We start from the raw sequence: 115,343 nt of genomic DNA on the forward strand, positions 1-115,343 counted from the left end.
AAGGGGGTCCCTCTTCGACGCCGATCGGGGGTCCCTTTTGAACGCCGTTTGACAGGTAGATGCGTACGGGAATGGAAATATCGCCGCGCCTGACGCTGGCGTCCTTGACCGAGGCCATCTCGGGTGCGGGCGCGGTGCCGCTCCGCCATGCGGCCGCCACCTCGTCGCGGATCGCCTTCAGTCCCGCCGCCGTTCCGGGATCGTTGCCCGGTTTGCCCTTCGCCGCCTCTTCCTGCGCGAGGTCGTTCGCGAGCATGGCCTGGATGCCGGGATCGAGCGTCTGCCCGTCGAGGCGGATCGGCGCGGCGGACTGGGGCGCCGATTGTCCGTAGACCGGCAACGCCGCGACGGTAACCAGCGCCGCACCGAGCAAGATCGTCTTCAACCGCCGCATGCTATCCTCCCTCCAAGCCAAAGTCCCGGCGCGACCTTTCGCCGCCGCCGGCAAAGCCATCCCCGCTATGTCGCCGCGGGCAAGACGTCCCGCACGTCCTTGCCAAGGATGTCCCCGATCACAGCATGATTTTCCGGGTAGAACGCCGACGAAGCGGGTAAATCCGGGCACGCCCCCTAGCGGACGGCGCCGAATCCCGGAAAAAGGAAAGCGAGGCGTTTCAAGGGGACAAGGCATGACAATGAAGAGCTTGATGCTGGCATGCGCGCTGCTCGCTCCTGTGGTGACACATGGACAGACCAAGAAGACACAGCCGGGCACGGCCGAACCGGCCGTCCAGTCCGATCCCGCTTTCGAGCTGTTCCGCCTCGTCCCCGGCCAGACCGAGGCCTTCATCCGGAGCGTCGCGATCTGGGACCAGGTCAATGCGGCCGGCGGCCAGCCCAAGACGCAGCTTTACCTGCACGAGGATGGCGAAGGCTGGGACGTGATGCTCTACAAGCCGCCGCGTCCCGCACCGACGCCTGCGCAGAATGAAGCGATGGCGGCCAAGATGAAGGAGCTGGGGCTCGTCGGCGGCCCGCTCTACTTCATCCAGCTCCGCGAGAAGGTCGCGGACCATGCGCATCTCGTCATGAAAGGTCCGATGCTCTCGGAAAAATGGGTCGCCGACCTCGACGCCCAGCGCGCCGAGATCGCGGCACGAAAATAGGCCGCGGCGATGACGATTGTCCCGGAAGACCCCGATACGTCCGTCACTCCGGCCTCGCGCTCCGTGCCGCGCCGGCACATCCTTGGTGGCCTCGCCGCTGCTGGAGCCCTCGCGGGAACCATGCCGGCGCCTGCGGCGAGCAAGCGCGGCTGGGATGTCATCGTCGTCGGTGCCGGGGTGTTCGGCGCCTGGACAGCCTGGAACCTGCAGCGGCGGGGACAGAAGGTTTTGCTCGTCGACGCCTGGGGCGCCGCGCACGCACGCTCGTCCTCGGGCGGCGAAACGCGGCTCATCCGCACCGAATATGCCGCCAACGCGCTCTATACGCGCTGGGCTTGGCAGTCGCTCGCCGAATGGCACGCTCTCGCGCAGCGCCACGACAGCCCGATATTCCAGGAGGTCGGCGCGCTCTATTTCTACCCGCGCGAGACCACGAAGATCGAGGAGAGCATCGCGCTGCAGCGAAGCCTCGGCATTCCGATCGAAAAGCTGACGAAAGCGCAGATGGCCAGGCGCTGGCCGCAGATCGACTTCGACGGGCTGGAAGTGGGCGTGATGCAGCCGACCATGGGTGCGCTCATGGCCCGGCGGAGCGTGCAGACGCTCGTCGAGGAATTCGTCGCGGCCGGGGGCAGCTTCCGCGCCTTCGCCATCGATGCGCCGCGATCGGAGAGCGCCTCGCTCACGGCCGTGACGGGCACCGGCGGCGAGACGCTGCACGCGCGGCAGTTCATATTCGCCTGCGGCCCCTGGCTGCCGAAGCTTTTTCCCGACGTGGTCGGCGGACGGATCGTGCCGACGCGGCAGGAAGTCTTTTATTTCGCTCCGGAAGCCGGCGACGGGCGTTTTGCCGCCCCGCATATGCCGGCCTGGGTCGACGCCGGCGACCCTGACCTTCATTATGGTTTCCCCGATATCGAGTTTCGCGGTTTCAAGATCGCGCTCGACGGCCATGGGCCGAAATATGATCCCGACGGCGCCGACCGGCGGATTACCGACCAGGGTCTCGCCGACGTCCGTGCCTATCTCGCGCGGCGCTTTCCCGCGCTTGCGAAACGACCGCTCGCAGCGTCCGAGGTCTGCCAATATGAGAATAGCGACAATGGCCATCTGCTCGTCGACCGCCACCCGCGCTGGTCCAATTGCTGGATCGCCGGAGGCGGAAGCGGCCATGGGTTCAAACATGGCCCCGCGCTCGGACGCCATCTGTGCGACCTCGTCCTCGGCACGGGGAAGCCCGAACCCGATTTCTCGCTCGCAGCGCACAAGGTTCATGGCTAGACGGGCAAAGCGGGGAGGATGACATGAGATACTATCGGCTGGCCTCGGCCCTGATCGCGGCGGCAATGCTCGTCCCTTCGGCAGGATCGGCACAATCCGCTCCTGCGGCCCCGCCCTATACCATGCCATCGACCCAGATGTTCGACGTCAAGTCCGAAGGCGGCGAGACCTATCGCATCTTGATTTCCTATCCCAAGGGCGAGGCTCCCGAAGGCGGCTTTCCCGTTCTCTATGTGATCGACGGCAACGCCTATTTCGCTTCCTTCGCCGAGACGCGGCGGCTGCTTGAATATTCCGACCGCGGCAAGACACTCGTGGTGGGCGTCGGCTACCCGACCGACGAGGCCTATGATGCCCGCCGCACGGCGGACTTCCTGTTCCCGGTTCCGACCGTGAGCCCGCCGGCCCAAGCGAAATCGCAGCCGAATGCGACCAATACGGGACGCGACAAATTCCTCGATTTCCTCACCGGAAGGCTGCGGTCGGAAATCGGCAAGCGCTTCAAGATCGATCCCGATCGCCAATCGCTATTCGGACACAGCTTCGGCGGTCTCTTCGCCATCCATGCACTCTATGCGCGGCCTGAGGCTTTCCAAGCGATCATCGCGGCCAGCCCGTCGCTCGAATGGAACGTTCAGGACATGCTCCGCGAAGAGCGGGCGTTCGCGGCAAGGCTGGCGGGCGGCAAGATCGCACGAACGAGCCGCCTGATGCTCGTCGCCGGCGACCAGGACCAGGACGACGATCCTGAGCCCGCGAGGGCACTGGCCGCGCGCCTCGATCCGCTGTCGGCCTATGGCCTCAGCACGCGCTATCGCCTCTATGAAGACGAGATTCATATGACAGTGCCCGCTCGCGCGGTGACCGACACGCTTCGCTTCGTATTGCGCTAGGCAGGACGGCTCGCGGGTCAATTGGCTAAACGCGGCCCGGCCCCGGTCGCGCCGCGCAAGGCGGTCTCCCGGCATGCGACGGCGGGTTTCTCCGACGGATCGAAGAAATGCCGGGCGGAGCGGTCCTTCAATAGCCAGCTGCTGCGCAGCAGCAGCAATACGAACCGCGTCCCCGCCAACGGGACGACGCTCACCCTGGCCTATAAGCGAAACTGGTAAGGGCGGGTCGTCGAGACAAGCCGGAGGCCGGGGTGATCGATCATTTTACATGCCCGCTACCGGCCTTCTGTCAATCTTTCGCCGCGAGCAGGAGGAGTGTCGCGGCCGGCCGCGACGCTCCCCGGAGTGCTTGGGCGAAAATGCCCGGCATGTGACCCCGAACCGGCTTAATCCGGTTCAGCTGAGCGCGGCGATCCCGGCGAACGCGACTACCCCTGCGATCGAGGCGCCGATCGCACCGCGTCGCATGTTGGGGACGCGCATCGCGACGAGAAGGCCCGATGTGACGAGAAAGAAAAGTCCGAGAGCGACGACCGCGGCATAGACTTTGAACGGCGTACCACCCTTCGCCTTGTGGAGCTGGACGAAGAAGCGGTGCCATCCGGTTTCCCGCACCGTGAGCTTCGCCGTGGTCGCCTCACCCTTCGCTTCGAGGACGATATCGCGGTTGGCACCCGTCCACTCGAACTGGATCGCGTCCCCGACTTTCTTGACGCTCGCCCCGCCGGTCGGGACGGCGAGACCGCGATCGCCGAGCGCCTTTTCGGCCACCAGCTTCAGCGCCGCAGGATCGTCGGTCAGCGGCGCGGCCAGCGCGACCTCATGGTCGGTCACGACATATTCGCCCTTCGAGCCCCAAGTGTAGAGCGCCCCCGTCACAAGGAACATGAGAATCGCGGGAAAGAGGAACGCAGCAACCAGCATGTGCCAGCGAACGAGAAGCCTGTGCATCGGACAATAATTCCTTGATATTCTGGAGCGCGCGGCGGCCACTCCTATGCGGCGAATGAAGCGGACGCAACCGGCGCTGCGCGGCCGGCTAACTTCCCCGTTTGTCGCGTAGCGGCACGATACTGACACGCGGCTGACACGAGTTCAGACGCGCTGACGCGCCGCAGCGGATCGGTCAATCTGTCCGTCGATCAAAAATCCAGGCCGAGCGCGACAAACCCGTGATAACCTGCCTTGCCGTGCCCGTCGTCGAACGTCGGGCCACCGGAGGCAAGGATCCGGAACGGGGCCGGCAATTGGAGTATCGCTCCGAAGCCGAGGCTTGTCGAGGCACGCCCACCGAGTGCGTCGGGGCCCTGCCGGTCGGCCTCGATCCCGATAAGGAGGCGCTCGCTCACTTGGCGCGTCACTGCGACGCCGCCGGTCCAATAGTCCCGGTTCCCCGGGCCAGAATTGATCGCATAGCCAGCTCCACCGAAAACCGACCAAGGGCCGGCGTCTTTCTGGATCCACACCGGCAGAAGCGCAGTGACCTTGCCGTTGCCCATGCCGTTCGTGGACGTCGGAAGCGTGATGCCCGGGAAAGCCGCAACCGACAGACCCGCCGCTTCGTCGTGATAGAAGCGGTATTTGGCGGACAGCTCGAGATCGCCCGTGCCTGACCGCCAGCCGGCCGCATCGTGCACATATCCGACGGGAACCCCGGCGGTCAGTTGAAGATCCGGTGCGGCGCCGTAATTGATCTCCACGCCGGTCGATCCGCCAAAATCGCCGCCGCGACCTTCGATCTCGACGACCGGACCGTAGATTTCCCAATGACCGGTCTCGGTCGGCTCGGGATCGTCGGTCAGGAACGGCGGCCCGGCATAAGCTGCTGCGGGCGACAGGAACGCGACCACCGCCAGAAAGGCGAGCGCCGTGCCGCGACGCCCCCTGCGATCAGACCGCATGTCGCACCTCCGTCCCGGCGGCTCGCTGCGGCACGAGGGCGATGAGCATCACGATCGCGATGCCAAGCACGAGCGAGGCGCCGGCGCGGCTGAGCTCAAGTCCGCCATGGGCGATTGGCTTGTCGAGGAAATCGCCGACGACAGCGCCGAGCGGGCGGGTCAGGATGAACGCGGCCCAGAAGAGGCCGACCCGGCTGATCGCGGTGCGGTAATAGGCAAGGGCAAGGAGCGCCAGCGCCGACCCGAACAGAACCGCCGAGCCGAGATAACCGAGCGAGCCGTCCGCGACCCAGTCGCCGAGCGCGGTTCCGAGCGTCTGCGAAAAGGTGATCGTGAGCCAGTAATAGAATTCGGCCTTTGGCTCATGGACCGAAGCGACCGAGATCGTGCCGAGCGCACGGTGCCAGATCGCAAGCGATGCGAGCACGGTACCGAGAAGGAGCAACGAGCCGCCGGGATAGCCGATCCCGAGCGAACGGGTCGCGAAATCTGCCATGGTGGTGCCGGCGGTCGTCGACGCGATGATCGTCGCCCAATAGAGCGCCGGATGAAACTGCCTTGCCCTGATCTGGAGAAGCACGAGCGAGACGAGGACGCTGGCGAAGATCGCCGTGCCGACGAGATAGCCGAGCCCCATCGACATGCTTACCGTATCTCCGGCGGTCTCGCCGAACGTGGTCGCCAGTATCTTGATGATCCAGAAGCCGAGCGTCACCGCCGGCACCTTGGTCAGCGTGGATTTCGTTTCTTCGGTCATGAAAAAGCTCCGATGCGCGCCGCAACTGCGGCTATTGCACCGGACGGCTAGGCCGCGGGGTCGCAGCAGCCTATAAGCAGGCGCTTAAATCGCCTTTCATAAGCGGAAGTCCTATGTCCGAACCGATGCGACCATGCGCTTGATTCCGTTGCGGTCCTGGCCGTCGCTGCTGCTTGCGGGGCCGATCGCCATATTGGCGCTGCAGACGGTCGCGGCGGTCTATTTCCTGATCGATGGTGTCGACGACATGATCATCGGTGCGCGCAGCGGGTTCAGCATCGGTGTGGCGATGGAATGTATCGTCGCCATTGCGCTTCTCGGCGGCATCGTGATCGTCGCGCGCCATGTCCGCCGCATTTCCGACGAGCTGGGGCGCAAGGACCGGGCGCTGGCGGACGCGCGGGGCGCGCTTGCCGAACATATCTCGCTCCGCTTCGGCGAATGGAATCTGACGCCTGGCGAAGGCGAGGTCGCGCTGTTTGCGCTCAAGGGCTGCGACGTCGCCGAAATCGCGCGCATTCGAGGCGCCGCAGCCGGAACGGTCCGTTCGCAGCTCAGCCAGATTTATGCGAAGGCCGGGGTCAGCAGCCAAGCGATGTTTGTGTCGCTTTTCATCGAGGATCTTCTCGACCCGCCCTCTTCTTCGTCGGCGTTAAACCCGGCCTAGACCGCAGCGCACACATCGTGTCGCATACCGGTGCAACTTCCTGCGGACGGACCTGACACTTCGCTGACAGGCGCTATGCGGCCTCTGTCAGCAAGCCCGTGCGATAACGCACCCGTCACCCCCGAGGTGGCGCAGCAAAGGAACGACCATGAAACCCAATATCCCCTTCATGATCCTCGCGCTGGCCTGCGGAGCCGCTGCGACGGTAGCAATCGCCGCGGCACCGGCCCCTGAGGGCGCGGCAAACGATCCGTTCTGGTCTCAGGTCCATTGGGACGATGACGATAATGATGATTTCCGCCAGCGCGCCGCAACGCCGATGCCGGTGCCCGACACCGATGCAGTCCGCCGGGCGGGTATGACGGTCGTGCATGAAGTCGAGCGCGACGACGGCCTGATCGAGGTCGAAGGTCTCGATGCCGACGGTCGCGAACTCGACATCAAGATGGATGCGCAAGGACTGCGCGTGATCTCGATCCGGCACGACGATTGATGCGGAGAGCGGTGATCGCCGGCGCCCTCCCTTCGGGCACCGGCTGCCTCCGCCCGTCGACCACTTATCGCCTTGACGATCAACGGATGTCCATGTCGCCTCGAGAAGCCGCGTGCGGCACGCCGCGATAGCCTGCCGAGCAGGCACCGTGACGCACACGCCTCGGCGCCCGCGCGCAACTCAGGCGGGCATCAGATTTTTGCGGATGATCCCGTCCTTGACGATCAGGAGCAGGTTGCGCTCATAATCCTCGAGCAGTCTGAGATCGTCGAGCGGATTGCCGCGCACGAGCAGAATATCCGCCCAAGCCCCTTCGCGAATGACGCCGAGCGCTGCTTGCCGATAGGGATTGCGGCGGCCGCTCCGCGCGAAAAGCTCGCAATTTCCCGAGGTGGCGATGCGAAGCACTTCGGCATTCGAATAAATGGCGCCGAAGCGCGGCAGCACCGCATTTTCGGTACGCGATGTACGGGTGCGCGAGAAGAGATCGGTGCCGAACGCGATCTTGATCCCGTGCTTCTTCGCGAGGCGAACGCTTGCCTGCCACCCCCCGCCGCCAAGCGATTCTGCGGCCTTGGCTTGCTGTTCTTCGGTCAGGATATTGTCGCCAGCCTCGAAGGGCTGGATCGAAAGCCAGGCCCCCTTTTCGGCGATCAGCGCAGCGGTGCGATCGTCGATCGCATGGCCATGTTCGATCGACAGCACCCCTGCCTCGATACAGCGCCGCACCCCTGCAGGCGTATAGGCATGGGCGCATGCATAGGTGTCCCAGTCGGTCGCGGCGCCGACGATGGCGCGGATTTCCTCGAGCGAATATTGCACCGTATCGATCGGATCATGATCCGAGGTAACGCCGCCGCCCGCCATGATCTTGATCTGCGAGGCCCCCCGCTTCAACTGGTCGCGCGTCGCGGCCAGAACCTCGGGAACGCCGTTCGCTACCGCGGTCAGGCCCTTTCGCTGCCGTACCGACGGTTCGCCGCCGAGCGCGGTCGGCAGCTCGCCGACGGGCTCGGGGTCGCCATGTCCAGATGTCTGCGAAATCGCCGCCCCGCTCGGATAGCAGCGCGGCCCCGGCATGATACCGCGATCGATTGCGACTTTGATGCCGAAGATCGCGCCTGCCGTATCGCGCACGGTCGTGAAGCCCCGCATGAGCTGAAATTCGGCATCTTTGAAGATCATCGCGATGTGCGTCGCGTCCTCCGAGCCCATCCAGGGCACGCCCTTCACTGCGGCCATGTGCCAATGCGCATCGGTGAGCCCGGGCATCAGTGTCTGCCCCGCGCCGTCGATCACCGTGGCGCCGTCGGGTATGGGAATATTGCCCGCCGAGACCGCATCGATCCGCTGCCCGCTGATCCGGACATTGCGCGGTTGAAGTGCGCTTCCCGTTCCGTCGAAAAGGAGGACGTTGCGGATGAGGATAGTCCGAGGCGACGTATCTGCCGCGCTTCCGGCAGCGAACGGCGCCATTCCGAGACCGGCAAGAAGCGCGCGCCGCGTCGGGTGAAAGCTCATCATACCTCCGCCAATAGCGTCAGCCCCAAAGCCGGGGTTCGTGCAGACATGTTATAAGATCGGGCCGCGGCTCAACCGCCAGCTTCGCGAGCAGGGCGGGACCAATTATCTGGTGCGCTTTTTCTCGGCGCGCTGGCGATCGATCCCGGCGACCCATTGCTCGGCCGTCATCGGCCCCGTCCCTTCGAAGTGGACATGATCGGCCATCAGCTCGCGAATGCCGACATAATAGAGCGCGCCGCTCGGGAGTCCGAGTTCCTTGGCTTTCGCCGCCATCGCGGCCTCTTGTGCGGGAGTCGGCTTGGCGCGCGCGGGCTTGTAGAGGAGCACGTCCCAGCCCTCGCCGCCGGCGTGAAGGAAAAGCTGGGTCGGCGGCTGACCGCCAGCAACGCTGACCTTGTCCCATTCGACCATGTCGCGAATGAAGGCCTCGGTCTTGCCGGGCGCCAGGCGGAACATCTCGAAAACCGGCGCGGTCAGTTCCACTTCGGTCCCGGCCGCGTCCTTCGCAGCAGCGGGCGCTGTAAGCGCCAAGGCAAACAAAGCAAAAGTCAGGCTGCGCAGCATCGGATCCTCCCGTCCTCGAAAGCTTGAGCCTGCCGGCAGAGGAGCCGCGCGGCAAGGGCGCCGGCGGGTGGCTTGAGGAGCAAATGGGTAAATCGGCACTGGATCGGAACGTGCGGGAAGCGCGCAGCTTACCCTTTTCGTCCGCCATTACCCGTTTGTTTGCGTTCAACCTGTGCCCCCGGCACTCTACCCTCAGCCCGAGTTTCCTGGTAACAAGGACAGCGCCCCGTGGACGATATCAGCCGCCGCAAAATCCTTGCCGCCGCCGCGCTCGGCGCGATGGCAGCGCCGACGGCCGCGACGCTCGCCACCCCGCCATCAAGGCCTGCGCGCTACAAGCTCGAAAGGGCCAGCGAGGGGTTCAGCCGGTTCCAGGCCGTGCACGAAGGTCTCGGCTCGATCGACGTCAAGCTCTTCGATTTCGCCGGCGCTGCCGCGCCCGCCAATTTCCTTATCTACGACATTCCGGTCGGCGCCAGTGAGGGCATCCATCTCCACAATCTCTCCGACCCCAAGCTCGGGCCCTATGAAGAATATTATTATATCATCGAGGGGCGCGGCCGGATGACAATCGACGCAGAGAAATTTGCCGTGGCGGCTGGCGACCATATCTTTGCGCCGCTCGACAGCTGGCGCGGGATCGAGAACATCGATCCCGACGCGAACCTCAAAATCTTCCTCACCTATATCGACCGCTCGCCTTCCTAGCGAGCGGCAGGCTTCGCCGGCAACCGCAGCCGCCGGATCAGCACCTGCCTGTCGCCAACATGGACGGGCTGCGCCGTCGCGGGCCGGGACGCAACGAGCCGCGCCGCCGCCGCGCCCGCGCCATATCGCGTCCGCCGCCAATCGATCACGGGGAGTTTCGCGCGCGCGACCAGTTCGAGCTCGACCTCGAGCCGTCGGCATGAGCGGCCCGTGCAACCGATATAGGTCGGTACGCCCTTCACCGCTGGCCGCGCGCCATTGACGGTGACCCGGCGGATCGCGCTCCCATCCTTGATCAGCAGCTCCTGCCGATCGGAAAGCGGCGACACCGCAGCAAACCGCATGATGCGGCGCCCGCCGGACAGGCTGTCAGACATGATCTCTATGCCTCCATCGCTCGCGATAGAGGGAGCGGCGGCGCGCCAAAGGCCCTTGTCGTCGGGGCGATCGCCAAAGGACGCCGCACTGCGCAGCGTGTCGGGAAGTGGACCGTTATCCTCGATCTGCCAAGTCGATTTTCCGTTGTCGTCCTCGTGCACGATGGTGAGGTGGCGCGGCGCGTCGAGCGCAAAGGCGGGAACCAGCAGCGCCGCGACGAAGGCCGCCGCCGCAACCAATCCGAACGCAGCCGACGCAAGTCTGACCGCCCGCCCGCCTCCCGGCAGGAAGAAGAGGAACATGAAGACAAGAAGCGCGCTCGTCGGCGCTGCCTGCTCGATGAAGAGGCCTTCTTCCAACCCGCCAGCAAGCGGAAGCACGATCAGGAGGAAAAGCGCGGCCGCACCGAACAGCAGCGGCCGCGAAGCACCGCTTATGCGCGGAAAACGCGAGACAACCGCCACGGCGATGAGAAAGAGGAGTGGCCAGGCTGCAAGAATGGCAAGGCCGGGCACGAAGACGAAGCCGGCAAGAATGAAGATTGCGAGCCACGCCCAGGCACCGGCACCGCCGCGCAGGCGATTTTCCTCGCTCATTAACCCGAGAACCAATGCCGCCCCCGCAAGCGCGGCGGCGGCGTAAAGCAAGCGGAACACCCAGGGATAGGCCGTACCGTAGGCCGTCTCGGGCCGGATCGCCGCGACGAGAAACCCCGCCCCCGCGGCTATCGCGGTCCCGGCAACAAGCGCGACGATCGGCGCGGCGGCCGCTCTTGCGCGGCCGGCGCCCGCGGCGCGCCAGAAAAGGAAGAGCGATGCGGCAAGCCCTGCGACAAGCACAATCCCGGCAAGCATTTGCGGCATGACGAGCAGCAGCCGGCGCGCGATATCGGTGTAGACGAGACTCGCCTCGGCGCCATCCGACCGCCGCTCGACCGCATGGCCGGTCACCGCAGCGAGCGCCGTGGCACCCATGTGCCGCACCGATGCGGGGTCGAGATAGGCGAGCCTGTCGAGCGGCGTATGGTAGCGCTTGCCGCTACCGATGATCGAATAATTGCCGGCGTCGACGCCGAGCGGCAGCCACATGGTCAAATCGGTATCGTTCGGCAGCAGTTCGTAGAAATCGCTCGCCAGCGAATTGGCCGAAGGCAGCGGTCCCTTTTCGATCGCCGCAACGTCCCGGCCGTTCGGGCTGCTCGTCTGGAACATGTTGACCCCGCCGGTCGTGCCACGTGCTTCCATGTTGACGATTGTCCGTACACGCTTGGCGAGCGGATCGTGCGCCGCGAAGGCCGCGGCGCCGACGAGACCCGCTTCCTCCGCATCGGTCAGAAGGATCAGGAGAGGACGTTCTAGCTTCCGGTCCTTCAGTTGGCAGGCAATTTCGAGCGCGACCGCGACGCCGATGCCGTCGTCGGCCGCGCCGGGTCCGGACGGGACCGAGTCATAATGGGCCGCGACCATCACGGCATCATCGCCGGGCGGGGTCACCCAGAAGGCAATATTGCGGGGCCGTGCACAAATGGCGGCGCCCTCGCGAATGTCATTGCAGTGAAATCTCTCGTTGACGACGGGCTCGAACCCGGCCTCGCGGATTTCGGCGAGCAGCCGCGCCTCGACCGCGTCATTCGCGTCGCTGTCGGTGGGATGCGGGCGTTCGTCACCGAGAATGGTAGCGAGCCGCGCAATAGCACGCTCTTCGTCGAACGGGGTATCGATCGAGGCAGGCGCGGAAACGCCGATCGGGCGCGCGGTCCATAGCAGGAGCAGGGCGATGCCGATGACAAGGGGCCACCAGCGCCCCGAGCGATGCCAGTCCATTTAGATCGTCCCCTTTACCCGTGCCCTAACTGCCGCAGGATCATGCCTGGGCCGCAATCTCGCGCGGCAACAACAAAATCATCGTCGCCGCCAAGAGCCCGCCGATCCCCATGACAAGCGATACAAGCATCAGGCTGCCGCCGCTCGCGAAGAGCGCTCCGGCAACCACAGGCCCGAGTGCCGATCCGCCCCGCCCGATCCCGATGACTAAACCCGTGCCGCTGGCACGAAGCGCCGCGGGATAGGCCTGCGCGAGCAGCGGATACATACCGACGACGCCCGCGTTGATGAAGAAGGCGGCGAGCGCCGCCGTCAGCGAAAGTCGAGTAAGGTCCTCCCCCGCCATCCCGAACAGGCCGATCGCGAAAAAGCCTGCGAGCATCGCACCCGCGACGAGAGGCCGCAAGGTAAAGCGTTGGCTCGCGAGCCCGATCGCGACGGCACCCGCGAGATTGCCGACATTGGCAGCGACGAGGACGCCGCCGGCCTGTGACGCGTCGAAACCGAGGTCGACGACGATCTTCGGTATCCATTTCTGGATATAGTAGAAAAAAAGGATCTGCGCGAAATAGGCGATCGTCAGCAAGATGGTGATCCGTGCGAACCCCGATCCGAACAGCGATCCGATCGACGGCTTGATCGCGACCTCCGGCGGCAGTGGCAGCGCTTCGACCGGCGCATGGCCGATCCGCGCCAGCGTCGCGTTTACGCGATCGAGCGCGCCGGCGGGACGCCGCGCGATCAGCGACTCGATCGACTCGGGCAGGAAGAACCAGACGAGCGGCACCATCGCTGCGCTTGCGAGAGCACCAAGCATGAAGACCGAGCGCCAATCGCCGGTTTCGGCGAGAAGGCGCGAGGCGAGGAGCCCGCCGAGGATCGCGCCGGTCGAATAGCCCGCGATGTTGAGCGCGACATTGAGTCCGCGCCGCCTGTCGTTGGAAAATTCCGCAGCCATCGCGCTCGTCGAGGAAAGCATGCCGCCGATCCCGATCCCGGTGAGGAAGCGGATAGCCGAAAGACTTGTGACCCCGCCCGCGTGGGTCGCCGCATACATGCCCGCCGCCATCACGACGAGGCAGGCGAGGATCGTCGGCCGCCGCCCGATCCGGTCGGCGACATTTCCGATGAGGACCGAGCCAGCCGCCATGCCCAGAAGCTCCATCGAAAGCACGACGCCAAGCGTCGCCTTGTCGACGCCCCATTCCGCGGCAATGCCGGGGGCTGCGAAACTGATCGCCAGCACGTCGAACCCATCGAGCGCGTTGAGCGCGATGCAGAGCCCGACGATGGCGATCTGGAGTGCGCGCATCGGCGCCCCGGCGATAAGGACTCTCGGATCAGTGTTCATGGCGCGGCTCTCCCGCCGGCCGCGCAGCCACTGCGCCCCGGTCCCCTGTTCGATTGAGATGCCCGGCGCCTATTTCAGCCTGGACAGATGCTTCGCGGCGATCGCCGCCATTTCGGGCCGCCGTTCGAGGCAGCGCGACACCGGACCGACAATCACCACCGACAAAAGGCGGTCGCCGCCGGGAAGCGGCAAGGCGATGCCCGCGAGATCGGGGGTATATTCGGTGTTGCTCTGGTGCCAGCCCATCGCCTCGGCCTCGTCGAGCCGGGCCTCGACCTCCGCCGCGCTCGCCGGCGTCGTCGGCGAATAGCGGACGAAGTCGACCTTGCGATAAAGCCGCTCGCGCTCCTCGCGCGGCATCTGCGCCAACAGCGCCCGGCCCGCCGACGTGGCATGGATCGGCACCCGGTCGCCGACCTTTGCGAAATAGCGAACCGGCTGCGCCGACTCGACCACGTCGACAAAGGTCGCCTGCGTGCCCGCGGGAGCCGAGATCGCGACCGTCTCGCCAGTCGCAGCCACCAGGTCGCGCGCGAGCCGGTGAAACTTCTCCGGAAGCGGTTCCGCCCGTGTCACCGCCTCGGCGAGCACGAGCCAGCGCGGGCTCGGATAATAGCCGCCGCGTCCGCGCGGCTCGTAGAGATAGCCCTTGGACGCGAGCGTCGCGACGAGCTTGAACGTGCTCGACCGCGGCCAGCCCAGATCCTCGGCGATTTCGGCCGCGGTGGCAGGGCGCAACCGCTTGGCGAAATATTCGAGGATTTCGAGTGCGTTCGCGGCCTGCCGCACGATCATGATCTTGTTCGCCTGAAAAATCGTTTCGCGACCCATATGGCCGAAGTGCGGCGCCCGCGATAGCCGTCAGCAACGCCGGAGCCTCCATCACTAGCGCGCCGTGAAGCCGCCATCGACGGGCAGCGCGACGCCGGTCACGAAGCTCGCCTCATCTGACGCAAGCCAGAGCGCCGCATCGGCGACCTCGCCGGGCTTCACGAGACGCCCCATCGGAACAGCGCCGACGATCTTCGCTTCGTTCGCCGCCGCCTCGGCGGGGTCGCCGCTTCGCCCGGTAAAACCTGCCTTCATCGGCGTGTCGGCGAGGCCCGGGCACACGACGTTGACGCGAATATTGTCCGCCGCAAAGGCAAGCGCGAGGCTCTTGGTCAGTCCGACGACCCCCCATTTCGCGGCCGAGTAGATCGGGCTCATCATCGAGCCGACGAGACCCGAAATCGAAGCGGTAAAGATGATCGAGCCGCCGCCGCGGGCTCGCATATGCGATGCGACCTGCCCCGCGCCGAGCGCCGCCGAGGTCACGTTGAGCGCGATCGCCTTGTCATAGGCGGCAAGGTCGAGATTTTCGACCGACGCGGGTCCGGGCATACCCGCATGAGCCCAGAGAATGTCGGCGCCGCCAAGCGCTGCGACCGCCTCTTCGATGCTGCCCTTTGCGCCCTCGGGAGTCGAAAGATCGGCAACGATCGTCGCAACGCGATCGCCGCCGAAGTCGGCGATGAGACCGTCGAGTGCCTCGCGGCTGATATCGATGGCGGCGACACGCGCGCCTTCGCGCACGAAGCGTTCAACGCCCGCGCGGCCCATGCCCGATGCGGCGGCAGTGACGATGGCGAGCTTGCCGTTAAGTCGCATGATATGTCCTCAGCTTTGAAAGGGATTGGGGAATTGGCCGGTCGTCGAGACGATCGTCGTCTTGGTCTCGAGGAAGGGATCGAGCCCCTCGATACCGTTTTCGCGGCCCCAGCCGCTGGCCTTCACACCGCCGTAGGGCGTCGACCAGCGGATGTAGCGATAGGTATTGACCCAGACCATGCCCGCCTCGATCCGGGCCGCAACGCGGTGCGCGCGGCCGGTGTCGCCCGACCAGAGGCCCGCGGCGAGGCCATAAGGCGTCGAATTGGCGATCGCGACCGCCTCCTCCTCGCCCTCGAACGGGATGATTGCTGCGACGGGACCGAAAATCTCTTCCTGCGCGATGCGCATACCTGCCGAGACACTCGCAAAAACGGTCGGCTCGACGAAATAGCCCGCCGCAAGGTCGCCGCCGCCGATGCGTTGGCCGCCCGACACAAGCTCGGCGCCTTCCGCCTTGCCGATTGCGACATAGGACAAGGTCTTGTCGAGTTGCTGCTGATGCGCCTGCGGCCCCATATGCGTCGCAGGATCGAGCGGCATGCCGACACGAACCTGGCCCGCGCGCTCCTTGAAGGCGTCGACAACGCGATCGTAGACCGACCGCTCGACGAGGACCCGGCTGCCGAGCGCGCAGCTCTGTCCGCACAGCGCCCAGGCGGAGCCGGTCGCGGCGTTGATCGCATTCTCGATATCGGCATCGGCGAAGATGATGTGCGGCGCCTTGCCACCGAGTTCGAAGGTGCAGCGCGTCAGCGTGTCGGCGCCCGCTTTCAAGATCGTCTTGGCAGTCGCGCCCTCGCCCGTGAAGCTGATTTTGGCGACATCGGGATGCGCGACGAGCGCCGCGCCCGCGACGGGGCCATCGCCCGGCACGACGTTGACCACCCCCGGCGGAAAGCCTGCCTCCTCGAACAGGCGCGCGAGCGCGAGCGACGAGGCCGGCGTCTGCTCGGCGGGCTTCAGGACGACGGTGCAGCCCGCCGCCAGCGCCGGGCCGAGCTTCCACGCCGCGGCCATCATTGGAACATTCCACGGTGTGATCGCGCCGACGACTCCGACCGGATGACGGGTGGTGAAGGCATGGACACTGTTATCCATCGGTATCGTGCGCCCTCCGAGCTTGTCGGCAAGCGAGGCGAACCAATGATAATATTGCGCGTGGAGGGAGATATCGCCGCGCGACTCCCGGATCGCCCGGCCATTGTCGCGCGTTTCCACCTCGGCAAGCGCGTCAACCTGCGTCGCATAGAGATCGGCGAAGCGGCGAAGCAGTGCGGCGCGCTCCCATGGCGGCATACGACGCCAAGGCCCTTCGAAAGCATCCCTGGCCGCCGCGACGGCGCGGTCGATATCGCGCACGCCACCGAATGCGACGTCGCCCCATGGCGCGCCTGTCGAAGGGTCGATGCTCGGACGGACACCGCCATCGAGCGGCGCGACCCATTCGCCGCCGATAAACAGGCGATCGAAACGAAAACCGGACAAGGCACACCTCTCATTGTTTCTAATATTGGACTATATTGTCCCTATATAGAAATATGAGTCAAGAGCGTGAAACGGGTAAGGGGCCGCAGGAGCGGATCATCCGACGCCTCCTGTGAGTGCAATGATCGCCGGATGTCAGTGCGAAAGGACGGTCGCGCCGGGCGCGCCGGCAGGGATCAGGCCGCGTTCGGCCGAGATGCGTACCGCGTCGCGCCGCTTGCTCACCCCGATCTTGCGAAACACCGATTTCAGCCGATACTTCACGGTATCGGGCGACATGCCGATCAGGCGGGCGATTTCCTTGTTCGAATGTCCGAGGCTAAGATAGAGCAGCACCTCCGCCTCGGCTTCGCTGAACACGCCGAGTACCGTCACATTGTTGCGATAGACCGCGAGCGAACGCGCGAGCGACTTCATGAACTGCGCGCGGAAACGGTCGACCTGTGCGTCGTTGCCGAGCGCGTCGTCGAGACAGTCCTGCACGAACTGGCGCGCCTCGACGAACGGGCGCACGATATTCTGGAACATCGCGATCCCGACCGCCTCGTCGAAACAGATGCGTGCCTGCGCCATGTCGCCCCGGGCCCGGAGGCTTGCCGCGGTGAGAATATTGACGTCGACGAGCAATCGGCCGGCGCCATGTTGCTCGGCATAGGCACGCAGCATCGCCAGTTCCTCGAGCGCAAGCTCGGTCTCGCCGATCAGCAGGCGAAGGCGCGTGCGGCAAAGGCTCGCCGCGATCGCGACCGGCCGATAGGCAGGCGATTCCTCACGCATCATGTCGGCAAGCGGATCGAGCCCGATGACGGCAGCCGCGGCGAGCACCGCATGTGGCGGCGCCCCCTGCGATATCTGGAGTTCGATGCTGCATATGTCGGCGAGCATTTCGAGTTGACGGAGCCGGCGGCGTGCCGCGACTCGCCGGGCGCGCGCGATCACGTCGCACGCCTCCTCGAAGGCGCCCTCGCCCGCGAGCGCGCGCGCCTCGGTGAAATAGGCCGCAGCGTAAACGTCGACCCAGCCGTCCGACTGCTCCATATGCGGGAGCGCCCAGGCGAGCAGTTCGCGCGCCTCGGACACAAGATCCTGCTCGAAGAGAAGCTCTGCCTGAAAGGCCGCGCAATTGGCGGCAAGGTCCGAGCGGTCGCCGAAATTTTCGATGATGCTGCTCCACGCCGCGTGCAGGATCGCCGCCGCGTCCTTCGAGCGCCCCTGCGCGCGCTTGATCCGCGCCTCGAGAAAGCGGGTGAACAGATCGCTGTAGCGCGAACCGATGGCCAGATAATGGTCGCGCGCGGCAAGCGTCGGCTGCAACGCGCGCTCGAGCCAGCCGCCTTCGAGATATTTCGCGCCCAGCGTCTCGCTGATGTTCGCGAGGACCAGATGGTCGTTTGCCGGCAGCTTGCGCAGCAGGGCCTCGCGCGCGAGCAGGTCGTCGAAGGTCACCGGCTGGTTTTCATAATCGGTGAGCGTATCGCCGACGACGCGTACTTCGGTCCTCAGATCGACCGAGAGCTCGGCCTCGTCCGCCCCGACGAGGATCAGATCATATTCGGCGCGCGCCGCGCCGAGTTCGCCGAGCTTGATCTGGAGATAGACTTGCGCAAGCGCGAGCCGCGGCCGCGAGCGGATGAGCTGAACCGGAAGCCTCGACAGCCCCTGCACAACGACGCCCTGCAGGCCCTGGGGAATAAGCCGCCATCCGCCCGCCTCCTCGAGGATGGATGCGACAAGCAGGTCGTCGCCCGACAGGATAGCATGGTTGATGGCGTCAGCGACTTCACCGCGCTCGGCGAGCCAAGCCGCGATACGCCGCTGAAGCGCCGCAAACTGCGCGCGGTCCGAACGCTCGAAACGATCGCGCAGATATTCGGCGAACAGCTGGTGATAGCGATACTCGCGGCGGTCCCAGCTGACCGGCGACAGGAAGACGCCCTGTTGTTCGAGTCGCTCGAGTACCATCCAGCCGTCCTGCCGGTCGCAGAGAAGATCGACCATCTCGCCGGTAAGGCGGTCGGCGAGCGCCGTCCGCGCGACGATGTCTCGCGTTTCCTGCGGCAGCGTCATCAACACCTGTTCGGAAAGATAGCGGGCGAGATCGCTGCTCGAGCCGCAATATTCATCGATCACCCGCTCGGCGCCAAGGCCGCGCTTGATCGATAGCGAGGCCAGTTGGACTGCGATCGGCCACCCCTCGGTGCGATCGAGCAGTGTGTCGATATCGAGTGTTTCGAGCGAGCGGTCGGTCCGCGTCAACAGGCATTCGGTTTCGACGGCGGAAAAACGCAGCTCCGCCGGTCCGATTTCGAGCAACTGCTCCTCGGCCGCCAGAATGGACTGGCCGATCCAGGGATAGTCGCGCGACGCAAACAGGAAATGGCAATTCGGCGGCGCGAGGCGAACGAGCGATTCCAGAAACTGACCGACGCTTTCGCTAAAGGCATGGTGGAGATCGTCGAGAATGAGGATCACCGGAAGTGGCCGTTCGGCAAGTTCGTTGATGACCGCCGAGAGCGCCGCGCGGGGCGGCAGGTCGAGCGCTGCCTTTGCGCCTTCGTCTTTGCGGTCGCGGCGAAGCGCAAGAAGCAGATATTTGACGAAGCGCTTGAGGTCGCGGTCGTCCCGCTCCAGCGTCAGCCATGCGACCTCTGCCGAGGCGGGATCGATGCTGTCGCGCCACTGCGACAGCAGGCTCGTCTTGCCATAGCCCGCAGGCGCGTGAACGAGCGTCAGGCGATGGGTCAAACTGCCATGCATCCGCTCAAGGAGCTGGTCCCTGCGAATCTGGTCGCCCATCCACATGGGCGGATTGAACTTGGCGGCAATCAAGTCCTGCATTGCTCAACCTCGTACGCGCGGTCGTCGGTTTCCGGTCGTGGAAGTTACGGATCGATGACAGTTCTGACAACCGCCTCCAAAGCCTTACCCGTCTTGCCCGAAGCCATTACCCGTCCGCGATCCCCTGCACCCGTTTTACGCGTTGCGCGGCCCCATGCCCCCCAGTGTAATCGGCGCCACGAGGTTGAGGGAGAATGCCGAGGTGCGGATTGGTGTCGATGTCGGGGGTACGAACACCGATGCGGTCCTGATCGACGGGCGACACGTCGTCGCGTCGACCAAGAGGCCGACGAGCGCCGATGTCAGCGCGGGCGTCACCGCGGCGATCAGCGACCTTCTTGGCGAGGCCGGGATCGCTGCGAGGGCGATCGGCGCCGTCATGATCGGCACGACCCATTTTACCAATGCGCTGGTCGAACGCCGCCGCCTCGACCGGGTCGGGATCATTCGCCTCGCAAGCCCATCGGGTGAGGCCCTCCCTCCGCTCACCGGCTGGCCCGAGACCCTCGCCCGGCAGATCGAGGGCGCGACATTCCTCCTTCGCGGCGGCTATGAGGTCGACGGGCGCGAGATTTCGCCGCTGGACGAGGCGGGACTTCGCACCGCCGCGCAGGCCTGCCGCGACGAAGGGATCACAAGCATCGCCGTGAGCTGCGCCTTCGCGCCGGTCAACGCCGCGATGGAAGAGCGCGCCGCCATGCTCATCGCGGACGCCCACCCCGCCGCCCGCGTGAGCCTTTCACACAGCGTCGGACGCCTTGGCCTGATCGAGCGGGAAAATGGCACCATCATCAACGCGGCTCTCGCGACGCTCGCCGTGCAGGTAGTGTCATCGCTCGGAGAGGCGCTCGCAGCGCTCGGGATTTCAGCGCCGCTATATATTTCGCAGAATGACGGAACGCTGATTTCGGCTGCGGAAGCGGCACGCTATCCGGTGATGACGATCGGTTCCGGTCCGACCAACAGCATGCGCGGCGCGGCCTTTCTCACCGGGGTGGACAATGGCATCGTCATGGACGTCGGCGGCACGACATGCGACATCGGTGTCCTCGCGAACGGATTTCCCCGCGAGTCGTCGATCGCGGTCGACATCGGCGGGGTTCGTACCAATTTCCGCATGCCCGACATCCTCGCGATCGGTCTCGGCGGCGGCACCCGCATCCGGCTTGGTGCCGGAGATGATGATTTCGTGATCGGGCCGGACTCTGTCGGGTACCAGATCACCGAGGACAGTTACCTCTTCGGCGGTGCGACGCTGACCGCCAGCGATATCGCGGTTGCCGCCGGCAAGGCCGCGTTCGGCGACGCCGCCAGACTTCCCGACCTCGCGCCATCGCTGCGCGACGCGATTGTCGCCCGTATCCAGACAATGCTCGCGGACGGTATCGACCGCATGAAAACCGCGTCGGGCGACGCAACGATCATCGCGGTGGGTGGCGGTCACTTCCTGATCGAAGACGACATCAAGGGGGCGGCAAGGGTGGTGCGACCCGAACATGCCGCGGTCGCGAACGCCGTGGGGGCTGCGATCGCCCAAGTCGGCGCGCAGGCAGAGCGGATCGTCGATTATGATGCCGAGCCGCGCCCGCTCGCACTCGAGCGCATGCGCGAAATGCTTCTGGCGCGCGCCGTCGCCGCCGGCGCGACGAAAGACAGTGTGGAGATCGTCGACATGGACGAGGTCTTCCTCTCCTACCTTCCCGGCCGCTCGGCGCAAATCCGCATGAAGGCAGTCGGTGACCTTGCCGAAGACGCGAGCCTCGCCAATGCGGCGTTCACGGAGACGCGTCATGCGCATTGAGCGGGAAAGCGAACTCCAGGATCTGGCGCGCGGCGCCGCATTTCTTGGATCGGGCGGCGGCGGCGATCCCTATTACAGCCTGCTCCTTGCGGAAGCAGCGCTCGCTCGCCGGGGTGCTTTCGAGCTTGTCCCGCTTTCCGAAATCGCGGACGATGCCCTGCTCGCGCCATGCGGGTGGATCGGGGCGCCGACCGTATCGGTCGAAAAGCTCCCCAATGGCAGCGAAGCCGTTGCCGGACTGCGCCGGCTCGAGGAGATCATGGGACGACCTATCGATGCCGTTCTGCCCATCGAAATCGGCGGCGGCAATGGCCTGGCTCCGCTGATCGCCGCCGCCGAACTCCGCATTCCCGTCGTTGACTGCGACGGCATGGGGCGTGCCTTTCCCGAATCGCAGATGGCAATCTTCAATATTCGCGGTCTCTCGGCCTGCCCGTCAGTGCTGACAGCCGCCGACGGTTCGCTGAATGTCATAAATACCGAAGACAATCTTGCGCACGAGCGGGCAGCTCGCGCGCTCGCCGTTTCGCTTGGCGGCATCGCACATATGGTCGAATATCCGCTGAGCGGCGCCGAGGCGCGGCAACATGCGGTGCCCGGGAGCATCACCGCGGCCATTGCCGTCGGCCGCGCAATACGCGAGGCACGCGCCGCCGGCGAAGATCCGTTCGAAGCGCTTGGCGCGGCGCTCGAGGCCACTGGCCTGTATCCGCATTGCTTCACCCTCTTCGACGGCAAGATCGTCGATCTTGAACGCGAAACATGCGAAGGCTTCTCGGTCGGCCGCGTGACGATCGAGGGGTTCGGCGACGGGTCGCGCATGGAAGTCGAGTTTCAGAACGAGAATCTCGTCGCGAAGCGCGACGGCAAGATTCTCGCGATGGTCCCCGATATCATCACGCTCATGGACCGCGACACCGCCGATACCATCACTACCGAGAAGCTCAAATATGGCCAGCGCGTGAAAGTCATCGCCGCGGCCGCGCCCGCGATATTGCGCGACGACCAAGCGCTTTCCTTCGTGGGGCCGCGCGCCTTCGGCATGGCGTTCGACTTTGCGCCCGTCGAAACACTCAACCTGTCGGAGACCGCATGAGCGCAGCGCCCGGTGGCAATTATGCAAGCGGGCGGCTGCCCGAGGAACTGACCATCCCCGGCTGGCGGGTCGCGCTGATCATCGCGAGCTTCACCTTTTCGCTGCCCGGCTTCCTCAACAATGCGCAGGCAGGCCTCGCGCTTGGTCTGAACTCGGCGGTCCTTGCCGCGCTCTGCGCAGGGTTCATCCTGTGCGCGGGCGCCTGCCTCACCGCGGTAGTCAGCGTACGGACGCGCCTCACCACCTACACGCTCGTGCAGCGATCCTTCGGGCTTTGGGGTGCAGCGCTCGTCAATATCGTCATCGCCATCATACATTTCTGCTGGTTCGGCGTGAATGTGTCCTTCTTCGGCGACGCGATGGTCGCCGCCGCGCGGCAGGGTTATGGCTTCCCCGGGGATTTCAACCTGTTCGTGGTCGTGGGCAGCGTCATCATCACCCTGTCCACCATCTGGGGTTTCAAGACGCTCGACCGGCTCGCCATGATCGCCGTGCCCTTCGTCGGCGTCATCCTGATCGCGCTCTGCGTTTCCGCCCTCGGCGATAATCCCGCCCCCGACCTCGGCCCCGTGGCCGCGCCGCCGGCGCCGATGAGCTTCGGCATCGCTCTCTCCTCGCTCGTCGGTGGCAATCTGCTCACGGTCGCGGCCATGCCCGACCTATCGCGATTCATCCGCACCGAAAGAGGAGCGGTGTCGGCCATGTTGCTGTCCTTTCCCTTCTGCGCGCCCGTGATCATGCTGGTGTCGGCGCTGATCGCGCTCGCGACGGGTCAGACCGACATCATGATGCTCGTCGTTGCGATGGGGTTCGGCGTCCCCGCGCTTGCGATGCTCGTCCTATCGGTGTGGACGATCAACGCGCTCAACCTCTACTCGGCCGGCCTGTCGATGGCAGCGACCTTTCCCCGGCTCAAGCAGGGCGTGATCATCATCGTCGGCGGGGCCATCGGCTGCCTCTTCGCACTTCTCGGGATCATCAACGGCTTCATCCCTTTCCTGATCGCGCTCGGGCTGATCATCCCGCCGATCGCAGCCATCTATGTGATCGACGGCTTCATGACCTTTCGCGGCCTGGAAGACGTCCCGATGGTGCCGGTGCGCTGGGAAGCGATCGGCGTCTGGCTCGGGAGCCTCGCGGTTACGCTACCCGCGACGCGCGCCGGCTGGACGCTGACCACGGTACCCGCGCTCGACGCCACATTGCTCGCGGCCTTCGCCTATCTCGCCGTGCTGCGCCTCGGCCGGAGACGAAGCGCGTGAGAATCGTCGCCGCGAGCCTCTGGCTCATTCTCGCACTGCCACTGCCGTTGGCAGCGAGCGAGGTTCCCGCTGCCACGCCCTACGCCATGCCCGAAACCGAGATCTGGGACATGCGCGCCGCGACCGGCCGAACCTATCGCATCTTCGTCTCGCGCCCCGTCGGCGCACCGCCAGAAGCCGGCTATCCGGTCCTCTATGTACTCGATGGCAATGCGATGTTCGCCGGCTTCGCCGAGGCGCGGCGCATCCAGGGATTTGGCGGCCGCGATCTCGACAAGATGATTGTCGTCGGCATCGGTCATCCCGGCGAACAGGTTTATGATCCGCGCCGGATGGAAGATTTCACTGCACCGATCGCTGCGCCCGAACTCAAGCAACTCTACGCGAAATATCCCTCGGGCGGTCGCGATGCGTTTCGGGCTTTTCTTCTCGACGAACTCAAGCCCTCGATCGCGAAGCGCTACAGGGTGCATCCTCGGCGACAGGCATTATATGGCCATTCGCTCGGTGGATTGTTCGCGCTTCATCTCTTCTTTTCGCATCCGGGCGCCTTCGACACGATCATCGCGGCAAGCCCTTCGATATGGTGGGACGATCAGGCGATCCTCGCCGAAGAATCGCGATGGCGCGTCCGCGCGGCGGAGGGCGGCGCCATCGCGCGCCGGACGCGGCTGTTGGTGATCGCGGGCGAATATGAGACCGAAGGCTCGATCGCGCAGGACAGCGCGGCACTCGCGGCGCGCCTCGCGCCGCTGTCGGGCCAGGGGCTGCGCAGCGAATATCTCCTGCTCGACGGCGAGACGCATGTCACCGTGCCGCATCGCTCGATTACCGTCACGATGCGGTCGGTGATGCGCTGGCCCTGATTATCGGGCGGCACCCTCCCAGTTGCCGAACACGGGCCTGCCCTTGAAGACGGTGACAAGCACCTTGGCCTTCGAAACCTCATGGACCGGCAGCTTGAAGATATCCTTGTCGAGCACGACCAGGTCGGCGCTCTTGCCGACCTTGATCGAGCCGGTCACGTCCTCGAAGCCGTTCACATAGGCGACGTTGATCGTGTGACTGGCGATCGCTTCCTCGAGGCCGATGCCCTCGGCGGGAAGCAGCGGCTTCGCATTCGGGTCGCCCGCCGTGCGCCGCGTCATCGCCACCTCGATCCCTTCCAGCGGATTGGCGCCGCCGACCGGCCAGTCGGCACCGTAGGCGAGCTTGCCGCCGGCGCGCACGATGCTGCCGGCGGGATAGATATAGGTTGATCGCTCTGGACCGATCGCCGCGACGGTGAGGTTCATATAATCGTACCAGGATGCCCATGTCGGCTGGAACTGCGCAAAGGTCGACAATTTGCCGAAGCGCGGCTGATCGGCGGGATCGACGACATTCATATGCGTGATCATATGGTGCGTCGGCCTGGCGCCGTTCACCGTGCGCGCCGCCTCGACCGCGTCGAGCGAGATCCGCACGCCGCCGTCGCCGATCGCGTGCAGGAAGGCGTGCATGCCCTTGCCGTCCACCGCGGTTACCGCCTGCTTCAGCACCTCGGGAGCGATCTGCGGCGTGCCGCGCTCGTCGCCACTGTTTTCATAGGGAGCGATCATGAGGGCGGTCTTTTGCGGTATGACGCCATCGACATAGAATTTGACCGTGTGCGTCGGAATGCCGAGACCGTTGGCACGCTCGGCCGCCCGCAGCAGCCCCGGGAACTGCTCCAGCCCCTGCTCATTCTTCCATTTGAGCGACACGGTGACATGGCTCGTGAGCTTTCCCGCGTCGAGCACGGCCTTGTAGGCGTCGACCATCGCGCTGCCGCCGTCATCCTCATATTCGACGCCGGCGTCGTTCCAACTCACGATGCCGAGGCTGTTGAAATGGTCGGCGACGTAAAGGATCGAGTTCTGGATTTCGCTCGCGGATGGCGGCGGGATCATATGCTTTACAAGATCCATGGCTGCCTCCTGAAGGCTGCCGACCGGCTCGCCCGTCGCGGGATCGCGGTCGATCGTTCCGTTCGCCGGGTCCTTCGTCGCACGGGTGATATTCGCGACCTCGAGCGCTTTCGAATTCAGCCAGTAGGTATGTCCGCCGGTCGATTCGAAGATGAGCGGCCGCGCGATCGTGACCTGGTCGAGCAATTCCTTGCGCGGGATGCCGTTCGGCGGAAACAGCGCGTCGCTCCAGCCAATGCCATAGACCGCGCCATCGCCGGGCGCGGCGGCGACGCATTTCGTGATCAGCGCCTGATAATCGGCGATCGTCTTCCCGTCCTGGAGCGGGCAGCGCGAACGCGACAGGGCGCCGAACAGCGGATGAACGTGGGCGTCACCGAATGCCGGAAGCACAAGCCTGCCTTTAAGATCGACCGTCTTCGTCGCGGCGCCGCGCAATTTACCAATGGCGGCGCTGCTGCCCACCGCAGCGATCTTGCCATCCTTGACCGCGACGGCCTCGGCCCATGGCTGCCCGCTCTCGACGGTATAGACGCGCGCGTTGATCAGGATCAGATCCGCGCCTGCCTTGTCTGCGGCGTAAGCGGCACCGCTTGCAGAGAGAAGCAGAGCAGCGGCGATGGCGGTGGCGGCAAGCTTCGACATGTTCACTCCCGGGAAATCGGCGGCACAACCGAGAATGCGACGCCATGTTCGAATCTGGAAATCCGGTCACGGCCGCAGCGATAGCACCGTACCCGCCGGTGGGATGCCGACCCTGATCGCGTCTGGCTCGACCGCCCGGCAGCGGTGTCCCCCCGGAAGCCCCCATTCAACATCAAGCGGCGCACCGCGCGAACCCCGATTGAGGGTAAATATATCGGAAGACGGGTAAGTATGACCGGAATTGTCGCAAGCCGCCCGCAATGTCGGCGACGCGGCGACGCGCACCCATTTTCCCGCTCCATTACCCTTTGCGCCGCTTCCGGCGGGAGGCTGCCGTTGGATATATCTTCCCGTGGAGGCAAGCGGCGGGAGGTTCGATGTTTCAGAATTGGTCCATCGACCTCGGCGACCGACTCGATCGTGATCGCCGCGATTCGATTCAGCTCCGGATCATCAGCGCCATCATCCATGATATCGAGCGCGGCGCGCTCGCGTCGGGCACCTATCTTCCGAGTAGCCGCGATCTCGCCCGGACGCTTGAACTCAACCGTAAGACGGTCGTTCTCGCCTATCGCGACCTGATCGCCCAAGGATGGCTGACGAGCCACAGCACACGCGGAACGTCGGTCGCATCCGACCTCCCCGATTCCGGCCGGACCCTGCCGGGCGCGATCGCTCAGCCCGGCGACGTGTCCTACGGCTTTGCCGCGCTGCCGGACCGCGCGCTTGCCCTGCCCGAATGCCCCGGCATCCGCCTCGACGAGGGAACGCCCGATGGCCGCCTGTTTCGCTACAACCTCCTCGTGCGCAGCTACCGTTCGGCGGCGCACCGGCTCGCGCGCGAGAACGGCTTTCGGTATCGGGACCCGAGGGGTGCCGAAGCGCTGCGCATCGCGATCGCCGACATGCTGCGCTCGGGACGCGGCATGGATATCGGCAAGGACAATGTCTGCATCACCCGCGGAAGCCAGAATGCCATCCATCTCTCCTGCCAACTCCTGCTTCGACCCGGCGATACGGTGCTCGTCGAGGAACTCACCTATGAGCCGGCGGTCGCCGCCATGCGCGCACTCGGTGCCGAGGTGCTGCCGGTGTCGCTCGACGATGGCGGGATCGATATCGACGACGTCGCAGCGGCCTGCCGGCTGCGACGGGTGCGCGCGGTGTTCGTTACGCCGCATCACCAGTTTCCGACCACGGTCGTCATGCGCCCCGAACGACGCCTCCGCCTCGTCGAGCTCGCGCGCCTGCACGGCTTCGCGATCATCGAGGACGATTACGACCACGAGTTTCATTTCGAATCGCAGCCACACCTGCCGATCGCATCCTACGCGCCCGCCGAGACCATCTATGTCGGATCGATGTCGAAGCTGCTGCTTCCGACGCTGCGGTTGGGATTTGCGGTCGCCCCGCGCCCGGTGATCGACGCCCTAGCCCATCATGTCTCGATCACCGACGGCATGGGCAATGCGCTCGAGGAGGAAGCGGTCGCCCATCTGATCGCGAAAGGGGATCTGCAGCGCCATGTGCGAAACACGCGGCAGGTCTATGCGGAACGGCGCACCGCCTTTGCCAATAATATCGATGATCTTCTCGGCGACCGTGTCGAGTATCGCCTTCCGGAGGGGGGCCTCGCCTTCTGGCTCCGCTTCCGGAGCGATATCGGGGTGATCGAACGCCGAGTTGCCGGGGCTGGGCTGCGCATCGCATCGTCGGAAAGCTACCGTCAGCGGGACAGCGCGCCAAACGGTCTGCGCATCGGCTTCGCAAGCATGGATGAAGAGGAGCAGCGGACGGCGCTTCACCGTCTCGGTGCCGCATTATGAAGGTCCGGGACAGGATGAATGACATGACCACAAACAGAACGGCACCTCGTACCGGAAGCCGGACAATCGTCGGGCTGCACCGCTGGCTCGGCCTCGGGGCCGCGGCGATCTGGCTCGTGCAGGCGTTGACCGGGATCCTGCTTGCCTTCCATTTCGAGGCCGAGGACGCGCTGCTGACGACGCGCCATACGCCGACGAACCTCGCGTCGATCGAGCGCCGGATTGACGATATCGCTGCGGCGGGCGGCGACGCCAAGGTCCACTGGATATGGACGACCGCCGGACTTCGCGATCGCTACATCATCTTCTTCGCCGCCGCCGACGGCGGCGATCGCAAGGCCTATATCGACGGGGCGGGCACGATCCTGCGCGACCGGAAGGCCGACGACTACAGCTTCCTCGCCCTAACTCGCGAGATACATCTCACGCTGGTTGCCGGGCCGACCGGACACTGGATTCTCGCCGCCGCGGGCCTTCTTCTCGTCACCAACCTCGTCTTCGGTCTCGTCGCGGCGTGGCCGCGACGCGGTGGCTGGCGTGGCGCCGTCGTACCGCGCGGCCGGACGGCCTCGCGCGCGGGACTCTATTCCTGGCACCGGGCGATCGGCCTTTGGGCGGCGCTCCCCGCGATCGTCATCGCCGGAACCGGCGCCCTGATGCTTTTCGAGGAGCAGCTGCGCACTGCCGTCGGCGCCGCGGAGGTCAGCCTGCCAGCCAACCCCGCGGCGGGCAGGCCCGTCGGCTTCGCCGCCGCCGCGCGCGCAGCCGTCGCGGCAATCCCCGGAAGCCGGTTCGTCGGGACGACACTGCCCTCGCGCGAGGATGCAAGCTATTACGTCTGGCTGCGCGCGCCCGGCGAACTCTATCGCGGCGGCTATGGCGGCAGCCTTGTCGTCGTGAATGCGAATAACGGCGATATCCGGGGCGCCTGGCCCGCGACCGACGCCGACGCGGCGTCGGCCTTCGTCGGTTCTCTCTATCCGCTTCATACGGGCGAGGGCATCGGGCTGGCAGGCCGGATTCTGGCGCTGGCGATCGGGGTCTGGCTTGTGGTCATGATCATTCTCGGCTTGCTCCTGTGGTGGCGCAAAAAGCCGCGCGGACGAGCGAGGCGCAGCACGAGCTAGCCGCAAAGGACCCGTCTTACCCTTTGCGCATCGCCACTTACCCAAAGACCCTGCTGACCCTGCGGCCGCTTTATGCTGTCTTCGGCCCGGGAAGATTCGGTGCATAGGTGCCGGTTTCAGTCAGGGAGGTTTCGAAACATGCAGAAATTCACGATGAAACTCTGGACGGTGGCGGCAGGCGCCGCGGCCGCGACGACGATGGCGGTACCCGCCGGAGCGATGGCCGACCCTAACGCCCCGACCTCGCCGGTGCCGAGCGACTTCGTCTATCCGACGGGCTTCGACAAGGCGCTTTCGCTCATGCTTGCCGGCGAAGGCGGCGAGAATGGCATCGGTTCGCACCGCGTCTGGCCGACCCTCTCTTTCCCGGCGCTTACGACCGAGCAGATCCGGAAATCGCTCAGCGGAAACACCCTCGCCATTCCCTATCATTATGCGCACCAATATGGCGCCGATGGCCGGGTCGGCGGCTACAACATCCGCTACGATCCGACCGATCTCAAGAAATGCCCGAAGACCGAGATCCCCGGTGACGGCCTTCTCCTCTATGAAGGCGTCTGCAGCGCACAGGTGAAGGAACCGGTCACGGGAAACTGGAAGGCCGAGGACAACAAGCTGTGCGTCGATGTCGCCTGGGCCGGCAAGTCCCAGATCACTGGCTGCTATACAATGTTCTTTGTGATGGATAGCGTCGCCATGGTGAAGCCCGACGGGACCGTCTCGGGCAAGGCGCATGCGCTCAAAAAGGGTGCGGCGCCCGATATGTAGGGACCGGCCGTTTGCTGATTTGCATTCCCGATATCCTGAACGGCGACCAGCTTCAGAAGCTGGTCGCCATGATGGACAGGCAGCGTTTCATCGACGGGCGCGAGACCGCGGGCTGGGCTGCCGCCGGGGTCAAGGAGAACCGGCAGGTCGCCGGTGATTCCAGGGACTATTCGGCAATGCAGGCCGTGGTCACGCAGGCGCTCGCTGCCAATCGCTTCTTCGCGGCCGCTGCGATGCCGCGCACGATGCGCCCGATCCTCTTCAGCCGCTACACCGAAGGCATGGGCTACGGCCCGCATGTCGACAATGCGCTGATGGGCGAAAGTCCGCAGACGCGGATCGACCTTGCCTATACCCTCTTCCTGTCCGACCCGGACAGCTATGAGGGCGGCGAACTTGAGATCGACGAACCCGCCGGCACGCGATCGTTCAAGCTGCCCGCCGGGGCCGCGATCCTCTACCCCGCCAATTCGGTCCATCAGGTCGTGAAAGTCGCCTCGGGCCGGCGCGACGTCGCGGTCGGCTGGATTCAGAGCCTCGTGCGCGAAGCCGACAAGCGCCGCATCCTGTTCGAACTCGAAAATCTGCGCGCCACCATGTTCGCCGAGAGCGGCAAGAGCGCGGCCTTCGACACGCTCACGCGCAACACGAGCGACCTCTGGCGGATGTGGGCCGAAACCTGATCCTCAAAGCATCGTCATGATCTGGCCCGCCGCGCGGTGAGCCTCGTGCATCGCATGCGCCATCGCCATCTCGCCGAGCAGCTCGGAATGGGCGAAGACGATGCGGCCGTGCGGCTGGCGGATGATGTCGGACGGCGGCGGGGCTCCATCGCGCCCAAAATAGAACCCCGGCTGCGGCGCAACATAGGCGTGACCCCAGCGATTGAGGATGATCCCGGCAATGTCGCGCTTTGCATCGAAGCCGGCGGCGGCAAAACCCGCGGTCAACTGCTCGCGCAGTTGCCGCTCGAAATCGGCATAGCTCGTCGCGAAGAGCCGCGCCCGCGCCGCCGGACCCTGCGCGGCGCCGGGAAGCTCGGGATGCAGGAAGGGAATATAGAAGGTCAGCACCGTCGGGCTGTCCGGCGTGAAGGGCTCGGCCTTCCCTAATACGACATTGCGGCGGATCGAGGTCTGCCAGCCGAGCGCATCGAACCAGCGCGTATTGGTGAAGCCGAGCTTGTCGAAGAAGCGCCAGTTGCGAAGCGCGACATTGGCGATCATCACCGGCCCGTGGTGAAACTCGGCATAGGCGGCGCGGTGCGCCGCCGGGAGGTCCGCGACGATATTGCGGTTGACCCAGCCGCCCGACGCCATGACCACAGCTTTGGCTCTCGCGCGGCGCACCTTGCCGTCCCGAACATAGCTGACGATCGCATGCTCGGCCTTGGCAGGATCGCCCGGATGGCGCACGTCGATCGCGGTCGAGCCCGAGCGGATGCGGACCTTGTTGCCCGGCCGGTCCAGCTTCGCCGGGTCGATCATTCCGCCGACCGGCGCGAGGCTGTCCTTGCCCTCGGTCCGGATCGCGCCGGGGACCATCCGCTGCAGCATGATGCGCATGAAGGCGGTGTTGCCGCCGGGAAAGGAGACGAGGCCGATATCGCTCGACGAAATCACCTTGCCCTTGATCGTGGTGCCGGGGAGGCGAAGCCGGTGCGCGGCAAAGCCCGAGATGGCGCTGCCGGACATCCCGTAATTGCCGACCGCAATGCCGGGATCGACATAACTGCGGACCTCGGCGCCATATCCGAGCTTGTCGAGCAGTTCATAGTAGGTGATCGTATCGAGCCACGCCTCGGGATTGGGCACGCCCGTCAGCACATCGCGGCGGTCAGCGACAAAATCGTCGAGCTGCTTTTGCGCACCTTCGGACCAAGGTGTGTTCGCGAACCCGTCCTTGGTCGGATTGGCGACCCAGCCCTTCCCCGGAAAATGATAGCCGGTGGCATATGCCTTTTCCCACGCCGGGGCCATCGGCCCGAAATGATAGTCAGTCAGCTCATATTTCTCGGCGCCACCGCCCAGCGGCTCGAGTTCATATTTGGTCGGCAGGCCGAACTCGCGGTAATAGTCGGTGAAGATGTCGTAAGTACCCTCGCCGAAACTGCCGCGGACATAATTGGCGTGCGGGACGATGGCGCCGTTCGACCCTTGCGGCGCGATCAGGCGATGACCATCGACGTCGAACTCGTTCTGCTTGGCCTCGCCGCCAACAACGGGATGATTGTCGAGTAGCAGGCAGGTCGCGCCCGCTGCGGCGCGCTTCGAAAATTCATAGGCGGCCGTCATACCCGAAAAGCCCCCGCCGACGATCACCAGGTCGAAATCCTCGTCGACCGGCTTCGCGGCAGGGTCGGCATAAAGGCGATCGCGAATGCCGTGCGCGGCGTCGACGACGGCCTGCGTGTTGCCGTTCGACCAGGCATAGTCGCCGACGCCGCCATAGCCCGTCCAGGGAGATCCCGACGGAGCCCAGGGACCGTCCGCCGCCCCGCCCGGTCCGCCGCACCCCGACATCAGCGCCGCGCCTCCGGCGGTGATCGCACCATTCACGAAATCGCGCCGCGTGATACGGCTGTTCATACCCAGAAGCTCGTCTGACCCTTGCCTGCTCACCGTCCGTATTTCCTCTCGTGCGATCCGCACCCGAAAACGGCGGTCGAGGATGCCCCGACCGCCGCCGCCGAGATTTAGACTATTGCCCGGTTCAGAACCGGTAGGTCAGCGTCCCCTGGACTGTGCGCGGTTCGCCATTGGCGCACGAGCCGAAGACCGAGCAGCCCGGATAATATCGCTCGTCGAACAGGTTCACCGCATTCAGCTGCAGCGTCCAGTTCCTGTAATCGAAGGCGGCCATCGCATCGACCAGCGTGTAACTGGGTGCTTCGACGATAAAGGTGCCGCTGCGCGACGTCGTTGCGCCATTATAGCGCACGCCGCCACCAACACGCATGCTGATGTCCTCGGTGAGTGCGATCGTCTTCGTGCCGAACAGGCTGGCCATATATTGCGGAACGCCCTCCGCCTGATAATCCTGGTCGGTGAGTCTGACCGTGCCATATGAGAAGGCCGCGACCAGCGAGAGATCGTCCTGGACATTATGGTTGGCCTGGAACTCGACACCGCGCGATTTCTTGGAGCCGGTCTGGGTCTGAAGAAACGGATTGTCAGGATCGGTCCGCAGCGCGTTGTTTTCCTTCAGATCATAGAGCGACACGCGCAGCATCGTTGACCGGAGCGGCTGCCACTTGACGCCGATTTCCTTCTGTTTGCCGGACAAGGGCACATAGGTCTGACCAAGCTGGTTCTGGCCAACGATCGGAAGGAAGGACTCCGCGTAGCTGATATAGGGCGCGAGCGTCGGCGTGGCGTTGATTGTCAGGCCCGCGCGCTTGGTCGTCGTGTTCGTGGATTCCCGCGGCTTGGCGGTCTCGTTCCGCCGATAGCGGTCATGACGGATACCGAGGACAAGCGACGCGATTTCGCCGAAATCAACTTGGTCCTGTAGATAAAAGCCGGTCTGTTTCAGCACCTCGGTCGTGGTCGCACCCAGCACGGGCGGGGCGCCGGTGCCATAGACCGGGTTGTAGACGTCGATCGTGTCGATGCCGCTGACAAAGACCTGCTGATAGGCGTTCTTGAAGTAGGAATAGTCGATACCGGCAAGAATCTGGTGCGAAGCGGGTCCGGTATCGAACTTGAACGCGAGGCTGTTGTCGGTGTTGAAGACATTATATTTGACGTCGATCGCGTACAGATTGCGCGGCACGCGCGTGCTGCCGGCGGGGACGAACGGGTCGAGCGGGCCCGAGCCGAAATAGGTCGCCAGATAATATTCCGCCTGCTCGGTATTGGCCCAGGTGTAGCGGTTGGAACTGCGGAACGTGAGCGCATCCGAAAATTCATGGGTCGCCAGCAGGCTTAGCGCGGTATATTCTTTGTCGCCCTTGTTTATCCCCGGCTCGCCGAAGAAGCGTGAGTCGGGAATACGCTCGCCGGGCCGCGCATAGAGCGACGCGACCAGCGGTACGATGTTGTAGTTCGGCGGATTCTTGTCGTGCTGATAGATGCCGATCGCGGTGATGTCGGTGCGCTCCGAAGGGCGCCACGCAATCGAGGCTTGCGCCAGTTGGCGATCGTTGGGGGTATAATCCATGCGCGAATCAGAGTCGCGCAGCACGCCAGTGAAGCGCACGGCAACGGTGTCGCTCAGCGGCCCGGTGACATCGAAAACGCCTTCCTTTCGATCGAATGTACCATAGCTGACACTCGCGCTGCCGCCGAATTCAAACTGCGGCCGCTTCGTCTGCATGTTGGTGACGCCACTGGCACTCCCCGAGCCGTAGAGCACGGATGCCGGGCCGATGAGTACTTCGACGCGTTCCAGCGTGTTGACGTCGACGCGCGGCATGAAAACGAAGCCGTAGTTGCGCTTCAGGCCATCGACGAACAGGACCGATTCATGACCGCGGATAATGTTGAAATCGCCGCGTGAGTCATCCGACGCGTTGGAGACACCGGACGTATATTTCAGTGCTTCGCGAATATTCAGCGCGCCGCGATCCTGCATTTCCTCGGTCGTGACGATTTCGATGGCCTGCGGAACGCGCAGGATGGGGGTATCGGTCTTGGTCGCCGTGGTCGCGGTCGTGCCGGTGACAACGATGTCCGAGCGATCCTCGGCATCCGCGGTCTGCGCCTGCGCCTGCGCCGGCGATGCAAACACCAGTGCCAGCAACGATACGCCGATCGATCCGCGCGCCATTCCCGCACGGCGTAGACGAACTCTTGTCATAACGCCCCCTTCCCTATCCGATCCAGACCCATCCCTCGGTCGATTTCTCTGTGACCGGACGAATGTAGATCGGTTGCAAAACTCTGGTTGATCAGATTCGGGTAAAAGCGAACTTTGATGGGTGGATTTTTTCTCTCGAAACGCGATTACCCGCAGATAGCCGCGAAAAATGGGGTCCGAATGCAGCGTTCGGCCAGCGCTCCGGTCATCGGAAAACGCAATTTCCATCGAGTCTTCCGTTCTTACTGTGGACATATTGGTCTCCATATGGAAACAAATTTCTGAAGGAGATGATGATGTTGCCATTGCTGGAGGGGATTCGGATCATCGAGATCGGAGCGGTGGTTCTGGGACCCTATGCGGGCCAGATGCTCGCCGATCTCGGCGCCGAGGTGATCAAGGTCGAACCGCTCGAAGGCGATATCGCACGCCATGCCCACCCGGCCGGACCCGGCGGCGGCGCGCTCTTCCTCAATAACAACCGCAACAAGCGAATGCTCGCGCTCGATCTCAAGGCCCCCGGGGGCCGCGCGGCGCTCGCGAAACTGATCACGAGTTCGGACGTCCTGTTCCACAATATGCGGATAGATGCCGCCGAGCGTCTCGGGCTCGGCTTCGAGGCGGTCGCCGCGATCAACCCGGCGATCATCCATTGCGCCGCGATCGGCTTCGGGCAGGCGGGGCGTTACCGCGATCGCCCGGCCTTCGACGACATCATCCAGGCGGCGAGCGGGATCGCGGGCCTCGGCGCGACGGGCGGAGGCGATCCGCGCTTCGTCCCCACGATCCTCGCCGACAAGGTGGCGGCACTGCACGCGGTCTATGCCATCCTCGCCGCGCTCGTGGCGCGCGCACGCGGCCGCGCAGGCGCGATCAAGATCGAGGTGCCGATGTTCGAGGCGCTCGCATCCTTCATGCTCAACGAACATCTCGCCGGCGCGACCTTCGCCGAGGATGGCGCGGTCGGCTACCCGCGCATTCTTTCGCCCAACCGGCGGCCCTTTCGCACTGCGGATGGCTGGATTGCCGTTCTTCCCTATACCGACCGGCAATGGCGCGCCTTCCTCGCCGAGGTCGGACGCGAGGATGTCGCGCGCGAGCCTTGGTTCGACGATCCGCGCGAACGGCCCGCTCACATCGACGAGCTTTACGCGCTCGTCGCCAAACGCCTTCCGGAGCGAACGACCGAGGCATGGCTTGCCGCTCTTGGCGCGCGCGACATTCCCTGCTCGCAGGTGCCCGACCTTCAGGCGTTGCTCCACGACCCGCATCTTGCGGAGATCGGATTCTTCGACGTGGCGCCGGGCTATGCCGACGGAATCGCGCGCAACCTGCCCCAACCGGTGCTGTTCGAAGGCATTACCGGGACCCCAGACGTCGCACCGCGCGGGCTCGGCGCCGACAGCCGCGCGCTTCTTCGCGAATGCGGCTATTCGGACAGCGAAATCGATGCGCTGATCGAGGCGGGCGTCGCCGCCGCCTGATCAGGCGAGCCGCGCGCGGATGAAAACTGCGCCGTCGTGGATGGCCTTACGGGCGACCTGTGCAACAGACATCGCCTCGAGGAAACTGTGGGTCGCGCCCGGATAGATTTTGGTTGTCGCCTTGACACCAGCTCGCTCGAGCCGCGTTTCCATGTCCAATGATTGCTCGCTCAGAATGTCATGTTCGGGGATCACGAGAAATACCGGCGGGAACTCGGCGAAACTCGCATGCGCCGGGCAGGCCAGCGGATCTCGTTGTCCCGCGTCCCAATTCGCGAGATAATTGACATAATAGCTTTGTGCCTCGGCGCGGTCCATGATCGAACCGGGCCCGCCGAAACGGGCCTCGGCCCGGTCCGATATCTCGGGCGTGAAATATCCATAGTTGGATAGAATCGCGCGGATCGTGCCGATGGCGCCCTTTTCTCGCAATCTCAGCGACGTTGCGAAACAGAGATTTGCTCCGGCTGAATCGCCACCCATTGCGAGACGCGCGGGATCGACGCCCAGTTCATCGCCATGCGCCCTGAGCCACAGCATGAACGCCTCGATACGGTCGAGGGCTTCGGGATATTTATGCTCGGGCGATAGCGGATAGTCGACGCCGATGACGGCGAAGCCTCCAGCCTCGGCATATTCGCGCATCAGCCGGTCATGCGTGTCGATCGAGAAGAGCGTGAACCCGCCTCCGTGCAGGTAAACCAGCGCGGGTGCCGGGCTTGCAACGCCTTCCGGACGGTAGACACGGATGCGGAGTTCTCCCGCTCCCGGATCGAAGACATGTTCGGCGGTCTCCCCCATCGCCGGCCCGCCTTCGGCCCAGCGCGCGCGCACTGTTTCGCACACCGCGCGCTGGCTGGGGAAGTCGAGCGTGCCGAACGGCGGATGCTCGGCCCATCGCCGCTTCATCTCGTCAAGAAAGGCCTGGATTTCCGGATCGATCATCGTTTCACTTCCCCCCTTCGACGGGCAGCCACCGGCTTTCCTTCCTGTCGTCTTCGAACCAGCTCGGCGGCAGCTTGCGCGGATGCGGCCAGAGTTCGTCGAGCGTGTCGGCATCGAACAATTGTCCGCCGCGCATCACCAGCTCGAGGCTGCGCGTGTTGGTAATGTCCGTCAGCGGATCGGCGCCGAATATGAGGATATCCGCATATTTTCCGGCCTCGAGCGTGCCCATGTCGGCGAGCCGTCCGATCGTCTCGGCCGCCCCCGCGGTCGCCGCGTGCAGGACGGCCATCGGCTTCATGCCGCCGAGCGTGTGCGCTTCCATTTCATAATGGAAGCCGATGCCCGGCTCGTCGCCATGCGAGCCCATTCCGACAAGCGCGCCCGCTTCGGCGAGCCGCGCCGCATCCGCCGCGAGCGCCGGCATGCGCGAAGCGTCGAGCGAACCCCATTCGCGATGACCGAGCCGGTGCGCGATCGCGGTCGGCGACCAGAAATGCCGGACCTTGGGATCGAGCGCCGGATCATGCCTGGCGACATAATAGTGACGGCCCGAGGGTCCGCTCGTGTTGACCAGCAACGTCGCGACATAGCTCGCGCGCATCCGCTCGTAGAGTTTGAGCACATCTTCCTGGAGTGGCGCGATCGGCAGCGCATGCTCGTTGCCCGCATAGCCGTCGATGAGCTGGGTCAGGATGAGTTTCGGATTGTGGCTGCCCTCGGTCGTCGGCAACAGGCCGAGTTCGCGCGAGGCGATGGCGATCCATTGCCGCACGGTCCGGCTTTCGCCGCGATATTGCTTGATATTCCGGAGGCCCCAGGCATCGCGGTAACGCCGCAGCACGTTGCGCACATCGTTGAGCGAGGTGAAGCGCTCCTTCGAGAAAAGCGCCGGGCCCGTCGAGCGGAGGCGCGGGGCGACGATCAGTCCCGCGTCGATCAGGTCCTGATAGGCGACCTGGTCGATCCCCAGCGTCGAGGGGTCGAAGGCGGTGGTGACGCCGAAGGCGAGCCGCGTTCGAAATCCCCATTCGTCATAGCCGATGACGTTGCGCCGGATGCCGCCGATATGGTCATGGTCGTCGATGAAGCCCGGTGACACCGTCTTGCCGCCGAGTTCGCGCACGGGCGTTCCCGGGGGGACTGCGATGCTGCCGCGCGCCCCGATCGCGGCGATCCGGTCGCCGGTGACGAGGATATCGGCGTTCTCGATGATCCTGTCACCGCCCGCCATGGTGAGCGCGCGCGCGCCGCGCAGCAGAAGGCTCCCCTCGGGCCGCGCACGCGGAAGCTCGGCGGCGAGTTCGATCCGCTCCTTCGGCGGCGCCGCGCCCGGGTCGGGCAGGATTTGCGCATAATTGCCGACCGACCAGAGGAGGCTTCCGTCGGCACGCCATTCGAAGAAATCGGCGCCGAGATCGGTGACCTTGCGCCCCGCGCTCCGGGGCGCGGTCAGATCGATCTCGCGTATCTCGCCCTGAGGCAACGGCGCGACATAGAGCTGCTCGCTGGTCTGCGCGGCGATCCATTTGCCGTCGGGGCTGATCCGGATGTCGTCGGCATCGGCAAGCTGGTCGGTGAAATAATAGCCCTGCGCCTTTACCGTCGCGACCGGACGCTGCGCACCGCTCGCGAGATCGACCGATATCAGCCCATCCTCGCCGAGAAGATAAGCGGCGGAACTATCGCCACGCACGAAATGCGCACGGCCGCCGAGCCGGCCCGCGGCGACGATCCGCGCCGCACCGCCCGCCGAAGGGAATGAAACCAGTTCGGCCGGGCGCACGGTGCCGAACTCGAAACTCGAATGCTGGCGCGCGGCAGCGGGAGAGCGCACCGCGAGGATTGACTTGCCGTCGGGCGTGAAGCTCGGGTGGGTGTAAAAGGCGGGCAGGTCGCTGATCTTCCTGGCCACTCCCGACCCGTCGGCCGCGATCGTCCAGATCGTCCCGCCGGCCGTTTCGCTCCAGGTCACATAGGCAAGGTGCCTGCCGTCGGGGCTCCAGGCCGGGAGCGAGGGTGGATCGCCCGTCACCGGAAGGCGAAGCGATGCGCCACCGGCGAGCGGCTGCACATAAAGGCTGCCGAGCGCCGCATAAGCGACCCGCGCGCCATCGGGTGACGGCGTCGTGCCTTGCGGCAGCTTCGCGCGCACAGGACCGGTCTCCTCGCGAAAGCCGATCCGCGTGCTGGGCCCGACGGCGAGATTGAGCCTCGCCGTGAAGGGAATGCGCTGGGGCGCGGCGCCATCGACGGGCCGGCGTTCGATCTTGCCTTCATAGGCGATCAGGATCGCCTTGCTGTCGGGCGTGAACGCATAGCGCGGGATGAGATCGAGCCACGCCGCGCCGTTCATCATGTCGAGCGGCGCGGGACCGAGGTCGCGGTCGATCCCCGTCTCAAGCTCGCGCACGCGGAGGCTTGTCCTCGCCATGTTCCGCGTCGCATAGGCGAGCAGCTTGCCGTCGGGCGAGATGGCCGGGCGGAAGAAGGTCTCGCCGCCCGCCTCGCGTCCGCCCGAGCTTCCGACGACCGTCTTTTCTGCGCCGCTCGCCAGATCGCGGCGCACGATCGTCCAGGGGATCGGCTCATCGAACGAGAGATCGCCGGTCCGCCGCGCATAATAGAGATATTTGCCGTCGCGCGAGGCCGAGGCGCCCAATGTGCTTTGCCACGCCGCGCGCGGCGCATCCTCCTTGAGCTTAGCGGGCGCCACCAGTTCGCCCGGTCGGCCATCGACCGGATGCCGCCACAGCTCGTAGCGGTCGATGCGGATGCGATAGCGGCTGACATAGACCGACTTGCCATCGGCGCTCCATTCGGGCGAGGTGCGCACCGCGCCGTCATCCTCGTCGCTGATCCGCCGCGCGCCGCTGCCGTCAGTGCGCGCGATCCAGACATTGTCCCCGCCCGAGCGGTCGCTGACATAGGCGATCCACTTGCCGTCGGGCGAGAAGGTCGGCTGGACCTCGAATGCCATGCCGGTTGCGATCGGAACCGCGCGGCCGCCCTTCGCTGGCATGGCGTAGATTTCGCCGAGCATGTCGAAGAGGATGGTCTTGCCGTCGGGCGAGACGGCGAGCGACATGAAGGTGCCGCTCGACACCTCATAGTCGAGCGTGCGCGCGGGCGCGAGCGGCAGTCCCCCGCCCTCGTCCGCTGCGATCGCCGGGATCGCAAGCGCGAGTCCCGAAACCAGCCCCAGTGCAGCCCAGACCGCCCGCTTCATAACCCTACCCCCTTGTTACCGTCCCTCAATTGGGCTGCCACGTCTCCACCCGGAAGCTGTCGGGGTGATAGCGCGTCACCTCCTCTTCGCCATCCTTGCCCGGAAAGTCGGTCGATGCCGCGTTCACGAGATAAAGCCGGCCGGTCCGGTGATCCATGTCCATCATGCGCGCGCCGAAGGCGGTGCGGATCGTTCCGACCAGCCGGAGCGTGTCCGCACCCTCGCGCGCGACGACGGTCATCGAACCCTCATAATTGCTGCTGACGATCCGCTCGCGCTCCTCGTCATAAGCGAGTGCGTCGATCCCCTTGCCGATCGGAACGCGCGAAAGGATGCGGCCGCTCGCGGGATCCATCAGGAATACCGACGGCTTGTCGCCGGTGCATGCACCTAGCAGGCGATCCGTCGCGACCAGATATTTCATCTTCGACACGTTACAGCCGACATCCCAGCGCGCTTGTTCCTTGAGCGTGCTTGAATCGAGCTTGAGCACGATCCCGTCGAGACGCGCGGGCGCATAGAGATGGCCCTTCCCGTCGGCGGCGGGGTCGTCCATCTTGCGAAAGGGGAAACGTGTCGTCGCGAGCAACTTGCCCGTTGCGGCATCGATGCTGAACCAGGTCGCCTCCTTCGGTCGCGTGCCGGTAATCACATGGAAACGTCCGGTCGCGGGATCGAGCGAACCGCTGTTCAGCCCGCCGTCGCTGGCCAGCTTCGTCCGCGCGATGAGCTTCAGCGTCTTGAGGTCGAAGCTCAGCAGCGAGCCGTCGTCCATCGCGACATAGCCGCGATTATATTCCGGCAGCAGCGCCGGACCGTTGGCACCGGCAGAATTTTCCATCGTCTTGATCGCCTGTCCCCGGTCGACGTCATAGACGGTGAGCCCGTCCTTCAGCCGCCCCATGAAGAGCCGCGCGCTTCCGGGCTCGAACTTCACATAGTCCCAGCCGGTATCGGAACTCGGCAGCGTGACGCTGCCGGTCTGCGTGTAGGGAAGCGGAGGCGCCTCCTGCTGCGCCTGGGCCGGAACAGCCGCGAGGAGGGCTGCGGCGGCGAGGAGAGATATTGCTTTCATCGGAAAAATGCTCCGTTCCAGTTGCTCAATGAAGATGACCATGGGCGCGCGGCTCGCGCATGCGCAGGGCGACGATGAAAGCGACCGCGCAGACCGCCGAAACATACCAGGCGAACGCCCCTTCATGTCCCATCTGCTTCGCGAGCAGCGCCATATATTCGGCGGTCCCGCCAAAGATCGCCGAGGCGATCGCATGACCGAGACCGACGCCGAGCGCACGCACGCTCGCCGGGAACAGCTCGGCTTTGAAGAGGCCCGAGACCGAGGTGTAGAAACTCATGATCGCAAGCGCCGCGAAGACGAGCAGCCCTGCGGTCCACATCGTCTGTACCTTGCCGATCGCCCCGAGGAGCGGCACGGCGAAGAGCGTCATGCCGCCGCTGAAGATGAGGAGATTGGTCCGGCGGCCGATGCGATCCGACAGGATGCCGAGCGCCGGTTGCAGCAGCAGGAACAGGAAAGTCACGGCGAGCATCACCCGGCTCGCGCTCGCGACATCCATGCCCGCCGTGTTGACCAGATATTTCTGCATATAGGTGGTGAAGGTGTAGAGCGTCACCGCGCCTGCGGCGCTCAGCGCCATCACCGTCAGCATCGCGCGCGGGTGCCGGAACAGCGCTTTCAGCGATCCCGCATCCTCGCCCTTGCCCGCGGGTTCGGCGGTCTCGTGCATCACGTCGCGAAACAGCAGGAAGATGCCCGCAAGCACCGCGCCGAGCATGAAGGGTATGCGCCAGCCCCATTCGCGGATCGCTTCCTCGCTCATCGCGTTCTGCAACAGGAAAACCGTCAGGAGTGCAAAGAGCTGGCCGCCGATCAGCGTGACGAACTGGAAGGAGGCATAGAAGCCGCGCTTCCCCGGTTCGGCGATCTCGCTGAGATAGGTCGCCGCAGCTCCATATTGGCCGCCGGTAGAAAAGCCCTGCATGAGCCGCGCGACAAGCAGCAGCGCCGGAGCCGCGGCGCCGATCGTCGCATAGGTCGGCAGGATGCCGACCAGCAGCGAGCCGCCGCCCATCAGCAGCACCGAGGCGATCATCGCCGCGCGGCGGCCGTGGCGATCGGCATAGCGTCCGAAGAACCAGCCGCCGAGCGGCCGGATCAGGAAGCCCGCCGCATAGATGGCGGCGACATTCAGAAGCTGCGCCGTCCGGTCGCCCTCGGGGAAAAAGGCCGACGCGAAGTAGAGCGCGGTATAGGCATAGGCGTAGAAGTCGTACCACTCGATGAGATTGCCCGCAGAGCCCGCGACCGCAGCGCGCGCACGCGTCTTGCGGTCGAGCAGGACGGGGCCCGCCGGGCGCGTGTCGAGGGGGGCGTCCCCGTCGGCGGGCACGCCTGTCATTCCCGGAATCTGGGTCATTCATCTCTCCTGTGCCGGCCGCTCCGGAGCCGGCATCCTTCTTATCCTGCAAGCTCCCGCGACCGCGCCGCGGCAGCATCGATTACCGCGCGGAGCAACCGGTCGATCGCTTCCTCCTTGTCCAGCTCGGCGAGCCCCGCCGCAGTCGTACCGCCGGGGCTCGTCACCTGCTGCCTGAGATCGGGAAGTGCCGCCTCCCCGGCCTCGGCAAGCGCCCCGGCGCCGACCAGCGTCGCGCGCGCCAGCCGCATTGCAAGCGGCCGAGGCAGCCCCGCCTCGACGCCGGCGGCTGCCAGCGCCTCGGCAAAGCGGAAGAAATAGGCGGGACCGCTTCCCGACAGGGCGGTCACGGCGTCGATCTCGGTTTCCGAGGCGAGCCAGACGAGGTCGCCGGTGGGCGCGAGCAATTGTTCGACGGCCTCCCGGTCGCCTTTGCGCAGACCATCCGCACCCACGGCACCGCTGATGCCCTTGCCGATGGCCGCTGGTGTATTGGGCATCGCGCGAACCACCCGGCCGGTGCCGCCGAGTGCTTTGCCCAGTCCGGCGAGCGTCTTGCCCGCCATGATCGAGACGAACAGCGCACCCGCTTCCGCAAGCGGCACGAGCTGCGCGGCGACCGATCCGAATATCTGCGGCTTCACCGCCAGCACCACGACGAGATCGCCGTCGGACTCGACCTCGGCGAGCGACGGTACCGCCTCGGTCCCCGCGGGCAGCGCGTCGATCATGGGGTCATGCACCAGTACCCGGCGGCTGCCTTGCCAGCCGCGCGCCATCGCGCTGCCCATGCGTCCGCAACCCACGAGAAGCACGGTCATCAGCGGATGTCCCGATAGCGTTCGGCGAGCATGTCCTGGCGCGACCGTGTCGAGGCTTCGCGCCCCTCGACGATCACCTTGACGGCATTGCTCGAGGGCTCGAGGGGATCGCCGTCCCAGACGACGAGATCGGCATCGGCGCCCGGTGACAGGATACCGCCGCCGCGGCCCCAGATTTCGAGCGGATTGACCGTCACCGCGCGCAGCGCTTCATAATAGGGCAAGCCGTTGGCGACTGCGATGCCCGCGCCTTCGCGAAGCCCCATTCCGGCATTATAGTTGGCGTGGATCGCGCCGCCGGCCTGGCCCACGGCAACGCGAACCCCCGCCTTCACGAGAATCGCCGCATTGTCCTGCCGCGCGCCGAGCTGGTCGAAGTTGAAGGGCAGATTGACATGCGGGTCGAGAATGACCGCGACCTTCGCCGCGGCCAACGCATCGGCCGCGCGCCAGGCGTCGGTTCCCCCGACGATGATGAGCTTGACGCCGAATTCGCTCGCGAGCGCCGCCCCCTGCCTTATATCGGATTCGCGATGCGTCTGGATTGCAAGCGGCACGTCGCCGCGGAGCACCGAGCGGATGAGTTCCTCGCCGCCGTGACGCCCGGCGGGCACTCCGGGCGGCGGTCCCTTGCGCTTCCTTTTGTCTTCGGCCGGTGACGACGCCTCCATGGCTTTCTTCGCGTCGCCGAGCGCCTTGCGAAGCGCCGTCCACTGGACGGCGCGCGAACCGAGACGGTCCCAGGCGCCGCCGCCGACGACGGCGTAGACGCCGACATTGGAGGTATCGAGGATATCGACACCGTCGCGCAGGCGGGCGAAGGCCGCCTCGCCGCTGAACGGCGCATGGCGCGAAGGCGAGGGATAGACGAGCGCGCGCGTGATACCGTCGGCACGCGCGAGACTGACCAGCGTCGAATTGCCGTTGAGCGCGCGGCTCACGTCATAACCCGGATTGCGCTCGTCGGTCGAACTCGTGTCGACCGTATCGGGCGAACCCGACACCTCGACGAGGCCGATCTGGGTCGCGGCATTGACAAGGCCCGGCGTCACCGGCTTGCCGCCCGCATCGATCACGTGCGCATCGGCCGGTACCGGACCCGCCGCGGTCACCGAGACGATGCGCCCCGCCTCGATCAGGATCGTCGCGCCGCGAACCGGCTGGTCCGTCTCCATCGTCCAGGCCTCGGCGTTGGTGATCGCGAGCGTTTCGGCCGCAGCGGGCGACGCGATCGCCAGCGCGATCAGGCTTGCGAGCATCTTCATGGCCGTGCTCCCCCGCGTCCCAGTTCGAAATCGGACACCGGCTCGGTGGGTGGCTTCGCGCGATCCCAGGCCACCGCGCCGCCGATAAGGACAAGATCGGCGCGGCTGTAGATGCTGAACGGATCGCCCGACCAGACCACGAGATCGGCCTGCAGACCCGGGGCGATCGTGCCGACCTGCTTTTCGAGACCGAGCAGCTTCGCCGGGTTGCTTGTCGTCCATTTGATCATCCGCTCGGGAGGAATGTCGATCCCGATCCGGCGGCCCGCGGCAGCTGCCTTGGCGGCCGCGATGTTGAGACGCTGGCCGTCGGCGGGCGAGTCCGAGTGCATCATGACGCAGACGCCGGCCTGCTCGAGCATCGGCGCCTCGGCACGGACCGCGTCTTGCGCCTCGACCTTGAAGCCCCACCAGTCGGCCCAGACGGCGGCACAGGTTCCTGCTTCGCGAAGCAGGCCGGGAATTTTGTAGGCTTCGGTTGCGTGATGGATCGCCCCGATGCGGACGCCATATTCCTTTGCGACCGAGAGGACTGCGGCAATGTCGCCCGCGCGGTAGCAATGGAGATTGACGCGTATGTCGCCGGCCAGAATGCCGGCCACTGCCTCCAGCTTATAGTCGCGCGGCGGCATCGCGCCGCCGCTCGCGCGCGCCTGTTCGACCGCGCGCTTGTAGCGCTGCGCGTCCGCGAACTGCTGGCGCATATACGAGATGACGCCCTGCCGGCTCGTCGGCCCCTCATTGTCGTCGTCGGCGCCCCAGCTCTTGGGATTTTCGCCGCAGGCCATCTTGAAGCCCTGTACACCGCCCACGGTCTTCATGCCCCACACCGTCGGCGCGCGAACAGGCTTCACAACCACCGAACGTCCCGCGAAGATCGGTGTCGAGCCGGGCAAGATCTGGATCGTCGTCACGCCGTTCGCAAGCGCCCGGTCGAACGCCATATCCTGCGCATTGACCGCCGTCTCGATCCAGGTGTCGGCGCTGTTGGGCGATGCGACCTCGGACACATCCGACGCCTCGCGATCGATCGCGGTGAGCGGAAGGACGAAGGTGCCGTCATGGCTATGGACGTCGATGACCCCCGGCGTGATCCAGCGGCCCGCGGCGCCGACTTCACGCACCCCGGGGTTCGCAAGCGCGTTGCCGACGGCAACGATCCGGCCTCCGCGCACGAGGACGTCGCCGCCTTCGATCCGCCCGCCCGCACCGTCGAGAATCGTCGCGCCCCGGAGCAGCATGTCGTCGGGCGGCGGCGCCTTGTAGCGGCTCGGAAAGGGATCGTCCTGCCAAGGCGGCGAAACTGCGCGCTGCGCGCCCGCCGGCGCTGCCAGAAGCAGCGCCGCCAACATCACCGACCCGATCCCGACCCGCCTTGTCATCATTCGCGCCCCTTGTTGAACCGCAACATCCAGGAAAGCGTCGCTTCGTGGGGAAGCGATCCCATGATCGACGCAAAGGTTTCCGACTTCTCGTCCTGGCCCAGCTTGAACTTGCCCGAGAGGCTGGTCACCGTCGCACGAAATCCGATGATGCGCTGCAGCATGCCTTCGTAGCGGGCGCCGAGCTCCTCGACCGCCCAAGGCAGCTCGCGATGCGCTTCCATCGCCTCGATCAGCACTCCCAGCGAATATTCGGTCAGCGCATCGTCGATCTCGACATCAGCACCGATCTTGATCTGCGCATAATTCCAGGTCGGGCCCCAGTTCCGGATGCCGGCATGTTCGGGGCTGATATAGGCGTCGGGGCCCTTGAAGAGGATCGTCGCGCGCGGGTCGCTCACCAGCGCGCCGTGAAGCGGATTGGACCGCATCAGATGACCGATCAGTTCGACAAGCTGGCCGTCCCCATCATAGATGCCCACGAGCGGCAGCAGGCTCGCCTCGACCGCGCCCGCCGGCCCGGCGCACACCCAGGCCAGAGGATATTCCTCGATAAGCGCGCGCACATCGGCATTTTCGAATTTGTCGAACAGCCCCACAAAACCCCCTCGAATCCGCGCATCTGCGGCGAACGAAAGCCGGCAGGGCGCCGGCGACCGTCCTTCTCATCCTGTCTTGTTCCCCAGCATTGGAACTCCGGCAAGCACCAAAAACGAAAAGCACGGGGGACCAACGCCGGTTGCGGTTTCGAGCGCAGCCGAATATCATTGGCCCCATAAGAAATAATATTTCCAGGTGAGGTGGGGCCAATGCTGCGTCCATTGCAAGTAAGACTCGGGGAGCGCATCGACCCGTCGCGCGATGTTCCCATCTACATGCAGATCATCCAGGCGCTGATCCGCGACATTGAGCGCGGACGATTGACATCGGGAACCTACCTGCCGAGCAGCCGCGAACTCGCGAAGGTGCTCGGAGTCAACCGCAAGACTGTCGTTCTTGCTTATGAGGACCTCATTGCACAGGGCTGGCTCGACTCTGCCGGGACGCGCGGCACGATGGTGGCGACCTCGCTTCCCGATCCGGTCAACCGCCACCAGGGCGAAGCCGAAGCCACGATGAGCAGCGCCGTCATCGATTACCGCTTCGCCTCGCCCCCCGAACGCCCGATCGCGGTCCCACAGGGCCCGGGCCTCAAGATCGACGAGGGCGCCCCCGATGGCCGGCTGTTTCCCGTCGAACTGCTCGCGCGCGCCTATCGCCTCGCGGCGCTGCGCATTTCGCAGGATAATGGCTTCCAGTACCGCGACCCGCGGGGATCGCCGGCGCTGCGCGAGGCGGTCGCGGCCATGCTCCGCAGCCAGCGGGGCCTGCCGGTGAGCGCGGAGAATATCTGCATCACGCGCGGCAGCCAGAACGGCATTTTCCTCGCCGCCCAGGTCCTGATCGGGCGCGGCGATTCGGTGATCGTCGAAAAGCTGACCTACGAACCCGCCGTCGCCGCCTTTCGCGCGATGGGCGCGAACATCGTGCCGGTCGGGCTCGACGAGGACGGCATCGACATCGACGCCGTCGAACATGCCTGTCGGCGCAACGCGGTGCGCGCGGTGTTCGTGACGCCACATCACCAGTTCCCCACCACTGTCTCCCTCCGTCCCGAACGACGCCTCCGGCTCCTCGACCTCGCACGCCAGTTCGGTTTCGCGATCATCGAGGATGATTATGACCATGAATTTCACTTCGAATCGCAGCCGCTCCTCCCGCTTGCGGCCTATGGTCCCGGCCATGTTCTCTATGTGGGGTCCATGTCCAAGCTTCTCCTGCCGGCGCTGCGCATCGGCTATATCGCCGCTCCACCCGCTGTGATCGAGGCGATCGCACACCGCGTGTCGCTCACCGATGGCATGGGAAATGCCCTTACCGAAGATGCCGCGGCCGAACTCATAGAAAGCGGCGAGTTGCGCCGCCATGGACGGAAAGTCCTGCAGGTCTATGCGAAGCGCCGCGCGAGTTTCGCCGCCGAAATCGACCGCACGCTCGGCGGCATCGCCGAATATCGCATGCCCGACGGGGGGCTCGCTTTCTGGCTGAAGGTCAATACCGATCTCGACAAGATGGAAGCGCGGGCGGCTGCCATGGGGCTTCGCTTCGCGGCATCGCGCTCCTTCATGACCACCGACGATGCACCGCGCGGGCTGCGGATCGGCTTTGCGAGCCTCAATTCGCACGAGGCGCGAACGGTGCTCGGGGCATTGCGCGAGGCGGCGGGTTAGGCGAATTCGCGCTGGTCCCCTCCATTCGATCATAATTGGATGTTTTGCGATCCACGACAAGGGCAGAACCTGCAGCGGTTCAGGAGGGAATTATATGAAGCTCAAACTTTCACTGATTATCGCCGCCGCGGCCCTGCCGCTCCCCGCGCTGGCCCAGCAAGCCCCCGCTCCGGCCCCGGCGGCCGAGAATGCGGCCTGGCCCGAAGCCTGGTTCGAGATATTCAAGCTCGCCCCCGGCAAGCAGGAAGTGTTCATCCGCAACATCGCGATGGCCGACGAAGTCGCCGCGGCCGGCGGACAGCCGCCGATCCAGCTCTTCTTCCATGAAAATGGCGCCGATTTCGACGTGATCCTTTTCAAGCCGGTGACCGGTTTCAAGCCGACGCCCGAACAGGAAGCCGCGATGGAGAAGAAGCGGAAGGAACTCGGCCTGCCGAGCGGCCCCGCCTATTTCGTGAACATCCGCGAGAATATCGCCGAACATACGGACTCGAAGACCTATGGCCCGTTGTCGGCCGCGACCTGGCTCGGTCGCCTCGACAAGTGGCGCGCCGAAAACCCGCCGCGCAAGGCATCCGCAAAGTGATGCTGGGCCGCCGCACGCTCCTGGCCTTCGCCGGCGGAACCGCTGCGGCGGCCGTCTCCCGCGCCGCCTTTGCCGGCGCGGACGACGCGCTCGACACCGCCTATATCAATGCGAAGGTGTGGACAGGCGCGGGACCCGATGTCCGTACCGACGCGATCGGCGTCAAGGGCGACCGCATTGCCGCGATCGGCGCCGATGCGGTTCGCGCACGGACCGGCAAGCGGACGCGCGTCGTCGACCTCGAGGGCGCGTTCGTCACGCCGGGCTTCATCGATCCGCATGTCCATTTCGTCAAAGCCTCGCAGATGCTGTCGCAAGCTTCGCTGCGCGAGGCGAAGGACCCCAAGGAATTCGTCGCGCTGATCGCCGCCGCCGCCAAGGCCTTGCCAAAGGGCCAATGGCTCGAGGGCGGCAACTGGGATCAGGACCGCTGGGGCGGCGAAATGCCCCACCGCTCCTGGATCGATGCGGTCACCCCCGATACGCCCGTCGCGGTGATCCGCTACGATCTTCATATGCTGCTCCTCAACTCGCTCGCGCTGAAGCTCGCGGGCATCGACCGCGACACACCCGACGTTCCGGGCGGCGTCATCGAGCGCGATGCAAGCGGCGAGCCGACCGGAATCATCAAGGACGCCGCGAAAGATCTGGTCCTTCGCGCGATCGGCGAGCCGACCAACGACCAGATCGACGCCGCGACGCGCCACGGTATCGAGCTCGCTCTCTCGAAGGGCGTTACGCAGGTCCACCCGACCGAACTCGAGACGATCAGCTTCGATTCGACGCGCAGACTGCGCGCCAAGGGCGAGACGGGTCTGCGTTTCCGTCATTATCTCCCGCTCAAGAACTATGAGACGCAGCTCGCACTGATCGCCCGCGAAGGGCGCGGTGACGACTGGGTCCAGTGGGGCGCTTGCAAGGTCGTGTTCGACGGCTCGCTCGGATCGCGCACCGCAAAATTCTACGAGCCCTATGCCGACGATCCATCGACGCGCGGCATCGTTGTCACCGATCCGGCCGATCTCAAGGCTTGGCTCGCAGGCGCCGACAAGGGCGGACTGCAAGTGACCGCCCATGCCATCGGCGACGAGGCGAACGACATCGTCCTCGACACGATGGCGGCGGTTGCCCGGACAAATGGCGTCCGCGACCGTCGCTTTCGCGTCGAGCATGTCCAGCACATGAAACCGCACGCGATCGCGCGCTTCAGGGACCAAGGCATCATCGCGTCGGTGCAGCCCTATCACGCGATCGACGACGGGCGCTGGGCCGTGCGCCGGATCGGCGAGGAGCGCCTGAAGACGAGCTTCGCCTTCGGCTCGCTCGTGCGCTCGGGCGCCCATGTCTGCATGGGGTCGGACTGGCCCGTCGCGCCGATCGATCCGCTCACCGGGCTCGACGCTGCGGTCAATCGCGAAACCCTCGACGGCAAGAATCCGCAAGGCTGGCACCCCGAGCAGCGCGTCACGCTTGCGCAGGCGATGCACAGCTACACGCAGGAAGGCGCGTACGCGGGGTTCAACGAGAAGAAACTCGGCCTGATCGCGCCCGGATTTCTGGCCGATTTCGTCGTCTGGGACAGCGACTTCTTCGCTATCGATTCGCATTCGCTTGCCAAGGCCAAAGCCTTGAAAACAATTGTCGGCGGCATAGTGCGCTTTGGCTGATCCGGGGCCGGACCGTACCCTTGGCCCGGCGTTGGTCCCCAACCTCTCCCCAAATTGGATGTTTTAAGACCCAACGGGGTCAAACATGTTACAACTCCGATGACAGGCTTGGCACCCGGCCCTGCCGTATCGAACGGGGTTCAGGACACCAGTTGGGGGATAGATCATGGCAGCATTTCGGGGCATTATTCAGGGGACCAGCTTCCTGACGCTAGGCGCGGCGCTCGCAGTAAGCGCGCCTGCATTCGCGCAGGAGGCGGGCGAGAGCGAAAGCATCGTCGTCACCGCGCAGCGCAGCAACGAGACGCAGGTCGTCCGCGGCGGATCGCTTGGCGCGCTGGGCGACAAGGACGCGATGGAAACGCCCTTCGCGGTAAAGGCCTATAGCGAGACGCTCATCCTGAACCAGCAGCCGCTGACGCTCGGCGCGGTTCTCGAGAATGACCCCTCGGTGCGCACGTCGCTCGGCTTCGGCAACGCGTCGGAACAGTTCGTCATCCGCGGCTTCCCCCTCTACGGCGAGGATATCGCGATCGACGGCCTCTATGGCGTCACGCCGCGCCAGCTCGTCTCGCCCGAACTTTACGATCAGGTGATGGTGCTGAATGGCGCGAGCGCCTTCCTGTTCGGCGCAGCCCCCGGCGGCACCGCGCTCGGCGGCACGGTCAACCTTCAGCCCAAGCGCGCGAAGGACAAGGACACCAACCGCGTCACCGCCAATTATCTTTCGGACGGCCATCTCGGCGGTGCCTTCGACTTCGGCCGCCGCTTCGGCGACGACGGCGCCTTCGGCGCCCGCGTCAACGGTGCCGGCCGCTGGGGCGACATTGCGATCGACGACGAATATCGCAGTTCGGTGGTCGTCGGCGCCGGCCTCGACTGGCGCAGCGAACGAGCTCGCCTGTCGCTCGACCTCGCCTTCCAGCGCGCCAAGGTCGAGCATATGCGCCCGATGGTTCAGCTCAATGGGGTGACCGCCGTACCCGATGCCCCGAAGGCGACGCTCAATTATGGTCAGGAGTGGAACTATACGACGCTGCGCGACATCTTCGGCATCGTGAAGTTCGAATATGACATCAGCGACGACTTCATGTTCTACGCGGCGGCGGGCGCGCGCGATGCGGCCGAACGCGGCGTCTATCAGGGCCTCCAGGTGACCGACGCGCAAACGGGCGCCGCCTTCGTCACCGGTTCGAATATTCCGCGCAACGACAATAATGAATCGGGACAGGTCGGCATTCGCGGCAAGTTCGCTACCGGTCCGATCACGCACGAGATCAATCTCGGTGCGTCGCACAGCCGCTATGTGAACCGCAACGCCTATGAATTCGGGCCGTTCGGTCCGCCCGCAGCGCCTGCCAACAACATCTACAACCCGGTTCAGGTCGCAAAACCGACCTTCAACGCGCTCGTCGCAGGCGATCTTCAGGATCCCAACCCGGCGAACCGCACGCGGCTGACGAGCTTCTTCGTGTCCGACACGATCGGCGCCTTCGACGAGAAGGTCGAGCTGACGCTTGGCCTTCGTCGCCAGGAAATCTTCTTCCGCACTTACAATATCACCACCGGCGCGCAGCTCACGCGCTACAAGGAACGGGCGACGACGCCGGTCGTCGGCCTCGTGATCCGCCCGAGCGAGCGCTTCTCCATCTATGCGAACCGCATTGAAGGGCTTGTCCAAGGTCCGGTCGCGCCTGCCGGCACGATCAATGCGGGCGATGTCTTCCCGCCCTTCAAGACCAAGCAATATGAAATCGGCGGCAAGGTTGCGCTCGGTAGTTTCAACGCCTCGGTCGCGCTGTTCCAGACCGACCGCCCGCAGGCATTGACGATCATCAACGACCAGAATCAGAGCGAGTTCACTGTCAACGGACTGCAGCGGAACAAGGGCATCGAGTTCAGCCTTGACGGCGAGCCGGTCAAGGGACTCCGCGTGATCGCCGGCCTGTCGCTGACCGACGCGAAGCAGCGCCGCACCCAGAACGGAACCACGGACGGCCGCGACGCGATCGGCGTTCCCGACTATACCGCCAACCTCAACGTCGAATGGGATCTCGGCTTCCTGCCGGGCGTAACGCTCACGGGCCGCGTGATGCAAACGGGCAAGCAGGCGGTGAACCTCACCAACACGCTCGAGTTGCCCGAATGGACCCGCTTCGATCTTGGCGCGCGCTATGTCGTCGCGGCGGGCGACACGCCCATCACCTTCCGCTTCAACGTCGATAATGTCGCCAACGACAATTATTGGTCCTCGTCGCTCGGCGGCTATCTCGTGCAAGGCCTGCCGCGCACCTTCAAGACGTCGGTCACGGTCGACTTCTGAACGGGCGATATTCGCTCCCTTGGCCCGGCTGGAAACAGCCGGGCCTTTTTCTTTTATGGGCAGGCACAGCAGACCGGTGTTCCCGGCACACCAGCTTCCATCTCCTTCTCCCCGATCCAGAGAGCTTCCGGAGGGTAAAGGTGGGAGCGATGTTCCGTTTCCAGCAGAGTGACGCAATGATCAGCCAGCCGCCTTTTCCCGGTTGGACCCCTCGTCCAACCCAGAAGTGGATGTTTTTAGGTCCTCTCCTTGCTGCCAGTCAGCCATGATGACCGCACAAGCTTCCCCGGTGCGCCCGTCGCTCCGCCGCCGCCTCATCAGCATCCACCGCTGGCTCAGCCTCTGCGCGGCCGTCTTCTGGCTGCTGCAGGCGCTCACGGGGATATTGATCACCTTTCACTGGGAGATCAGCGACGCGTCGATCTCCGGCCAGCACCATCCCACCGATCTGGCCGCCATCGAGCGGCGTATCGACCGGATATCGGAAACCGATGGCGGCAGGATCAACGAGATCTGGACGACGGCTGGCCTCCCAGATCGCTACAATATCTATTATGACGACCGCGCTGGCGGGGGCCGTTCGGTGCGCATTCTCGGCGACGGGAGCGTGATCGATCGCCCCCGCGACGACGAGACGCGCATCATGGGTTTCCTCGTCGGCTTCCATCACGACCTGTTCGGCGTTTGGGGCAGCTGGATCGTCTCGATCAGCGGCCTGCTGCTCTGCTCGAACCTTCTTCTCGGCCTCTGTGCCGCATGGCCGAAGCGCGGAACCTGGCGCATCGCGCTGACCCCTGCGCGCCGGGGGCCCGTCGCCGCACGCCTTTATTCGTGGCACCGCGCCGTCGGCCTTTGGGCCGTCGTCCCCGCCCTCGTCATCGCCGCGACCGGCACGATGCTGAAGTTCGAAAGCGGCATGGCCGGGCTGGTGGGCGCCGACGACGTGTCGCTCCCTGCCAACCCGCCATCGGGCGATCCGATCGGCTTCGCGGCCGCGGCGGGCGCGGCGCTCGCCGCCATCCCGGGCAGCAGCCTCACCCAGGTCGCCTGGCCCGAAGACGATGACGCGACCTACCGCGTGCGCGTGCGGGCACCGGGCGAGATCCGCCGCGCCTATGGCGGAAGCATTGTTCTCATCGACTCCAACAACGGCAGCGTGCGCGGTATCTATCCGATCGCCGAGGCCGAGCCCGCCCGGGGATTCATGAGCGCGCTCTTCCCGATCCACACCGGCGAGGCGGGAGGGACGATCGGCCGCATGTTGCTCGTCGCGGTCGGGCTGTGGTTGATAACGATGATTGTCGCGGGCGCTCTCTTGTGGTGGAAGCGGCGGCGGCCGCGCAAGGCGGCGCCGGGCAGGATCGCCGCCTGAAGCACTGCGGGCGAGAGGAGATAATGAGTATGTCTATGGAAGATTGGTGTCTGTTGGCCGCGGCCGGAAAGAGGGCGAGGCCTTGATGCTGGTCCCTGCTACCATGCTCGCGCTCGCGGCGGCGCCTTTGGACCCATCAGAAGGCCGGACGGCGAGCCATATTCCGCACAGCCATACCCATGCGCGCGAGGAGATCGACGAAGAGCACGGCCCGCTCCTGCTGCAACTCACCTATACCGGCGAGGTGATGGGAAATGCGTCGGGCGGGCTGCGTCGCGGCACGCGCTATCTCGATAACCTCGATATCGTGTTCGAAGCCGATCTCGAACGGCTTGCGGGCTGGCGCGGCGCCCAGATCCACGTCTACGGCCTTTATAACAACGGTCGTTCGATCAGCGAACTGGCCGGCGACGCCCATGCCGTGAGCAATATCGAGACCGGCGTGTCGGCGCTCCGGCTCTACGAAGCCTGGATCGACCAGAAGATCGGCGACACGCTGTCACTGCGCGCTGGCCTCTACGATCTCAATTCGGAATTCGACTCGCTCGAGGCCGCGGGCCTGTTCGTCAGCAGCCCGAATGGCATCGGGACCGACTTTGCGCAGTCCGGACAAAATGGCCCCTCGATTTTCCCCAGCACCTCGCTCGCAGCGCGGCTGCAGGTCGAACCCGCTGAGGGCTGGGCGATCCGCGCGGCGGTTCTCGACGGCGTACCTGGCGATCCCGATCATCCGGGGCGCACCGTCGTGCGGCTGGGCGGCGGCGACGGCGCCCTCCTCGTCGGCGAACTGCAGGCGCCCGTCGGCGGAGGCAAGCTGCTCCTCGGTCATTGGCAATATACGGCGCGCTTCGAGCCGAATGACGGCAGCGACCCGGCCAAGGGCAACCACGGCACCTATGTCCGGGGCGAATATCCGCTCGTCTCGTCGGGCGACCGGAAGGTCGACGGCTTCTTTCGCCTCGGCGCGGCGCGGGGGCGGTACAACATGTTCGACAGCTTCGCAGGCGGCGGCCTCAAATTCAGCGGCTGGATCCCCGGCCGGCCCGACGACGAGTTCGGTGTCGCGGTGGCCGCAGGCTTCACGTCGGATAGCTACCGGGCGGCGGCGGACGCTTCATCGGCCGAAGTCGCCATCGAGGCGACCTATCGTACCCAGATGACACCTTGGCTCGCGATCCAGCCGAGCGTCCACTACATCCATAATCCTTCGGCCGACCGCAATATTCCGGCTGCCCTTCTCTTGGGTCTTCGCGCCGAGGCGAGCTTCAGTCTTGCGGGCTTCTGACTTGATCGCCGAATGCTGCATCCGTCACCCGCTATCGGTTCTCCGCGCGCGCCGGACAGTATCAGGTCGATCGCGCGACCGGGCGGCATGTCAGGCTAGTGTCAGTCAGGAGCACTAAGGGGGGACGCGCCAACATCGGGTGAAGGTCAAGCGGCGTGTCCCGCCGACTTGCGAGAGCCAATTCGTCCCGGGGCACCATCGGGCAGCCGATCGGGGTCGGCGCCGCAATATCAGCTTCGGTATGTGACCGAAGCCGCAAGGGGATTGAACATGCATATTCGTATCGTTTTGCTTGCCGCCACGGCGCTGTCCATGGCGCCCGCCGCCTTTGCACAGGAAGACCGGCTCTCCGCGCTCGAGAAAAGGCTGGCTGCCCAGGACGAACGAATTGCGCAGCTCGAGGCGCTCGTCGCGACCCAGGCTACGATGCTCGATCAAAAGGCGCCGCCCGCACCCGTTCCGACCCTTCCTGCCCCGGCGACCGCCCCGGTGGCGGCGGCAAGCGCGACCCCGGCGAGCACAGCCTCCACCGCTTCGGGAGACTTCCGGATCCCGGGCCTCGACGTCAGCGGCGACATGCGCGTCCGGCAGGAATGGAACTTCGTCGATGGCCGGGACCGTTCGCGCACGGCAGTTCGCGCCCGCGTGCGCGCGACCTATGCCGTGAGCGATCATTTCGCCGTTGGCACACAGATTGCCACCGGTGATCCCGACGATCCGAACTCGACCGACGTGACGCTCGGCAATTTCGTCGATGACTTCGCTGTATCGCTCGACCAGGCATGGATCCGCTATACCAATGGCGGCCTGACCGCTTACGCCGGCAAGTTTCCGCAAGTCTTCCAGCGCACCGACATGCTGTGGGATGGCGACGTCTCGCCACAGGGCGTCGCGCTCGCCTATGGCGCCGACCTGGGCGGCCCGCGCGTCGATGCCCGGGGTCTCTATTTCGTGATCGACGAGGCCGCTGTCGCGCGCGACAGCGATATGCTCGGCGGCCAGCTTGCGCTGTCGGCCCCGCTCGGGTCCGACTTCAAGGCGGGCCTGACGGGCAGCTATTATCATTATCGCCTGGGATCGGTCGCCGGGGCCGACGCGGGCGATTTCAGGGGCAACCTGATCGCGGGCGGCCGTTACCTTTCCGATTACCACCTGATCGAGGGCATCGGCACGCTCAACTGGAAGGGCGCTTCGGAACGCTGGCCGGTCAGCTTCACGGCGGATTATGTCCGTAACCTGGGTGCGGCGGTCTCGGGCGACACAGCCTTCAATCTCGAACTGGCGGCCGGACGGACCGCCAAGCCCGGCGACTGGAAGGTCGCCTATAATTATTCGGAAGTTGAAGTGGACTCGGTGCTCGCCGCGTTCAGCCACGACAACATCGACCTTTCTACCAACTACAAGCTGCACGGCGTCGGCATCAATTATGTTCCGGCTCCGCACCTCCAGCTCGATCTTCTCTGGTATCACTATCGCCAGCTCGATCAGGCATTCCCCGGGATCGGGCAATCGAACGACTGGCTCGATCGCATCCGCCTCGCCTTCATGGTGAGCTTCTGATGCGTGTCCCGGTGATCGCAATCCTCGCCTGAGCTTTACCGCCATCCCCTTCCGTTCCGGTTACCATCGGCGCGCTGTCAGACAGAAGTCAGCCGAACGGGGGGGGGTAGGCGAAGGGCTCGCTGACGGGTCGTACAGACGGAGAATGTTTGCCGCGCGAAGCTGTCGTCTGAAGTGGCGCGTCCTGACGGCGTGTCGGACGCGGAAGCGCGTCGCCAATGTCCGGCCCACTGTCGCCGACCGATTGATTGTTGCGGTCCAGCATCCCCCGGAGGAGGGATAGCGCGATGTCGCCAATTCTCCCATGGTCCAGGCTCCACATTACCGAGGTGCCGCCATGCGTTATGCAAGACTTCCGATCGAGGTCGAATCTCCCGAAGAGTTCGGGTACGGGAATATCCGCAACAATCTGGCCGAAAGCTCGATTTCGGACCGCAAATTGTCCGACCTTGGGCTGACCATTCCCGACCTCACTTTGCTCTATACCGAGCATCGCGGCAGCACTTCGCTGCGCGCGCTGATCGCGCGCGATGGCGCGGGCCTCACTGCCGACGATGTGCTCGTCACGACAGGCGCCGCGGGGGCGCTGTTCATCATCGCGACCGCGCTGCTTTCGCCGGACGATCATATCGTCGTCGTGCGACCGAACTACGGGCTCAACCTCGAGACACCGCGCGCGATCGGATGCGAGATCAGCTATATCGACCTGACCTTCGACACCGGCTTTCGCACCGACGTCGACCAGATCGCCGCTGCGGTAACACCGAAAACCAAGATCATCAGTATCACCCACCCGCACAATCCGAGCGGCATATTGTCCGACGAGGCGGAATTGCGGCGCCTGGCCGATATCGCCGCGGAGGTCGGCGCCTATCTGGTGGTCGACGAAACCTATCGCGAGCTTTGTTTCGGGACGCTCACGCCGCTCGCCGCGACGCTCGGCAGCCATGTGATCAGCGTATCGTCGCTGTCGAAGTCCTATGGCATTCCGGGCACGCGCATGGGCTGGCTGATTGTCCGGAACCCCGAACTGCACGAAATCTTTCTCGCCGCGAAAGAGCAGATCGCGATTTGCGGCAGCGTCGTCGACGAATGGATCGCCGAGCAATTGCTGTCGCAGAAGGACAAGGTGCTCGCCGAAACGCTCGCCGAGATGGGGGCGCGGCGCGCGCGGATGATCGAATGGATGGCGGGCGAGGAACTGCTCGAATGGAACGAGCCGTCGGGCGGGGTTGTGGGTTTCGTGCGCATGCGCGGCGAACCGGCGGGCGGCGTCGCGGCCTTTTACGAACGACTGCTCAATGATCATGGCACCTATGTCGCGCCGGGCCATTGGTTCGATCTGCCCGACACCTATTTCCGCCTCGGCTACGGCTGGCCGACGCGCGAGGAAATGGAAGCGGGGCTGGTCGCGATTTCAGCGGCGCTGCGCGGGTAAAGATCGACCGGCTTGAACGTCGCTCCCGCGAAGGCGGGGGGGCGACGAATATTCTTTGGCTGTGTCGGCTTAACTCTTCAGCCGTTCCCACACCGTCTTGGCGATCGCGATGTCCTGCACCGCAACGCCGGTGAGGTCGGCAACGACGATCTCGTCATCGGCAAAGGCGACGGGATTTTCGAGCAGCGCGCCGAGTTCGACGAACGCATCGGGTGCGATCAGCCCGGCGCGGATCGGCCAGCCCGCTTCGCCATGATGCGCGCATTGCACCGCTGAATCGACGATCAGGCGGGCCTTGGCGGTCAGTATGGTTTCGAGTTCCTGCTTGCCCGGGGTGTCGGCACCCACCGCGACGATCCTTGTGCCCGGTCGTACCAGATCAGCGGTCAGCACCGGTGCGGTCGAGGGCGTCGTCGTGACGATCAGGTCGGCACGGACGCACAGTTCGGCCAGATCGACCGCCTCGCCCCCTAATTCCCCGGCGAGCGCAACGGCCTTCTCGGTGCTGCGGCCATAGACGAGGATTTCGTCCAGACCGAGCAGGCTCGCGATCATCTCGCCCTGCATCTTCGCCTGGATGCCGGTTCCCACGATACCCAGCACCGTCGAACCCGGACGCGCGATCGCGCGCGCCGCGATCGCGCCTGCCATCGCGGTGCGCATATCAGTGAGCACGCCCTGATCCTTGAGCATCGCGAGCTGCTCGCCGGTCTTCGCGCTCACGACGATCATGCAACCGTTGCTCGACGAAAGCCCCCGTTCGGGATTGCGGTAGAAGCTCGTCGCGAATTTGAAGATGAAGACGTCGTCGCCGGCGAAATATCCGCCCTTCACATGGCAGTCGCCGGGCGGGTCGATGAAATTCAGATGCCCGACCTCGGCGAGTTGCGCACTGCCGCGATGGAGGCGGCGGAACCCCTCCTCGACCGCGACGAGCGCCGCCGCCTCGTCCAGCGCGTCCAGTATCTCGGGCAATTCGACGATCCGCATGACTTCTTTCCTGCCGTTACGCGACAAGTTCGTGTCAGCTTTCCCACGATAGTCCATCCCCCGACGGAGGGATGAGGCCCTGACGATGCAGTCCGCACTGACCGATATCATCGGCGCGATCGGCGAAGCCGGCTTTATCGCCGCCACCGCCGAGCGCCTGCGTATAGCGATCGGCTTTGACCTGGCGGCAGCCATTCTCCACCGGGCCGACGCGCGTGCCGAACTGCTCTTCGACGGATTTGCGCCTGCGGGCTTCGGGCAAGGCCTCGCCAATTACGTCCATCATACGCACGGCATGAGCCCGATGGTCCATCCCGTGCCGACGTTGGGCGCGGTACGCGCGAGCGATTTCGCGATCGATGGCGGCAGTCGCTCCGACACCTATCTGGTCTGGACGTCGGAAGAGGAAATGGGCTTCCGCACGCTTGGCTGGCCCGAACGCTGCGAGGAAATCGGGCTCTATGTCTCCGCGTGGGGCGGCATCGTCGAACTCAGCTTCTATCGCGAACGCGCGCGTGCCCCGTTGTCCCCTGACCATCTGCGTGCGCTGGGCGATCTCTCGGGGCCGGTGACCGCCGCCTTCGAGCGTCACGGCCGTTTTTCCAGCCCAGCCTCGGCCCACGAGCATTTGTCGGCGCGCGAGTGCGAGGTGTATGAGTTGATGGTCGCAGGCTGTTCGAGCGAGGCGATCGCACTGCGGCTCGGGATCAGCCGCCACACGGTCAAGGATCATCGCAAGCAGATTTTCCGCAAGCTGCGGGTCGGCTCCCTCGCCGAGCTGTTCGCGCGGAACCGCCGCGCCAATTGACCCCTCCCAAGGGGGATGGCTCGCTACCCCGATATTGGTCAGGCTCGTTTCATCACGCAATGGAACGATGGAGCGCAGCATGGCCCCCGTTTTCGAACAGATTTGCGAGGCCCATGCCGCGATCCGGCCGCAGGTTGCGGTCACGCCGCTGGAGCCGAGCCCAGCGCTTTCAAAACTGCTCGGCTGCGACGTCTCGCTCAAGCTCGATTTCCAGCAGCCGACGGGATCGTTCAAGATCCGCGGTGCCACGAACAAGGTCCGCACGCTGGGCGACGAGGCGCGACGGCGCGGGGTGCTCACCGCTTCGACCGGCAATCACGGCATGGCGGTCGCGCGCGCGGGAGCGCTCGCCGGGGTGCCGGTGACCGTCTATGTCGGCAATGATGCGCTGCGGATGAAGGTCGACGGCATCGAGGCGCACGGTGCCGAGGTGGTCGTGATCGACGGCCCGGCGGGCGACGCCGAACGCGCAGCGCGCCGCGCCGGCGAGGAACAGGGACGCACCTATATCTCCCCTTATAACGATCCCGCGGTGATGGCGGGCCAGGGGACGATCGGCATCGAGCTCATCGAGCAGGACCCCGATCTCGACGCGGTGTTCATCGCGGTCGGCGCGGGCGGACTGATGGGCGGCGCGGGAACCGCGCTCCACGCGCTGCGCCCCGGCATCGACGTCGTCGGCGTCTGGCCCGAAGCATCGCTCTGCATGCTGCGCGCATTGGAAGCGGGCGAGATCGTCCCGACGCCGGAATATCCGACGCTGTCCGACGGCACGCTTGGCGCGATCGAGCCCGGCTCGATCACCTTCCCGGCGTGCCAGAAGGTGATCGACACGCGGATCGTCGTCGGCGAGGCCGAGATCGCCGCAGCGATGAAGCGCATCGCCGAGACCGAGCGCTGGATGATCGAGGGGGCGGCGGGCGTCGCCTTCGCCGGGCTCGTCCAGCAGGCCCCAAAATACCGGGGGCGCAAGGTCGCGGTCGTGCTGTGCGGCCGCAACATCGCGCTCGATCTGTTCTTGCGGACGATTGCCTGAAGCCGTCAGCCGGGCGATCGCGCGATGTACAGCGGCGTCCGGAACACCCGCTCGAACCGCTCGCCGCGTTCGCGCGACGCCTGCGCTTCCACCGCATCCAGCCGCGCCTCGCGTTGCTCCTGCGGCAAGTGCCGAACGGCCGAGAAGGTCGCGAAGAGCGCGCGCAGCGACGCGGGCGTCATCGCGATGCGGCGTTCCAGCATGACATGCTCGATCCCGGTCAGACCCGCCGCGGCGAGGTCGGCGGCGCGTGCGGCGGCGTCGAGCGAATAATGCTGGTCCGACAGCATCGACGGCGGACGCGCCAGCCCGTCGAACAAGGCATCGAACAAGCGGTCTTCGCCCGGCTCGCTAAAGACGTTCCACCACATCGCAAAACCGCCGCCGGGTTTCAGCAGCCGCCGCACATCGCCGAGCGCCGGTCCAGCCTCGAGCCAGTGGAAGGCGGTCGCAGCGACGATCAGGTCGAAGCTGCCATCGCCCGGCACGGCGGGTCCAAAGGGCATGGTCATGACCTGCAGCCGTGCCTCGCCCCAATCGCGCAGATGCGCCGACAGTTCGCGATCGGGCTCGACCGCCACGACCCGCGCCGCGCCCGCGTCGAGCAATTCGCGCGTCGCCTGCCCCGTGCCCGGCCCGATTTCGAGCACATTCACGCCCGGCGCCAAGCCGCAACATTCGGTCAGAATAGCGAAGACTTCGCGGGGATAATCGAGCCGCCCAGCGGCGTAGCCCGCGACATCGGCGCCGAATGCGGTGGTGCCCACCGCGCGATCCAAAGCTTTGCTCATCATGGCTCCCTTCGCCTTCATTTAGGGGCGGTATTCTGTCCTGCCGCTGTCGCGACAGCGCGATGAAAGCCGCCGATCATAGGATGATATCATGACGATCACCGATATCGGCCGCGACGAAGCGGACGCCCTCGCCTGGATCGAGACGCTCGGTCCGGCACTGCTCGAACGCACGCTCGCCTGGTCGGCGATCAATTCAGGGAGCTTCAACCTCGCCGGGCTCGACCATATGGCAGAGTTGATCGGCGGCGAGATGGACCGGCTTGGCGGGACGATCGAACTGCGCGACCCCGCGCCCTTCGCCTACCCCGATGCGCGCGGCGATCTCCAGCCGGTACAGCATGGCCGCAACCTCCATTTCCGCCGTGATGCCGCGGGCGCCGCAAACCGGGTGCTTCTCGTCGGGCATATGGATACGGTGTTCGGCATCGATCATCCGTTCCAGGTCCCCGACTGGATCGACGACAAGACCGTTCGTGGCCCCGGCGTCGCCGACATGAAGGGCGGCATTGTCGTGATGCTGACCGCGATCGAGGCGCTGTCGCAAACCTCGCTCGCCGACCGCCTCGGGGTCGAGGTCATCGTCAATGCCGACGAGGAAGTCTCCTCGGTCGGGTCCGAGCCGCTGCTCGCCGAGGTCGCGCAGCGTTGCACCGTCGGTTTGGCGTACGAACCCTCGGCGACCCCCGAAGGCGTACTTGCTGGCGCGCGCAAGGGCTGCGCCAATTTCGCCGCAGCGATCACCGGCCGCGCCGCGCATGCCGGCCGCAATCCGCACGATGGCCGCAACGCAATCGTCGCGGCGGCCGAACTCGCGGGGCGGATCGCCGCACTGACCGGCGCGCGGCCCGATCTGACTGTCAATCCGGCACGAATCGACGGCGGCGGCCCCGAAAACATTGTGCCCGACCGCGCCGTTCTGCGCTTCAACGTCCGCCTCGCCGATCCTGCCGATCAGCCGTGGCTGCTGGGTACGCTGAACCGGCTTGTTGCAGAAATCGCCGCCCGTCACGATGTCGAAATCAACCTCCACGGCGGAGTCCAGCGCCCGCCAAAGCCGATGGACGCGCACCAGCAGCGCCTGTTCGATCTCGTCCGCGACTGCGGCGCCGCGCTCGACCTCGATATCGCCTGGCAGGCGACGGGCGGCGCGTGCGACGGCAATAATCTGGCAGCGCACGGACTGGCAGTCGTCGACACGTTGGGCGTGCGCGGGGGTGCGATCCATTCGGACCACGAGTTCATGATCGTCGACTCGCTCGTCGAGCGCGCCAAGCTGTCGGCGCTGCTCCTGATGCGCCTCGCGCGGATGAAAGAAAGCTTCTCAGCGTCCCGCGGCGAGTGACTCGAAAAAGGCGAAGGTTCGCCCGAGCGCAAGCAAATTGGCGTCGCGCGTGATTTGGGGCGAGTTCCCCGTCAGGCCGTGATCGACGTCGGGGATGAGCAGCAATTCCGCCTTTGCGCCGACGTTGCGCAGCGCTGCCGTCATCGTTTTCGATTGCGACACCTCGACCGTCTCGTCCTTCGTCCCGTGGATCAGCAGCATCGGCGGTACATTCTTGCCGATCCGGTACAGCGGGCTTGCCGCGCGCGCGACATCGCGGCATGCTGCAGGGTCGCAGCCAAGCAGGCCCGCGACATTGACACTTGGCACATGCTCGAGATCGAAGACGCCGTACCATAGCGCCGCGCCTTGCACGCAATCGTCGACCGGCGGCGCCTTGCTGCCCTTCAGCGCATTGATCTGGCTCCGCGAAAGCCGGCCGGTCGACGGCTGCGGATCATATTCGCCGGCGCCGCAAGTGAGCGCGGCGAGCGACGCGAGATGGCCGCCAGCCGAACCGCCCCACAGATAGACACGCGACGGGTCGATCCCGAGCGCGCCGGCCTGCGAACGCAGGTGCCGGATCGCGGCGTTCACGTCCTGGATCTGCGCCGGGAACTTTGCCTCGCCGCTGAGGCGATAATCGAGCGAGGCGACGACAAAGCCCCGCGCCGCGAGCGATGCGAGCACCGCCGGCCAGTTCGCATAGGCGCCCGATGTCCTCGCATCGCCGCGGCTCCACCCGCCGCCGTGGATCCAGAGCACCGCGGGGCGCGCCTTGCTGCGATCGCGGGGGGCATAGATATCCATGCGGACGGGGCGGAAGCCGTCGAGGTTCGAAATCTCGACCTGCGGCCAAGCGACGACATCGCCGCGAAAGGCGATTTCGGATTGCGGAAAGACATCTTCGCGTGCGCTCTTTTCGGAGATTTCGGCCTCGACCGGCTGTGCCGCCACGGGCGAAGCGAGAAGCATTGCAATGACGGGCAGGCAGATTTTATTCATACGACTTTCTCCGCGTGGCCGAGCAGCCGCTGCAACAGCGCGGGGAGCATGCCGCCGTGCGCCAGGATATCGCATTCGGCCTGCGTATCGGCCGCGAGGCGTGCGGCATAATCCCGAACCGCGCCCCGGTCCTCGACACGCAGCGTGACGAGCGCGCCGGGTTTCAGCGACACGGTGGCGGGAAAGCCGATCAGCGCGTCGGGCGACAATTCGCGCAGCGCCAGCGCGTCTTCGCGCGCGACGGTCAGCGGCAGCACCGCCATGTTGATCAGGTTGCTCCGATGGATGCGCTCGAAGCTCGAAGCGATCACCGCGCGCACGCCGAGCAATTGCGGTCCCTTGGCGGCCCAGTCGCGCGACGATCCGGTGCCGTAGCGGTCACCCGCGACGATCACCAGCGGCGTGCCTTCGGCGGCGTAAAGTTCGGCCGCGTCCCACAGGGTCATCTCCGCCCCGCTTGGCGCGTGCATTGTGCGGCCCGGCCCAATCCCCGGGCGCAGCAGATTGTCGACCGAGGGGTTGGTGAACAACCCGGGCACCATCGCCTCCCAATTCCCGCGCCGCGCGGCAAAGACGTTGAGGTCGCCCGGTGTCTCGCCGCGCTCGATCAGATAACGCGCGGCCGGTGTGCCCGCCGGAATGGCACCCGCCGGCGAAATATGATCGGTCGTGATGTCGTCGCCGAGCACGAGGAGCGGCCTCGCCACTGCGCCCTCCAGCGTGGGCCGCGCGTCGGCGCGAACGAAAGGCGGCGGACGCAGGTAGGTCGATCCCGCATCCCACGGAAACAAGGCGGCATCAGGCGCATCGAGCGCGACCCACGCCGGGTTCGCTTCGGCGGCGTCATAGCGAAGCTGCACATCGTGCGGCGCGCGCGCATCGGCGAGTATGCGGTCGATCTCCTCGGCATCGGGCCAGATGTGGTCGAGTGGGACGGGCGTGCCGTCGCCGCGATGACCGATCGGATCGCGCAAAATGTCGCGCGCCGCATCACCGGCGACGGCGAAGGCGACGACCATCGGCGGCGACAGGAGAAAACTTTCGCGTACGTCGGGATGGACGCGGCCGGGGAAGTTGCGATTGCCCGACAGCACCGCGACCGGCACCACGCCCCCGGCAATCGCCTCATACATCTTGGGCACCAGCGGCCCCGAATTGCCGATGCAGGTCGTGCAGCCGACCCCGACGATCCCGAACCCCAATTCTTCGAGCGGCTCCATCAGTCCGGCACGGCGCAGCAGCGCCTCGGCGGCCGGCGACCCGGGCGCAAGCGACGTCTTCACCCAATCGGGCACCGTCAGCCCCGATGCGACCGCATGGCGCGCGAGCAGCCCCGCGGCGACGAGCATCCGCGGATCGCTGGTGTTGGTGCAGCTGGTAATCGCAGCGATCGCGATCGCGCCCGCGGGGACGCCGCCCGCTGCGACGCCCGAAGTGATATGCGACGCCGTATCGTCGACGGCGCGCAGATCCTGTGGGCGCGACGGCCCCGCAGCGGCCCGCGCGACGTCGGCGAGATCGATCGTCAGCACCTCGGTATAATCGGGTTCAGCCGCGGGGTCGAACCACAGCCCCTGTCGGCGGCAATAATCCTCGACCAGTGCAAGGACATCTCCCGAGCGGCCGGTTTCACGCAGGTAGGCGATCGTTCGCGGGTCGACCGGGAAGAAGCCGGTGGTTGCGCCATATTCGGGCGCCATATTGGCCACCGCCGCACGCGTATCGGCCGACAGGGTGGCAACACCCGGGCCGAAATATTCGACGAAGCGCCCTGCGACCCCGTGCGTGCGCAGTCTTTGCGTCACGAGCAGCGCAAGGTCGGCACCGAACACGTCGGCCGGCAATTCGCCGACCAGCCGCACGCCGACGACATCGGGCACGCGCAGGATCACGGGCAGCCCGAGCATCGCCGCCTCGGCCTCCAGCCCGCCGACACCCCAGCCGAGCACGCCGATGCCGTTCGCCATCGGGGTGTGGCTGTCGGTGCCGATCAGCGTGTCGGGGACCGCCCACGCCACGCCGTCGCGCTCTTCGATGCGTACCACGCTCGCGAGGCGCTCTAGGTTCAGCGTGTGCATGATGCCGGTGCCGGGCGGATGGACGGTCAGCTTGTCGAACGCCCCGCTCGCCCATTTCATCAACCGCAGCCGCTCGGCGTTACGCTCGCGCTCGCGTGCCATGTTGAGCCGCGCCGCATCGGGATCGGCAAAATGGTCGACCGCGAGCGAATGGTCGGTCGATACGTCGACTGGCACAACCGGATCGATCCGCGCCGGGTCGCCGCCGCGTGCCGCGAGCACATCGCGCGCGGCAGCGAGATCCACGAGCGCGGGGACACAGGTCGTGTCGTGCATCATGATGCGGCCGGGATGGAATGGCAGCTCGACGTCCTTCTGCCCGCCGTCGATCCACGCCGCAAACGCCGCCGCGCCGTCCGCGCCGCCGGCACGCAACAGGTTTTCCGCCACCAGCCGGTGGATTACCGGCATAGTCGCCAGGCGGGGCCCCAAGCGGGCGGGAAGGTCGATGATGCGAAGCTGCTGCCCCGCGGTGTCGAGAATCATGATTGCACCTCATCGGTTATCGAACTCCGCTGGGTCCGCTAATGACTTTTGTCAATTCAAAATGCAATTATTCGACCAGCCCGACCTTCTGATCGAGCGCTTGGCCGATATGGCGGCGCAGGAAGTCGGCGGCGAGCAGCATGTCGCCACGCTCGATCAGGTCGAGCAGCGCCAGATGTTCGCGACATTGCTGGTCGAGCCGGGCACGATCGGCGATGGCGCGAAACTCGATCAACCGGCGCAAGCGATTCACACGCCGGATCGCGTCGAGGAAGAAGCGGTTGCCCGACCAGGCGACGAGCGTCTCGTGGAGGCCCGCGTTGATTTCGTACAGACCGGCGCGCGGCAAACGGACGATCCCGCCTTCGAGCAACCGCTTTTGGCCGGCGCGCAATTCCTCCAGTTCGGCAGGGACGAAGCGATATCCGGGTTGCAGGAGCGCCTCGGTCTCGATCGTGGCGCGGAACCGGTACGCTTGCTCATAAGCCTCGGCTGTGTGCAGCGTCGCGAGAAACAGCCAGCCATGCCCCGGAAGGCGCTCGACCCAGCCCTCCTCGGCAATCTGCGCGAGCACGCGCTGAAGCCGTGCGCGGGTCGTACCGAAGCGGCGCATCATTTCATTCTCGCTCGCCCGGTCGGGCAGCACGCCCGACAAGCGCGCCTCGACAATGGCGCCATAGAGCGGGTCGTCGCCTTGCCCCGTCGCCACGGCGTTATCGGGAGCGCGCTTGACGAAGAAGCCGCGGTTCGCCTGAGCCTCGACGATGCCCGCCGCAGCGAGCGCCTTCAGCGCCGCCGTCACCGGGGCGCGCGATACGCGGAAGCGGTCGGCAAGCGCTTGCGCGGCCAGATGCTCGCCCTCGCCCAGCCCCTCGATGCGGATATGGTCGGCGATTTGCCGCGCGATCCGGTCTGCCAAGCGTTCGGTCATGCCAAAGACTTGAATCGACAAAATGCAATTTTCAAGCAAAAACGGCGTGCCGTGTCAGCGACATGACAGCCAAGGGAGTGCAACAGGCGCTTATGACTCATATCCTTACGCTTCCCGGCGACGGCATCGGTCCCGAAATCACCGAAGCCACGCTCGCCATCGCCCGCGCCGCCGGCGGCGACGCGATCCGCTTCGAAACGATGGACATCGGCCTTGCCAGCCTTGCGGCGCAGGGCAGCACACTTCCCGGCTCGGTGCTCGATGCAATTCCGGGCGCCGACGGGGTCATCCTGGGGCCGGTTTCGCACTATGACTATCCCACGGGCCAGCCCAACCCGTCGGCGAAGCTGCGCACCCACTTCAACCTGTTCGCAAACATCCGCCCGTGCCGCGCGCGCGCGGGGTTGTCGATCCTGCGCAAACCGATGGACCTCGTCATCGTGCGCGAGAATACCGAGGGCTTTTATGCCGACCGGTCGATGCATATGGGGCCGGGCGAGTTCATGCCCGATGCCGACAGCGCCTTTGCGATCCGCAAGATTACCGCGACCGCAGTACGCCGCGTCGCACGCGCCGCCTTCGAACTCGCCGCCGAGCGCCGCCGTAAGGTCACAGCGGTGCACAAGGCCAATGTGCTCAAGCTCACCGACGGACTGTTCCTGCGCGAAGTGCGCGCGGTGGCGGCGGACTTCCCCGACGTGACGCTCGACGAGGTGATCGTCGACGCCGCCGCGGCGCTGCTGATCCGTAGCCCCGACCGCTTCGACGTCATCGTCACCACCAACATGTTCGGCGACATATTGTCCGACGAGGCCTCGGAATTGAGTGGAAGCCTCGGCCTCGGCGGGTCGATCAATGCGAGCGACGATATTTGCGTCGCGCAGGCGCAACATGGCTCGGCGCCCGATATTGCCGGCCAAGGCATCGCCAATCCGACCTCGTTGATCCTGTCGGCGGCAATGCTGTTCGACTGGCTTGGCCGCAAGCGCGGCGACGCGGAACTCGGCGATGTCGCGCGTCGGATCGAGGCAGCGATCGAGGTCGCTCTCGCGGATCCGGCGACGCGCACGCGCGACATTGGCGGGCCGCTCGATACGCGCGGTTTCACCGACGCCGTGATCGCCGCGCTATGATCGCGACGATCAATCCGGCGACCGGCGAGACGCTCGCACGCTTCGACCTCCACAGCGCCACCGAAATCGACGCGCGGCTCGAACGCGCGACGCGCGCGCAGGCGGCGTGGCGATGGCAACCCGCCGACGAACGCGCGGCATTGCTTCCCCGCCTCGCCGCGCTGTTTCGCGCCGAAAACGAAACGCTCGCCACGCTGATCACGAGCGAAATGGGCAAGCCGATGGCCGAGGCGATGGCCGAGGTTGAGAAATGCGCACTTAACTGCGACTTCTACGCCGAACACGCTCCGGCGATGCTTGCCGATGCGCCGGTCGCCGCAGTTCCGGGCGCCACGCTCGCCTTCGAACCTCTTGGCGTGATCCTCGCGATCATGCCGTGGAATTATCCGCTGTGGCAGGTCGTCCGTTTCCTCGCTCCCGCGCTCGCGGCGGGCAATGGCGCGATCCTGAAGCACGCCGCTAACGTCCCGCAATCGGCGCTCGCGCTCGAGCGACTGGCAGCGGAAGCGGGCTTTCCCGAAGGCTTGTTCGCAAACCTGTTCGTCGAGCCCGCGGCCGTCGCACGCGTCATCACTGACCCGCGCATCGCCGGGGTGACGCTGACCGGATCGACCGAGGTCGGTGCCATCGTCGCAGGACAGGCGGGCGCCGCTCTCAAGAAGCAGGTCCTCGAGCTCGGCGGTTCCGACCCGTTCGTGGTGCTCGCCGATGCCGACCTCGACCGCGCCGCACGCACCGCGGTGACCGCACGCTTCACCAACGCCGGGCAGAGCTGCGTCAATGCCAAGCGCTTCATCGTCGAGGCTAGCGTTGCCGACGCCTTCGCCGAGCGTTTCCTTGCAGGCATTGCCGAACTCAGGCTCGGCGATCCGCGCGATGCTGCGACCACCCTCGGCCCCCTTGCGCGCGGAAATTTGCGCGCAGCGATCGACGACCAGGTCCAGCGGAGCATTGCTTCGGGCGCGCAACTCCGCACCGGCGGCACGATGCCCGATGGTGCGGGCTTCTATTATCCCGCGACTTTGCTCGACCATGTCGCGCCCGGCATGGCGGCGTTCGACGAGGAGACCTTTGGCCCCGCCGCCGCGATCATCCGCGCCGCCGATGCCGATGAAGCGATCGCACTCGCCAACCGGACAAGCTTCGGCCTCGGCGCGTCGATCTGGACGGTCGACGCCGACCGTGGCCGCGCTCTCGCCCGGCGGATCGATGCGGGCGCGGTGTTCGTCAATGCGATGGTCGCGTCCGATCCACGTGTGCCGTTCGGCGGGATCAAGCGTTCGGGTTACGGCCGCGAGCTCGGCGAGGCCGGGATGAAGGAGTTTACCAATATGAAGACCATCCGCGTGGTGGATGCCGCATGAGCGCGCCGCAGATCCTTGTTCCCGAAGGGCTGCCGGTCAAGGATCGCGGCAACGGTGTCGTCACGACGCCGCTGGTCACCGCCGGCTGCGGGTCGAAATCGATGCTCAACGGCATCACGCGGATCGCGCCGGGCGCCGCGGTGCCGCTCCACATCCACAATTGCGAGGAAAGCGTCGTCGTGATGTCGGGTACCGGCAAGGTGCATATCGACGGCGTCGAAACTCCTGTCGCGCCTGGGATCACGAGCTGGATCCCGCCCGAGGTGCCGCATTGTTTCCTGAACCTGGAGGGCAGCGAGCCGCTGGTGATCTTCTGGACCTATGCGTCGGTCGACGCGACGCGGACGGTGATCGCCACCGGCGTCACCACCCGCATCGACGAGGAATGACCCTCAGGCGACGCCCTTGAGCGTCGCCAGTTGGTCGACCACGCGATCGGCTTCGAGGGTTGCGACCGGCCAGGCACAGTAATCGGCGGCATAATAAGCGCTCGGCCGGTGATTGCCCGAATCGCCGATTCCACCGAAGGGCATGTCGGACGAGGCGCCGGTGATCGCGCGGTTGCGGTTGACCACGCCCGCGCGTGCTTCGACGCGAAAACGCGCCCACATCGCATCATCGTCGCTGATCAGTCCCGCCGACAGGCCGAAGCGCGTCGCGTTGACTGCGCCCATTGCGGCATCGAAACCGGCGACGCGGCGAACCTGCAAGACCGGCGCGAAAATCTCCTCGTCGGGAACGTCGAGTCCGGTGACGTCAAGGATTGCAGGCCGCACAAACGCCGCCGGGCGCCCGACCACAGGTTCGAATGCGCGGATGACCCGCGCGCCCAGCCCAACCAGGGTTTCGACCTGGGCCGCCGCGCGCCCGGCGGCGACCCCCGAAATCAGGGGTCCCATGAAAGGTTCGGGCGCGTCATCCCATGCCCCGATCTGCAAACGGTCGGTCAGCGCGGCGACCGCATCGACGATCTTGTCGCCCGCGGCGCCCGCAGGCACAATCAGCCGCCGCGCGCACGAACAGCGCTGCCCCGCGGTGATGAAAGCCGACGCGACGATGATCGAGGCGGCAGCGTCGGGATCGCCGTCCCACGCGACCAGCGGATTGTTGCCGCCGAGTTCGAGAGCGAGGATCACCTCGGGCCGGTCCGCGAACAGGCGGCGGAAATGCGCCCCTGCCCCCGCCGAGCCGGTGAACAGCAGCCCGTCGATATCCTGCGCGACCAGCGCCGCACCGGTGTCACGCCCGCCCTGAACGAGGATCGCGGCATCCTTGGGCACGCCCGCTGCGTGGAGTGCCTCGACAAGCAATTGCCCGACCAGCGGTGTTTCTTCCGACGGCTTGAAGACGATCGTGTTACCTGCGAGCAGCGCCGGCACGATATGACCGTTGGGCAGGTGGCCGGGGAAATTATACGGCCCAAGCACCGCCATAACGCCGTGCGGCCGATGGTCCAGCCGCGCACGGCCGAACGCCGTTTCGCTTTCGCGCGCGCCGGTGCGCTCGGCCATCGCCTTCACCGAAATTCCGACCTTGCCGATCATCGACGCGACTTCGGTCTCAGCTTCCCACAAGGGTTTGCCCGTTTCGCGGGCAATCGTTTCGGCAAGCGCCGCCTGTCGTTCGCCCAGCACCGCGGCATAACGTTGCAGAACGGCGATGCGTCCGTCCGCGGACTGCCCTGCCCAGGCGAGACTCGCCGCTCGCGCCGCGGCAACGGCACGCGCGCAGTCATCGGCCGACGCCGCGGCGCCTTCCCATATGGTTTCGCCGCTCGCCGGATCGATGGAAACGAAGGACGCGCTCATGCCGCGACCTCGGCGGCTGCAGTCATCGCCGCGCACGTCGCTTCGAGCCGTGCGACAACGTCGTGGGCCTCGGCAAAGCTCATCGTCAGCGGCGGCAGCAACCGCACGATATTGTCACCGCCGCCCGCAACGAGCAGGCGTTGTTCGCGCGCTGCGGCGATGAAGGCGCGGTTGTTCACCACCAGCTTCAACCCGATGAGCAACCCCTTGCCGCGAACTTCGGTGATAAGATTGGGCCAGCCCGCCGCCAGCGTCGCGAGGCTACCGCGCAGATGCTCGGACAGCGCCCGCACATGATCGAGCGTCTCGGGCTTCGCAATCTCGTCGAACGCCGCGATCGCAACCGCCATCGCCAGCGGATTCCCGCCAAAGGTCGAGCCGTGACCGCCTGGCGCCATTCCCGATGCCGCCTCGGCGGTGGCGAGACAGGCGGCGACCGGAAGGCCCGACCCCAGCGCCTTGGCCACCGCCATGATGTCGGGCTCGGTGCCCGAAAACCACTGATGCGCAAAAAGCTGTCCGGTGCGCCCCATGCCGCTCTGCACCTCGTCATAGATCAAAAGAACGCCCGCTGAGGTGCAGGCCGCGCGCAGACTTTCGAGGAAACCCCCCGTCATCGTGCGAGCGCCGCCCTCACCCTGCACCGGCTCGATCAGCACCGCGGCCGCCGCGGGATCGGCTATCGCGGCGGCGAGTGAAGCCCAATCGTCGGGCGAGCGATGGGTGAAGCCGGCCATCGGCGCTCCGAACCCGTCGAGGTGCGCGGCGTTGCCGGCGGCATTGAGCGCGGCATAGGTCCGCCCGTGAAATGCGCCGTGAATTCCGATGATCGTCTGGCGGTGCGTGTCGCCGCGCGCGGCATGATAGCGACGCGCGACCTTGATCGCGCATTCGACCGCTTCGGTCCCGGTGTTGGCGAAAAAGACGGTGTCGGCGAAGCAGGCGCCAGTCAGCCGCGCGGCCAGCGCATCCTGCCCAGGCACCTCGAACATGTTCGATATATGCCAGAGTTTGTTCGCCTGTTCGGTCAGTGCGGCGACCAGCACCGGATGGCAATGACCAAGTGCGTTCGACGCGACCCCGGCGACGCAATCGAGATAGGGTTCGCCGCCCTCGCGGCTATGGAGCCAGACGCCTTCGCCCTTCATAAAGGCAAGTGGCGCGCGGGCATAGACATTCATCAGCGGGCTGGTCATCGCATTCTCACGTAACGAGGCTCAATTGGACGGGCGACAACCGAAGCTTCTCGCCCCGGTCGGCTCCCAGCGCCCGCACCGCATCGTCGCCAATCGCGATCTCGCCCGGCCCCGGTCGCGCCGGCGCCATCGTGACGCGAAAGCGGCTCAGATCACCGGTGCACACCAGATATTCGGATGCGCCCGGCGCAAAATTGGGCGAGAGCGATACTGGAAGGCCGCAGCGCGAGTGGCGTACTGTCGCAATCTGGTCACGGTCGCAATGCACCTGCGGCCCGACATCGAACACATCGACATAGCCCTCGTAGCGGAAGCCCTCCTGCATCAGCAGCGCCTTCGCCGGCGCGCTCGCATCGTGCGGGCGGCCAATGACCGCGCGCGCGGCATCGGGCAGCAGGTCGATATAGATCGGATGCTTGGGCAGCAGTTCGGCGATGAAATCGGCGCCGCGAACCGCGCTCAGCCGGTCGGCGGTCGCAAAATCCATGTTGAAGAAGCGCGCGCCGACCGCATCCCAAAAGGGATTGCGCCCCTCGGCGTCCTGCCAGCCGCGCATCTCGGCCATCAGCAGCGGCGCGAACAGGTCGGGCCGCGACGCGACCAGCATGTAGCGCGCGCGCGCGAGCAGGCGCCCCGCCCCGCTGCCCTTCTCGCTTGGCCGCACGGCCAGCGTTCCGACCTCGGTCGTGCCGGTATAGTCGTTGGCGAGGGTCAGCATCTCGACGTCGCAGGTCGCGCCGACTGCCTGGCTGCGCTGGACGAGCCGGATCCGCTTGTACGAGAAGAAACCGAAGGGCGCACCGACCGACGGATAGAGCGCCGAGGTACCGAGCAATCCTCCCTCTCCATCCTCGAGCACCAGCATATAATGCGCGTCGGCGCGGTCGATGGTTCCGGCAAAACTCGCGACCGACCGCTCGACCTTCTCACCAAGCACGGCACGGTCGGCGGGCAGTGTCGTCATGCCCGGACCGAGACTCTCGGCAAGGTCGACGAGCCCGGCGACGTCGCGCGTTTCGATCGGACGGACAACGCGCATCAGGCGCCCTCCGCCTTCACGGTCGCGCGCGCTGCCCGCCCCCGCTTGCGCCCCCGCGACGTTCGCGAATACCAGAGCCACAGCCCGCTCGCCGAAAGCCCGGCGAGCGAGAAGCCCGCGATCACCATCAGCAGGCGGGTAGCCGTGCCCCCGAACATCCCCGAATGGAGTGTAATCAGCCAATCGACGATCTCGGTCCCGACCGGCAGTGCGCCCGAGACATAATGACCTACGTCGCTGCCGTCGTACCGGTTGTAATAGATTTGCCGGGCGCCCTCGGCGCGGATCGTGAGGTCGCTTTCGAGGAAGATCGCCGCGACACGGCCTTCGCTGGAAAAGCGGATCTGCCGAAGCGGGGTTGCACCATATTCGGTGCGCGCCTTCGCGATCAACCGATCGAGCGGAACCATCGCCGCGCCGGGTTGCTCGGCGACTTTCGGCGCCGGTTTGTCAGTCACCGGCGTGAAAATGCGAAGCACGTCACGGAATTCGGGCTTCCACACCATCAGCACCCCGGTCGTTGCCGACATCACAAGCACGACGGCGATCGACGCGCCAACCGCGCGGTGCAGCGTGCGCCATTTGAGGTCGGCGCCGCGATCGGCGATCACCTTGAACCCTTGCTTGAACCGCTTGCGTCCCGGCCACCACACGATCGGCCCGGTCAGTGCGAGAAACAGGAGGCCGAGGCCCTCGATCCCCACGATGGTTTCGCCGACCGGGCCGGCGAGCAGGCTGTCATGGATCAGGAACATCCATTCGCCCGGCCATGCCGCCAGCGTTCCGTCGCGGACGATCACGCCGCGATAGGGGTCGACCGCGGTCAGCCAACGCGTTCCGTCCTTCGTGGTCAGCTTGAACAGTACAGCGCCGTCTTCCCACACCGAAAATTCGGCGCGGCTGACCGGCACGCCTGGATGCCGCGCCTCGACGGCGTCCATCAGCACCTGCACCGGTACACGCGTGACCGCCGGTTCGACCACCAGCGCCGGATGGATCACCCGCTCGATCTCGTCGCGAAAGACGAGCGACATTCCGCTGAGTCCCTGGATCGTCAGCAGAACCGCGAGGGTCAACCCGACCCAGCGGTGAAGTTTCAGCAATTGTGGCTTCAGGGCCTTCATCGCGCGCTCGCGTATGTCTTGACGAGACGGTGGAGGAACCGGCGCGCGTCATATAGCGACTTTACCCGCACGCGCTCGTTAAGCCCGTGCACGCCATTGCCGTCGGGGTCGACAAAAATCGCCGAAATGCCATAGGTCGGGATGCCCGCCGCCATCAGGAAACGACCGTCGGTCGCACCGGTGCTGAGGTTCGGGATTACCGGCACGCCCGGCCACATTTCGGCGACGAGCTTCTCGATCGGCTTCATGATTTCGGGCGTCAGCGGCGGCGGAGCCGAGATCGGACCAGGTTCATCGGCGAGCGTCACCTCGATACGGGGATCGGCGACCACATCGACCAGTGCCTTGTGAATCGTGTCGATGCTGGTACCGGGCAATATGCGGCAGTTGATCGTCGCCTGCGCGCGCTGCGGCACCGCGTTGGGAGCATGGCCGCCCGCTACCTGCGTGTTGGTGCAGGTAGTGCGGATCATCGCGTTCCACACCGGGTCGGCCTTGCTCAGAAGGTCGAGCGCGGCTGCATCATCCTTGCCCGCGCCGACGATGCGCATCGCATCGCCCTTCTCTCCCGGATAGAGCGGTGCCGAGCGCGCGAAGAAGTTGCGCACGGCGTCGCCGGGCATGGCGGGAAAGTGATAATTTCCGACGCGCGCGAGCGTCTCCGACATCCGCGTAATCGGATTGTCCGGGTGAGGCCGCGCGCTATGTCCGCCCGGCCCCGTCGTGGTGAGGGTGAAATCCTGGTAGACTTTCTCGCCGACCTGGATTCCGAAAGTGCGCGGCGCGCCCTTGTCGTCGAGCCAGCCCTTGCCGCCCTCGTTGATCGCAAAACCGGCCTTCAGCGTCCCGGGCTCGGTCGCGAGCAGATATTCGACCCCGTCGAACACCGCATCGGTTTCCTCGCCGCAGGTCAGCGCGAGCTTGATTGTGCGGCGCGGTTTGAATTTCTCTTCACGGTAACGGACCAGCGAGTCGACGAAGATCGACGCCATCGCCTTGTCGTCGATCGCACCGCGCGCAAAGAAATAGCCGTTTTCCTCAACCAGCTTGAACGGGTCGCGTTCCCAGTCTTCGCGCTTGGCTTCGACGACGTCGATGTGCGCAACGAGCAGAATCGCCGGCGCCCCGGGGTCGCTACCGGGGATTTCACCGACAAGATTACCGAATTTCGGGAACTTTTCGGGGACGACGACGCGGAACCGATTTTCGGAATAGCCGGCCGCGACGAGCCGCGCCTTCATCCGGTTCGCCGCCAGCGTGCAATCGCCGTTGGAGAGCGACGTGTCGGTCTCGATCAACTCCTGATAGGTTTCGCGGAACCGGTCGCGGCCGGCATCGGCCTGCGCCTGCGCAGCAGTCGGCAGCAGCAGGAAGGCGGCGAGCGCTGCGCGCGATAACAGCGTAGGTACGACGCCCGATGGACGCATGAAATGCTCCCTCCCAGAAGGTCCGACAAGACTGGCGCGCGGGCTGCGTCCCGCACTTCGCCCGTTCCGGGCAGTGTCATGGGGGGAAATTATGCGGGCTTCCTGTCACGGCGCTGTCACGTTGCAGCAAGGTTACGATCGCGCCTCGGAACCCGCCGAAACGGTCGGAAAACGGACGGTGACGCGAAGACCGGGCAAGACGCCACGGTCAGCGAGTTCGACCCTTGCGCCGAGGCTGTCGGCGAGCGCCCGAACGATCGCAAGCCCCAGCCCGCTGCCTTCACGCCCCTGATCGGGCGCCAGCCGTCCAAACCGCTCGAACGCGGTCGCACGCGCATCGGGTGGGATACCGGGACCTTCGTCCTCGATGATCACGATGCCGTCACCCAGCACCGTCACCGTCACGATGCCCTTGTCGCGATTGTAACGGATCGCATTATCGATCAGATTGCCGACCAGTTCTCCCGCCAGATCGGCCTGGGAGAGGATGGTGACTTCCCCTTCGGGCGCCTCGAAATGCAGGTCGATCCCAGTCTTCACGGCATGCGGCGCATGCTCTACGCTCACGGCGCGGGTGATCTCGCCAAGGTCGACTCGCGCGCGCAGGTCGGGGCCGCCTTCGCGTGCCCCTTCGGCACGCGCGAGCGCAAGAAGCTGGGTCAGGAGACGCTGGAGGCGCCCGGTTGCGGCCTCGATGTCGGTCACCGACTGCTGCGCCGGACCCGCGGGCAGCTTTGCGGAGCGCAGTGCCGCGACATGCGCGCGCAGGATCGACAGCGGCGTCCGCATCTGGTGCGACGCATCCGCAGTGAACCGCCTGATCCCCTGCATAGCGGCATCGAGGCGTCCGAGCAGGCTGTTGAACGCGCCGACGAGCCCTCGTAGCTCGACCGGCACATAGTCGAGCGACAACGGCGTAAAATCGGCTTCGCGCCGCGTTCCCATCGAGCTTAGAACGCGCTTGAGCGGCGCCAGGCCCCAGCGCACGGCGAGCGGCAACAGCCCCAGCGACACCGCGATCAGCAACACCTCCAGCATGGCGAGCGCGACGAGCATGCGGTCGCGCAAGGCGTGGCGCGCCTCGAGCGTTTCGGCGACTTCGACGATAACCGGCCGATTGATCCGCGGCACCTTGCGCGCAACCGCGGCGATGCGGATGCGATAATCGCGATAATAGGCATATTGATAGACCATCTCGCCATCGTCGTCGGGCAGCTCGCTCACCCGCGGAAGATCGGGATAGCCGGTCAACAATTCGCCGTTCGCCCACACGCTGTAATAGACGTTGTCGCGCGCCTCGTTTTCGAGCATCCCGAGTGCCGACGCCGGCAGATCGAGCGTCACCTCGTCGTTTTCGAGCGCCAGCGTCTCCGCGATCGCGCGCGCCGAAGCCCCGAGCAGCCGATCATTGACGCCCTCGACGACCTCGTTGATCGTTACCGCCCCCCCGACGCCGAGCAGAACCGCCAGCGCCGCCAAGGGGAAGCCCATCCCCACCATCATCCGGCGTGTGATCGAGCTGACGCGCCGGGGCGGCACTCAATTCTCTTCCATCAGATAGCCAAGGCCGCGCAGCGTCCTGATCGTCGGGCCGTCCGGCTCGAGTTTCCTGCGCAGCCGGGCTATATAGACTTCGATCGCGTTGGGCGCGACGGGCTCGTCATAGCCGAAGACCTCGGACGCCAGCCGGTCTTTCGACACCACCTGTCCGACGCGCGAGAGCAGCCGTTCGAGCACCACCCATTCGCGGCGACGAAGATCGAGGTCGCGGCCGTCTACGCGCGCAACATGGTGCGAGCGGTCGAATTCGAGTTTGCCGACGCGGATGACCGGTGCCGGATCGACCTGCGGGCGCCGCAGCAGCGCGCGGATACGCGCCGCCATCTCGCGCGGTTCGAAAGGCTTCAGCAGATAATCGTCGGCACCCAGATCGAGCCCCCGCACGCGGTCGTCGATCTCGTCGCGCGCGGTCAGGATCAGCACGGGGGCATGACATCCCCTGGCGCGGAGCGACTTCAGCACGTCGAACCCCGACATGTCGGGAAGGCCAATGTCGAGCGTGATAATCGCATAAGGTTCGTCCGACGCCATCATCAACGCCGACGCGCCGTCGGGCGCGGGGTCGACCGAATAGCCCTCCGCCGTCAGCGCTGCAACCAGCCCGCGCGAGAGCGCGGCATCGTCTTCGATCAATAATATGCGCGCCATTGCTTCGATCCGTGACAGCCGGTTGACAGGTTGACCATGTTTCCCTTGGCCATAAACATAAGCGAAATCGGGGAGAAGGACAGGTGGCGCATTTTGCGGGGCGGAGGAAGTTTGCGGCCACGCTGCTGCTGGCATTTATGGGCCCGTCGCTGCTTACCTCTGCCGCGAAGCCGCTCAGCGACCCGCCGAAGGGCTATCCCCGCTCCTATCGCGTGATCATGGATGCCGCGCGCGCCGAACGCACGCTCGTAATCTATTCGACCACCGATCGGCGAGAGGCGGCGGGGCTGATCGCCGCGTTCGAAAAGCGCTATCCTTTCGTGCGGGTCGATTACCGCGAAATCACGACGGCGACACTGCATAACCGCGTCATCGCCGAAGCGCGCGCGAAGCGCCCCGGTGCCGACCTGCTGTGGAGCGCCGCGATGGATTTGCAGACCAAGCTCGTCAACGACGGCTATGCGCAGGCCTATGCCTCGCCCGAAAAGCCGTACCTGCCGCCCTGGGCCGTGTGGAAGAACGAGGCATGGGGCACGACCGCCGAACCCGTCGTCTTCGCCTATAATCGCAAACTGGTTCCCGCCGCCGACGTGCCGCGAACCCACGCCGAGCTGACACGCCTGTTGCACGCCAAGGCGCGTTTCTATCGCGGCCGCATCGCGACCTTCGACCCCGCGCGGTCGAGCGCCGGCTATCTTTTCCTGAGCCAGGATTTGCAGGTCAGCCGCGACACCATTCCGCTGATGGCGGCGCTCGGGCGAACGCGGGTCACGACCTTTCCGACCAGCTCCGAAATGCTGACACGGCTCGGCGACGGCCGGCTGGCCTTCGTCTATAACATGATCGGTTCCTATGCGCTCGAACGCCAGTCGCACGATGCGAACATCGGCGTCGTCATGCCGAGCGACTATACGCTGATCATGTCGCGGATCGCGATCATCCCCGATCAGGCGCGACATCCCAATGCCGCGAAGCTGTTCCTCGATTTCATGCTGTCGCGCGAGGGGCAGGCACAGCTTTCCTATCGTTACATGACCCCCGTGCGCGCCGACGTCCGCGCCCGGGCCGGCGCCCGTGCGCCCGCCAGCGCGGCGCGTACCTTGCGCATCGGACCGGCGCTGATTGCCAACCTCGACCAGATGAAACGCCGCCGCATCATGAATCAGTGGCACGCCGCGGTCGGCACCCCCCGAAAATAGCGTCCGCCGCGTCATCCAGCGTGGAGCGGGAAGGTTCCGGTCAGCAGGCATGTCGCCATGAAGACGAAACACGCGCCGACCGCCCAGCGGAAGATATATTTCTGATGATCGCCAAGCTCGATGCCCGACATGCCGACGAGCAGATAGGTCGAGGCGACGAGCGGGCTGAGCAGGTGGATCTGCTGCCCGACGAGTGACGCGCGCGCCATTTCCATCGGCGTCACGCCATATTCGGCGCCGGTCCCGGCAAGCACGGGCAGCATCCCGAAATAGAAGGCGTCGTTCGATATCAGGAAGGTGAAGGGCATCGACAGCAGCGCGGTGATCGGCGCCATATAGGGACCGAGCGCGTCTGGAATGACCGCGACCACCGACCCCGCCATCGCGTCGACCATCTTCGTCCCCGACAATATGCCGGTAAAGATGCCCGCCGCGAACACCAGGCTGACCGTCGCCATCGCATTGCCCGCGTGCGCGGCAATGCGGTCCTTCTGCTGCTGGAGATTGGGGTAATTCACCGCTGCGGCAATCGCAAAGGCGCCCATGAACAGGATGACGAGCGGGATCGAGCCGCCGATCAGCAGACCGAGCAGCCCAAGCGTCAGCGCGAGATTGAACCAGAATAGCCCTGGCCGGCGGTGCTCCTCGCCATCCATCTGCTCGCGGATCACTTCCTCGCCCGTCGCGTCTTCATCGACCGCGTCGGCGGGCAGTGCAGCGAGGCGCTTGCGTTCGCGGCGCCCGAATATCCACGCGACGAACAGCACCCAGATCGCAGTCGTAATCATGGCGGGGATCAACGACACGAAGAGCTCGCGCGGATCGACGCCGAGCGCGAGCGCGGCGCGCGTCGTCGGGCCGCCCCATGGCACGACGTTCATCACCGCGACCGACATCATGATCAGGCACGCCATGATCCGCACGTCCATCTTCATGTGACGATAGAGCGGAAGCAGCGCCGATACGGTGATCATATAGGTCGTGGTGCCGTCGCCATCGAGCGCGACGATTAGCGTCATCACCGCGGTGCCGATACAGATGCGCATCGGGTCGCCATGAACGATGCGGACGATCGTCTTCACGAGCGGGTCGAACAGCCCGACGTCGATCATCAGGCCGAAATAGAGGATCGCGAAGAGCAGCATCACGCCGGTCGGTGCGAGGTCGCGGACCCCCGCCAGCATCATCTCGCCCAGCCCCGCGCCGAAGCCCGCGATCAGGGCAAAGATCGTCGGCACGACGATCAGCGCGATCAGCGCCGACAGCCGCTTCGTCATGATCAACGTCATGAAGGTCGCGACCATCAAAAATGCCAGAAGTGTCAGCATCATCCCCGTCTCGATTACAGGTGCCTGCTTCGTCGTGCACCTTGTTTCATGCTCTGGCTAAAAGGCGATGCCTGTCATGCTGCTGTCACGCAGCGACAAGTCTTTTTGCCAAGCAATTTCAGAGATGAATCCAACGAAAAACCCCCGACGCTTGCCGCGCCGGGGGGAAGGATATCGGGTGCTGGTGTCAGGTCAGCACCATCGAATGGCGCAATCAGGCGATCCGGCCGGTCAGAACGGGGAGGCGGGTCTCCTTCGAGTTCACGTTGACGCTGCGATCGACCGCAACGCCATCGGCCGCGAAGGTGCAGACCAGCGTGTCGCGGAACGCCGTTTCGACGAACTGCCAAGTCATTTCGAGCGTGTCCGGCGCGGTCCAGCGCGCGCCCGCGACGACGCGCTGGCTCGGCGGACGATATTCATGGTGCAGCCGGTTGCCGGTCATACTGGTGTCCTGTTCCAGATAGTCGGCAAAACCCGCTGTGACGACATGCTCGCCATGCGCGTCGAACATCCGGTAGGTACAGCGGTCGCCCGCGAAATCGAACGACAGCCATTCGACCCCCTGGTCGTTCGCCTCGACCCTCAGCCGCTTGCCGTTGACACCCGCCGGCGGCGCAACATGGCTCGGCTTCAGCGGCGGCAACAGCCGCAGACCGGCGGTCTTGCGCTGCAACACCACCGCCTCGGGATCGGCGGGCAGCTTGTCGGCGACGAACGCTGCCGGAAAATGCTTCCATATAAGGGGCTTGATCTTCTTGCTGCCGTCGATCGCCGAAAACAGCGCCAGCACGGCATTGTGCTCGGGAAAGACAATCGACATCTGGCTGAACAGCCCGAGCGCGAGATAGGCCTTTCCCGGCCCCATCCACCATTGGTAGCCATAGGCGCCGTCGTCGTCGCCCGGCGCCTGCTCGGTCGTCGCTTCGCGCACCCATTTTTCGGAGAGGATGCGGTGGCCATTCCATGTCCCGCCGCTCGCGTGCACCGCACCGAGCTTGATCGACGCCGCGGTGTTCCACGTCAGTCCGTTACCGCCAGGGCTGACCCCGCCGGGGCTCGTGTCCCAATGCCAGCGGTCGATCCCCATCGGTTCGAAAAAGCGCGGTTTCAGATAATCGGCCATCGCCTCGCCCGTCGTCTTGCCGACGATCGCCGAGAGCATGAAGCTCGCTGCGCTGGTGTACTGGAAATGCCCGCCTGGCTGATGCACGACGGGGATCTTGAAGAATTCGGCCGCCCAAGGCGTGTCGATCGGCCGCCATGCGGAACCCGAGGTCTCCTTGTCATGACCGCACTGCATCGTCAGCAGGTTGCGCACCGTCATCGCGCGCATATTCTCGCTCGCGTCGGCGGGCACATATTCGGGGAAGAAGGAGACGACCTTGTCGTCGAAGCCGAAGCGCCCCTCGTCGATCGCGAGCCCCGCAGCGACCGCGGTCACGCTCTTGGTCAACGAATGGGTGATGTGGATACGCCCGGGCGAATAGGGCCACCACCAGCCTTCTGCGACAACGTGGCGATTGCGCATCAGCATGAAGGAATGGAGTTCGAGCCCCGCGCCTTCGACATCGGCAAGGAACGCCAAAATCTGTTCGGAGGATACGCCCTGCGCCTCGGGCGTGCTGCGCAGCAGGCCGTCCTTGTACATATCGCGCTGGACCGGACCGACGCCGGGCGGTGCCGCCGTGACGCGACCGAGGCGTTCGACGCAGCCGCCGAGCATCACAAAGGCGCTGGCGCCCATAACGAGCTGTCCGGCCCGCCGCCGCGTTACATTCATGTCTTTCACGGCGTCACTCCCATTTGCCGACCCGCCGTCATCGTGCGGTCCGCGCCTTTCACCACGCTGTCACAGGTACGGCGCGGAGCAAAGTCGATGCTGGCGCGACGACAGGATCGTGACAGCATGCGCCCGGCATGAAAAACTAGGTGCGAGGCGTCACCGGGGAATAGGTCTGATAACAGACCAAGGGGAGAGAAATGATGCGGGCAAAAAGATATTTGCGCATGGCTGCGGCACCGGCCGCCCTGTTGATGCTCGTCTCTGTGGCGCCCGCCACGGCGGCGCCCAAAAAAGAAGCGCCACGCGAGGGCGATCTCAGCACCCATATCAACCTCGATGCGCGCGACGCCGAGACAAAGCTCGAGATCATCCAGCACGAGCTGTTCGCCGCTCAGCAGCAGTCGGTGCGCATCGAATTCATGCTGCGCTACGGCAACCGCGTCGAAATGGACTTCATCGACTATCCCTCGGGAAGCGACCTGATCCCGGGGTATGTGTTCCGCGCGAAAGATGGTGCCGGCCATATTCCGGCCGGCCGCAAACCCGCGATCGTCCTCGTTCATGGCGGATTCCACGAACGGCTCAATTCGCACTGGTTCCGCATGGTCGTCGAACTCGCCGAGAAGGGCTATCTTGTCATTTTCCCCGAATATCGCGGCAGCCGCGGCTACGGGGAAAATCATTACCAGAACGACTATGGCGTCACCGACACGGCCGACGTGCTCGCCGCCGCCGCTTATCTCTCGCGCCGCCCCGACGTCGATCCCGAACGGCTCGCGATCATCGGCGAAAGCCGCGGCGGCATGGTGACGCTGCTCGCGATCGAACAGGAGGCGAAAAGATTCAAGGCCGCGGTCGACATTGTCGGACTGACGGATTTCGTCGCCTATATGGGCTACAAGCCCGAATATCGCCGGCAGGAAGTCGCACGCCAGAGCCCGAGCCTCGGTGGCAAATTGCCCAACGAGAATCTCGCCGCCTATATGGCGATTTCGCCGATCAACGCGGTCGACAAGATCGAGACGCCGCTCCTCGTACTTGCCACGACAGGCGACAAGATCGCGCCCCTCACGCTCCACACCGGGCGCCTCCTCGACGCGCTGAAGGCGCGCGACAAGGTGCACGAAGCAAAAATCTACGACAATGCGCCAGGCGGCCACGTCTTCATGCACGGCGATCAGCCCGAGCGCGACGATGCGATGGCCCGGATCTTCGCCTGGCTCGAGCGCTTCATGGGCGCCCCGGCCCCGGCCCCGGCGCAATAGAAGCGCCGGCAAATTTCACAGAAAATGGCCACCGCATGCAGCGGTGGCCATTGCCCAAGGGCCAAGGAATGGGGACGGCTCGCCGCTGACGCGCCGTCCCCGGAGGCGCGTTAGAAGAGGCTCACGGCGACCGAGAATTTGACGGTCGGCGGGGCGCCCCAGGCAAGATAGTTGCCACCCGAGGCCGCCCAATAGCGCTTGCCGGTGACATTTTCGCCGGTCACGCGGAACGTCACTTCGGAGCCGGCGATTTCGGCGGTGTAGGAGCCGCCGACATTGAGCAGCGTGTAGGCCGGCAGATAGGCGCTGTTCTCCGGATTGATCGCGCGCTTGCCGACATGATAGACGCCGGCATTGAGCGCCAGCCCGGGCAGCAACTGCGAGAATTCATACTCGCCGAACACCGACCAGGTCGTCTTGGCCGTATTCTCGATATCCTTGCCGATCAGCACCGGATCGGCGGTCGCGCCCTGCTTCGCCTTCAGGAACAAGGCCGAGGCGTAGATCGAGAGATCGCGCGTGACATTGCCCGTCGCGCTCAGTTCGAGCCCCTTGTAGCTCGCCTTGCCGTCCTTCACATAATCGTTCGCCGCGTTGATATAGGCATTGGCACGGCTGATATCGAAATAGGCGGCGGTGAACAGCAGATTGCTGTTCGGCTGGATCTTGATGCCGCCTTCATATTGCTTCGACGCGCTCGCGGGCAGGATCTCGCCCGCATTGTTCGCGCTCGCCGGCGCACCCGGCGTGCTTTCCAGACCCTCGATGTAGGTTCCGTATACGCTGAACCATTCCATCGGCTTCACGACGAGGCCGCCCGAAATCGAGAAGGGCTTGTCGGAGAAGGTCGTCGTATCGCCGCCGGCGGGGTTCGCCGCGGTTTCCTTGTAATCCGACTTGCGCGCGCCGATGAGGACGCTGATCAGATCCTGGTTGGCGCCGCCGAAGCGCGCGCGATCGAAGATATAATATCCGGTGTCGTGAATCTTCGTGTCGCGCGTGGCATTATAGGGCGTTGCGCCGCTGAAGCTCAGGTCGCGGAGCGGGATCGGGTCGTAGAGGTTCTGCACGCAGTCGCTCGCCAAACCTAGTGCGACGCAATTCTGCCGCCGGATATCGTTCGCGCCACCGGCTGCTTGAGCAAAGGTCGTCGTCGCGGTCGAATATTGCCGCCGGACATTCTTCGAGGCACCGATCAGAAGCTCGTGTACCACCGGGCCGGTCTCGAAAGTGCCCGCGACCTCGCCGCGAAAATTACGGTTGCGATAGAGCTGCCCGTCGGCGGCGCCGGCATTGAGCGTTCCCGTTCCCGTAACCGGATTGAAGTTCTCGAGACGCGAAAAGCGGCGGTCGCGTTCGGCATAGGAAATGCCGCCTTCGACGATCGCTTCCCATTGTGGCGAGATATGCCATGCCGCGCGTGCGAGAACGTTGGTTTCGGCAGCCCGGTTCATGAACCCCTCGCTGCCGGGATTCGTCGACCCCTTCGGCGCGCGCGGGATGACGGTCAGCAAATCTGCCCGCCTCGTCGGCCCCTGGATGATCGTCGGCTCGGTCACGCGCTTGTTGATCTGCTCGACATCGACATTGAAGGTCAGCGTATCGGTCGGCTTCAGCTGGAAAGCGCCCGAGATGAAGCTCCGCTCACCCGATGTGCGCTCGATGCCCGAATCCACGTTGCCGTAGACGAAGTTGCCGCGCACCCCGAAGATACCGAAGGTCGCCCCGGCGTCGATATGCCCCTGCGTCTGGCCATGGTCATTGGCGTTGAGGGCTGCGTAGAAGACCGGATCGTCGGTAGGACGCTTGGTAATGAGGTTGATGATACCCGACGGCGGCGTGAAGCCGTAGTAAAGCGCCGACGCGCCCTTCAACGCTTCGACGCGAACCTTGTTCTCGAGCGGCAGGTCGACGAGGTTGACGATCGGAAGCGAGCCGTTGAGGCGGTAGTTGCCGCGGTTTTCGACAGGGATGCCGCGGATCGCAAGATTGTTGTACACCGTCGTGTTGGTCTGCGAGTTGGTCACGCCTGGCGTGTTGCGCAGCGCGTCCAAAAGCCCCGCGGCTTGCTGCGACTGGAGCAATTCTTCCGAAATGACACTGACGGTGAGCGGCGTGTCGATGATCTTCGCGCCGCGAAAGCTGCCGACCTGCACCGTTTCGGTACCCTTGCGGTCGGCGGTAACAACGATTTCCTCAAGAATGGGTCCGTCGCGCTCCCCTTCCTGTGCGGCGGCCAGCGACGGCAGCAATGCCGAGCCGACCATCGCGCTTGCCAGTAAAACCGATCTTTTTGAACCTGCCATGATAAATTCCCTCCACTAGTCCCGATAATGATATTATTCGAAGATGAAGTGCGGACGGGCCTTGCTCAGCCCCTGTTTCCGCCCTCCCGATCATAATCCGTCATTTGCACCGCGCCGGCGCCGGCTCAGTGCGCGATCAGTTCCGCGATGCTGTTTTCGGTCTCGCTGCGGATGTCGGCCTTGCGCTTGTGCCAGGCCATCCATTCGGGTTTTTCGCGCAGTCCGACGCGGACCTTGTCGAGCACCGACTGACGCTTCCCGAAGGCGTCGAAATCGCGGTAGCGCTGGATGAAAAGCGAATCCCAGGGCGCACCGACCGAATAGCGGTTCATGTAGAGCTGATAGCCCGACAGGGCGCCCTCGCGGATCCAGCCGTCGAATTGTGGCAAGACATAGCCCGCAACATACTCCCGATATTCCGCCGCTTCGCGATAGGAATAGGGGATTACGTAATAGACTTCGCCGACATCGAGATCGTCGACGCTCTTCTCCCAAGAAAGATCGGCCGAAAAGGTTGCCACGGGCGCGCCCAGCGCGAGGCCCGCTGCATCGAGGCCGCCCGGGCTCGCGCGTTCGACCGCCTGCCATTTGCGAACGGCTGCATAGTCCGGGAAATGAAGGACTGCCATCGCGTCCCACACGCCCGGCTGACGGTACCAGGAATAATAGACCTCATAAGAGGAGAGGCCGCCTGCAGCGCGGAGGGATGCGAGCTTCTTGGCGAACGGCCCAGCCATATGCTGCCGGAAAGCCGTCCGGTCTGCGGCATCTGCGCGATAGTTGATGATCAACGTGCGCGGCCCCTCGGCGAGTTCTGCCTGCGCCGATGCAACGACAGGTGCCGCGAGCAGCAGCATGGCAATGGCCGCAACCAGGCTGCGAGTAAAATTATGGATCGAACTCAGCATACGCACGATAACCCCTTCCCCTTTCGCCCGATCGTCGCGGATTTCTTCCGCAGTCTTTCACTCGGGCTGATACGATCCTGCAAACCTATGCAGTCTACCTGTCATCCTCCTGTCACGATGCGGGGGCCGCCCTTTTCCGGGCCGAGCCCGTCCGCTGGAATTCCTAACCCGTGCGTAGCGGGAAGAGTCCGAGTGCAAGACAGGTCCCGAGGAAGACGAGACAGGCGATCACGGCCCAGCGGAACATGAACTTCTGGTGCTCGCCGAGCTCGAGGCCGGACATGCCGACCAGCAAATAGGTCGAGGCGACAAGCGGGCTCAGCAGGTGAATTTGCTGCCCGACGAGCGACGCGCGCGCGATTTCCATCGGCGTCAGCCCATATTCCGCGGCGGTCTTGGCCAATATCGGCAACATCCCGAAATAGAAGGCGTCGTTCGAGATGAGGAAAGTGAACGGCATGGAAAGCAGCGCGGTGATCGGCGCCATATAAGGTCCAAGCTCGGGCGGGATGATTGCGATCACCGAGCCCGCCATCGCGTCGACCATCTTGGTCCCCGACAGGATGCCGGTGAAGATGCCCGCTGCGAACACGAGGCTGACTGTTGCCATCGCATTACCCGCGTGCGCCGAGATCCGCTCTTTCTGGAGCTGCAGATTGGGATAATTGACCGCCGCGGCAACTGCGAACGCACCCATGAAAAGAATGACGAGCGGGATAGACCCCGCCATGAGGAGCCCGAGAAGCGCCAGGGTCAAGGCGAGATTGAGCCAGAAGAGCTTCGGCCGGCGGTGGTCCTCGCCATCCATCTGTTCGCGGATCACCTCGTCGCCGGTCGCATCTTCATCGACCGCATCTTCGGGGAGAGCGGCCAACCGCTGGCGTTCGCGCATCCCGAACATCCACGCAACGACGAGTACCCAGACTGCCGTTACCGCCATCGCTGGAATGAGCGACACAAACAGTTCGCGCGCGTCGACGCCGAGCGCGAGCGCGGCCCGCGTCGTTGGACCGCCCCACGGAACGATGTTCATCACCGCCACCGACATCATGACGAGACACGCCATGATGCGAATATCCATCTTCATGTGGCGGTAGAGGGGTAGCAAGGCCGAAACCGTGATCATGTAGGTCGTGGTGCCGTCGCCATCGAGCGCGACGATCAAGGTCATGACGGCGGTCCCGATGCAGATGCGAAGCGGGTCGCCGTGGACGAGCTTGACGATTGCCTTCACCAGCGGGTCGAACAGGCCCGCGTCGATCATCAGTCCGAAATAGAGGATCGCGAACAGCAGCATAACGCCCGTCGGTGCGAGTTCGCGCACGCCTTCGAACATCATGTCGCCCAGTCCCGCAGTGAAACCGGCGATCACCGCAAATAATGTCGGGATCAGGATCAGCGCAAGCAAGGCCGAGAGACGCTTCGTCATGATCAGGGTCATGAAGGTCGCGACCATCAGGAAGGCCAGGATCGTCAGCATTGTTCCCCCATTTTCGGCAAATGGTCGTTCCGCGCCATGCCGTCTCTGCCACGAGGCTATGCCTCTCACCTGTCATCGGGCTGTCGCGGTGTGAAAGGGCGCTCGGGCGCTGACAGTCGGGTGAAAGGCTGTCGGCGCTATGCGCGCGCTCCTACCTGCCACAGCAAGGAGATGAGAGAGATGCGAGGTTCAAGATTTACAATGGCCGCGATTGCCGCGCTGGCGATGGTGCCCGCCGCCGGTGCCGCCGACCCGCTTTACACGCTCGACGCGGCCAGGACGCTCGCCAGCAGCGATACCGATTGGGACTATATCAAGCTCGAGCCCGGAACGCCGCGCCTCTTCATCGCGCGCCGGAAGGATGGACTCAGCGTCTACGACGTGCGGGAAAACAAGCTCATCGGTCAGGTCGAGAATTCGGTCGGCGCGAACGGCCCGTTGCTCCTTCCCCAGTTCGACCGGGGTTATGTCGCGATGACCGACGGATCGCTGCTCATCTTCGAGCTGAAGTCGTTGAAGGTGATCGAACGCAGACAACTCGCGAGCGACGGGGGACTTAACGGTGTCGTCTACGATCCGAAATCCAGGCATGTCTTCGCCGTGGTCGGCGCGCGCACGGCGGAGTCGGCCTGGTATGTGATCGACGCGGCGACCGGGAAGTCGCTCGACAGCAAGGCCTTCCCGTTCCGCAAGATGGACGACCCGTCACCCGACGGGAAAGGCCATCTCTTCGCGCCGGCGCGCTACGACAAGCTTCTCCTGAAACTCGATTCCGCGACGCTTGCGGAAAAGGCACGCTGGGATATCGGCTGCGATCAGGTCGTTGCGGTCGAATATCATGCACCCAGCGACCGCATCATGGTCGGTTGCCGCGGCGACAAGCCTGTGTTTCTGGTCATTCATCCCGACACGGGCGCGGAGATCGCTCGCCTTCCCATCGGGAAGGGTATCGACGGCATGGGGATCGACGAAAGGCGCCACCGGATCGTTACGACGAACGGAGGAGACGCAAGCCTGACGGTGATTCAGCAGGACGGCCCCGACAATTACCGCCTGCTCGGCAATGTCCAGACCCGCCCGCAGGCTCGCGTTATGGCGATCGACGAGGGCGATGGCCGCATCTTCACGGTCACCGCCGACGCCACCTTCGGCGCGTCTACGGGCGATGCCACTCCGGCCCCGATCTTCCATCCCGACAGCTTCGCGGTCCTCGCTTATAAGCCCGCCGAATAAGACTGGAGCTCCCGGGCCTCGGCCCGGGAGCTGCTCGTCACTCAGGGAAGAACCGTCGGCTTGGTCGAGGGCTCCCAGACATCCGAGCTGGTTGCGACCAGTTCCTTCATGTCGGTCCAGGGCCGTCCGCCCGCGATGCTCTTCTCGCCGCGGATGACGCCTGTCGCGAAGGCGACCATGCGCTCGCGAACCCGATTCTGTTCGACCTCGGGCCAGACTTCATACGGATGCGGCGCACGCACGACGACCAGTTCCTTCGGCCCATCGACCCGCCGATAACTTTCGACGGTGCCCTGGAGCGACGCCGCATAATCCCACAAGCCGCGCGCGAAGAACGCCGCAGGCCATTTGTCGACGCCCCCCAGGATTGCCGAGCTCGGAAAGAAGACGAGATTATTCTCGACCGCATTGCCGCCGATGAACATCGGTCGGTCGCGTCCCAGTCCCCGCTCCTCATCCTCTTCGCTCGGCCTATCCATCACGAAGCCGGGACCGCTCGTGAATTCGGCCATCAGGAGCGCACCCTTGATGTTCCTGTCGCCAACCGCGGCGCTGCACCGGATCTCGGGAAGGTCATAGGTGCAATTCTTGTCGAAGTTCATCGTCATCGCCCAGCCGCTCGCCATGGTACCGCGCGAATTGCCGAACAGGAGGACCGGGAGCGCAGCTGCCGAACCGCGCAGCGTCGATGCGGCAGCGCTGCCGCGCTGCTCGCGGCCGGCGGGCGACAGGATGCGAAGGCCTTCGCCGCTGCGAAGGCTCGCGACCATCGCCAATATGTCGCGGCCCTGCTGCAGCGTGTTGGTATCGACATAGCCCGTCGAGATGCCGACGCCGCGCCGGTCGTAGAGCAGCACGTCGAAGCCCGCGACCTGGAAGGTCCGCGCAAGCTCACGCCACATCTGCTGGCCGGTGCCGCCGCTTCGCTCGCTCGGAAAGCTGTTGATCTTCGTCTCGCCGTCTTCCTTGATGCGGTAGAGCCGGTCGTCGGGATGCGTGATCGCCGCGATGCGGCCGCCGCCGCCCGGGGTCATCACGATCAGCGCGCGGCGCTTGCCCCCCTTCCCGTCGTCGACGCCGGAACCGCGCACATACCAGCCGCGAATCCTGACATCGCCCTCCATCTTGTGGTGGATCCGTTCGTGCGGATCGCGCGGCGCCTTGAACTCGACCGTGTAGGCCTGTCCGTCGAGCGCGGCAAATGCCTCGTTCCAGGGCGCCGCGGCAAAGAATGCCGGCCGGCGCACCCGGCCGAGGTCGATATCGCCGACTTCGTCCTGCGGCAATTTCCCGAGGAGCCGGATTTGTTCGGGATTGGTGTTGCGATATTCCTTGTTGGGCGGGCGCCGTGCCTGGATTTGCTTGCCCACCCGCTCGCGGCATTTCTCTTCGAGCTTGCAATCGGCCCATTTCGCCCGCAGCCGCTCGTCGCTGAACTCGTCGACATAGAAATCACCCACATAGTTCGCGGGCGGCTTCGCCTTGACGGTCGAAAAGGGAATGCAGGTGCGCGGACCGGCCGCGGTCGGGAGAATATAGCCCGTCATCTCGCGGTCGCGATCATATCCGACGCGCGCTTCGCATTCGGCGGCCGGCTCGGGGATGGCGGGCGCATCGATCTGCGCGCCGGCGCTCAGCGGCAGCAGCAACATCGCCCCCGTTGCCATCCATTGAATCGGTCCTCGCATCGCTTCCCTCTCCCTTTCTTCCGTATCGGCGCGGGCGCGCCTTCAAGCACGCCTTTTCGACGAACCGCCAGGCGGCCTCCCTCTGGTCGATCCTTTGCTTTCAACCTGCAATGGCTGCCTGTCACCATGCTGTCACAGGACAGCGGGGACGCCGGAACAGGAAAATTGTCAGCTTCGCATCAGCAAGGGACTCGTAAATTGGCTCCATCAATGGATAAGGACCATCCCCATGCGTAAAATTTCCGCCATCGCGCTTGCCGCGACCGTCAGCTTAGGAATTGGCTTCGCGGCCGGCCCGGCGATTGTCCATAGTTTCGAGACCAATGTCGCGAAGGCGAGCAAGGCCGAACGCAAACGCGCCGAGCAGGAGGCCATCCGGACCGCCGTCCAGCGCGGCGAGCTCCTGCCGCTTCCCCGGGTTCTGGCTATCGCCCAGTCCAAGGTGCGCGGCGAGGTCGTCAAGGTCGAACTCGAAAATGAGCCGGGCTTCATCAAATATGAGGTGAAGATATTGACCCCCTCGGGCCGCGTTCGCGAAGTCGAAATCAATGCTCGGACCGGAGCCCTGATCAAGATCGAGGATGATTGATGCGGGTATTGCTGGTCGAGGACGATCCCGATCTCGCTGAGGACGTTGCCCGCGCGCTGACCGCCGCGGGCTTCGTCGTTGATCGATCCGGAAACGGCGAGGATGCCTGGTTTCAGGGGGATGTCGAGGATTATGCCCTTGTCATTCTCGATCTCGGCCTGCCCCGCCTCGACGGACTCACCATTCTCAAGCGCTGGCGAAGCGCCGGACGGACCATGCCGGTCCTCATCCTGACGGCGCGCGGCGACTGGACGGAGAAGGTCGAAGGCATCGAGGCCGGGGCCGACGATTATATGGCGAAGCCATTTGCCGTGGGCGAGCTGATCGCCCGGGCCCGCGCGCTTGTCCGCCGCGCCGCGGGTCATGCGACTGCGACGCTCAAGGTCGGCGAACTCGCGATCGATACCGCCCGGATGACGGCGTCGATCGGCGGACGGCAGACGCAACTCTCGCAGCTCGAATACCGCCTCCTGAATTTCTTGGGGCATGAACAGGACCGTGTCGTTTCCGCCGGCGAAATCGCCGAACATCTTTACGGGGCAAGCGACGGGCAGGATACAAATGCCGTGGAGGCGATCGTCACCCGCCTCCGGCGCAAGCTTGGTAGCCGCGCGATCGAAACCCGGCGCGGGCTCGGCTATCTGCTTACCGGGCAGATCGAGTGAAGCGAAGCTCGCTCCGCCTGCGGCTCCTTCTGGGCGCTGCCATCGCGGTATTCCTCGCCTTGGCGCTCGCCTGGGGCGGTATTTCGCTGCTCATTCACCAGCATATCGAAACACGCGAAGCCGCGCAGCTTCGCAGTGTCGCGGAACGGGTTGTCGCGGGCCTGACGCTCGACGCCGCGGGCAAGCCGATGATCGATCCCGCGCCCTCCGATGCGGCTTTTCAGGCCATCGCCGGCGGAACCTATTGGCAGGCTATCGGTCCCGGCGGATCGGCGCAGTCACCCTCCCTCTGGGACCAGAGCCTGCCCGAGGCGGCAGCCAGCGGCGATGACTGGACAACCGCGACGGTTCCCGGTCCTTTCGGCAAGCAGCTCACGATGGTAAGCAGGCGGATCCAACCGGACCGGCGCGCACGCGACGTCATCGTGCGCGTTGCCGCCGACGACAGCGAAATGCGCGACGCGCTTCGCGAATTCGATGCCGAACTCGCGCTCTCTCTCGCTTTTCTCTGGGTGGTTCTGTCGCTTGCCGCCTATTTCCAGGTGAGCCTGGGCCTGCGTCCGCTCGATCGGCTGCGGCGCGAGCTCGATCGGCTGCGGCGCAGCCCGGCTGCCCGTCTTTCGGATAATCATCCCGCCGAAATTCTGCCGCTCACCGAGGCGATCAACGCGATGGCGGCTGCCCGCGAAAGCGATCTCGCCCGTGCACGCCGCCGCGCGGCCGATCTTGCCCACAGCCTGAAGACCCCCTTGGCCGTGGTCGCGGCGCAGAGCCGCCGGGCTCGCGATGAAGGAGCGACCAGCGCGGCCGAGGGCATAGACCGCGCTGTTACGGCGGTCGGCGCCGCGCTCGAGGCCGAACTCGCCCGTTCGCGCGCCGCCGCCGCCCGCGGGAGCGGCGGCGAGTCGAACCCGAGCGAGGTCGCCGACGGCTTGATTTCGGTGATCGAGCGGACCGAGAAGGGTGAGCAGATCGCCTTTTCGGCCGATCTTGCTTCCAATCTGCGACTGGCGGTTGACAGCTCCGATCTCGCCGAAATGCTGGGCGCGTTGATCGAAAATGCGTCGCGTCATGCGCGGCGGCACGTTGCCGTCTCGGGTGATCTGGAGGACGGCGCCATCGTGCTCCGGGTCGAAGATGACGGTCCCGGAATGGAAGATGCGGCAATAACGCGCGCGATGGAACGCGGCGTACGGATCGACGAAACGGGCGGCGGCCACGGCTTTGGGCTCGCGATCGTCCGCGATCTCGCCGAGGCGACCGAGGGCGAGTTTCGCCTCGGTCGCTCGAAGCTCGGCGGGCTGTCCGCCGAGTTGCGCTGGCAATCCGACTGACAACGTCAAACGCCAAAGTTGCGCTGGATGGTCAGCCCGACATAGGGGCCGCTTCGCAGCGTGCGGATTTCGCTGTAGCGAAACGGACTGGCACCACGCACGCCGGTGTAGATTTCCCGGGTCCGCGTCGCCGGGCTGTCGGTAAGATTTCGGCCGAAGAGCCGGAAGGTCCAGTTCGCGTCCGGCTTGTATTCGACAAAGAGATCGAGCCGCGCGCCGAGGCGGTCGGCCTCGATCTCGCGAACCTTGTAGCTCGTCTCGGTTTCGGCAAGCACGAGCGTGCCGCCCCAGCGTAGCTTCCATGCGGGAATGTCGTGGGTGAGCGCGATCTTGCCTTCGACGGGTCCTTCGCCCGAGATGCGGCGGCGCTCGCCCGTCGACGGATCGGTCGCGCGGCTCCGCCGCGCCACGATATCGCCCGTCAGGATCACACCCTTGAGCCCCAGATCATCGAGAGGCCATTTGATCGCCGCCTCGATCTCGTCCTGGCGCGCCGATCCGATGTTCCCGACCGCGTCATAGATTTCCCCGTTCGACACGATCGGAAGCTGATCGACGAGATCCGATATCCATTCGCGGCGCGCGGAAAAGACGAGCGATCCCGATCCGAAGCGATGCTCGTAGGTCGCCTCGGCACGCCATCGGCTGTCGGGCTCGAGATCCTGGTTACCGGCGCTGATCGTTCCACTGTTGAGCGACGCCGCACCGACGAAATCCTCGAAATCGAGCTGCCCCACCTCACGCTCGATGAGGAAGCGAAGCTGGTCGCTCTTCGAAAGCGACCAATTCAGCCGCGCGCGCGGCTTCCAGAAGGCAAGCGATTTTGAGAGGTCGGTGTCGCCCGACTGCGCGAGCCTCGATGTCTCGAAGCGCAGGCCGGTCTCGGCGGTAAGACGGCTGTTCAGCGTCCACGTCGCGTTGGTGAAGAACTCGGCGCGATGTTCCTCGACGCGGACGTTCGAATTGGGAAGAGGGACGGCCACGTCATCCTCGAAGAGCAGATTCGAGCTGTCGAGAATATTGATGGCTCCCTCGGCCCCGACCTCGAGCGCGAGCGAGCCAGTCCGGTGACGGAATGCCGCGCGCAGGATGCTCTCACTGCTGTCCGAACTCTCGTCCGAACGGTCGCTTCCCGATGCCGTCGTCTCGCGGTCGATGCCGAGCTTCGCCACCGATCGGTAATTGCCGATGAGCTCGAAGTCGCTCGCAGCGCCGAGCGGCCGCTCGTATCGAAGCCCTGCCTCATAGGTGCGCGTATGGTTGCGCTCGCTGCCGCGGATGGTTTCCGGCGCCGGGACGACGATGTCATAGCCGATATCGGCGAACATCCGCTTGTCCTGGATGAGTCCATTGAGGCGGAGCGTACCTCCCAGAAGGGGTGTGCGATAGGCGATCGTGCCTTCGAGGACGTCGGTGCCCTCGGGCTGAAAATAGCTTGAGAGCCGGATCGGGGTTCCATCTTCGGCGAAGCGGTTTCGCGTCCCGAAGCCATGTTCATCGTCGATCTCGCGATAGGCGGCACCAAATAGCGTGATCACCCGGCCGTTCCGGTCGAGCTCGATCTGGGCCGACCCGCGCGGCGCCCGATATCCATGGCGATAGACCGCATATTCGCCCTCGATGCGCCCTCCGATTTTGCCGCCCGAAGCGAGAATCACATTCGCGAGCAGAGCATATCCCTGCATGTCGTAGCCTGCCCTCCCAGCTCGGATGAGCTCGATGCGCGCGACACGCGCTGCCGGAATGCGCTTGAGGAGCGTCTCTAGCGTCTCGGCCTTGCCCGCCGGCCGCTGGCCGTCGATCAGGATGTTTCCTGCTGCCCCTGAATAGCCCCGTACTTCCGCGTCGCCTTCGATCAGACGGAAGCCCGGAAGCTGGGTGACCATGTCATAGGCGTTCGTGGGTTGCACCCGTGCAAAAAAGTCGCTCGCGTAGACGGTTGCACTCTGGCCGGTGTCTTCAGCAGCACTGGCGGAGGACACAGGATAAGCGGCCGGTAGCAGGATGGCCGCGCCGAGCAAAAACCGGTGATTGCGCAATTTCATTCCCCTGACTTGCGGACAAGATGTCCGGATCGGGGCGCACCTTGCATTCGGCTAGCTGACGGGAGGACGTTGGCGCTCGTCAGTTTCCTGTCAGCGAAACCGTGCACGCGTTACGGGCGCGGCCATGGCAACCGGCAGTCGTACCAGACTGATGAAGCGTCCCGCCGGAGAACGAGATGTTCGCACGCGGCATTAATCTCGGCCTTGATCGCCACGGGACGCGTCAACGCCGGTATTCGCCACGCGCGGCCGAGACGCGGTCGATCGGCGAATCACGAATGCAGTCGACACTATCGAGCTTTGCGGATCGAAATCGAGAGCGTGCGAACGCACTATAGACCGCGACACCCGTCAGCACTGATATCCGGTCGCCCTGGGCCCAGCAAAATCATTCCGTTTCGGATTTCATGGGCCGGGCTCCGGCTCGCCCATGCTGATCGCCGGCGAGGCTATCGCGGCTACATCTGCGCCGCACAGGTTTGTTCTCGCTGGGCGAGACGCGCGCTCGCTTCGGCGGCGCAACAGGATGCTGCGCGCCGTAAGTGCAACCGATGGAGTTCATGTCGGTTCAACCCGGGAGGGTATCGAGAAGGACGATCCGATGGCGAAAGACGAGTTGGCGCTGGGCGGGAGAGGCACGGAGCTGTTTTCGGGAATCGCCGTGAACGATCTCCAGGCATCGCTTAAATGGTACGAGCGGCTCCTGGGTGCTCCGCCGAGTTTCTTGCCCAATGACCGGGAAGCGGTCTGGGCTATCGCCGATCACCGGTGGATTTACATCATCGTTGAGCCGGCCCGCGCCGGACGATCGGTCCTGACGATCATTTGTGACGATCTCGAAGGGTTGGTCGAAGACATCAGCATGCGCGGCATCACCTTCGACAAGGAGGAAATACCGGCGGAGAATGTCCGCAAGGTGATGTACTACGATCCGGATGGCAACGAGGTCGGCCTTGGCCGTGTCACGGCCAGCTAGCGAACGACATCGGCAATATCAGCATGGGTCGGACCTGTCCGGTTTGAGAGCGAGCAGAAACGACAGGGCGAAGAGAGAATGGATCACGAGGAAAAGCTTCGCGATCTCGCGCGCCTCGCCGCTCACGACACCCCACAGATCATTCAGGGCCACGGCACCGAAGCCGACGAGGTTGGCGAGGAGGATCGGGCGAAGCACGAACCCGGTGTCGAGACGACGGGTAAGCCAGTTCAGTACCGCGATACCCAGAAACGGGCCACCCAGCAGACGCAGCAGCGCGATGAGTTCCGGCGATGCGTCCGCGGGGACGGCGCCTGTTCCGAACTGCCGGGGCAGAAATATCAGGGCGCACCCGACCAGAGCCATATAGATGGCGGAGAGCAGGAGGAGGATAGTCCGCATGATCAGTCCTTCGTCTGAATTTGGCGATTCCGCCGGCAAAGGGCCGGAATTGGGCTGGCTCTCGAATTTCCCCGTTCGCGGCGCCGAATTCCGCGCTGCCGCTTGCTGCCCCTCGTCAGCATCGGGCGGATGTGCGCCGCCGACATTCAACCGATCGCCGGCAGCGAGCGGAGCAATTTCCTGGCATAGACCCGGCCTGCGGCGACTTCGGTGCCATCCCGGAGCCGAATACGGACTCCAAGCTCGGCCGAGCGCCGAACGCCGACCATCGATCCGCGACGCAGAAGCGTGCGCCGATGCACGCGGACGAATTCCTCGTCGGACAGGCAGAGATTTGCTTGCGTTGCCTTGATCGACCCGCGGATCAGGTAGGAGGCCGAAGCCGTATGGAGCCGGACATAGTCGTCTTCGGCGGTGACCATTTCGATATCGCCTCGCTGGACGCAGGTCAGCGCACCCGCCGCCGAGCGGAGCCAGAGCTCGTCATCTCGCGGCGACGAAGTCCGGCCATGATAGCCCGCGCGCAGATCGTCGATCACGGCGCGCATCTGCTCGATCTGCTCGCGAGCATCCGCCGCAGCAAGACTTTGCCGCGATCGATCGATCGCGATCCGCAGGCGCCCGGCTTCGACCGGCTTCAGAATATAGTCGATGGCATGCGTTTCGAACGCCTGGACGGCGAAATGATCGAAGGCGGTCGTGAAAATGATGCCGGGATGCCGGTCCGCCGGAAGTCGATCGAGGACATCGAAACCTGTTCCGTCTCGCATCTTGATATCGAGCAGCACCACGTCGGGTCTCGCCTCGGCGATCATTTCGAGCGCCTTGCCGCAACCACCGGCCGATCCGACATGGTCGACGTCGGGAATCTTCGCCAGAATCAGCTCGAGGCGGCGAAGCGCCAGCGGCTCGTCGTCGACGGTCAGGACCGATATCGTCATGCCCGATAGCTCAGCGGCATCGCGAGCGTCACCTGAAACCCGGACGTACCGAGCCGCTCGGTCGCCAGCCTCGCTCTTGTTCCAAACCGGCTGGACAATCGCTCCCGGACATTCCGCAAGCCGGTCCCCGTTCCCGAAACGCATCTTTGATGGGCGATCGTCGAGCAGCTGTTCGCGACGACAATGCGTAGGGTCTCGCTATCCTCCCGGGCCGAAATGGCGATGAACGTGGCGCCGGCCCCCGAAGCCCCGCCGTGCTTGACAGCATTTTCGACCAGCGGCTGCAAAAGAAAGGCCGGTATCGCAGCAGGCCCGAGCGCCTCCGGCAAATCGATGCGAAACTCGAGATCGGGATAGCGGGCCTGCTCGATTTCCAGATAGGTGGTCTGGAGCGCAATCTCTTCCGCCAGCGAGATATCGATCTCCGGGTCGGTCGCGAGGTTCACGCGGAAGAAGCTCGCCAATCGCTCGACCATCGCATTCGCGTCCTCCGCCCGGCCATCGAGGATGAGCGCCGATACCGAATTGAAACTGTTGAACAGGAAATGCGGATTGATCTGGTAATGGAGGGCCTGAAGCTTGGCCGATTGCGCCATGCTTCTGAGACGCGCCGACCTGCGTTCCTCCTCACGCGCTTCGAAGCCATATTGGACCGCCAGATAGAGACCGACCCAAGCCAGAAAGAACCAGGTCCAGGGGACGAGGGTGCGGATCACGCCGCTGCCTTCGATCGCGACATGGATCGGAGTACCCTTGGCATAGGCCAGAGCGAAATAGCTGCACCAGGCGAACAGCTCGGCGGCGACGAGCGAAGCCAAAAGGACGATCGGCGCCTTTCTGCGCCAGGCGCGCCCGTTCAGCTTTTGCAGGATGATGTGGATGGCGTAGCAAAGAGCAAGGCCGATCAGGGTGAGCCCGATCCGCACCGCCGCCGCCTTCAGCAGGTGCGGATGCCGGTCGAGCAGATCGGCGACCCACAAAGCCAGCGCGTGCAGGCCCCAGAATGCGCCGGTCAGCCAGAGGATTGCGTGGCGCTTGCGGATTGCCAGGCTGTCGCCGCGACCGGTCGGGGCGACTTCGTAGATATCGGACGAGGTGAAGGCCGCGACCTGGTTCATGATCCGGTTATCGCAGGAAGGCAGCGGGCTGTCGACGGACGTTCGGCTACGGATATCGTGCGTTCGCCCGCATCCCGGGGTGCCGGAACGGGAAAGGCGATGTGCGGACAAAGGATGCCGCCTTCATCCGCACACCCCGGGGCGGCGCCGGAGGGGACTGATCCCCGGCGCCGGAAACGACCTAGAAGCGCAACCTCGCGGTGACACTGTAGCGCCGCCCGAGAACATCATAGGTGGTCGGATAGGTGTTACCCGAGTTCAGTGACGTCGTTCCGACATAGTTGCTGACCAGCGGCGGATCCTTGTCGAGCAGATTCTGCACCGACAGCGTCAGGGTGAAGATATCGGCGACCTTCGCGCGGTAGGTGAGATCCAAATAGCTGTAGCTGGGAATATGCAGATAGTCGGGCTCGATCCCGTCGGCGTCCAGGATGCGTTCATAGTCGACACCGTCGAGCCAGCGCCACAGCAACGAAATATCCCCGAAATCGTCGATCTGCGCGGTCGCACGCATGTTGAAGCTCAGCTTGGGCGTAATCTCGCCGGCGAAGAAGCCGCAGTTCGCGCTATACTGGCCGACGCATTCCCGGTTGAGCCCGGTGGGTGATGCCTGAAACTTCGACCGCTCGGTCCAGTTGCCCGTCATGTCGAAACTCAGCCGCCCGAAGCCCGTCGACATGCCATAGGCGACGCGAAGGTCAATGCCCGAGGTCACGATCGTTCCCTGGTTGGTGAGCACGGCGATCAGCCCCGGAGTGTCGCCGCCGCCATTGAGCGACCCGTTGAGCGGATTGCGGCGAATGAGCGCGCAGGCCGCCGCGTCGCCCTCGTCGAAGCAGGGGCCGAAGATGTCGTCGGGCGTCGGCAGGGTGATCGCGTCGCTGACCTTGATATGATAATAGTCGGCGGTGATCGCGAGGCCGGGGATCTGCGGCGGGGTCGCGACGAGCCCGATGGTGTAGGAATTCGCGACCTCGACACCGAGATCGGGGTTGCCGCCGCTCGTCAGGTTGATCTGGCCAGCCGAGGGTTCGGGGATGCTGCCGATCCGCCCCGCGGGCGCGCCTTGCGCGATACAGATTGCGGTCAGCGCGGCATTTCCGACCGGGTTGGTTCCCTGACAAGGGTCTTCCGGCAAATTCGACAGGCCCGTCGTTACCGGCGTGTAGAGCTCCGAGATATTCGGCGAGCGAACCGAATGCTGGTAGATACCGCGGATCTTGTAGCCGCGGAACGGCTCCCATGTCCCGCCCGCCTTCCACGTCGTACTCGTGCCCGTGTTCGAATAATCCGACAGGCGAATGCCCGCTTCGGCGGTCAGGCTGTAGATGCCCGGCACATCTTCGACGATCGGGACGATCAGCTCGCCGAAGACTTCCTTCACGCTATAGCGGCCCGAGAAGGACGGCGACGGCGCGCCCGTCCCCAGCACCTCGTCCTGCGTCCCGAAGGCGACATCTGCAACCTGCGACGCGCCATAACGGCGGTACTCGGCACCCAGCGCGAAGCCGATCGGCGTTTCGCCGGCGAGAAAATTGGCGACCTCGCCGGACAGGCTTCCGTTGACGACCGACAGGCTGGTGCTGATCGTCGCACCCGCCGGCTGGTTGAAAAAGGCGATGGACTCAGGCGAAATATCGGTGCCGTCGCCGAAAAGATTGATCGGGACGCAGCCGTTCGAGGTATCGGCGCATTCGGTCTCGCTGACGGCCCGCAGCGCCTGCTGAACCCGCGACTTCAGGCCCCAGCCGAGGTTACTGTTCTTGCGGTCGGATTCGCCGTGGAGGCCGTAGACATCGAATTTCAGCGTCTCGGTGATCGACCCGCGAACGCCGGCCCAGACCTGGAACTGGTTGGTCGTCAGATTGCGGATGCGCGGCCCCATTTCGATGAAGCGGCGATTGATCGTCGTCGCAACCTCACGGTAGTCCGGGTCGGTCGGCCCTGCCGCGGCGCCGGCTGCAGCACAGTCGGCCGCCGAGATCGCGTTGGACGCGCAAACTTCCGAACGGACGGCCTCGGGCATGAAAGGATTGTTCAGCGGCAGCATCCAAGTGTCGCCGAACATCCCCGACGATGCGAGACTCAGTTGGACTTTCGACCGGGTGAACATGCCCTTGGCATAGACTTCGACACCATCGGTCACTTCGTAATGCGCCGCACCGAACAGGTTATAGCGTTCGAGCGGGGTCTGGAAATAATTGTCGGGCGCGAAATTATAGGCGTCGCGCGAACCCACATAATCGCGCAACGCGCCATCTGCCGGATTGTAGATGCGATTGTTGATGCGCGTCGGCGTCGTTGTTCCCGAACCGATCTTGCTGCCGTCGAGAAAATAGGTGTCGCGGGAAACGGCGCGATCGCCCTGCGACACCGGTTCGACCTGCTGATAACCGACGCTGAGCACCGCATTACCCCGGTCGTCGTCGAAATTCGCTCCGACGGTCAAATCGAAGCGGTAGCGCGCCCCGTCACCGCGTTCGGTGATGCCGACCGTGCTGGCAAGTTCGGCGCCCGAGAAGTCGCGCTTGGTTATGAAGTTCGCGACCCCTGCGATCGCGTCGGCGCCATAGACCGACGAAGCGCCACCGGTAACGATCTCGGCGCGCTCGATCAGCGCGACGGGAATGATATTGAGATCGGTCTCGCTGAGCAGCGAAGAGGGGACCAGCCGCGTCCCGTCGAGCAGCACGAGGTTGCGGTTGGTGCCGACGCCGCGCAGGTTCAGCGACGCGAAGCCCGCGCCGCCATTGTTGACGGCGCTGTTGGCGCCGGGCGACACGCCCGGAAGATCGCCGATGAGTTCCTCCGCATTGGTCGCCTGACGAAGTCCGATCTCGTTCTCGCCGACGACCTGAACAGGGCTCGACTGCTCAAGGTTGGGATTCTGGATGCGCGACCCGGTCACCACGATCGTCTGCGACGCATCCTCCACCACCGTATCTTGGCCGGCCATGTCCTGCGCATGGACGGGTACCGCACAGGCGACACTTCCCAGCAATGTGGTGGAAAGCAGGTAATGACGCGTTCGAAATATGCCCAACATATTGATACTCCCTGTTGATCTTATGTCTTTATGAAGCGCCCCCTGCCCACCGATGCGCCGCGAGCGCGATCGGAAGACCGAAGAGGAACATGTGCGAAGCCAGATCGGCGAGGCTCAGTGGCATGCCGCCGGCGGGAACCGCGAAGTTGGAGAGCGGCAGGACGATACGGTTCATCACAAAATAGACGCCGACTCCGTAGAGCGGTCCGGCGAGCCACGGCGATTGCCGCCCGGCGAACTCGATCCGCGTGATGATGGAGACGAACGCCGCCGCAAACAGGAAGGAGAGCAGAAAATGGCTCGCCAGGCCAAGCGCGACGGGCGCAGTGCCGGTCCGGGCCGCCGGACCCAGCATGCCCGACGCGATACCCCTCAGAATATCGACGGGCGCAACGCCTCTGAGCGCCCAGGAGGTAAATGCAAAGCCGAGGTCGAGCGCCCCGCCCGCAAGTCCCCCGATCAGCACCGCCTTGACTGGCATCGCCGAGCCCTGGGCGGCGATGGCTTTCGTGGCCTCGATCATGATTTCTCCCCTTTGATCGGGGGAGTGCTACCGTGCAGCGTCAGCCGATTGGAGCGAAAGGCGGCCGATCGTCGTCAGCGTGCAGCCGGACGCCAAGCGGAGAAGGCGAACGTCATGTTCGTGCGGTTGAACGAACTTCGAGCGCGTCTGTGCGACACGAGAGGGTTTGTGATGGACGGCGATAGCTGCCCGAATTCAGCCAGCCGACCAGAGAGAAGCCATCGAGAGGGACTGGACCCCGTCAAAGCCGCTGTCGATGCCATCGGCAGGCCCGTGATCGAGCGATTTGACCCCGCCCGCAATTTCATCGGCCAACGACAGAAATGACATGGGATGGGCGTGATCGAGATCCAGGGCATTCTGCAAAAGCGCGTCGAGGTCCGAAGGCCGCCCATCCCTGAACGCGAATATGATCCGGTTCATTCCTATTCTTGAGGGAAGATCGATCGTGGCTCCGAAACACCCCCTTATGCGCGACAGGATGGCGCCGTGCTTCCAATGATCGTCGCATAGATTGACGACGAGGATGCCGCCAGGGTTCAGCCGCGAACGGCAATCGCGATAAAATTCCGAAGAGCAAAGCTGGGCCGGCTGTCCGTCCTTGTCGAAACCATCGACCAGCAGAATGTCGCAGCGCCCCGGATCCCGCGCGACGAATTCCGCGCCATCGTCGCAGACGATCTCGAAGCGCTCGCTCTCGGGCGGCATGAAGAATTGCTCCCGAACCGCGATGACGTCGGGGTCGATCTCGACCGCGACGATCGACGCCTCCGGAAGATATCGGTGGCAGTATTTTGCCAGCGATCCGCCGCCGAGCCCGATGATCTCGATGGTCCCCGGAGAGGGATGGAACAGGAGGAACCCCATCATCCGGCGCGTATAGTCGAGGATCAACATGTCCGGATCGTCGATACTCATCGCGCTTTGCACGAAAGCCCAGTTTGCGAGGAGGCTCCGTATATTGCCCAGCTCGAAGACGAGCGGGGCGGCGAGTTCGCCCGGCTCCATCGGAGACGCGCGATGATGTTCGGTCCCATATCGTTCGAAATAACGCTGTTCGCGGTCGATATCGTCGAGATGATCGAGAAAGCGATCGAGCTCCGTTTCCGCTTGATCGATGCTCCGGCAAACCGTCCCTGTTTCGAGTTCGCAAGCGATTTCGCTCTCGACCTCGAAATCTTCCGCGGACCTATCTGTCATGGTCGCGGCGCTCGTTCTGCCGATCATGCGATCGTCCGCCCGCAATGGTGACGCCGATAAACAGGGCGAGAAGCAAGACGGAGACGAGAATGATCAGGAATATCGTCATGCGCACCTCCCGCAAGAATGTGTCGATTGTCCGAAGGGCAGGCTGCCGGTCGCCTCCGAACGCCAGACAAACCCCGTCCGGGTCATGATCGCCGCAGCCGGGATCATTGGTTTAGCCGCTGCTCGAACTGTAGTGCCTTCTGGTACATCTCGCGCCATGCAACGGCCGCACGAAGGGCCCGGTCCCGTACATTCGGAAGCGACGCCTCGTTCGCTTCCGTCTGACACGCCTGCATGCGAGCCAGATAGAAGCGGCTGTTCCGTGCGGTCGGTTTGAGATTCTGGGAAATCATGTCGCAAGTTCCGTTTCTCGGGATTGTGGTGGAACGTCATCGCGAAACCCGGTCGATCCGGCCCCGGCAGGGCCGCGGAACTTTGCGGCTCCAACCGATCGGCCCGGCTACGAGCCACGCGCAGCTGCCGCCACGACAAGGCTTCGCAAGCGGAAAAACTAGCGCTTGCGCACGAACTCGGCGCGCAGCACGAGGCCCTTGATGCTTTCGTGACGGCAATCGATCTCCTGCGGATCGCCCGTCAGACGGATCGACTTGATGACCGTCCCCACCTTGAGCGTCTTGCCGGCGCCCTTGACCTCGAGATCCTTGATCAGTGCGACGCTGTCGCCATCCTGGAGCAGGTTCCCGACCGCGTCGCGAACCTCGACCTGCGAGGCTGCGGCCTTGCGTTCCGCAAGCTCCGACGCCGGCATCCACTCGCCGCTTTCCTCGTCATAGACATAGTCGTCGTTGTCACTCATTTCATTCTCCAGACTTGGTCAGAATTGGGTTTTCCCGGCCGCCGGCCGATCGAGAAGCGGCGCGTGCGAATGGCCTGCCGCACACGGGGGCCGCCGTCATTTCGCGTCCGCCAGATCGACCGCGAGCGCCTGCGCGCCCGCATAATCGGCCGCATAGGAGATGCGACCCGCCGCTTCGCCAAGGCCGATCCGCCCGAGCATCGCCCGTGGCTGGGGCTGAACGCCCGAGACAATCACCCGCGCGCCCGCCAGCCGGGCCTGTTCGACAAACTCCCCGAGCGCCTGCGCGCCGCTCGCATCGAGCAGCGGCACGAGACGCATGCGCAAGATGATGACGCGCGGCGACTGCCCGACGCGGCGCAGCGTGTCGAGCAGCTCGCCCGCGACCCCGAAAAAGAAGGGACCGGCGATCCGGAACACCTCGACCCCGGGCGGCAGATCGTCGCGCTGGTCGAGATCTTCGGCATCGAGTTCGGCGTCGCGCCGGCCGCTTCGATCGACCTCGACCGCCTCGGCCATACGCGCCATGAACAGCAGCGACGCAAGCGTCACCCCGACCGCGATCGCCACCGTCAGATCGACGAGGATCGTCAATCCGAAGGTGATCAGCAGCACCGCCCGGTCGCTGTTCGGCATTCGCAGCAGTGCGAGGAAGCGCTGATACTCGCTCATGCCCCAGGCGACCATGAACAGGATCGCGGCGAGCGCCGCCATCGGCACATAGGCCATCAGGTCCGTGCCGAAGAGAATGAAGACGAGCAGAAAGGCCGCGTGCATCATGCCCGCGACCGGCGTCTTCGCACCCGACCGGATATTGGTCGCGGTGCGCGCGATCGCTCCGGTGGCCGGGAGGCCGCCGAACAGAGCCGAGCCGAGATTGGCGACGCCCTGCCCGATCAGTTCCTGGTTCGAGCGATGCCGCGTCCCTGCCATGCCGTCGGCTACGACCGCCGACAGCAGCGCTTCGATCCCGGCGAGGAAGGCGATCGTGAAGGCCGATGGCAGGACGGCATTGATCTTGGCGAGCGAGATGTCGGGAAACGACGGCACCGGGAGCCCGGCCGGTATATCAGGAAAGCGCGATCCGATCGTATCGACAGGAAGATTCAGAAGCGGGGCGGCGAGCGAGGTCGCGATCACCGCGATCAGTAAACCCGGCAGCCGCGGCGCGAATTTGCGGAGCGCAATAATGATCGCGAGCGCGCCGCCGCCGACGCCGATCGCGGCCCAGTTCGCGCTGGGCAGCGCCCCCAGATAAGCCTGCCACTTGGGCAGGAAATCGGCGGGCACCTTGTCGATCGCGAGGCCGAGAAAATCCTTGACCTGGCTCGAGGCGATGATGACCGCGATCCCCGCGGTGAAGCCGGTCACCACCGGATGCGGGATATATTTGATCATCTGGCCGAAACGGAGCAGGCCCGCCGCGATGAGGATGAGCCCGGCGAGCAGGGTCGCGATCAACAGGCCATCATAGCCGTGGCTCGCGATGACGTTGAAGATCACGACGACGAAGGCGCCCGTCGGGCCGCCCACCTGCACGCGCGATCCGCCGAGCGCCGAGATCAGGAAACCCGCGACGACGGCTGTGATCAGCCCCTTGTCGGGCGACGCTCCGCTCGCGATGCCGAGCGCCATGGCGAGCGGCAACGCGACGATCGCGACGGTCAGGCCGGCGATCGCATCGGCGCGGAATGCGGCGGCGGAATAGCCCTCGCGAAATACCGTGAGGAGTTTCGGCGTATAGGCCTCGGTCTTCACCGAATTTCGGGCCGGCTCGGAAATTTGGCGGACAGAAGCGCACGACCGGGCCGGCCGGGATCGGCGCCGGCAACTTCGCGCAGTCGCACGCCGCGCCCCGTCCCGACGCTCGACGAATATTCGCCTAGCAGTTCGATGCCGGCACCTTCGAACGCGCCGATCACCTTGACCAGCGTATCGACGACACCGCGAACCTGCCCGTTCGACGCTTCCATGCGCTGGATCGTCGGCAGCGAAAGACCGGCGAGTTCGGCCAGTTCGCGCTGGTCGATCCCGAGGAGCGCGCGCGCCGCGCGCATCTGCTGCGATGTGATCATATCAGCCCCTTGATGTTTCATACATCATTTATCAGTCTTAACACCATCATCTTATGCTGTATATATCGATGATGCAATATCATCATGCAGATCACCAAGGCGCGAGGACCGGTATGGGAGAACCTTCACCGCTCCGCGATGGCGAATGCGGCTGATGCCCGATTTCATGTCGTCGCCCTTCGACCAGATCCCGGCAAAGAAGCAGCCCAAGCCCGCAGGCGCCCCGCCGGCGGGGCCGGCGAATGCCAAGCTGCCGGAATCGGGTTGGGGCGCGATCCATCGGGGCGCTTGCGGGCGCTGCCCTCGCTGCGGCGATGCGACGCTGTTTCGCGCCTTCCTCAAGCCCGTGGAGCATTGTTCCGCATGCAGGCAGGACTGGACGCATCAGCAGGCCGACGATTTTCCGGCCTATGTATCGATTTTCCTGACCGGACATATCATGGCGCCAGTGATCATCGCGCTCGTTCAGGAAACGAAGCTGTCCCTGCCCGCCCTCGCCGCGATCATCCTGCCGCTCATGCTCGGCTTGATGATCCTGTTTCTCCAGCCCGCCAAGGGCGGCATCATCGCCCTGCAATGGTGGTTCGGCATGCACGGGTTCGCGAAGGAACGGCGCGCGCCGGAAAGAACCGACCGCGAAGAGTGAAGCTTGCCCGGAGCGGCAACCGCCCTCTAGATGAGCGGCAATCCCGCCCAAAGGAGCGAATAGCTGGATACGGTATCGATCATACTCTTCCTGTTGCTCGCCGTCGTCGTGAGCGGCGCGATATCGCGGATGCTGCCGGTGTCGCTGCCGACGCCGCTGGTGCAGATCCTGCTTGGCGCGGGGATCGGCCTGTCGACCTCCTACCGCGTCGAGCTTGATCCCGAACTGTTCCTGCTGCTTTTCCTGCCGCCGCTGCTGTTCCTCGATGGCTGGCGCATTCCCAAGGACGAGCTGCTGAAGGACCTCTCGACCGTCGTCGAACTCGCCCTCGGCCTCGTCCTCATGACCGTCATCGGCATGGGCCTGTTCATCCACTGGATGATCCCCGCGATGCCGATGGCGGTCGCCTTCGCGCTCGCCGCCGTCGTGTCGCCGACCGATCCGATCGCGGTGTCCGCCATCGCCGCGCGCGTGCCGATCCCCAAGCGGATGATGCATATACTGGAGGGCGAATCGCTCCTGAACGATGCCTCGGGCCTCGTATGCCTGCGCTTCGCGATCGCCGCGGCGCTGACCGGCACCTTCTCCGCCGGCGCGGCGGCGCTCAACTTCCTGTGGGTCGCGGGGGCCGGATTGGCGATCGGCGTCGCGGTGACGCTGTCGGTCACGCGCGCCAAGGCGTGGGTGACGAAGCGCTGGGGCGAGGATACCGGTTCGCAAATCCTCGTCAGCCTGCTGATCCCGTTCGGTTCGTATCTGCTCGCCGAGCATGTCCATGCCTCGGGCATCCTCGCCGCGGTGAGCGCCGGCGTGACCATGACCTTCGCCGAAATATCGCGGCAGGCGATGGCGGTCACACGGATGCGCCGCAATTCGGTATGGGACACGATCCAGTTCGCGCTCAACGGGATCATCTTTGTGCTGCTCGGCGAGCAACTGCCCGCCATCCTCGCCGGCGCGAAAGAGACGGTCGCGCTCACCGGTCATGGCACGCCCTGGTGGCTCGCCGTCTACATCGTCGCAATCGTCGCAGGCCTCGCGGCGCTTCGCTTTCTGTGGGTATGGATATCGTTCCGGCTCACGATCCTTCGCAAGCGCGACAAGAATATCGAATTTCAAAGCCCCAACTGGCGACTGGTCGCCGCGATGTCGTTCGCCGGCGTACGCGGGGCGATCACACTCGCGGGCGTCCTGACGCTGCCGCTGGCCCTTGACGACGGCACCCCCTTCCCTGCGCGCGACCTGGCGATCTTCCTGGCAGCGGGCGTCATCATCGTCTCACTGGCCCTTGCCACCGTCGCATTGCCCCTGCTGCTCAGGGGACTGGTCATGCCGCCGGACCAGTCGAGGCAGGCGGAGGAAGATGCGGCCCGCCTCGCTACGGCGGAGGCCGCGATCCGCGCGATCGAACAACGACAACATGCGCTGGCGGAGCAGCACGGCGAAGCCGATCTCTACGCCGCAGCCGGCGCGCGCGTCATGGATTTTTACCGCGAGCGCATCGAAAGCCGGACCAACGGCCTTTCCGACGCCCGCAAGGCGGAAGAACAGCTTGTGCGCGAGTTCCAGCTTGTCGGGATCAAGGCCGAACGCGAGGCGCTTCTCGGTCTCGGCCGTTCACGTGCCATCGGCAGCGGGGTTGCACAGAAACTGAGCCGCGAACTCGATTTGTCCGAGGCACGATATCGCGGCTAGTGGTCGGGACTGAATCGATGGAAACACGGGGCGACGTCGCACGGACGAGCAGATATCGCCGTTCCCGTCTCAACCGGTGAAATAGCGATATTTTTCGGCAAGACCGATATCTTTCAAGATGCGTAGTCCTGCGGCAAGTTCTGCGCCGCCGAGTTCGCGAAGCGGCTTGCGAAGCCCGCCCACCGGTAAACCGCACGCGCGCATCAGCGATTTGACCGCGACGGGATTGATTGCTGAATAGTTGAAATGAAGCAGCGGCAAAAGTTTGAGATATTGCTCGCGGAAGGTCGCCGCTTCACCCTCGCCCGCCCATGGCGCCGAGATGGCAGCCATTTCCGCAGGTGCGATATTGCCTCCCATATTCGCGGTTCCATGACCTCCGAGTGCCATCGTCGGCACGACGAGGCCGAGGTTGGGGGAGTCGCAGCACATAACCGAAACCTCGGGCGCCGCTGCGAGTATTTGTGCCACCTGCCCGACGCGCGCGGTCGATTCCTTGTGAATGACGATGTTGGGATGGCGGAAGAGCCGTAGCAGTTGATCCCAGTGCAGATCGGTCTTCACGCGCGGCGGGTTGTTGTAGATGCCGAGCGGGAGGTCGACCGCGTCGGCGACCTCGAGATAGAATTGCTCGATGTCGGCTTCCGACGCGCAGATATAGGGCGGTGCGGCGATGATCGCGCCGTCGGCGCCGTTCGCGGCCGCGAAGCGGACATTCTCGATCACCTGTTCGGTCGAGGGGCCGGTGCAGCCATAGAAAAAAGCCATGCCGCCGGTCCGCATCTTCACCGTTTCGACGATGATCCGCTTCTTTTCCTCGGGCGAGAGGAGCGACGGCTCGCCCGTCGAGCCCATGAACAGGATCGCGCGCGTGCCATGTCGCTCCTGATGGTCGAGAAGCGCGCGCCAGGCGCCGAAATCAATCTCCCCCGCGCTATCGAACGGGGTCACTGTCGCGACGAAAGATCCCTCGATCCGGGTATTGGACATGGCGCACCTCGCTGAAAAATGCCGTTGGACAAGGACAAGGATGAGTGGGACCGTCGAAATCCGCCATCCGGGCTGGCGGAATTCGGCGCGTCGTCGCTCGTACAATCAGGAACAGCGATCCCGGGGCCGGTTGGCCGGGACATTGCGGGGGATCAGGGATGCGGAAAACCGCCAACGGCATCGCGCGCGCACTCGCCGCCGGCCTCCTGTTCCTGTGCGCGGGATCGGCGGCGACGGGGTCGGCACAGGACGGATCGGAGACGATCGTCCTGCGCGCCGCGCGGATGTTCGACGCGACGAGCGAACGCATGCGCAGCGATGCCGTCGTCGTCGTGCGGAACGGACAAATCGTCGGCGTCGGAGCCGATGCGCCGATCCCCGACGGAGCGCGGACGATCAACCTCGGCGATGCCACGCTGCTGCCGGGGTTCATCGACGTCCATTCGCACCTGACGCTCGAACCCGACGAAAATTATTATCGCAAGACGCTCAACGAGTTGATGCGCAATCCGACCGAAATGGCCTTTTACGCGGGCGCCAACGCCCGCCGGACGCTTGAGGCGGGGTTCACCACCGTGCGCCACGTCGGTGCGCGCGAGTTCATCGACGTCGGTCTCCGCAACGCGATCGCCGCGAACCTGACCCCGGGACCGCGGATCCTCGCGGCGGGCAATGCGATCACCGCCACTGGGGGAAGCTGCGACCGGGCGCCCTATCCCGCGCAGCGCGTCGCACCGCTGACTCCCCGCGAGGGCGTCTGCACCGGTGCCGACCAGTGCCGCGACGCGGTGCGCAACCAGATCAAATGGGGTGCCGACGCGATCAAGGTCTGCGCATCGGGCGGCGTCCTGTCCTATGATCCCGTGGACGTCCCGCAATTCACGCGCGAGGAACTCGATGCGGCGATCGGCGAAGCGCATCATTGGGGGCGCAAGGTCGCGGCGCATTCGCATGGCGATACCGCCTCGCGGCTCGCTGTCGACGCGGGGATTGATTCGATCGAGCATGGCAGCTTCCTCTCCGAAGACACGCTGAAGCGGATGAAGGCGAAAGGCGTCTTCCTTGTCCCCACCTTCATGGCGATCGACTGGGTGAAGCAGAACGCCGACAGCTATCCGCCCAATATCGCCCTGAAAGCCCGTGCCGCAGCGGCCGCACACGGTGATATGTTCAAGACCGCGCTGCGCCTCGGCGTACCGATCGCGCTCGGCACCGATGCGACGGTGCGCCCCGACGGTCACGGCCGCAATGCGATGGAATTCGGCCTGATGGTCGATGCCGGCATGCCTCCAGCGGCAGCGCTGATCGCGGGAACGAGCAACGCGGCGCGTCTGCTCGGCCTCAACGCCGAAATCGGGACGCTCAGCGTCGGCAAGACGGCCGACATCGTTGCCGTGCCCGGCGATCCGGTCGCCGACATCCGCGTCACCGAAAGGCCGATCTTCGTCATGCAGCGCGGCCGCGTGATTCGACAGGATGGCCAATCGCTGCCCCGCTGAAAAACGGGTCCGTTTCCCGAAAGCTCAAGGAAAATCCGATGCGCCGTTTCCTGACCATCCTCTTGCTCGCAGCGAGCCCGCTGCCTTTCGCATCCGCCGCGGCGACCGAGGCCGAGACCGCCGCGCCATCGCTGCTCGCCGTCCCGCCGCTCGATTTCACCAAGCGCGTGCTCGCCAATGGCGCGACGATTTACGCGATCCGCGACACCGGCACCGCGACGGTCTCGGTCAACATCTGGTACGACGTCGGGCAACGCGACGACCCGCCGGCGCGCGGCGGCTTTGCGCACCTGTTCGAGCATCTGATGTTCAAGACGACCCGCAACCTGCCCGGCGGAGTGCTCGAAGCGGTCAACGCAATGGGCGGCAACACCAACGCCTCGACCCTGTTCGACTATACCGATTACTACATCACCGTTCCCGCGAACCAGCTCGAGGGCATGCTGTGGCTCGAGGGCGAGCGGCTCCGCAACCTCGTGATCGACGAAAAGTCCTTCCACTCCGAACGCGACGTCGTGAAGGAGGAACTGCGTCAGCGCGTCCTGTCGCAGCCCTATGGGCGCATCCTCTACACGCTGCTTCCCGCCTTCGCGTTCGACGGTCATCCCTATACCCGCCCGATCGGTGGCACGATCGCCGATCTCGACCAGGCCAAACTTGCCGACGTCCAGGCGTTTCACGAAGCCTATTACCGGCCCGACAATGCGGTCTTCGTCGTCTCGGGCAATTTCGATCCGGCCCAGCTCGACGCGTGGGCCGACCGCTACCTCGGTTCGGTGCCGCGGCCGGGCCGCACGATCCCGCGCGATGCCGCGAAGGGCCGTCCGGTCGCGGCGCGGACGATCGACGCCTATGCGCCGAACGTTCCGCTGCCCGCGGTTGCCTTCGCCTGGCGCGCGCCTTTCGCCGCCGACACCGACGCGGCGGGGATCGATCTGATCGAGGCGGTGCTCACGCGCGGTGCCGCATCGCGCCTGCGACGCCATCTGGTCGACGAAAAGGGCGTCGCCTCGGCAATCAGCAACTACAACCTTCCCGCCCGCGACGGCCATGCCTTTGCGCTCGTCGTGACGCTTGCGAAGGGTCGCGACCTCGCCGACGCCGAAGCGGCGCTTGGCGCCGAGATCGCGCGGCTTCGCGACACACCGCTGCTCCCGGCCGAGCTCGACGCGGTCAAGAACGGCCTGTTCGGCGACGCGCTTGCGCGGCGCGAGACCGCGCGCGGCCGCGCCTACGAGCTTGGCGGCGGCGCCGCGCTGACCGGCGACCCGTCGCTCGCCGATGCGCGGCTCGCCGCTATCCGCCGCATGACCCCCGCCGACCTCCAGCGCGTCGCGCAGAACTGGCTCGACGACAGGAAAAGGGTGACGCTGCGCTACCGCGACGAAAGCCTGCGTCCTGCGGGCTATACCGGCGACAATGCCCCCGACGTATCGAAAATGGGTCCCGCGGTCCCTCCGGCAAGCCAGCCGCCGGTCGTCATCGCAAGCGAGAGCGCCCGCGAGGCCCGCCCCGGTCCCGCCGCGGCCCTCCCGTCAGTCGCGCCTGTACTCTCCGAGCGCCGCCTCGCCAACGGGCTGCGCGTCGTCGTCGCCCAATCGTCGAAGGTTCCGCTCGCTAGCGTCCGGCTGGTGATAGACGGCGGCGATGCGGCGGACCCCGCTGGCCAGGCCGGCCGTGGCGACATGGCAGCGGCGATGGCGCTCAAGGGCGCGGGCGGACGCAGCGCCGACCGGATCGCCAGCGACATCGCGGCGCTCGGCGGTACGATCGGCGCAAGCTCGGACGCCGACGCGACGGTCTTTTCGGTCAACGCGCCGGCCGCCAATATCGAAGCCGCGGCGCGCATCCTTGCCGACGTCGCAACGCATCCCGATTTCCCCGGCGACGCACTCGAAGGCATCCGCGGCCAGCAGATGTCCGCCATCGCCGTCGCCGCGAAACAACCGATGCAAGCCGCGATGCGCGCGCTGCCCGCCGCGATCTTCGGCAAGACGCCCTATGGCGCAGTTCCCACGACCGCGAGTCTGGG

At 65.1% G+C, this 115,343-nt stretch carries 91 protein-coding genes and 1 pseudogene (1 of these 92 running past the window's edge); 40 read left to right on the forward strand and 52 right to left on the reverse strand.

Features of this window, described 5'->3' with window-relative positions; all coding sequences use genetic code 11:
• Positions 1 to 394: pseudogene (locus JHC57_RS00900) on the reverse strand (hypothetical protein); the annotation flags it as partial.
• Between the two features lie 235 nt (positions 395 to 629).
• Here JHC57_RS00900 and JHC57_RS00905 point away from each other — a divergent pair.
• The 3 genes from JHC57_RS00905 to JHC57_RS00915 are packed head-to-tail and all read left to right on the forward strand — an operon-like array spanning position 630 to position 3,280.
• A complete protein-coding gene (locus tag JHC57_RS00905; protein ID WP_294027856.1) occupies positions 630 to 1,106 on the forward strand; it encodes a hypothetical protein in 477 nt (158 codons plus the stop codon).
• A gap of 9 nt (positions 1,107 to 1,115) precedes the next feature.
• Positions 1,116 to 2,387 (forward strand): FAD-dependent oxidoreductase, encoded by a 1,272-nt coding sequence (locus JHC57_RS00910; RefSeq protein ID WP_294027858.1) that lies wholly within the window; start codon positions 1,116 to 1,118, stop codon positions 2,385 to 2,387.
• Positions 2,388 to 2,410: 23 nt separating this feature from the next.
• Complete coding sequence (locus JHC57_RS00915; protein ID WP_294027859.1) at positions 2,411 to 3,280, forward strand: alpha/beta hydrolase-fold protein; 870 nt, start codon at positions 2,411 to 2,413, stop codon at positions 3,278 to 3,280.
• Between the two features lie 396 nt (positions 3,281 to 3,676).
• Here JHC57_RS00915 and JHC57_RS00920 read toward each other — a convergent pair whose 3' ends face one another.
• The 3 genes from JHC57_RS00920 to JHC57_RS00930 all read right to left on the reverse strand — a co-directional run bounded on the left by JHC57_RS00920 (position 3,677) and on the right by JHC57_RS00930 (position 5,938).
• Positions 3,677 to 4,231, reverse strand: coding sequence for a PepSY domain-containing protein (locus JHC57_RS00920; protein ID WP_294027861.1), 555 nt, complete (start codon positions 4,229 to 4,231; stop codon positions 3,677 to 3,679).
• 191 nt (positions 4,232 to 4,422) lie between these two features.
• The gene (locus tag JHC57_RS00925) at positions 4,423 to 5,181 is read right to left on the reverse strand and encodes a transporter (protein WP_294027862.1); all 759 of its coding nucleotides are present in this window, start codon (positions 5,179 to 5,181) and stop codon (positions 4,423 to 4,425) included.
• Positions 5,171 to 5,938, reverse strand: a complete 768-nt coding sequence (locus tag JHC57_RS00930) for a hypothetical protein (protein ID WP_294027864.1) — start codon at positions 5,936 to 5,938, stop codon at positions 5,171 to 5,173. The genes JHC57_RS00925 and JHC57_RS00930 overlap by 11 nt, the downstream gene beginning before the upstream one ends.
• Positions 5,939 to 6,071: 133 nt before the next feature.
• Between JHC57_RS00930 and JHC57_RS00935 the strand changes: the two genes are divergently transcribed.
• Positions 6,072 to 6,605, forward strand: coding sequence for a hypothetical protein (locus JHC57_RS00935; protein ID WP_294027866.1), 534 nt, complete (start codon positions 6,072 to 6,074; stop codon positions 6,603 to 6,605).
• A gap of 148 nt (positions 6,606 to 6,753) precedes the next feature.
• The gene (locus JHC57_RS00940; RefSeq protein WP_294027868.1) at positions 6,754 to 7,098 is read left to right on the forward strand and encodes a PepSY domain-containing protein; all 345 of its coding nucleotides are present in this window, start codon (positions 6,754 to 6,756) and stop codon (positions 7,096 to 7,098) included.
• 180 nt (positions 7,099 to 7,278) lie between these two features.
• On the opposite strand, the gene JHC57_RS00945 is transcribed toward JHC57_RS00940, so the two are convergent.
• Both JHC57_RS00945 and JHC57_RS00950 read right to left on the reverse strand, forming a co-directional pair.
• Complete coding sequence (locus tag JHC57_RS00945; RefSeq protein ID WP_294027869.1) at positions 7,279 to 8,619, reverse strand: amidohydrolase family protein; 1,341 nt, start codon at positions 8,617 to 8,619, stop codon at positions 7,279 to 7,281.
• A gap of 105 nt (positions 8,620 to 8,724) precedes the next feature.
• Entirely contained in the window at positions 8,725 to 9,186 is a 462-nt protein-coding gene (locus tag JHC57_RS00950) for a hypothetical protein (protein WP_294027870.1), read from the reverse strand.
• Positions 9,187 to 9,414: 228 nt separating this feature from the next.
• Between JHC57_RS00950 and JHC57_RS00955 the strand changes: the two genes are divergently transcribed.
• Complete coding sequence (locus JHC57_RS00955) at positions 9,415 to 9,894, forward strand: cupin domain-containing protein (protein ID WP_294027872.1); 480 nt, start codon at positions 9,415 to 9,417, stop codon at positions 9,892 to 9,894.
• On the opposite strand, the gene JHC57_RS00960 is transcribed toward JHC57_RS00955, so the two are convergent.
• From JHC57_RS00960 to JHC57_RS00985, 6 genes are all read right to left on the reverse strand, one after another.
• Positions 9,891 to 12,095 (reverse strand): M20/M25/M40 family metallo-hydrolase, encoded by a 2,205-nt coding sequence (locus JHC57_RS00960; protein WP_294027874.1) that lies wholly within the window; start codon positions 12,093 to 12,095, stop codon positions 9,891 to 9,893. The genes JHC57_RS00955 and JHC57_RS00960 overlap by 4 nt on opposite strands.
• 40 nt (positions 12,096 to 12,135) lie before the next feature.
• A complete protein-coding gene (locus JHC57_RS00965; protein ID WP_294027875.1) occupies positions 12,136 to 13,446 on the reverse strand; it encodes an MFS transporter in 1,311 nt (436 codons plus the stop codon).
• A 69-nt stretch (positions 13,447 to 13,515) separates the two neighbouring features.
• Positions 13,516 to 14,277: an IclR family transcriptional regulator gene (locus JHC57_RS00970; RefSeq protein ID WP_294027877.1), complete on the reverse strand. Its 762-nt coding sequence runs from the start codon at positions 14,275 to 14,277 to the stop codon at positions 13,516 to 13,518.
• A gap of 54 nt (positions 14,278 to 14,331) precedes the next feature.
• Positions 14,332 to 15,096 (reverse strand): SDR family NAD(P)-dependent oxidoreductase, encoded by a 765-nt coding sequence (locus JHC57_RS00975; RefSeq protein WP_294027879.1) that lies wholly within the window; start codon positions 15,094 to 15,096, stop codon positions 14,332 to 14,334.
• A 9-nt stretch (positions 15,097 to 15,105) separates the two neighbouring features.
• Positions 15,106 to 16,584: an aldehyde dehydrogenase gene (locus tag JHC57_RS00980; protein WP_294027881.1), complete on the reverse strand. Its 1,479-nt coding sequence runs from the start codon at positions 16,582 to 16,584 to the stop codon at positions 15,106 to 15,108.
• Positions 16,585 to 16,719: 135 nt separating this feature from the next.
• Positions 16,720 to 19,422: a LuxR C-terminal-related transcriptional regulator gene (locus JHC57_RS00985; protein ID WP_294027883.1), complete on the reverse strand. Its 2,703-nt coding sequence runs from the start codon at positions 19,420 to 19,422 to the stop codon at positions 16,720 to 16,722.
• Between the two features lie 202 nt (positions 19,423 to 19,624).
• Between JHC57_RS00985 and JHC57_RS00990 the strand changes: the two genes are divergently transcribed.
• From JHC57_RS00990 to JHC57_RS01005, 4 genes are read left to right on the forward strand one after another with little or no spacing between them, the layout of a single operon-like run.
• Positions 19,625 to 21,223, forward strand: coding sequence for a hydantoinase/oxoprolinase family protein (locus tag JHC57_RS00990; protein WP_294027884.1), 1,599 nt, complete (start codon positions 19,625 to 19,627; stop codon positions 21,221 to 21,223).
• Positions 21,213 to 22,319 carry a DUF917 domain-containing protein gene (locus JHC57_RS00995; RefSeq protein WP_294027886.1) on the forward strand — a complete coding sequence of 369 codons (1,107 nt, stop codon included), beginning with the start codon at positions 21,213 to 21,215 and terminating at the stop codon, positions 22,317 to 22,319. The genes JHC57_RS00990 and JHC57_RS00995 overlap by 11 nt, the downstream gene beginning before the upstream one ends.
• The gene (locus tag JHC57_RS01000; RefSeq protein WP_294027888.1) at positions 22,316 to 23,581 is read left to right on the forward strand and encodes a cytosine permease; all 1,266 of its coding nucleotides are present in this window, start codon (positions 22,316 to 22,318) and stop codon (positions 23,579 to 23,581) included. Before JHC57_RS00995 ends, JHC57_RS01000 begins: the two co-directional genes overlap by 4 nt.
• Positions 23,578 to 24,447, forward strand: coding sequence for an alpha/beta hydrolase-fold protein (locus JHC57_RS01005; RefSeq protein WP_294027889.1), 870 nt, complete (start codon positions 23,578 to 23,580; stop codon positions 24,445 to 24,447). The genes JHC57_RS01000 and JHC57_RS01005 overlap by 4 nt, the downstream gene beginning before the upstream one ends.
• Here the strand turns inward: JHC57_RS01005 and JHC57_RS01010 are convergent, their stop codons facing one another.
• Positions 24,448 to 26,175 (reverse strand): amidohydrolase, encoded by a 1,728-nt coding sequence (locus tag JHC57_RS01010; protein ID WP_294027891.1) that lies wholly within the window; start codon positions 26,173 to 26,175, stop codon positions 24,448 to 24,450. It lies immediately after the preceding gene.
• 377 nt (positions 26,176 to 26,552) lie between these two features.
• Between JHC57_RS01010 and JHC57_RS01015 the strand changes: the two genes are divergently transcribed.
• The 4 genes from JHC57_RS01015 (at position 26,553) to JHC57_RS01030 (ending at position 30,579) form a co-directional block, all read left to right on the forward strand.
• Complete coding sequence (locus tag JHC57_RS01015; protein ID WP_294027892.1) at positions 26,553 to 28,001, forward strand: PLP-dependent aminotransferase family protein; 1,449 nt, start codon at positions 26,553 to 26,555, stop codon at positions 27,999 to 28,001.
• A 23-nt stretch (positions 28,002 to 28,024) separates the two neighbouring features.
• The gene (locus JHC57_RS01020) at positions 28,025 to 29,128 is read left to right on the forward strand and encodes a PepSY domain-containing protein (protein ID WP_294027894.1); all 1,104 of its coding nucleotides are present in this window, start codon (positions 28,025 to 28,027) and stop codon (positions 29,126 to 29,128) included.
• Positions 29,129 to 29,266: 138 nt separating this feature from the next.
• Positions 29,267 to 29,896, forward strand: a complete 630-nt coding sequence (locus tag JHC57_RS01025) for a hypothetical protein (RefSeq protein WP_294027895.1) — start codon at positions 29,267 to 29,269, stop codon at positions 29,894 to 29,896.
• Positions 29,897 to 29,907: 11 nt separating this feature from the next.
• Positions 29,908 to 30,579: a Fe2+-dependent dioxygenase gene (locus tag JHC57_RS01030; RefSeq protein WP_294027896.1), complete on the forward strand. Its 672-nt coding sequence runs from the start codon at positions 29,908 to 29,910 to the stop codon at positions 30,577 to 30,579.
• Positions 30,580 to 30,582: 3 nt separating this feature from the next.
• Here the strand turns inward: JHC57_RS01030 and JHC57_RS01035 are convergent, their stop codons facing one another.
• Together JHC57_RS01035 and JHC57_RS01040 are read right to left on the reverse strand one after the other, a co-directional pair.
• Positions 30,583 to 32,484, reverse strand: coding sequence for an FAD/NAD(P)-binding protein (locus JHC57_RS01035; RefSeq protein ID WP_294027898.1), 1,902 nt, complete (start codon positions 32,482 to 32,484; stop codon positions 30,583 to 30,585).
• 124 nt (positions 32,485 to 32,608) lie between these two features.
• Entirely contained in the window at positions 32,609 to 34,924 is a 2,316-nt protein-coding gene (locus tag JHC57_RS01040) for a TonB-dependent siderophore receptor (protein ID WP_294027900.1), read from the reverse strand.
• A 68-nt stretch (positions 34,925 to 34,992) separates the two neighbouring features.
• On the opposite strand from JHC57_RS01040, the gene JHC57_RS01045 reads away from it, so the two are divergent.
• Positions 34,993 to 36,180, forward strand: a complete 1,188-nt coding sequence (locus JHC57_RS01045; protein ID WP_294027901.1) for a CoA transferase — start codon at positions 34,993 to 34,995, stop codon at positions 36,178 to 36,180.
• Here JHC57_RS01045 and JHC57_RS01050 read toward each other — a convergent pair whose 3' ends face one another.
• Genes JHC57_RS01050 through JHC57_RS01085 form a run of 8 tightly spaced genes read right to left on the reverse strand, consistent with a single transcriptional unit; the run spans position 36,181 to position 46,859 of the window.
• The gene (locus tag JHC57_RS01050; protein ID WP_294027903.1) at positions 36,181 to 37,125 is read right to left on the reverse strand and encodes an alpha/beta hydrolase fold domain-containing protein; all 945 of its coding nucleotides are present in this window, start codon (positions 37,123 to 37,125) and stop codon (positions 36,181 to 36,183) included.
• Positions 37,126 to 37,129: 4 nt separating this feature from the next.
• Entirely contained in the window at positions 37,130 to 40,354 is a 3,225-nt protein-coding gene (locus JHC57_RS01055) for an amidohydrolase family protein (protein ID WP_294027905.1), read from the reverse strand.
• Between the two features lie 25 nt (positions 40,355 to 40,379).
• Complete coding sequence (locus tag JHC57_RS01060) at positions 40,380 to 41,429, reverse strand: hypothetical protein (RefSeq protein ID WP_294027906.1); 1,050 nt, start codon at positions 41,427 to 41,429, stop codon at positions 40,380 to 40,382.
• 25 nt (positions 41,430 to 41,454) lie between these two features.
• Positions 41,455 to 42,792, reverse strand: coding sequence for an MFS transporter (locus JHC57_RS01065; RefSeq protein ID WP_294027908.1), 1,338 nt, complete (start codon positions 42,790 to 42,792; stop codon positions 41,455 to 41,457).
• Between the two features lie 41 nt (positions 42,793 to 42,833).
• Positions 42,834 to 43,613: a pyrroline-5-carboxylate reductase gene (gene proC / locus JHC57_RS01070; protein WP_294027910.1), complete on the reverse strand. Its 780-nt coding sequence runs from the start codon at positions 43,611 to 43,613 to the stop codon at positions 42,834 to 42,836.
• Positions 43,613 to 44,878 (reverse strand): amidohydrolase family protein, encoded by a 1,266-nt coding sequence (locus JHC57_RS01075; RefSeq protein ID WP_294027911.1) that lies wholly within the window; start codon positions 44,876 to 44,878, stop codon positions 43,613 to 43,615. Before JHC57_RS01075 ends, proC begins: the two co-directional genes overlap by 1 nt.
• Complete coding sequence (locus JHC57_RS01080; protein ID WP_294027912.1) at positions 44,875 to 46,263, reverse strand: amidohydrolase family protein; 1,389 nt, start codon at positions 46,261 to 46,263, stop codon at positions 44,875 to 44,877. Before JHC57_RS01080 ends, JHC57_RS01075 begins: the two co-directional genes overlap by 4 nt.
• On the reverse strand, positions 46,260 to 46,859 hold the full coding sequence (locus JHC57_RS01085; RefSeq protein WP_294027914.1) for an FMN-binding negative transcriptional regulator: 600 nt from the start codon (positions 46,857 to 46,859) through the stop codon (positions 46,260 to 46,262). Before JHC57_RS01085 ends, JHC57_RS01080 begins: the two co-directional genes overlap by 4 nt.
• Before the next feature lie 210 nt (positions 46,860 to 47,069).
• Between JHC57_RS01085 and JHC57_RS01090 the strand changes: the two genes are divergently transcribed.
• From JHC57_RS01090 to JHC57_RS01125, 8 genes are all read left to right on the forward strand, one after another.
• Complete coding sequence (locus tag JHC57_RS01090) at positions 47,070 to 48,530, forward strand: PLP-dependent aminotransferase family protein (protein ID WP_294027915.1); 1,461 nt, start codon at positions 47,070 to 47,072, stop codon at positions 48,528 to 48,530.
• 94 nt (positions 48,531 to 48,624) lie between these two features.
• On the forward strand, positions 48,625 to 49,116 hold the full coding sequence (locus tag JHC57_RS01095) for a hypothetical protein (protein WP_294027917.1): 492 nt from the start codon (positions 48,625 to 48,627) through the stop codon (positions 49,114 to 49,116).
• Complete coding sequence (locus JHC57_RS01100) at positions 49,116 to 50,783, forward strand: amidohydrolase (protein ID WP_294028050.1); 1,668 nt, start codon at positions 49,116 to 49,118, stop codon at positions 50,781 to 50,783. The genes JHC57_RS01095 and JHC57_RS01100 overlap by 1 nt, the downstream gene beginning before the upstream one ends.
• Positions 50,784 to 50,949: 166 nt before the next feature.
• A complete protein-coding gene (locus tag JHC57_RS01105; RefSeq protein WP_294027919.1) occupies positions 50,950 to 53,106 on the forward strand; it encodes a TonB-dependent siderophore receptor in 2,157 nt (718 codons plus the stop codon).
• Between the two features lie 265 nt (positions 53,107 to 53,371).
• Positions 53,372 to 54,478, forward strand: a complete 1,107-nt coding sequence (locus JHC57_RS01110) for a PepSY domain-containing protein (RefSeq protein WP_294027920.1) — start codon at positions 53,372 to 53,374, stop codon at positions 54,476 to 54,478.
• Between the two features lie 85 nt (positions 54,479 to 54,563).
• Positions 54,564 to 55,763, forward strand: a complete 1,200-nt coding sequence (locus JHC57_RS01115) for a carbohydrate porin (protein ID WP_294027921.1) — start codon at positions 54,564 to 54,566, stop codon at positions 55,761 to 55,763.
• A gap of 270 nt (positions 55,764 to 56,033) precedes the next feature.
• On the forward strand, positions 56,034 to 57,323 hold the full coding sequence (locus JHC57_RS01120; protein ID WP_294027922.1) for a putative porin: 1,290 nt from the start codon (positions 56,034 to 56,036) through the stop codon (positions 57,321 to 57,323).
• 337 nt (positions 57,324 to 57,660) lie between these two features.
• Positions 57,661 to 58,761, forward strand: a complete 1,101-nt coding sequence (locus JHC57_RS01125) for a pyridoxal phosphate-dependent aminotransferase (RefSeq protein WP_294027924.1) — start codon at positions 57,661 to 57,663, stop codon at positions 58,759 to 58,761.
• Positions 58,762 to 58,830: 69 nt separating this feature from the next.
• Here the strand turns inward: JHC57_RS01125 and JHC57_RS01130 are convergent, their stop codons facing one another.
• On the reverse strand, positions 58,831 to 59,751 hold the full coding sequence (locus JHC57_RS01130; RefSeq protein ID WP_294027925.1) for a hypothetical protein: 921 nt from the start codon (positions 59,749 to 59,751) through the stop codon (positions 58,831 to 58,833).
• Positions 59,752 to 59,836: 85 nt separating this feature from the next.
• Between JHC57_RS01130 and JHC57_RS01135 the strand changes: the two genes are divergently transcribed.
• Together JHC57_RS01135 and JHC57_RS01140 are read left to right on the forward strand one after the other, a co-directional pair.
• On the forward strand, positions 59,837 to 60,559 hold the full coding sequence (locus JHC57_RS01135; RefSeq protein WP_294027927.1) for a helix-turn-helix transcriptional regulator: 723 nt from the start codon (positions 59,837 to 59,839) through the stop codon (positions 60,557 to 60,559).
• A gap of 79 nt (positions 60,560 to 60,638) precedes the next feature.
• The gene (locus JHC57_RS01140; protein ID WP_294027928.1) at positions 60,639 to 61,595 is read left to right on the forward strand and encodes a threonine/serine dehydratase; all 957 of its coding nucleotides are present in this window, start codon (positions 60,639 to 60,641) and stop codon (positions 61,593 to 61,595) included.
• A gap of 5 nt (positions 61,596 to 61,600) precedes the next feature.
• Here JHC57_RS01140 and JHC57_RS01145 read toward each other — a convergent pair whose 3' ends face one another.
• Positions 61,601 to 62,386, reverse strand: a complete 786-nt coding sequence (locus tag JHC57_RS01145) for a class I SAM-dependent methyltransferase (RefSeq protein WP_294027930.1) — start codon at positions 62,384 to 62,386, stop codon at positions 61,601 to 61,603.
• A 91-nt stretch (positions 62,387 to 62,477) separates the two neighbouring features.
• On the opposite strand from JHC57_RS01145, the gene JHC57_RS01150 reads away from it, so the two are divergent.
• Complete coding sequence (locus tag JHC57_RS01150) at positions 62,478 to 63,731, forward strand: hydrolase (protein WP_294027931.1); 1,254 nt, start codon at positions 62,478 to 62,480, stop codon at positions 63,729 to 63,731.
• On the opposite strand, the gene JHC57_RS01155 is transcribed toward JHC57_RS01150, so the two are convergent.
• The 3 genes from JHC57_RS01155 to JHC57_RS01165 all read right to left on the reverse strand — a co-directional run bounded on the left by JHC57_RS01155 (position 63,711) and on the right by JHC57_RS01165 (position 68,210).
• On the reverse strand, positions 63,711 to 64,715 hold the full coding sequence (locus JHC57_RS01155; RefSeq protein ID WP_294027933.1) for an alpha/beta hydrolase: 1,005 nt from the start codon (positions 64,713 to 64,715) through the stop codon (positions 63,711 to 63,713). The genes JHC57_RS01150 and JHC57_RS01155 overlap by 21 nt on opposite strands.
• Entirely contained in the window at positions 64,712 to 67,279 is a 2,568-nt protein-coding gene (acnA, locus tag JHC57_RS01160) for an aconitate hydratase AcnA (RefSeq protein WP_294027935.1), read from the reverse strand. The genes JHC57_RS01155 and acnA overlap by 4 nt, the downstream gene beginning before the upstream one ends.
• A 67-nt stretch (positions 67,280 to 67,346) precedes the next feature.
• Entirely contained in the window at positions 67,347 to 68,210 is an 864-nt protein-coding gene (locus JHC57_RS01165; RefSeq protein WP_294027937.1) for a GntR family transcriptional regulator, read from the reverse strand.
• A gap of 92 nt (positions 68,211 to 68,302) precedes the next feature.
• On the opposite strand from JHC57_RS01165, the gene JHC57_RS01170 reads away from it, so the two are divergent.
• From JHC57_RS01170 to JHC57_RS01180, 3 genes are read left to right on the forward strand one after another with little or no spacing between them, the layout of a single operon-like run.
• A complete protein-coding gene (locus JHC57_RS01170; RefSeq protein WP_294027939.1) occupies positions 68,303 to 69,343 on the forward strand; it encodes an isocitrate/isopropylmalate family dehydrogenase in 1,041 nt (346 codons plus the stop codon).
• Positions 69,340 to 70,707 carry an NAD-dependent succinate-semialdehyde dehydrogenase gene (locus JHC57_RS01175; RefSeq protein ID WP_294027941.1) on the forward strand — a complete coding sequence of 456 codons (1,368 nt, stop codon included), beginning with the start codon at positions 69,340 to 69,342 and terminating at the stop codon, positions 70,705 to 70,707. The genes JHC57_RS01170 and JHC57_RS01175 overlap by 4 nt, the downstream gene beginning before the upstream one ends.
• On the forward strand, positions 70,704 to 71,096 hold the full coding sequence (locus JHC57_RS01180) for a cupin domain-containing protein (RefSeq protein WP_294027942.1): 393 nt from the start codon (positions 70,704 to 70,706) through the stop codon (positions 71,094 to 71,096). Before JHC57_RS01175 ends, JHC57_RS01180 begins: the two co-directional genes overlap by 4 nt.
• Before the next feature lie 3 nt (positions 71,097 to 71,099).
• Here the strand turns inward: JHC57_RS01180 and astD are convergent, their stop codons facing one another.
• From astD to JHC57_RS01215, 7 genes are all read right to left on the reverse strand, one after another.
• The gene (gene astD / locus JHC57_RS01185; RefSeq protein ID WP_294027944.1) at positions 71,100 to 72,515 is read right to left on the reverse strand and encodes a succinylglutamate-semialdehyde dehydrogenase; all 1,416 of its coding nucleotides are present in this window, start codon (positions 72,513 to 72,515) and stop codon (positions 71,100 to 71,102) included.
• Positions 72,512 to 73,711, reverse strand: a complete 1,200-nt coding sequence (locus JHC57_RS01190) for an aspartate aminotransferase family protein (RefSeq protein ID WP_294027945.1) — start codon at positions 73,709 to 73,711, stop codon at positions 72,512 to 72,514. Before JHC57_RS01190 ends, astD begins: the two co-directional genes overlap by 4 nt.
• Positions 73,712 to 73,718: 7 nt before the next feature.
• The gene (locus JHC57_RS01195; protein WP_294027947.1) at positions 73,719 to 74,750 is read right to left on the reverse strand and encodes an arginine N-succinyltransferase; all 1,032 of its coding nucleotides are present in this window, start codon (positions 74,748 to 74,750) and stop codon (positions 73,719 to 73,721) included.
• Positions 74,750 to 75,874, reverse strand: a complete 1,125-nt coding sequence (locus JHC57_RS01200; protein ID WP_294027948.1) for a PepSY domain-containing protein — start codon at positions 75,872 to 75,874, stop codon at positions 74,750 to 74,752. Before JHC57_RS01200 ends, JHC57_RS01195 begins: the two co-directional genes overlap by 1 nt.
• Positions 75,871 to 77,301: a M20/M25/M40 family metallo-hydrolase gene (locus tag JHC57_RS01205; protein ID WP_294027949.1), complete on the reverse strand. Its 1,431-nt coding sequence runs from the start codon at positions 77,299 to 77,301 to the stop codon at positions 75,871 to 75,873. The genes JHC57_RS01200 and JHC57_RS01205 overlap by 4 nt, the downstream gene beginning before the upstream one ends.
• A gap of 132 nt (positions 77,302 to 77,433) precedes the next feature.
• On the reverse strand, positions 77,434 to 78,840 hold the full coding sequence (locus JHC57_RS01210; RefSeq protein ID WP_294027951.1) for a sensor histidine kinase: 1,407 nt from the start codon (positions 78,838 to 78,840) through the stop codon (positions 77,434 to 77,436).
• On the reverse strand, positions 78,841 to 79,509 hold the full coding sequence (locus JHC57_RS01215) for a response regulator transcription factor (protein ID WP_294027953.1): 669 nt from the start codon (positions 79,507 to 79,509) through the stop codon (positions 78,841 to 78,843).
• An 83-nt stretch (positions 79,510 to 79,592) separates the two neighbouring features.
• Between JHC57_RS01215 and JHC57_RS01220 the strand changes: the two genes are divergently transcribed.
• On the forward strand, positions 79,593 to 80,708 hold the full coding sequence (locus tag JHC57_RS01220) for an ABC transporter substrate-binding protein (protein ID WP_294027954.1): 1,116 nt from the start codon (positions 79,593 to 79,595) through the stop codon (positions 80,706 to 80,708).
• Positions 80,709 to 80,719: 11 nt separating this feature from the next.
• Here JHC57_RS01220 and JHC57_RS01225 read toward each other — a convergent pair whose 3' ends face one another.
• Both JHC57_RS01225 and JHC57_RS01230 read right to left on the reverse strand, forming a co-directional pair.
• Positions 80,720 to 82,039, reverse strand: coding sequence for a CitMHS family transporter (locus JHC57_RS01225; RefSeq protein ID WP_294027956.1), 1,320 nt, complete (start codon positions 82,037 to 82,039; stop codon positions 80,720 to 80,722).
• 211 nt (positions 82,040 to 82,250) lie between these two features.
• On the reverse strand, positions 82,251 to 83,819 hold the full coding sequence (locus JHC57_RS01230; protein ID WP_294028051.1) for a serine hydrolase: 1,569 nt from the start codon (positions 83,817 to 83,819) through the stop codon (positions 82,251 to 82,253).
• Between the two features lie 227 nt (positions 83,820 to 84,046).
• On the opposite strand from JHC57_RS01230, the gene JHC57_RS01235 reads away from it, so the two are divergent.
• Positions 84,047 to 85,087 carry an alpha/beta fold hydrolase gene (locus JHC57_RS01235; RefSeq protein ID WP_294027958.1) on the forward strand — a complete coding sequence of 347 codons (1,041 nt, stop codon included), beginning with the start codon at positions 84,047 to 84,049 and terminating at the stop codon, positions 85,085 to 85,087.
• Between the two features lie 110 nt (positions 85,088 to 85,197).
• Here the strand turns inward: JHC57_RS01235 and JHC57_RS01240 are convergent, their stop codons facing one another.
• From JHC57_RS01240 to JHC57_RS01250, 3 genes are all read right to left on the reverse strand, one after another.
• The gene (locus tag JHC57_RS01240; RefSeq protein ID WP_294027959.1) at positions 85,198 to 87,393 is read right to left on the reverse strand and encodes a TonB-dependent siderophore receptor; all 2,196 of its coding nucleotides are present in this window, start codon (positions 87,391 to 87,393) and stop codon (positions 85,198 to 85,200) included.
• Positions 87,394 to 87,518: 125 nt separating this feature from the next.
• Positions 87,519 to 88,307, reverse strand: a complete 789-nt coding sequence (locus JHC57_RS01245; RefSeq protein ID WP_294027961.1) for a hypothetical protein — start codon at positions 88,305 to 88,307, stop codon at positions 87,519 to 87,521.
• Positions 88,308 to 88,464: 157 nt separating this feature from the next.
• A complete protein-coding gene (locus JHC57_RS01250) occupies positions 88,465 to 89,781 on the reverse strand; it encodes a citrate:proton symporter (protein WP_294027962.1) in 1,317 nt (438 codons plus the stop codon).
• 201 nt (positions 89,782 to 89,982) lie between these two features.
• Between JHC57_RS01250 and JHC57_RS01255 the strand changes: the two genes are divergently transcribed.
• A complete protein-coding gene (locus tag JHC57_RS01255; RefSeq protein ID WP_294027964.1) occupies positions 89,983 to 91,014 on the forward strand; it encodes a hypothetical protein in 1,032 nt (343 codons plus the stop codon).
• Positions 91,015 to 91,055: 41 nt separating this feature from the next.
• Here the strand turns inward: JHC57_RS01255 and JHC57_RS01260 are convergent, their stop codons facing one another.
• Positions 91,056 to 92,702, reverse strand: a complete 1,647-nt coding sequence (locus tag JHC57_RS01260; protein ID WP_294027965.1) for a hypothetical protein — start codon at positions 92,700 to 92,702, stop codon at positions 91,056 to 91,058.
• 229 nt (positions 92,703 to 92,931) lie between these two features.
• On the opposite strand from JHC57_RS01260, the gene JHC57_RS01265 reads away from it, so the two are divergent.
• The 3 genes from JHC57_RS01265 to JHC57_RS01275 are packed head-to-tail and all read left to right on the forward strand — an operon-like array spanning position 92,932 to position 95,290.
• Positions 92,932 to 93,291, forward strand: a complete 360-nt coding sequence (locus JHC57_RS01265) for a PepSY domain-containing protein (RefSeq protein ID WP_294027966.1) — start codon at positions 92,932 to 92,934, stop codon at positions 93,289 to 93,291.
• Entirely contained in the window at positions 93,291 to 93,956 is a 666-nt protein-coding gene (locus tag JHC57_RS01270) for a response regulator transcription factor (RefSeq protein ID WP_294027967.1), read from the forward strand. The genes JHC57_RS01265 and JHC57_RS01270 overlap by 1 nt, the downstream gene beginning before the upstream one ends.
• Positions 93,953 to 95,290, forward strand: coding sequence for a sensor histidine kinase (locus tag JHC57_RS01275; protein WP_294027969.1), 1,338 nt, complete (start codon positions 93,953 to 93,955; stop codon positions 95,288 to 95,290). Before JHC57_RS01270 ends, JHC57_RS01275 begins: the two co-directional genes overlap by 4 nt.
• A 5-nt stretch (positions 95,291 to 95,295) precedes the next feature.
• Here the strand turns inward: JHC57_RS01275 and JHC57_RS01280 are convergent, their stop codons facing one another.
• A complete protein-coding gene (locus JHC57_RS01280; protein ID WP_294027971.1) occupies positions 95,296 to 97,335 on the reverse strand; it encodes a TonB-dependent receptor in 2,040 nt (679 codons plus the stop codon).
• 526 nt (positions 97,336 to 97,861) lie between these two features.
• Here JHC57_RS01280 and JHC57_RS01285 point away from each other — a divergent pair.
• On the forward strand, positions 97,862 to 98,311 hold the full coding sequence (locus JHC57_RS01285) for a VOC family protein (protein WP_294027973.1): 450 nt from the start codon (positions 97,862 to 97,864) through the stop codon (positions 98,309 to 98,311).
• Positions 98,312 to 98,329: 18 nt separating this feature from the next.
• Here JHC57_RS01285 and JHC57_RS01290 read toward each other — a convergent pair whose 3' ends face one another.
• The 9 genes from JHC57_RS01290 to JHC57_RS01330 all read right to left on the reverse strand — a co-directional run bounded on the left by JHC57_RS01290 (position 98,330) and on the right by JHC57_RS01330 (position 108,481).
• Positions 98,330 to 98,713 (reverse strand): hypothetical protein, encoded by a 384-nt coding sequence (locus JHC57_RS01290; protein WP_294027975.1) that lies wholly within the window; start codon positions 98,711 to 98,713, stop codon positions 98,330 to 98,332.
• Positions 98,714 to 98,859: 146 nt separating this feature from the next.
• Positions 98,860 to 99,654: a LytTR family DNA-binding domain-containing protein gene (locus tag JHC57_RS01295; RefSeq protein ID WP_294027976.1), complete on the reverse strand. Its 795-nt coding sequence runs from the start codon at positions 99,652 to 99,654 to the stop codon at positions 98,860 to 98,862.
• Positions 99,651 to 100,772: a histidine kinase gene (locus tag JHC57_RS01300; RefSeq protein ID WP_294027978.1), complete on the reverse strand. Its 1,122-nt coding sequence runs from the start codon at positions 100,770 to 100,772 to the stop codon at positions 99,651 to 99,653. Before JHC57_RS01300 ends, JHC57_RS01295 begins: the two co-directional genes overlap by 4 nt.
• Before the next feature lie 181 nt (positions 100,773 to 100,953).
• Positions 100,954 to 103,818 (reverse strand): TonB-dependent receptor, encoded by a 2,865-nt coding sequence (locus JHC57_RS01305; RefSeq protein ID WP_294027980.1) that lies wholly within the window; start codon positions 103,816 to 103,818, stop codon positions 100,954 to 100,956.
• A gap of 28 nt (positions 103,819 to 103,846) precedes the next feature.
• Positions 103,847 to 104,341, reverse strand: a complete 495-nt coding sequence (locus JHC57_RS01310; protein WP_294027982.1) for a hypothetical protein — start codon at positions 104,339 to 104,341, stop codon at positions 103,847 to 103,849.
• A gap of 195 nt (positions 104,342 to 104,536) precedes the next feature.
• On the reverse strand, positions 104,537 to 105,541 hold the full coding sequence (locus JHC57_RS01315) for a fused MFS/spermidine synthase (protein ID WP_294027984.1): 1,005 nt from the start codon (positions 105,539 to 105,541) through the stop codon (positions 104,537 to 104,539).
• Positions 105,542 to 106,100: 559 nt separating this feature from the next.
• Positions 106,101 to 106,406, reverse strand: a complete 306-nt coding sequence (locus tag JHC57_RS01320; RefSeq protein ID WP_294027986.1) for an alkylphosphonate utilization protein — start codon at positions 106,404 to 106,406, stop codon at positions 106,101 to 106,103.
• Positions 106,407 to 106,502: 96 nt separating this feature from the next.
• The gene (gene sulP, locus JHC57_RS01325; RefSeq protein ID WP_294027988.1) at positions 106,503 to 108,164 is read right to left on the reverse strand and encodes a SulP family inorganic anion transporter; all 1,662 of its coding nucleotides are present in this window, start codon (positions 108,162 to 108,164) and stop codon (positions 106,503 to 106,505) included.
• Positions 108,161 to 108,481 carry a helix-turn-helix transcriptional regulator gene (locus JHC57_RS01330; RefSeq protein ID WP_294027989.1) on the reverse strand — a complete coding sequence of 107 codons (321 nt, stop codon included), beginning with the start codon at positions 108,479 to 108,481 and terminating at the stop codon, positions 108,161 to 108,163. The genes sulP and JHC57_RS01330 overlap by 4 nt, the downstream gene beginning before the upstream one ends.
• A gap of 154 nt (positions 108,482 to 108,635) precedes the next feature.
• Between JHC57_RS01330 and JHC57_RS01335 the strand changes: the two genes are divergently transcribed.
• Positions 108,636 to 109,127 carry a DUF983 domain-containing protein gene (locus JHC57_RS01335; protein WP_294027991.1) on the forward strand — a complete coding sequence of 164 codons (492 nt, stop codon included), beginning with the start codon at positions 108,636 to 108,638 and terminating at the stop codon, positions 109,125 to 109,127.
• 63 nt (positions 109,128 to 109,190) lie between these two features.
• The gene (locus JHC57_RS01340) at positions 109,191 to 110,822 is read left to right on the forward strand and encodes a Na+/H+ antiporter (RefSeq protein ID WP_294028052.1); all 1,632 of its coding nucleotides are present in this window, start codon (positions 109,191 to 109,193) and stop codon (positions 110,820 to 110,822) included.
• Positions 110,823 to 110,891: 69 nt separating this feature from the next.
• Here JHC57_RS01340 and JHC57_RS01345 read toward each other — a convergent pair whose 3' ends face one another.
• Positions 110,892 to 111,812 carry a 4-hydroxy-tetrahydrodipicolinate synthase gene (locus tag JHC57_RS01345; protein WP_294027993.1) on the reverse strand — a complete coding sequence of 307 codons (921 nt, stop codon included), beginning with the start codon at positions 111,810 to 111,812 and terminating at the stop codon, positions 110,892 to 110,894.
• Positions 111,813 to 111,970: 158 nt separating this feature from the next.
• On the opposite strand from JHC57_RS01345, the gene JHC57_RS01350 reads away from it, so the two are divergent.
• Both JHC57_RS01350 and JHC57_RS01355 read left to right on the forward strand, forming a co-directional pair.
• Positions 111,971 to 113,311 carry an amidohydrolase family protein gene (locus tag JHC57_RS01350; protein ID WP_294027994.1) on the forward strand — a complete coding sequence of 447 codons (1,341 nt, stop codon included), beginning with the start codon at positions 111,971 to 111,973 and terminating at the stop codon, positions 113,309 to 113,311.
• Between the two features lie 38 nt (positions 113,312 to 113,349).
• On the forward strand, positions 113,350 to 115,343 hold the 5' portion of the coding sequence (locus JHC57_RS01355) for a pitrilysin family protein (RefSeq protein WP_294027995.1). Its footprint extends 820 nt past the window's final position; only the first 1,994 of its 2,814 coding nucleotides appear in the window; it begins with the start codon at positions 113,350 to 113,352; its stop codon lies off the right edge, out of view.

The sequence above is a fragment of the Sphingopyxis sp. genome (assembly GCF_016463645.1).
Lineage (GTDB): Bacteria > Pseudomonadota > Alphaproteobacteria > Sphingomonadales > Sphingomonadaceae > Sphingopyxis.

Coding starts and splice junctions, on each gene's coding strand:
- JHC57_RS00905 (WP_294027856.1), top strand. CDS start 630: ATGACAATGAAGAGCTTGATGCTGGCATGCGCGCTGCTCGCTCCTGTG.
- JHC57_RS01330 (WP_294027989.1), bottom strand. CDS start 108,481: ATGATCACATCGCAGCAGATGCGCGCGGCGCGCGCGCTCCTCGGGATC.
- JHC57_RS01280 (WP_294027971.1), bottom strand. CDS start 97,335: ATGAAATTGCGCAATCACCGGTTTTTGCTCGGCGCGGCCATCCTGCTA.
- JHC57_RS01320 (WP_294027986.1), bottom strand. CDS start 106,406: ATGAGTGACAACGACGACTATGTCTATGACGAGGAAAGCGGCGAGTGG.
- JHC57_RS00950 (WP_294027870.1), bottom strand. CDS start 9,186: ATGCTGCGCAGCCTGACTTTTGCTTTGTTTGCCTTGGCGCTTACAGCG.
- JHC57_RS01120 (WP_294027922.1), top strand. CDS start 56,034: ATGCATATTCGTATCGTTTTGCTTGCCGCCACGGCGCTGTCCATGGCG.
- JHC57_RS01345 (WP_294027993.1), bottom strand. CDS start 111,812: ATGTCCAATACCCGGATCGAGGGATCTTTCGTCGCGACAGTGACCCCG.
- JHC57_RS00965 (WP_294027875.1), bottom strand. CDS start 13,446: ATGAACACTGATCCGAGAGTCCTTATCGCCGGGGCGCCGATGCGCGCA.
- JHC57_RS00935 (WP_294027866.1), top strand. CDS start 6,072: ATGCGCTTGATTCCGTTGCGGTCCTGGCCGTCGCTGCTGCTTGCGGGG.
- JHC57_RS01115 (WP_294027921.1), top strand. CDS start 54,564: ATGCTGGTCCCTGCTACCATGCTCGCGCTCGCGGCGGCGCCTTTGGAC.
- JHC57_RS01215 (WP_294027953.1), bottom strand. CDS start 79,509: ATGGCGCGCATATTATTGATCGAAGACGATGCCGCGCTCTCGCGCGGG.
- JHC57_RS01205 (WP_294027949.1), bottom strand. CDS start 77,301: ATGCGTCCATCGGGCGTCGTACCTACGCTGTTATCGCGCGCAGCGCTC.
- JHC57_RS01080 (WP_294027912.1), bottom strand. CDS start 46,263: ATGATGACAAGGCGGGTCGGGATCGGGTCGGTGATGTTGGCGGCGCTG.
- JHC57_RS01295 (WP_294027976.1), bottom strand. CDS start 99,654: ATGACGATATCGGTCCTGACCGTCGACGACGAGCCGCTGGCGCTTCGC.
- JHC57_RS01050 (WP_294027903.1), bottom strand. CDS start 37,125: ATGATCGATCCGGAAATCCAGGCCTTTCTTGACGAGATGAAGCGGCGA.
- JHC57_RS00930 (WP_294027864.1), bottom strand. CDS start 5,938: ATGACCGAAGAAACGAAATCCACGCTGACCAAGGTGCCGGCGGTGACG.
- JHC57_RS01265 (WP_294027966.1), top strand. CDS start 92,932: ATGCGTAAAATTTCCGCCATCGCGCTTGCCGCGACCGTCAGCTTAGGA.
- JHC57_RS01090 (WP_294027915.1), top strand. CDS start 47,070: ATGCTGCGTCCATTGCAAGTAAGACTCGGGGAGCGCATCGACCCGTCG.
- JHC57_RS01305 (WP_294027980.1), bottom strand. CDS start 103,818: ATGTTGGGCATATTTCGAACGCGTCATTACCTGCTTTCCACCACATTG.
- JHC57_RS01040 (WP_294027900.1), bottom strand. CDS start 34,924: ATGGAAATTGCGTTTTCCGATGACCGGAGCGCTGGCCGAACGCTGCAT.
- JHC57_RS01095 (WP_294027917.1), top strand. CDS start 48,625: ATGAAGCTCAAACTTTCACTGATTATCGCCGCCGCGGCCCTGCCGCTC.
- acnA (WP_294027935.1), bottom strand. CDS start 67,279: ATGATTCTCGACACCGCGGGGCAGCAGCTTCGCATCATCGACCTTCCC.
- JHC57_RS01300 (WP_294027978.1), bottom strand. CDS start 100,772: ATGAACCAGGTCGCGGCCTTCACCTCGTCCGATATCTACGAAGTCGCC.
- JHC57_RS01200 (WP_294027948.1), bottom strand. CDS start 75,874: ATGAAGGCCCTGAAGCCACAATTGCTGAAACTTCACCGCTGGGTCGGG.
- JHC57_RS01315 (WP_294027984.1), bottom strand. CDS start 105,541: ATGACAGATAGGTCCGCGGAAGATTTCGAGGTCGAGAGCGAAATCGCT.
- JHC57_RS01190 (WP_294027945.1), bottom strand. CDS start 73,711: ATGACCAGCCCGCTGATGAATGTCTATGCCCGCGCGCCACTTGCCTTT.
- JHC57_RS01140 (WP_294027928.1), top strand. CDS start 60,639: ATGGCCCCCGTTTTCGAACAGATTTGCGAGGCCCATGCCGCGATCCGG.
- JHC57_RS01015 (WP_294027892.1), top strand. CDS start 26,553: ATGTTTCAGAATTGGTCCATCGACCTCGGCGACCGACTCGATCGTGAT.
- JHC57_RS00985 (WP_294027883.1), bottom strand. CDS start 19,422: ATGCAGGACTTGATTGCCGCCAAGTTCAATCCGCCCATGTGGATGGGC.
- JHC57_RS00925 (WP_294027862.1), bottom strand. CDS start 5,181: ATGCGGTCTGATCGCAGGGGGCGTCGCGGCACGGCGCTCGCCTTTCTG.
- JHC57_RS01150 (WP_294027931.1), top strand. CDS start 62,478: ATGACGATCACCGATATCGGCCGCGACGAAGCGGACGCCCTCGCCTGG.
- JHC57_RS01180 (WP_294027942.1), top strand. CDS start 70,704: ATGAGCGCGCCGCAGATCCTTGTTCCCGAAGGGCTGCCGGTCAAGGAT.
- JHC57_RS01135 (WP_294027927.1), top strand. CDS start 59,837: ATGCAGTCCGCACTGACCGATATCATCGGCGCGATCGGCGAAGCCGGC.
- JHC57_RS01010 (WP_294027891.1), bottom strand. CDS start 26,175: ATGTCGAAGCTTGCCGCCACCGCCATCGCCGCTGCTCTGCTTCTCTCT.
- JHC57_RS01000 (WP_294027888.1), top strand. CDS start 22,316: ATGAGCGCAGCGCCCGGTGGCAATTATGCAAGCGGGCGGCTGCCCGAG.
- JHC57_RS01225 (WP_294027956.1), bottom strand. CDS start 82,039: ATGATGCTGACACTTCTGGCATTTTTGATGGTCGCGACCTTCATGACG.
- JHC57_RS01255 (WP_294027964.1), top strand. CDS start 89,983: ATGGCCGCGATTGCCGCGCTGGCGATGGTGCCCGCCGCCGGTGCCGCC.
- JHC57_RS01290 (WP_294027975.1), bottom strand. CDS start 98,713: ATGCGGACTATCCTCCTCCTGCTCTCCGCCATCTATATGGCTCTGGTC.
- JHC57_RS01235 (WP_294027958.1), top strand. CDS start 84,047: ATGGCTGCGGCACCGGCCGCCCTGTTGATGCTCGTCTCTGTGGCGCCC.
- JHC57_RS01045 (WP_294027901.1), top strand. CDS start 34,993: ATGTTGCCATTGCTGGAGGGGATTCGGATCATCGAGATCGGAGCGGTG.
- JHC57_RS00960 (WP_294027874.1), bottom strand. CDS start 12,095: ATGGACTGGCATCGCTCGGGGCGCTGGTGGCCCCTTGTCATCGGCATC.
- JHC57_RS01350 (WP_294027994.1), top strand. CDS start 111,971: ATGCGGAAAACCGCCAACGGCATCGCGCGCGCACTCGCCGCCGGCCTC.
- JHC57_RS01060 (WP_294027906.1), bottom strand. CDS start 41,429: ATGAAAGCAATATCTCTCCTCGCCGCCGCAGCCCTCCTCGCGGCTGTT.
- JHC57_RS01310 (WP_294027982.1), bottom strand. CDS start 104,341: ATGATCGAGGCCACGAAAGCCATCGCCGCCCAGGGCTCGGCGATGCCA.
- JHC57_RS01240 (WP_294027959.1), bottom strand. CDS start 87,393: ATGGCAGGTTCAAAAAGATCGGTTTTACTGGCAAGCGCGATGGTCGGC.
- JHC57_RS01195 (WP_294027947.1), bottom strand. CDS start 74,750: ATGCGCGTTGTCCGTCCGATCGAAACGCGCGACGTCGCCGGGCTCGTC.
- JHC57_RS01020 (WP_294027894.1), top strand. CDS start 28,025: ATGACCACAAACAGAACGGCACCTCGTACCGGAAGCCGGACAATCGTC.
- JHC57_RS01260 (WP_294027965.1), bottom strand. CDS start 92,702: ATGCGAGGACCGATTCAATGGATGGCAACGGGGGCGATGTTGCTGCTG.
- JHC57_RS01285 (WP_294027973.1), top strand. CDS start 97,862: ATGCTGCGCGCCGTAAGTGCAACCGATGGAGTTCATGTCGGTTCAACC.
- JHC57_RS01145 (WP_294027930.1), bottom strand. CDS start 62,386: ATGAGCAAAGCTTTGGATCGCGCGGTGGGCACCACCGCATTCGGCGCC.
- JHC57_RS01110 (WP_294027920.1), top strand. CDS start 53,372: ATGATGACCGCACAAGCTTCCCCGGTGCGCCCGTCGCTCCGCCGCCGC.
- JHC57_RS00970 (WP_294027877.1), bottom strand. CDS start 14,277: ATGGGTCGCGAAACGATTTTTCAGGCGAACAAGATCATGATCGTGCGG.
- JHC57_RS01250 (WP_294027962.1), bottom strand. CDS start 89,781: ATGCTGACGATCCTGGCCTTCCTGATGGTCGCGACCTTCATGACCCTG.
- JHC57_RS01130 (WP_294027925.1), bottom strand. CDS start 59,751: ATGCGGATCGTCGAATTGCCCGAGATACTGGACGCGCTGGACGAGGCG.
- JHC57_RS00975 (WP_294027879.1), bottom strand. CDS start 15,096: ATGCGACTTAACGGCAAGCTCGCCATCGTCACTGCCGCCGCATCGGGC.
- proC (WP_294027910.1), bottom strand. CDS start 43,613: ATGACCGTGCTTCTCGTGGGTTGCGGACGCATGGGCAGCGCGATGGCG.
- JHC57_RS00910 (WP_294027858.1), top strand. CDS start 1,116: ATGACGATTGTCCCGGAAGACCCCGATACGTCCGTCACTCCGGCCTCG.
- JHC57_RS01125 (WP_294027924.1), top strand. CDS start 57,661: ATGCGTTATGCAAGACTTCCGATCGAGGTCGAATCTCCCGAAGAGTTC.
- JHC57_RS01155 (WP_294027933.1), bottom strand. CDS start 64,715: ATGAATAAAATCTGCCTGCCCGTCATTGCAATGCTTCTCGCTTCGCCC.
- JHC57_RS01105 (WP_294027919.1), top strand. CDS start 50,950: ATGGCAGCATTTCGGGGCATTATTCAGGGGACCAGCTTCCTGACGCTA.
- JHC57_RS01270 (WP_294027967.1), top strand. CDS start 93,291: ATGCGGGTATTGCTGGTCGAGGACGATCCCGATCTCGCTGAGGACGTT.
- JHC57_RS01175 (WP_294027941.1), top strand. CDS start 69,340: ATGATCGCGACGATCAATCCGGCGACCGGCGAGACGCTCGCACGCTTC.
- JHC57_RS01165 (WP_294027937.1), bottom strand. CDS start 68,210: ATGACCGAACGCTTGGCAGACCGGATCGCGCGGCAAATCGCCGACCAT.
- JHC57_RS01055 (WP_294027905.1), bottom strand. CDS start 40,354: ATGAAGCGGGCGGTCTGGGCTGCACTGGGGCTGGTTTCGGGACTCGCG.
- JHC57_RS00995 (WP_294027886.1), top strand. CDS start 21,213: ATGCGCATTGAGCGGGAAAGCGAACTCCAGGATCTGGCGCGCGGCGCC.
- JHC57_RS01170 (WP_294027939.1), top strand. CDS start 68,303: ATGACTCATATCCTTACGCTTCCCGGCGACGGCATCGGTCCCGAAATC.
- JHC57_RS01230 (WP_294028051.1), bottom strand. CDS start 83,819: ATGAATGTAACGCGGCGGCGGGCCGGACAGCTCGTTATGGGCGCCAGC.
- astD (WP_294027944.1), bottom strand. CDS start 72,515: ATGAGCGCGTCCTTCGTTTCCATCGATCCGGCGAGCGGCGAAACCATA.
- JHC57_RS00945 (WP_294027869.1), bottom strand. CDS start 8,619: ATGAGCTTTCACCCGACGCGGCGCGCGCTTCTTGCCGGTCTCGGAATG.
- JHC57_RS00915 (WP_294027859.1), top strand. CDS start 2,411: ATGAGATACTATCGGCTGGCCTCGGCCCTGATCGCGGCGGCAATGCTC.
- JHC57_RS01075 (WP_294027911.1), bottom strand. CDS start 44,878: ATGAAGATGCTCGCAAGCCTGATCGCGCTGGCGATCGCGTCGCCCGCT.
- JHC57_RS01335 (WP_294027991.1), top strand. CDS start 108,636: ATGCCCGATTTCATGTCGTCGCCCTTCGACCAGATCCCGGCAAAGAAG.
- JHC57_RS01100 (WP_294028050.1), top strand. CDS start 49,116: ATGCTGGGCCGCCGCACGCTCCTGGCCTTCGCCGGCGGAACCGCTGCG.
- JHC57_RS01025 (WP_294027895.1), top strand. CDS start 29,267: ATGCAGAAATTCACGATGAAACTCTGGACGGTGGCGGCAGGCGCCGCG.
- JHC57_RS00940 (WP_294027868.1), top strand. CDS start 6,754: ATGAAACCCAATATCCCCTTCATGATCCTCGCGCTGGCCTGCGGAGCC.
- JHC57_RS01035 (WP_294027898.1), bottom strand. CDS start 32,484: ATGAACAGCCGTATCACGCGGCGCGATTTCGTGAATGGTGCGATCACC.
- JHC57_RS01065 (WP_294027908.1), bottom strand. CDS start 42,792: ATGACCCAGATTCCGGGAATGACAGGCGTGCCCGCCGACGGGGACGCC.
- JHC57_RS00920 (WP_294027861.1), bottom strand. CDS start 4,231: ATGCACAGGCTTCTCGTTCGCTGGCACATGCTGGTTGCTGCGTTCCTC.